Annotated in this window: 99 protein-coding genes, 2 tRNA genes, 1 other RNA gene, 1 pseudogene and 1 riboswitch (2 of these 104 only partly in view); of the genes and pseudogenes, 44 read left to right on the forward strand and 59 right to left on the reverse strand. The window is 72.2% G+C overall.

The features are described 5' to 3' along the window. On the forward strand, window positions 1–153 hold the 3' portion of the coding sequence (locus AB0924_RS06190; RefSeq protein ID WP_358930487.1) for a hypothetical protein. Its footprint begins 150 nt before the window's first position; 153 of the gene's 303 nt are visible here — the last part of the coding sequence; the start codon falls outside the window, past its left edge; the stop codon is at window positions 151–153. Between the two features lie 146 nt (window positions 154–299). Here the strand turns inward: AB0924_RS06190 and AB0924_RS06195 are convergent, their stop codons facing one another. Next, on the reverse strand, window positions 300–1,349 hold the full coding sequence (locus tag AB0924_RS06195; protein ID WP_358930485.1) for a helix-turn-helix domain-containing protein: 1,050 nt from the start codon (window positions 1,347–1,349) through the stop codon (window positions 300–302). A gap of 151 nt (window positions 1,350–1,500) precedes the next feature. Between AB0924_RS06195 and AB0924_RS06200 the strand changes: the two genes are divergently transcribed. Beyond that, window positions 1,501–1,950: a hypothetical protein gene (locus AB0924_RS06200; RefSeq protein ID WP_366910783.1), complete on the forward strand. Its 450-nt coding sequence runs from the start codon at window positions 1,501–1,503 to the stop codon at window positions 1,948–1,950. 58 nt (window positions 1,951–2,008) lie between these two features. Here AB0924_RS06200 and AB0924_RS06205 read toward each other — a convergent pair whose 3' ends face one another. Further along, window positions 2,009–3,343, reverse strand: coding sequence for an SGNH/GDSL hydrolase family protein (locus tag AB0924_RS06205; protein ID WP_366910784.1), 1,335 nt, complete (start codon window positions 3,341–3,343; stop codon window positions 2,009–2,011). 207 nt (window positions 3,344–3,550) lie between these two features. Here AB0924_RS06205 and AB0924_RS06210 point away from each other — a divergent pair, with 207 nt between their 5' ends. From AB0924_RS06210 to rdgB, 3 genes are all read left to right on the forward strand, one after another. Beyond that, window positions 3,551–4,879 (forward strand): DUF445 domain-containing protein, encoded by a 1,329-nt coding sequence (locus tag AB0924_RS06210; protein WP_358930479.1) that lies wholly within the window; start codon window positions 3,551–3,553, stop codon window positions 4,877–4,879. Window positions 4,880–5,009: 130 nt separating this feature from the next. Then, complete coding sequence (locus tag AB0924_RS06215; protein ID WP_358930477.1) at window positions 5,010–6,548, forward strand: MFS transporter; 1,539 nt, start codon at window positions 5,010–5,012, stop codon at window positions 6,546–6,548. A 112-nt stretch (window positions 6,549–6,660) separates the two neighbouring features. Then, complete coding sequence (gene rdgB, locus AB0924_RS06220) at window positions 6,661–7,263, forward strand: RdgB/HAM1 family non-canonical purine NTP pyrophosphatase (RefSeq protein ID WP_358930475.1); 603 nt, start codon at window positions 6,661–6,663, stop codon at window positions 7,261–7,263. A gap of 43 nt (window positions 7,264–7,306) precedes the next feature. Here rdgB and AB0924_RS06225 read toward each other — a convergent pair. The 4 genes and pseudogenes from AB0924_RS06225 to bcp form a co-directional block, all read right to left on the reverse strand. After that, window positions 7,307–7,389, reverse strand: a tRNA-Leu gene (locus AB0924_RS06225). Between the two features lie 13 nt (window positions 7,390–7,402). Beyond that, entirely contained in the window at window positions 7,403–8,059 is a 657-nt protein-coding gene (locus tag AB0924_RS06230; protein ID WP_358930473.1) for an HNH endonuclease, read from the reverse strand. After that, window positions 8,056–8,696 (reverse strand): annotated as a pseudogene (locus AB0924_RS06235) (HNH endonuclease signature motif containing protein). Before AB0924_RS06235 ends, AB0924_RS06230 begins: the two are co-directional and overlap by 4 nt. Window positions 8,697–8,843: 147 nt before the next feature. Continuing rightward, complete coding sequence (gene bcp / locus AB0924_RS06240) at window positions 8,844–9,311, reverse strand: thioredoxin-dependent thiol peroxidase (protein WP_366910785.1); 468 nt, start codon at window positions 9,309–9,311, stop codon at window positions 8,844–8,846. Between the two features lie 92 nt (window positions 9,312–9,403). On the opposite strand from bcp, the gene AB0924_RS06245 reads away from it, so the two are divergent. The 3 genes from AB0924_RS06245 to AB0924_RS06255 all read left to right on the forward strand — a co-directional run bounded on the left by AB0924_RS06245 (window position 9,404) and on the right by AB0924_RS06255 (window position 10,648). Then, window positions 9,404–9,733 (forward strand): DUF3618 domain-containing protein, encoded by a 330-nt coding sequence (locus tag AB0924_RS06245; RefSeq protein ID WP_358930467.1) that lies wholly within the window; start codon window positions 9,404–9,406, stop codon window positions 9,731–9,733. Between the two features lie 113 nt (window positions 9,734–9,846). Continuing rightward, window positions 9,847–10,149: a co-chaperone GroES gene (locus tag AB0924_RS06250; RefSeq protein WP_250400707.1), complete on the forward strand. Its 303-nt coding sequence runs from the start codon at window positions 9,847–9,849 to the stop codon at window positions 10,147–10,149. A gap of 74 nt (window positions 10,150–10,223) precedes the next feature. Next, window positions 10,224–10,294: riboswitch (guanidine-III (ykkC-III) riboswitch) on the forward strand. 33 nt (window positions 10,295–10,327) lie between these two features. Continuing rightward, the gene (locus AB0924_RS06255; RefSeq protein ID WP_358930466.1) at window positions 10,328–10,648 is read left to right on the forward strand and encodes an SMR family transporter; all 321 of its coding nucleotides are present in this window, start codon (window positions 10,328–10,330) and stop codon (window positions 10,646–10,648) included. A 9-nt stretch (window positions 10,649–10,657) separates the two neighbouring features. Here the strand turns inward: AB0924_RS06255 and AB0924_RS06260 are convergent, their stop codons facing one another. Next, entirely contained in the window at window positions 10,658–13,180 is a 2,523-nt protein-coding gene (locus tag AB0924_RS06260; RefSeq protein ID WP_366910837.1) for a transglycosylase domain-containing protein, read from the reverse strand. Between the two features lie 1,806 nt (window positions 13,181–14,986). On the opposite strand from AB0924_RS06260, the gene AB0924_RS06265 reads away from it, so the two are divergent. The 4 genes from AB0924_RS06265 to AB0924_RS06280 are packed head-to-tail and all read left to right on the forward strand — an operon-like array spanning window position 14,987 to window position 18,304. Continuing rightward, the gene (locus tag AB0924_RS06265) at window positions 14,987–15,787 is read left to right on the forward strand and encodes an ABC-2 family transporter protein (RefSeq protein ID WP_366910786.1); all 801 of its coding nucleotides are present in this window, start codon (window positions 14,987–14,989) and stop codon (window positions 15,785–15,787) included. Between the two features lie 49 nt (window positions 15,788–15,836). Next, window positions 15,837–16,604 (forward strand): ABC transporter permease, encoded by a 768-nt coding sequence (locus tag AB0924_RS06270; RefSeq protein WP_358930584.1) that lies wholly within the window; start codon window positions 15,837–15,839, stop codon window positions 16,602–16,604. Continuing rightward, a complete protein-coding gene (locus tag AB0924_RS06275) occupies window positions 16,601–17,569 on the forward strand; it encodes an ATP-binding cassette domain-containing protein (RefSeq protein ID WP_366910787.1) in 969 nt (322 codons plus the stop codon). Before AB0924_RS06270 ends, AB0924_RS06275 begins: the two co-directional genes overlap by 4 nt. Window positions 17,570–17,578: 9 nt before the next feature. Next, window positions 17,579–18,304 carry a DUF1707 domain-containing protein gene (locus tag AB0924_RS06280; RefSeq protein ID WP_366910788.1) on the forward strand — a complete coding sequence of 242 codons (726 nt, stop codon included), beginning with the start codon at window positions 17,579–17,581 and terminating at the stop codon, window positions 18,302–18,304. A gap of 103 nt (window positions 18,305–18,407) precedes the next feature. On the opposite strand, the gene AB0924_RS06285 is transcribed toward AB0924_RS06280, so the two are convergent. The 3 genes from AB0924_RS06285 to AB0924_RS06295 all read right to left on the reverse strand — a co-directional run bounded on the left by AB0924_RS06285 (window position 18,408) and on the right by AB0924_RS06295 (window position 19,982). Further along, window positions 18,408–18,809: a hypothetical protein gene (locus AB0924_RS06285; protein ID WP_358930458.1), complete on the reverse strand. Its 402-nt coding sequence runs from the start codon at window positions 18,807–18,809 to the stop codon at window positions 18,408–18,410. 124 nt (window positions 18,810–18,933) lie between these two features. Next, window positions 18,934–19,671, reverse strand: coding sequence for a ribonuclease PH (gene rph, locus AB0924_RS06290; RefSeq protein WP_358930456.1), 738 nt, complete (start codon window positions 19,669–19,671; stop codon window positions 18,934–18,936). Between the two features lie 77 nt (window positions 19,672–19,748). Next, window positions 19,749–19,982: a glucose PTS transporter subunit EIIB gene (locus AB0924_RS06295; RefSeq protein ID WP_199210715.1), complete on the reverse strand. Its 234-nt coding sequence runs from the start codon at window positions 19,980–19,982 to the stop codon at window positions 19,749–19,751. Window positions 19,983–20,203: 221 nt separating this feature from the next. Between AB0924_RS06295 and AB0924_RS06300 the strand changes: the two genes are divergently transcribed. Both AB0924_RS06300 and AB0924_RS06305 read left to right on the forward strand, forming a co-directional pair. Next, complete coding sequence (locus AB0924_RS06300) at window positions 20,204–21,502, forward strand: PTS transporter subunit EIIC (protein WP_366910789.1); 1,299 nt, start codon at window positions 20,204–20,206, stop codon at window positions 21,500–21,502. Window positions 21,503–21,672: 170 nt separating this feature from the next. Next, complete coding sequence (locus AB0924_RS06305) at window positions 21,673–22,938, forward strand: PTS transporter subunit EIIC (RefSeq protein WP_366910790.1); 1,266 nt, start codon at window positions 21,673–21,675, stop codon at window positions 22,936–22,938. 68 nt (window positions 22,939–23,006) lie between these two features. Here the strand turns inward: AB0924_RS06305 and AB0924_RS06310 are convergent, their stop codons facing one another. After that, window positions 23,007–23,759, reverse strand: coding sequence for an MBL fold metallo-hydrolase (locus AB0924_RS06310; protein WP_366910791.1), 753 nt, complete (start codon window positions 23,757–23,759; stop codon window positions 23,007–23,009). Between the two features lie 239 nt (window positions 23,760–23,998). On the opposite strand from AB0924_RS06310, the gene AB0924_RS06315 reads away from it, so the two are divergent. Then, the gene (locus AB0924_RS06315) at window positions 23,999–24,457 is read left to right on the forward strand and encodes a type II toxin-antitoxin system PemK/MazF family toxin (RefSeq protein ID WP_366910792.1); all 459 of its coding nucleotides are present in this window, start codon (window positions 23,999–24,001) and stop codon (window positions 24,455–24,457) included. A gap of 14 nt (window positions 24,458–24,471) precedes the next feature. Here the strand turns inward: AB0924_RS06315 and AB0924_RS06320 are convergent, their stop codons facing one another. The 8 genes from AB0924_RS06320 to clpS form a co-directional block, all read right to left on the reverse strand. Next, window positions 24,472–24,942 carry a hypothetical protein gene (locus AB0924_RS06320; protein WP_366910793.1) on the reverse strand — a complete coding sequence of 157 codons (471 nt, stop codon included), beginning with the start codon at window positions 24,940–24,942 and terminating at the stop codon, window positions 24,472–24,474. Between the two features lie 115 nt (window positions 24,943–25,057). Then, entirely contained in the window at window positions 25,058–26,008 is a 951-nt protein-coding gene (locus AB0924_RS06325) for a cysteine synthase (RefSeq protein WP_358930443.1), read from the reverse strand. Window positions 26,009–26,014: 6 nt separating this feature from the next. Beyond that, entirely contained in the window at window positions 26,015–26,293 is a 279-nt protein-coding gene (locus tag AB0924_RS06330) for a MoaD/ThiS family protein (RefSeq protein WP_358930441.1), read from the reverse strand. Between the two features lie 118 nt (window positions 26,294–26,411). After that, window positions 26,412–26,507: a putative leader peptide gene (locus AB0924_RS06335; RefSeq protein ID WP_358930439.1), complete on the reverse strand. Its 96-nt coding sequence runs from the start codon at window positions 26,505–26,507 to the stop codon at window positions 26,412–26,414. Window positions 26,508–26,641: 134 nt separating this feature from the next. Further along, window positions 26,642–27,064: a M67 family metallopeptidase gene (locus AB0924_RS06340; protein ID WP_358930437.1), complete on the reverse strand. Its 423-nt coding sequence runs from the start codon at window positions 27,062–27,064 to the stop codon at window positions 26,642–26,644. 145 nt (window positions 27,065–27,209) lie between these two features. Next, window positions 27,210–28,628 carry an amino acid permease gene (locus AB0924_RS06345; protein WP_366910794.1) on the reverse strand — a complete coding sequence of 473 codons (1,419 nt, stop codon included), beginning with the start codon at window positions 28,626–28,628 and terminating at the stop codon, window positions 27,210–27,212. Between the two features lie 341 nt (window positions 28,629–28,969). Further along, window positions 28,970–29,572: a DUF2017 domain-containing protein gene (locus AB0924_RS06350; protein WP_358930432.1), complete on the reverse strand. Its 603-nt coding sequence runs from the start codon at window positions 29,570–29,572 to the stop codon at window positions 28,970–28,972. A gap of 11 nt (window positions 29,573–29,583) precedes the next feature. Further along, window positions 29,584–29,901: an ATP-dependent Clp protease adapter ClpS gene (clpS, locus tag AB0924_RS06355; RefSeq protein ID WP_358930582.1), complete on the reverse strand. Its 318-nt coding sequence runs from the start codon at window positions 29,899–29,901 to the stop codon at window positions 29,584–29,586. Window positions 29,902–29,956: 55 nt separating this feature from the next. On the opposite strand from clpS, the gene AB0924_RS06360 reads away from it, so the two are divergent. Together AB0924_RS06360 and AB0924_RS06365 are read left to right on the forward strand one after the other, a co-directional pair. Continuing rightward, entirely contained in the window at window positions 29,957–31,303 is a 1,347-nt protein-coding gene (locus AB0924_RS06360) for a nicotinate phosphoribosyltransferase (protein ID WP_366910795.1), read from the forward strand. A gap of 104 nt (window positions 31,304–31,407) precedes the next feature. Further along, window positions 31,408–32,001 carry an isochorismatase family protein gene (locus AB0924_RS06365; RefSeq protein WP_366910796.1) on the forward strand — a complete coding sequence of 198 codons (594 nt, stop codon included), beginning with the start codon at window positions 31,408–31,410 and terminating at the stop codon, window positions 31,999–32,001. Window positions 32,002–32,026: 25 nt separating this feature from the next. Here the strand turns inward: AB0924_RS06365 and AB0924_RS06370 are convergent, their stop codons facing one another. Together AB0924_RS06370 and AB0924_RS06375 are read right to left on the reverse strand one after the other, a co-directional pair. Further along, window positions 32,027–32,365 (reverse strand): hypothetical protein, encoded by a 339-nt coding sequence (locus AB0924_RS06370; RefSeq protein WP_358930426.1) that lies wholly within the window; start codon window positions 32,363–32,365, stop codon window positions 32,027–32,029. 121 nt (window positions 32,366–32,486) lie between these two features. Continuing rightward, window positions 32,487–34,838, reverse strand: coding sequence for an immune inhibitor A domain-containing protein (locus AB0924_RS06375; protein WP_358930423.1), 2,352 nt, complete (start codon window positions 34,836–34,838; stop codon window positions 32,487–32,489). A 367-nt stretch (window positions 34,839–35,205) separates the two neighbouring features. Here AB0924_RS06375 and AB0924_RS06380 point away from each other — a divergent pair, with 367 nt between their 5' ends. Beyond that, a complete protein-coding gene (locus AB0924_RS06380; RefSeq protein WP_358930421.1) occupies window positions 35,206–35,442 on the forward strand; it encodes a hypothetical protein in 237 nt (78 codons plus the stop codon). 72 nt (window positions 35,443–35,514) lie between these two features. Here the strand turns inward: AB0924_RS06380 and AB0924_RS06385 are convergent, their stop codons facing one another. After that, the gene (locus tag AB0924_RS06385; protein ID WP_358930419.1) at window positions 35,515–36,294 is read right to left on the reverse strand and encodes an RDD family protein; all 780 of its coding nucleotides are present in this window, start codon (window positions 36,292–36,294) and stop codon (window positions 35,515–35,517) included. A gap of 91 nt (window positions 36,295–36,385) precedes the next feature. Continuing rightward, entirely contained in the window at window positions 36,386–37,969 is a 1,584-nt protein-coding gene (locus AB0924_RS06390) for an RDD family protein (RefSeq protein WP_366910797.1), read from the reverse strand. A 231-nt stretch (window positions 37,970–38,200) separates the two neighbouring features. On the opposite strand from AB0924_RS06390, the gene AB0924_RS06395 reads away from it, so the two are divergent. Further along, on the forward strand, window positions 38,201–38,614 hold the full coding sequence (locus tag AB0924_RS06395; RefSeq protein WP_358930414.1) for an SsgA family sporulation/cell division regulator: 414 nt from the start codon (window positions 38,201–38,203) through the stop codon (window positions 38,612–38,614). A gap of 11 nt (window positions 38,615–38,625) precedes the next feature. Here AB0924_RS06395 and AB0924_RS06400 read toward each other — a convergent pair whose 3' ends face one another. Next, a complete protein-coding gene (locus tag AB0924_RS06400; RefSeq protein ID WP_358930412.1) occupies window positions 38,626–40,032 on the reverse strand; it encodes an FAD-linked oxidase C-terminal domain-containing protein in 1,407 nt (468 codons plus the stop codon). Window positions 40,033–40,125: 93 nt separating this feature from the next. Here AB0924_RS06400 and AB0924_RS06405 point away from each other — a divergent pair, with 93 nt between their 5' ends. Then, a complete protein-coding gene (locus AB0924_RS06405; protein WP_366910798.1) occupies window positions 40,126–41,619 on the forward strand; it encodes a tetratricopeptide repeat protein in 1,494 nt (497 codons plus the stop codon). A gap of 10 nt (window positions 41,620–41,629) precedes the next feature. Here the strand turns inward: AB0924_RS06405 and hppD are convergent, their stop codons facing one another. After that, window positions 41,630–42,775, reverse strand: coding sequence for a 4-hydroxyphenylpyruvate dioxygenase (hppD, locus tag AB0924_RS06410; RefSeq protein WP_358930408.1), 1,146 nt, complete (start codon window positions 42,773–42,775; stop codon window positions 41,630–41,632). A 123-nt stretch (window positions 42,776–42,898) separates the two neighbouring features. Between hppD and AB0924_RS06415 the strand changes: the two genes are divergently transcribed. The 7 genes from AB0924_RS06415 to AB0924_RS06445 all read left to right on the forward strand — a co-directional run bounded on the left by AB0924_RS06415 (window position 42,899) and on the right by AB0924_RS06445 (window position 48,038). Continuing rightward, window positions 42,899–43,369 (forward strand): Lrp/AsnC family transcriptional regulator, encoded by a 471-nt coding sequence (locus tag AB0924_RS06415; protein ID WP_250400689.1) that lies wholly within the window; start codon window positions 42,899–42,901, stop codon window positions 43,367–43,369. A 68-nt stretch (window positions 43,370–43,437) separates the two neighbouring features. After that, window positions 43,438–44,085, forward strand: coding sequence for an ABC transporter permease (locus tag AB0924_RS06420; protein ID WP_358930405.1), 648 nt, complete (start codon window positions 43,438–43,440; stop codon window positions 44,083–44,085). Continuing rightward, entirely contained in the window at window positions 44,078–45,319 is a 1,242-nt protein-coding gene (locus AB0924_RS06425) for a betaine/proline/choline family ABC transporter ATP-binding protein (RefSeq protein WP_358930403.1), read from the forward strand. Before AB0924_RS06420 ends, AB0924_RS06425 begins: the two co-directional genes overlap by 8 nt. Beyond that, window positions 45,316–46,164 carry an ABC transporter permease gene (locus AB0924_RS06430; RefSeq protein WP_366910799.1) on the forward strand — a complete coding sequence of 283 codons (849 nt, stop codon included), beginning with the start codon at window positions 45,316–45,318 and terminating at the stop codon, window positions 46,162–46,164. The genes AB0924_RS06425 and AB0924_RS06430 overlap by 4 nt, the downstream gene beginning before the upstream one ends. Further along, window positions 46,161–47,120, forward strand: coding sequence for a glycine betaine ABC transporter substrate-binding protein (locus tag AB0924_RS06435; RefSeq protein WP_358930398.1), 960 nt, complete (start codon window positions 46,161–46,163; stop codon window positions 47,118–47,120). The genes AB0924_RS06430 and AB0924_RS06435 overlap by 4 nt, the downstream gene beginning before the upstream one ends. Window positions 47,121–47,240: 120 nt before the next feature. Next, window positions 47,241–47,825 (forward strand): winged helix-turn-helix domain-containing protein, encoded by a 585-nt coding sequence (locus AB0924_RS06440; protein ID WP_358930396.1) that lies wholly within the window; start codon window positions 47,241–47,243, stop codon window positions 47,823–47,825. Between the two features lie 30 nt (window positions 47,826–47,855). Further along, on the forward strand, window positions 47,856–48,038 hold the full coding sequence (locus AB0924_RS06445; RefSeq protein WP_358930393.1) for a hypothetical protein: 183 nt from the start codon (window positions 47,856–47,858) through the stop codon (window positions 48,036–48,038). An 11-nt stretch (window positions 48,039–48,049) separates the two neighbouring features. Here AB0924_RS06445 and AB0924_RS06450 read toward each other — a convergent pair whose 3' ends face one another. From AB0924_RS06450 to AB0924_RS06465, 4 genes are all read right to left on the reverse strand, one after another. Next, entirely contained in the window at window positions 48,050–48,841 is a 792-nt protein-coding gene (locus tag AB0924_RS06450) for a S16 family serine protease (RefSeq protein ID WP_358930391.1), read from the reverse strand. Between the two features lie 42 nt (window positions 48,842–48,883). Further along, entirely contained in the window at window positions 48,884–49,525 is a 642-nt protein-coding gene (locus tag AB0924_RS06455; RefSeq protein ID WP_358930389.1) for a helix-turn-helix domain-containing protein, read from the reverse strand. 283 nt (window positions 49,526–49,808) lie between these two features. Beyond that, window positions 49,809–51,599 (reverse strand): DEAD/DEAH box helicase, encoded by a 1,791-nt coding sequence (locus AB0924_RS06460; protein ID WP_358930386.1) that lies wholly within the window; start codon window positions 51,597–51,599, stop codon window positions 49,809–49,811. A 327-nt stretch (window positions 51,600–51,926) separates the two neighbouring features. Beyond that, window positions 51,927–53,369, reverse strand: coding sequence for an MFS transporter (locus AB0924_RS06465; protein ID WP_366910800.1), 1,443 nt, complete (start codon window positions 53,367–53,369; stop codon window positions 51,927–51,929). Between the two features lie 182 nt (window positions 53,370–53,551). Here AB0924_RS06465 and AB0924_RS06470 point away from each other — a divergent pair. Next, a tRNA-Cys gene (locus tag AB0924_RS06470) sits at window positions 53,552–53,626 on the forward strand. Window position 53,627: 1 nt separating this feature from the next. On the opposite strand, the gene AB0924_RS06475 is transcribed toward AB0924_RS06470, so the two are convergent. From AB0924_RS06475 to AB0924_RS06505, 7 genes are all read right to left on the reverse strand, one after another. After that, window positions 53,628–54,788, reverse strand: a complete 1,161-nt coding sequence (locus AB0924_RS06475; RefSeq protein ID WP_366910801.1) for an SUKH-4 family immunity protein — start codon at window positions 54,786–54,788, stop codon at window positions 53,628–53,630. Window positions 54,789–54,981: 193 nt separating this feature from the next. Further along, entirely contained in the window at window positions 54,982–57,294 is a 2,313-nt protein-coding gene (locus tag AB0924_RS06480) for a molybdopterin cofactor-binding domain-containing protein (protein ID WP_366910802.1), read from the reverse strand. Next, the gene (locus tag AB0924_RS06485; protein WP_366910803.1) at window positions 57,291–58,901 is read right to left on the reverse strand and encodes a 2Fe-2S iron-sulfur cluster-binding protein; all 1,611 of its coding nucleotides are present in this window, start codon (window positions 58,899–58,901) and stop codon (window positions 57,291–57,293) included. Before AB0924_RS06485 ends, AB0924_RS06480 begins: the two co-directional genes overlap by 4 nt. Then, complete coding sequence (locus AB0924_RS06490; protein ID WP_358930376.1) at window positions 58,898–59,791, reverse strand: FAD binding domain-containing protein; 894 nt, start codon at window positions 59,789–59,791, stop codon at window positions 58,898–58,900. Before AB0924_RS06490 ends, AB0924_RS06485 begins: the two co-directional genes overlap by 4 nt. A 308-nt stretch (window positions 59,792–60,099) precedes the next feature. Further along, window positions 60,100–61,704, reverse strand: a complete 1,605-nt coding sequence (locus tag AB0924_RS06495; protein ID WP_358930580.1) for a beta-N-acetylhexosaminidase — start codon at window positions 61,702–61,704, stop codon at window positions 60,100–60,102. Window positions 61,705–61,944: 240 nt separating this feature from the next. Further along, window positions 61,945–62,223 carry a DUF3039 domain-containing protein gene (locus tag AB0924_RS06500; protein ID WP_143638399.1) on the reverse strand — a complete coding sequence of 93 codons (279 nt, stop codon included), beginning with the start codon at window positions 62,221–62,223 and terminating at the stop codon, window positions 61,945–61,947. A 29-nt stretch (window positions 62,224–62,252) separates the two neighbouring features. Continuing rightward, a complete protein-coding gene (locus tag AB0924_RS06505) occupies window positions 62,253–62,825 on the reverse strand; it encodes a YqgE/AlgH family protein (protein WP_358930373.1) in 573 nt (190 codons plus the stop codon). 265 nt (window positions 62,826–63,090) lie between these two features. Here AB0924_RS06505 and murA point away from each other — a divergent pair, with 265 nt between their 5' ends. Continuing rightward, on the forward strand, window positions 63,091–64,431 hold the full coding sequence (murA, locus tag AB0924_RS06510) for a UDP-N-acetylglucosamine 1-carboxyvinyltransferase (protein WP_358930371.1): 1,341 nt from the start codon (window positions 63,091–63,093) through the stop codon (window positions 64,429–64,431). Between the two features lie 204 nt (window positions 64,432–64,635). Here murA and AB0924_RS06515 read toward each other — a convergent pair whose 3' ends face one another. From AB0924_RS06515 to AB0924_RS06570, 12 genes are all read right to left on the reverse strand, one after another. Next, entirely contained in the window at window positions 64,636–64,917 is a 282-nt protein-coding gene (locus tag AB0924_RS06515; RefSeq protein WP_067001509.1) for an HU family DNA-binding protein, read from the reverse strand. A 272-nt stretch (window positions 64,918–65,189) separates the two neighbouring features. Further along, complete coding sequence (locus AB0924_RS06520; RefSeq protein ID WP_366910804.1) at window positions 65,190–66,605, reverse strand: NAD-dependent malic enzyme; 1,416 nt, start codon at window positions 66,603–66,605, stop codon at window positions 65,190–65,192. 353 nt (window positions 66,606–66,958) lie between these two features. Then, the gene (locus tag AB0924_RS06525; protein WP_358930365.1) at window positions 66,959–69,286 is read right to left on the reverse strand and encodes a UvrD-helicase domain-containing protein; all 2,328 of its coding nucleotides are present in this window, start codon (window positions 69,284–69,286) and stop codon (window positions 66,959–66,961) included. Window positions 69,287–69,354: 68 nt separating this feature from the next. Beyond that, complete coding sequence (locus tag AB0924_RS06530) at window positions 69,355–70,104, reverse strand: zf-HC2 domain-containing protein (protein WP_358930363.1); 750 nt, start codon at window positions 70,102–70,104, stop codon at window positions 69,355–69,357. Window positions 70,105–70,190: 86 nt separating this feature from the next. Then, entirely contained in the window at window positions 70,191–70,775 is a 585-nt protein-coding gene (locus tag AB0924_RS06535) for a sigma-70 family RNA polymerase sigma factor (RefSeq protein WP_037932079.1), read from the reverse strand. Window positions 70,776–71,054: 279 nt separating this feature from the next. Then, a complete protein-coding gene (locus tag AB0924_RS06540) occupies window positions 71,055–71,648 on the reverse strand; it encodes an ABATE domain-containing protein (RefSeq protein WP_358930360.1) in 594 nt (197 codons plus the stop codon). Window positions 71,649–71,780: 132 nt separating this feature from the next. Next, on the reverse strand, window positions 71,781–72,932 hold the full coding sequence (locus AB0924_RS06545; RefSeq protein WP_366910805.1) for a uroporphyrinogen-III synthase: 1,152 nt from the start codon (window positions 72,930–72,932) through the stop codon (window positions 71,781–71,783). Between the two features lie 85 nt (window positions 72,933–73,017). After that, a complete protein-coding gene (locus AB0924_RS06550) occupies window positions 73,018–74,388 on the reverse strand; it encodes a nitrate/nitrite transporter (RefSeq protein WP_358930355.1) in 1,371 nt (456 codons plus the stop codon). A 172-nt stretch (window positions 74,389–74,560) separates the two neighbouring features. Continuing rightward, window positions 74,561–75,778, reverse strand: a complete 1,218-nt coding sequence (locus AB0924_RS06555) for an acyltransferase (RefSeq protein ID WP_366910806.1) — start codon at window positions 75,776–75,778, stop codon at window positions 74,561–74,563. A gap of 149 nt (window positions 75,779–75,927) precedes the next feature. After that, window positions 75,928–78,105 (reverse strand): glycosyltransferase, encoded by a 2,178-nt coding sequence (locus AB0924_RS06560; RefSeq protein ID WP_366910807.1) that lies wholly within the window; start codon window positions 78,103–78,105, stop codon window positions 75,928–75,930. Between the two features lie 16 nt (window positions 78,106–78,121). Next, window positions 78,122–79,264 (reverse strand): hypothetical protein, encoded by a 1,143-nt coding sequence (locus AB0924_RS06565; RefSeq protein WP_358930349.1) that lies wholly within the window; start codon window positions 79,262–79,264, stop codon window positions 78,122–78,124. A gap of 159 nt (window positions 79,265–79,423) precedes the next feature. Then, window positions 79,424–80,392 carry a LysR family transcriptional regulator gene (locus AB0924_RS06570; RefSeq protein ID WP_358930347.1) on the reverse strand — a complete coding sequence of 323 codons (969 nt, stop codon included), beginning with the start codon at window positions 80,390–80,392 and terminating at the stop codon, window positions 79,424–79,426. Between the two features lie 97 nt (window positions 80,393–80,489). Here AB0924_RS06570 and AB0924_RS06575 point away from each other — a divergent pair, with 97 nt between their 5' ends. The 3 genes from AB0924_RS06575 to AB0924_RS06585 all read left to right on the forward strand — a co-directional run bounded on the left by AB0924_RS06575 (window position 80,490) and on the right by AB0924_RS06585 (window position 82,801). Beyond that, a complete protein-coding gene (locus AB0924_RS06575; RefSeq protein ID WP_366910808.1) occupies window positions 80,490–81,752 on the forward strand; it encodes an MFS transporter in 1,263 nt (420 codons plus the stop codon). Window positions 81,753–81,836: 84 nt separating this feature from the next. Then, the gene (locus tag AB0924_RS06580) at window positions 81,837–82,505 is read left to right on the forward strand and encodes a trimeric intracellular cation channel family protein (protein WP_358930343.1); all 669 of its coding nucleotides are present in this window, start codon (window positions 81,837–81,839) and stop codon (window positions 82,503–82,505) included. Further along, window positions 82,502–82,801, forward strand: a complete 300-nt coding sequence (locus AB0924_RS06585) for a M20/M25/M40 family metallo-hydrolase (protein ID WP_366910809.1) — start codon at window positions 82,502–82,504, stop codon at window positions 82,799–82,801. The genes AB0924_RS06580 and AB0924_RS06585 overlap by 4 nt, the downstream gene beginning before the upstream one ends. Window positions 82,802–82,932: 131 nt before the next feature. On the opposite strand, the gene ssrA is transcribed toward AB0924_RS06585, so the two are convergent. The 5 genes from ssrA to ftsE all read right to left on the reverse strand — a co-directional run bounded on the left by ssrA (window position 82,933) and on the right by ftsE (window position 86,890). After that, window positions 82,933–83,319, reverse strand: a transfer-messenger RNA (tmRNA) gene (ssrA, locus tag AB0924_RS06590). Between the two features lie 136 nt (window positions 83,320–83,455). Next, entirely contained in the window at window positions 83,456–83,935 is a 480-nt protein-coding gene (gene smpB, locus AB0924_RS06595) for an SsrA-binding protein SmpB (RefSeq protein WP_358930339.1), read from the reverse strand. 56 nt (window positions 83,936–83,991) lie between these two features. Next, window positions 83,992–85,170: a S41 family peptidase gene (locus AB0924_RS06600; RefSeq protein ID WP_366910810.1), complete on the reverse strand. Its 1,179-nt coding sequence runs from the start codon at window positions 85,168–85,170 to the stop codon at window positions 83,992–83,994. A gap of 68 nt (window positions 85,171–85,238) precedes the next feature. Next, window positions 85,239–86,156: a permease-like cell division protein FtsX gene (gene ftsX / locus AB0924_RS06605; RefSeq protein ID WP_358930335.1), complete on the reverse strand. Its 918-nt coding sequence runs from the start codon at window positions 86,154–86,156 to the stop codon at window positions 85,239–85,241. Between the two features lie 44 nt (window positions 86,157–86,200). After that, window positions 86,201–86,890 (reverse strand): cell division ATP-binding protein FtsE, encoded by a 690-nt coding sequence (gene ftsE / locus AB0924_RS06610; protein ID WP_020940379.1) that lies wholly within the window; start codon window positions 86,888–86,890, stop codon window positions 86,201–86,203. 231 nt (window positions 86,891–87,121) lie between these two features. Here ftsE and AB0924_RS06615 point away from each other — a divergent pair, with 231 nt between their 5' ends. Further along, complete coding sequence (locus tag AB0924_RS06615; protein WP_199210755.1) at window positions 87,122–87,313, forward strand: hypothetical protein; 192 nt, start codon at window positions 87,122–87,124, stop codon at window positions 87,311–87,313. 94 nt (window positions 87,314–87,407) lie between these two features. Here the strand turns inward: AB0924_RS06615 and AB0924_RS06620 are convergent, their stop codons facing one another. The 4 genes from AB0924_RS06620 to AB0924_RS06635 form a co-directional block, all read right to left on the reverse strand. Next, complete coding sequence (locus AB0924_RS06620) at window positions 87,408–88,223, reverse strand: hypothetical protein (RefSeq protein ID WP_366910811.1); 816 nt, start codon at window positions 88,221–88,223, stop codon at window positions 87,408–87,410. Window positions 88,224–88,513: 290 nt separating this feature from the next. Continuing rightward, a complete protein-coding gene (gene prfB, locus AB0924_RS06625) occupies window positions 88,514–89,620 on the reverse strand; it encodes a peptide chain release factor 2 (RefSeq protein WP_358930329.1) in 1,107 nt (368 codons plus the stop codon). A gap of 177 nt (window positions 89,621–89,797) precedes the next feature. Continuing rightward, a complete protein-coding gene (locus tag AB0924_RS06630; RefSeq protein WP_366910812.1) occupies window positions 89,798–91,024 on the reverse strand; it encodes a serine/threonine-protein kinase in 1,227 nt (408 codons plus the stop codon). A 174-nt stretch (window positions 91,025–91,198) separates the two neighbouring features. Then, on the reverse strand, window positions 91,199–92,884 hold the full coding sequence (locus AB0924_RS06635; RefSeq protein WP_366910813.1) for a serine/threonine-protein kinase: 1,686 nt from the start codon (window positions 92,882–92,884) through the stop codon (window positions 91,199–91,201). Window positions 92,885–93,279: 395 nt separating this feature from the next. On the opposite strand from AB0924_RS06635, the gene AB0924_RS06640 reads away from it, so the two are divergent. From AB0924_RS06640 to AB0924_RS06670, 7 genes are all read left to right on the forward strand, one after another. After that, window positions 93,280–96,909, forward strand: a complete 3,630-nt coding sequence (locus tag AB0924_RS06640; protein ID WP_366910814.1) for an FHA domain-containing protein — start codon at window positions 93,280–93,282, stop codon at window positions 96,907–96,909. 163 nt (window positions 96,910–97,072) lie between these two features. Further along, entirely contained in the window at window positions 97,073–98,452 is a 1,380-nt protein-coding gene (locus AB0924_RS06645) for an ABC transporter substrate-binding protein (RefSeq protein WP_366910815.1), read from the forward strand. A 7-nt stretch (window positions 98,453–98,459) separates the two neighbouring features. Continuing rightward, complete coding sequence (locus AB0924_RS06650) at window positions 98,460–99,803, forward strand: sugar ABC transporter permease (protein ID WP_358930319.1); 1,344 nt, start codon at window positions 98,460–98,462, stop codon at window positions 99,801–99,803. A gap of 91 nt (window positions 99,804–99,894) precedes the next feature. After that, a complete protein-coding gene (locus AB0924_RS06655) occupies window positions 99,895–100,806 on the forward strand; it encodes a carbohydrate ABC transporter permease (protein WP_358930317.1) in 912 nt (303 codons plus the stop codon). Between the two features lie 164 nt (window positions 100,807–100,970). Further along, the gene (locus AB0924_RS06660; protein ID WP_366910816.1) at window positions 100,971–103,226 is read left to right on the forward strand and encodes a bifunctional glycosyltransferase family 2 protein/CDP-glycerol:glycerophosphate glycerophosphotransferase; all 2,256 of its coding nucleotides are present in this window, start codon (window positions 100,971–100,973) and stop codon (window positions 103,224–103,226) included. 141 nt (window positions 103,227–103,367) lie between these two features. Beyond that, entirely contained in the window at window positions 103,368–105,569 is a 2,202-nt protein-coding gene (locus tag AB0924_RS06665) for a CDP-glycerol glycerophosphotransferase family protein (RefSeq protein ID WP_366910817.1), read from the forward strand. A 3-nt stretch (window positions 105,570–105,572) separates the two neighbouring features. Further along, window positions 105,573–107,813 (forward strand): CDP-glycerol glycerophosphotransferase family protein, encoded by a 2,241-nt coding sequence (locus AB0924_RS06670; protein ID WP_358930310.1) that lies wholly within the window; start codon window positions 105,573–105,575, stop codon window positions 107,811–107,813. Window positions 107,814–107,822: 9 nt separating this feature from the next. Here AB0924_RS06670 and AB0924_RS06675 read toward each other — a convergent pair whose 3' ends face one another. Further along, the gene (locus AB0924_RS06675; protein ID WP_358930308.1) at window positions 107,823–108,236 is read right to left on the reverse strand and encodes an organic hydroperoxide resistance protein; all 414 of its coding nucleotides are present in this window, start codon (window positions 108,234–108,236) and stop codon (window positions 107,823–107,825) included. Window positions 108,237–108,361: 125 nt separating this feature from the next. Between AB0924_RS06675 and AB0924_RS06680 the strand changes: the two genes are divergently transcribed. Beyond that, complete coding sequence (locus tag AB0924_RS06680; RefSeq protein WP_366910818.1) at window positions 108,362–108,871, forward strand: MarR family transcriptional regulator; 510 nt, start codon at window positions 108,362–108,364, stop codon at window positions 108,869–108,871. Here the strand turns inward: AB0924_RS06680 and AB0924_RS06685 are convergent. Continuing rightward, on the reverse strand, window positions 108,819–110,417 hold the full coding sequence (locus AB0924_RS06685; protein ID WP_366910819.1) for a glycosyltransferase family 39 protein: 1,599 nt from the start codon (window positions 110,415–110,417) through the stop codon (window positions 108,819–108,821). The two genes, AB0924_RS06680 and AB0924_RS06685, sit on opposite strands and share 53 nt — an antisense overlap. A 91-nt stretch (window positions 110,418–110,508) precedes the next feature. On the opposite strand from AB0924_RS06685, the gene AB0924_RS06690 reads away from it, so the two are divergent. The 3 genes from AB0924_RS06690 to galE form a co-directional block, all read left to right on the forward strand. Continuing rightward, a complete protein-coding gene (locus AB0924_RS06690; protein ID WP_358930301.1) occupies window positions 110,509–111,780 on the forward strand; it encodes a glycosyltransferase family 87 protein in 1,272 nt (423 codons plus the stop codon). A 43-nt stretch (window positions 111,781–111,823) separates the two neighbouring features. Beyond that, entirely contained in the window at window positions 111,824–113,434 is a 1,611-nt protein-coding gene (locus AB0924_RS06695) for a glycosyltransferase family 2 protein (RefSeq protein ID WP_366910820.1), read from the forward strand. A gap of 61 nt (window positions 113,435–113,495) precedes the next feature. Beyond that, window positions 113,496–114,358, forward strand: the 5' portion of a protein-coding gene (gene galE / locus AB0924_RS06700) for a UDP-glucose 4-epimerase GalE (protein ID WP_358930297.1). It continues 118 nt past the right edge of the window; the window shows 863 of its 981 coding nt (coding positions 1–863); the start codon lies at window positions 113,496–113,498; its stop codon lies off the right edge, out of view.

The raw sequence follows: 114,358 nt of genomic DNA on the forward strand, positions 1-114,358 counted from the left end.
GGGAAGGCCGCCGGTGCGCTGACCGCCGGGTACGTCGCCGCGTTCGCCGGATCACATCCGCTGGCCAAGAAGGTCGGCGCGTGGCCGTCCGTCCTCGGCGTCGCGGGCGCCGTCGCCCTGGCCTCCTGGGCGGTCGCCGACCGGCGCGGCTGAGCCGACAGCCGGGACGACGCCGGACCGCCGGCCCCCCGGGCAGCCGGCCCCCCGGGCAGCCGGGCAGCCGGGCAGCCGGGCAGCCGAGCAGGGCAGCCGAGCAGGGCGTTCCGTCCCGGGCCGACCGGAGCAGGTGCCCTGCGGCGTCAACGCGCCCCCACCCGCGCAACCCCCGGCGTCACTCCCGCACCCGGCCCCGACCCCGCCTCCGCCGACTGGAACGACCGCCGGTACGCCTGCGGGCTGGTCCCCACCACCCGGCGGAAGCGTTCCCTGAAGGCCGTCGGGGAGCCGAAACCCGCCTGCACGGCGATCCGCTCCACCGGGTAGGGGGTCGTCTCCAGCAGGTACTGGGCCCGCCGTACCCGCGCCCGGTGCAGCCACTGAAGCGGAGTCGTACCGGTCTGCTCGCGGAAACGGCGGTTGAGGGTGCGGCTGCTCATGCGGGCCCGCGCCGCGATCTCGTCCAGTGCGAGATCGCGGCCGCAGTTGTCCTCCAGCCAGGTCAGCAGCGGCTCCAGGGTCGCGCCGGCCGGTGCCGGGGGCAGGTCGTGCACGATGAACTGGGCCTGCCCGCCCTCCCGCTCCAGCGGCATCACCGACATCCGGGCCGCGTGCGCGGCGACCGCCGAACCGTGGTCCCGGCGGATCATGTGCAGGCACATGTCCAGGGCCGCCGCCGCGCCCGCCGACGTCAGGAACTGGCCGTTGTCGACGTAGAGGACGTTCGGGTCCACGGTGATCCCCGGGTACCGCTCCGCCAGCTCCCGCGCCGCCCGCCAGTGGGTCGTCGCGCGCAGGCCGTCCAGCAGGCCGGTGGCCGCGAGGACGAACGCGCCCACGCAGATCGACGCCACGCGCGTGCCGTTCGCCGCCGCCGCGCGCACCGCCTCCGTGACGCCCGGCGGAAGCGGCAGCGCCGGGTCGGCGACGCCCGGCAGGACGATCGTGTCCGCGTCCGCCAGCGCCTCCAGGCCGTACGGCGCCCGCACCGCGAAGACACCCCCGCCCGCGCTCACCTCCCCCGCGCCCGGCCCCGCCCCCGATCCGGCTGCCGGTCCCGCCCCCGGAGAGCAGACCCGCACCCGGTAGGCGGGGCGGCCATCGGGCAGCCGGGCCCAGCCGAAGGTGTCGATCGGGACGGAGAGGTCGAACGGGATCACCTGGTCCAGCGCCAGGACGGCCACGGTGTGCATGGCGGGAAAGTAGCCGTACGACGGATCGCCGCCAAGTCGTGGAGCCGGAGCCCGCTCCCCTGTACCCGTGGAATGCACGGCGGCGAGAATCCGTCGGACACTGGCAATCCGGCCACTGCTCCCTGATCGGCCGGCCGCCTAGCCTCCTGCCGTGACCAAGTTCCTCCTCGCCGTCCACGTCATCGCCGCGATCGTCGCCATCGGGCCCGTCACCGTCGCCGCGAGCATGTTCCCGCCCGCCGCCCGCCGCGCCCTGACCGCACCGGACGACGACAACCCCGCCGAGACACTGCGGCTGCTGCACCGGATCTGCCGGGTGTACGCCGTCGTCGGCGTCGTCGTCCCGGTCTTCGGGTTCGCCACCGCGAGCGAGATGCACGTGCTCGGCAGCGCCTGGCTGATCGTGTCCATCGTCCTCACGGCGCTGGCCGCCCTCGTGCTGGGCACGCTGGTGCTGCCCGCCCAGACCGCGCTCGTGGAGGGCGCCGGCGGCCGCCGCAACACCGCGCGGCTGGCCATGTACACCGGCCTGTTCAACCTGCTGTGGGCGGCCGTCACGGTGCTGATGATCGTGCGGCCCGGCTCCACGACGGGTGCGTGAGGACGGACCCCACGCGGTCGCCCGCGGCGGGGCCGCACCCCGCCGTCACGGCCTTCCGCTACAGCTCCGCCTGCCCCGCGCCCCTCAGCGCGCCCAGGTCGAAGACGTCACCCATCTTGGCGAAGCCCAGGTCACTCGGGTGCAGATGGTCCCCGGAGTCGTACTCGGGGCGCAGCCGGCGCGCGTCGTACGGGTCCCGCAGAGCCTGGTCGAAGTCGACGACCGAGTCGTAGACCCGGCCGGACCGGATCTCCGCGTTGACCTGCTGACGCACCGCCTCACGGGCCGGCGTCCAGCCGCGGTGGCCGCGGAACGGCATGAGGGTCGCGCCGACCACCTTCAGACCGCGGGCGTGCGCCTGGCGGACCAGGGTGCGCAGACCTTCGGTGATCCTGCCCGGGTCGGCGAGAGCCGGGTTCCGGATGATGTCGTTGATGCCGAGGTCGATGACGACGACCTTCACATTGGTCCGGGACAGCGTGTCCCGCCCGAAGCGGCCGAGACCGCTCTGGTTCTCCGCCGGACGGCCCAGCCCGTCCGCGAGAACCTGGTTGCCGCTGATGCCCTCGTTGACGACGCCGTAGCGCGGCAGGGCGTCACCGCCGGCCACCGCCGTGTGCAGCCGGCCCGCGAGGACATCGGTCCAGCGGCGGTTGGCGCCGACCGTGGACGTTATGCCGTCGGTGATGGAGTCACCGAAGACGACCACCGTGCCCGTCGCCTCGTTGCTCAGCACGTCAAGAGCCGTCAGATACCGCCAGTACGGCGTCTGTTCGGTGTACGCGGCGCCCGTCGCGTCCTCCGTACGGTCGCCCTGGGCGACGTACGACATCTGCTGCGCGTGCGGGTGATAGGTCACCGGGCCCGACGGCGTCGGCGAATACGTGGTGACCAGCACGTCCGAGTCGTGCGGGACGACCACGCGCACGGCGTCGCTGAGCACCTGCCCGCCGGCCGGGACGACCACGCTCGTGGCACCGTTGAACGTCAGCCGGCGCATCGTCTCCGCGTCGGCCACGGCGGTGTCGTGACCCAGCGCCACCGCCAGGGAGGCGTGCGTGATGGTCAGCGGGGACTGTCCGTAGAGGTTGGACAGCGTGATGCGGGCACTCGTCCCCGCGGTGCTCGCGTGCACGACGTTGCGCACCGAACGGCCGGCGAGACCGGTGGTCTCGGTGCCCGGCTCGCCGCCCACGGGCGCAGTGGACCAGGCACCGACCCAGGTGCCGGTCGACGCGGGAGCGACGGAGGAACCATGGCGCGGGCGAGTGCCGGCGAAAGTGCTGCTGGGGGTGCCGTCGTCCGTGGCCACCGTGACGTAGACGGCGGCACACACGGCCACGATCAGCGCGAGCAGCGCGCTGAGTACGGCATAACCATGACGCTTGGTCATGCTTGCGTTGTTCTCCTCGGGAGATGGGAGCCCGAGGCTCCGATCTTGATGAACCCATGATGCGTCATGGGCTCGGGAGACCTGACAGGACCCTGCCCGAAACCCCCTACAGACAGACGCCGGGAACTCCTGTTTCGTTCCGGGAGTCGGTCAGGAAGGGACAATTGTGCGCGGGATCACCGCACAGGCGGAGTACGGGTGGAGCTGATGGAACACACCGAGACACGAACAACGGACCGGACGGCGGCACAGCAGACCACGTCGCACCGCACCATGAACGCCTTCACCCCCGCCGACGAAGAACGGCAGCGGGGCGTACGGCGCATGAAACTCACCGCGACCGGACTACTGCTGTTCGTCGCCCTCGTCTACGTACTCGCCCGGCTCGCCACACACCAGGGCGCGGGCCCCTGGGCCGGCTACGTGGCCGCCGCCGCCGAGGCCGGCATGGTCGGCGCGCTCGCCGACTGGTTCGCCGTCACCGCCCTCTTCCGGCACCCCCTCGGGCTGCCCATCCCCCACACGGCCATCATCCCCACCAAGAAGGACCAGCTCGGCGTCTCCCTCGGCGAGTTCGTCGGCGAGAACTTCCTCTCCCAGGACGTCGTACGGCAGCGACTGCGCGCCGTCGGCATCGGCAGCCGGCTCGGCACCTGGCTCGCCCGACCCGAACACGCCGACCGGGTCACCGCCGAACTCGCCACCGCGCTGCGCGGCGCCCTCACCGTCATGCGCGACCGGGACGTCCAGGCCGTCGTCACCGAGGCCGTCACCCGGCGGGCCGACATCCAGGAGATCGCGCCCGGCCTCGGCAAGATGCTCGAACGGATCGTCGCCGACGGCGGCCACAGACGCGTCGTCGACCTCGTCGTCGCCCGCGCCCACGACTGGCTGGAACTGCACCGCGCCGACGTGATGAGCGCCGTCGAGGGCGGAGCCCCCGGCTGGACCCCACGCTTCGTCGACAAGAAGGTCGGCGACCGCGTCTACAAGGAACTGCTGCGCTTCGTCACCGAGATGCGCGACATGCCCTCCCACCCGGCCCGCGGCGCCCTCGACCGCTTCCTCACCGACTTCGCCTCCGACCTGCAGTCCGACACCGACACCCGCACACGCGTCGAACGGCTCAAGGCCGACATCCTCGGCCGCGGCGAGGTGCAGGACCTCATCGCCTCCGCATGGACCGCCGTACGCTCCATGGTCGTCGCGGCGGCCGGAGACGAGCGCAGCGAACTGCGCATGCGGGTGCGGGCCGCGCTGCTCTCCCTCGGCACCCGGATGGCGAGCGAACCGAAGGTGCAGCAGAAGGTCGACGGCTGGGTCGAGGGCGCGGCCGTGCACGTCGTCACCACCTACCGCAAGGAGATCACCTCCCTGATCACCGACACCGTCGCCGGCTGGGACGCCGAGCACACCACCCGCAAGATCGAGGCCCACATCGGCCGCGACCTGCAGTTCATCCGCATCAACGGCACCGTCGTCGGCTCACTGGCGGGCCTGCTCATCTACGTCGTCACCCGCGCCGTGGGCGCCTGACACCGACCCGCCCCGGGCCTGCTCCCGCCCCTGTCACCGAACCTCTCCCAGGTCCGCCCGGGCCCGCCCCGGGCCTACTCCGGCGCCGCCAGGGCACCCGTACCCCGTCCTTCGGCGTTGAGGGGAGCCCATGAGCACAGCCGCAGAACCGGCACCGCAGAGCGGCCGGACCATCACCACGAACATCCCCGCCCGGCTCGACCGCCTGCCCTGGTCCCGGTGGCACTGGTCGATCGTCATCGGCCTGGGCACCGTATGGATCCTCGACGGCCTCGAAGTCACCGTCGTCGGCAACATCGCCGGCCGCCTGTCCGAACCCGGCAGCGGGCTGAGCATCAGCTCCGGGCAGATCACCGGCATCGCCGCCGCGCTCTACGTCGCCGGCGCCTGCGTCGGCGCCCTGTTCTGGGGCCGGCTCACCGACCGCTTCGGCCGCAAGAACCTCTTCATGATCACCCTCGCGGTGTACCTCGCGGCGACCGCCCTCACCGCGGTCTCCACCGAGGCCTGGTGGTTCTTCCTGTTCCGGTTCCTCACCGGCTTCGGCATCGGCGGCGAATACGCGGCCATCAACAGCGCCATCGACGAACTCATCCCCGCCAACTACCGCGGCCGCGTCGACCTCATCATCAACGGCAGCTTCTGGCTCGGCGCCGTCGGCGGCTCCCTGCTCTCCATCCTCGCCCTCAACACCGACCTGCTCCCGGCCAACGTCGGCTGGCGCCTCACCTTCGCACTCGGCGCCGTCCTCGCCCTGGTCATCCTCCTCGTCCGCCGGCACGTCCCCGAGAGCCCACGGTGGCTGCTCATCCACGGCCGCGACCGGGAGGCGGAGGACATCGTCACCGGCATCGAACGCCAGGTACAGGCGGAGAAGGGCGAACCCCTCACCGAGCCCGAGGGCGAACTCGAGATCCACCAGCGCAAGAGCGTCACCTTCATGGAGATCGCACGCACCGTCTTCGGCCGGTACCGCAAGCGCTCCGTCCTCGGCTTCTCCCTCTTCATCGGCCAGGCGTTCCTCTACAACGCCATCACCTTCGGCTTCGGCGCCATCCTGACCAAGTTCTTCGACGTACCCGCCGACCACACCGGCTACTACTTCGCCGTCATCGCCGTCGGCAACTTCTGCGGCCCGCTGCTGCTCGGCCACCTCTTCGACACCGTCGGCCGCCGCGTGATGATCTCCTCGACGTACCTGCTGTCCGGCCTGCTGCTGTTCGGCACCGCCTGGCTCTTCGACCGCGGCTCCCTCAGCGCCGGCACCCTCACCGCCTGCTGGTGCGCCGTGCTCTTCTTCGCCTCCGCCGGCGCCTCCAGCGCCTACCTGACCGTCTCCGAGATCTTCCCGATGGAGACCCGGGCCATGTCCATCGCCTTCTTCTACGCCCTCGGCACGGCCGCCGGCGGCATCAGCGGCCCGCTGCTCTTCGCCGACCTCACCAACACCGGCAAGGTCGGCGACACCGTCCTGGCCTTCCAGATCGGCGCCGGGCTGATGTGCGCGGCCGGTCTCGTCGCCGCGTTCCTCGCCGTGAACGCCGAACGCCGGTCCCTCGAGGACATCGCCCGCCCGCTGACCGCGGCCGCGAGCAAGGCCAAGGCGGCGACCCGCCCGGCCCGCGGCACCCAGGGCCCCTCGGCCCCTCCGGCGGCCGGCAGGCCCTGACGACCGTCCCCGGCTCCCGCCGGCGACGACCCACGCGGCACGAGGCCCCCGCGGTCCGGCGACCACCCAGCCGGTCCCCGGGGGCTTCGTCCGCCAAGGGATACTGGCCCCCATGACCCGCCTGATCCTCGCCACCCGCAACGCCGGAAAGATCACCGAACTGAGGGCCATCCTCGCCGAAGCAGGCCTCCCCCACGAACTGATCGGCGCCGACGCCTACCCCGACATCCCCGACGTCCGGGAGACCGGCGTCACCTTCGCGGAGAACGCCCTCCTCAAGGCCCACGCCCTGGCCCAGGCCACCGGCCTCCCCGCCGTCGCGGACGACTCCGGCCTCTGTGTCGACGTCCTGAACGGCGCCCCCGGCATCTTCTCCGCCCGCTGGGCGGGCGCCCACGGCGACGACAAGGCCAACCTGGACCTCCTGCTGGCCCAGATCTCCGACATCGCGGAGGAACACCGGGGGGCGCACTTCGCCTGCGCGGCGGCGCTGGCCCTGCCGGACGGCACGGAACGGGTGGTCGAGGGGCAGCTCAGGGGCATCCTGCGGCACAGCCCGGCCGGCACGAACGGCTTCGGCTACGACCCGATCCTCCAGCCGGACGGCGAGAGCCGCACCTGCGCGGAGCTGAGCCCCGACGAGAAGAACGCGATCAGCCACCGGGGCAAGGCGTTCCGGGCGCTGGTGCCGGTGGTGCGGGAGCTGCTGGGCTGAGTGACGCGGGAGGGGCCGTCCGTACGGGCGGCCCCTCCGGGCGTGCGGCCGATGGGAGTCGAACCCACATGGGCAAATGCCCCGAGGCACCTAAAACCTCTGCTTATACCATTCAGCAACGGCCGCGTGCGCGCCCATGTTACCGGGGATGCGTGCGACTTCCGCCTCTGCACCACGTACTGGTGATCGCGTGGCAGTTGGGGCACAGCAACCGCAGGTTCTCGCGCCGGTCGTCGCTCCAATCCCCGTTGACGTGGTCGATCTCCAGCGTCATCGGCCGCCCCAGCCACTCGGGGCCGATCCCGCACTCGGCGCACTCCTCCGGTACGCCCACCTCCTTGAGCGCGCGACGTAGCAGATGAGACCGTGTGCGACGTCGGCCCTCATGCCTGACCAGGACTTCCTGGCAGCGCCTGGCCCTTTCCGGGTGGGTCTTACCGCGCTGGTGCGCCTGCCCCAGGAAGTGGTCGGTGGGAATACCCTCTTCGGCGAGCCACTGACGTAGCCACACCCGCTGAGCACCTGTGTCCGGACGTTCAAGGCGCCGCAGTGTCTCGGCGATGGAGACCGACTCAACGACCGCCACCAGCAGCGCCTCCCGTGCTGGGCGGGCAGTTCTGCCGGACTCGGAGAAGTGCGAGATGTCGATTCCGAAGTGCGCGAACCTCTTTGTGAGGTATCGCCGCAGCCTGTCGTAGGAGCGAGTACCGAAGAAGGCGATGACCTCCTCCAGGCTGGAGCACTGCTCAGCGGCTTCCGCCAACCGCTCGCGCGTGTACCGCGCGCCGCCGCTCATAGGGCTCGGCCCTTACCGCGACCGCGATAGTTGTCCGTCACCGAATGACAGTTAGGGCAGAGGAGCCGGAGGTTGGCGATGCGGTTGTCACGCCAGTTCCCGTCGATGTGATCGACCTCCAGCGGAAGCGGACGCCCTCGCCACACCGGTCCTGTGCCGCACCGGGCGCAACGCTCCGGAATGCCGATGCGCGTCATCGCCCACTTCAGCCGGTCGCTCGGAATGCGCCGGGCTCGGTCGACCGACTGCTCGACGAGCAAGGCGTCCGGGGTTCGGGCGCGCCAGGTCTTCCCCCGCTGCGTTGGCAACCGGAAGTGCGAGGTGTCGATCCCGTACGCCTTGACGCGTCGGCTGATGTGCGTGTGATGGCCGCCCACGACGTCCAGCCCGAGCCGGCGCAGCACCTCGCACATGTTCGTCGAGGCGGCCACCGCCTGTTCCAGGATCTCCCGTGTCCACTTCACTCCCTCCCGCTCGAAGTGCGAGACGTCGACGCCCAGCTTCTTCATGCGTCCGAGTACGTATCGCCGCGTCGAGCTCTGCGGATTCACGCCCAACCGACCAGTGCCTCCGACAACGTCCGCGCCCCTTGAGCAGCCGCCTCCAGCCGCTCCCTGGGGTACGCGCTGGCCCCCATCGAGCCCCCTCCGTTCCGGCTGCGTGTTCGCAGCCCGCACGGAGTAACGAACCGGTCATCGGACAGTCACGCACGATTTCCGAGAACGCGGAACGGCCCGCGCCGGAGACCTCCCGGGCGGGCCGCTGAAGCTGCGGAGGCGGGGTGTCAGATCCCCAGGTCCTTGATGATCTTTGCGACGTGGCCCGTGGCGCGGACGTTGTAGAGGGCGCGGTCGACCTTGCCCTCCTCGTCGACGATGATCGTGGAGCGGATGACGCCCATGTAGGTCTTGCCGTAGTTCTTCTTCTCGCCGTAGGCGCCGTAGGCCTCGGTGGTCTTCTTGTCGGGGTCGGCGAGGAGGGTGATCTTCAGGGACTCCTTCTCGCGGAACTTGGCGAGCTTCTCCGGCTCGTCCGGGGAGATGCCGATGACGTCGTAGCCGGCGTCGGCCAGGAGGGAGAGGTTGTCCGTGAAGTCGCAGGCCTGCTTGGTGCAGCCGGGGGTCAGCGCCGCGGGGTAGAAGTAGACGATGACCTTGCGGCCCTTGCGGTCCGACAGGGACACCTGGTTGCCGTCGGCGTCGGGGAGGGTGAAGGCGGGGGCCACGTCGCCGGTCTGGAGTCGCTCGATCATCGGTCCAGCGTAACGGGGGGCGTTGCGGTGCGGCCTGACTGGGAACTGACAGACTGTCCAGGACAGCATCAGGAGACTTCGGAGGCCGTACGGTGGCGGACACGTCGGACACCAGAACCCCGGCAGAGATCGAGGCGGACATCAGGCGCCGCCGCGAAGTACTGGCCGAGACGCTCGATGAGATCGGGGTGCGGGTGCACCCGAAGACGATCGTCGGGGACGCCAAGGCCAAGGTCGTCGCCAATCTCGATCACACGGTTGGGCGGGCGTATGTCCAGGTCAACCGGGTGGTGAGTGACGTCAGGGCGCAGTTCGTGGATGAGGAGGGCGCGCCGCGCCTGGAGCGGGTGGTGCCGGTGACGCTGGTCGCGGTCGGGCTGGTGGGGCTGCTCGCGCTGAGTGTGCGGCGGCGCGGCCGCTGAGCGGCCGGGGCGACCCGGGCTCGTACGGGCGTGCCGGAGGCAGGTAGGTTCGAAGCGTGAGCGCCAACAGAAACGTGCAGAGCACGCCCCATCACGACAAGCTGCCCATTCGGATGCTGCATGACCGGGTGCTGGTCAGGCAGGAGACGGGTGAGGGTGAGCGGCGGTCGGGCGGCGGCATCCTGATTCCCGCGACGGCGGCGGTCGGGCGTCGGCTGGCCTGGGCCGAGGTGGTCGCGGTGGGTCAGAACGTGCGGACCGTGGAGCCGGGTGACCGGGTTCTGTTCGACCCGGAGGACCGGGCCGAGGTCGAGGTGCGGGGTGTGGCGTACGTGCTGATGCGGGAGCGGGATCTGCATGCGGTGGCCGCGGACCGGTTCGAGGGCGCGGAGGACTCCACGGGCCTGTACCTCTGAGGCAGGGGGTAGCGGGTAGCGCTGGGTTCGGCAACGGCGGAGGGGCCGGTGACTGCGGTCACCGGCCCCTCCGCCGTTGCTTTGCTATGTTCGGAGGAGCCCGACGAGACGCGCCGTACCGGGACGCAGGCAAAGACGACGCACCAGGAATGGGTTCGTCTGCCGGAGGTGTGTCGTCGTGGCGTGGGTTCTGCTGGTTGTCGCCGGTCTGCTCGAGGTGGCCTGGTCGGTGGGGATGAAGTACACCGAGGGGTTCACCCGGCTCGTGCCGAGTGTGTTCACGGGTGCCGGGATCGTGGCCAGCATGGTGCTGCTGTCGTACGCGGCGAAGACGTTGCCGATCGGTACGGCGTACGGGGTGTGGGTGGGGATCGGGGCGGCCGGTGCGGCGGTGCTCGGCATGGTGGTGCTGGGTGAGCCGGTCACCGCCGCCCGTATTTTCTTCGTCTGTCTGCTGCTGGTCGCCGTGGTGGGGCTCAAGGCGACCGGCGGTCACTGACGGGCGGTCCTAGGGTTGGCCTCCGGTGGCACCGGTGTCGGTGCCACCGCCCGTGTCGAGGCCTCCGGTGTTGCCGCCGGGTGTGCCGCCGCCGGTGTCCGTGCCTCCGCCGGTGGTCGGGTCGCCGTTGGTGCCGCCGCCCGTGGTGGTTCCGCCGCCGTCGGTGGTTCCTCCGTCGGTGGTGGTGCCGCCGCTGTCGGTGGTGGTGCCGCCGTCGGTGGTTCCTCCGTCGGTGGTGGGGGTGCTGCCGGTGGTGCCGCCGTCGGTGGTGGGGGTGCTGCCGGTGGTGGTGCCGTCGGTGGGCGTGCCGGTGGTGCCGGCGTCGTCCTGGGAGCCGGTGCTCGGGTCGCCGGAGGGGTCGATGGGGGCCTGGGTCTGGTCGGCGCCCTGCTGGAGCTGGAGGTCGAAGTCGCTGACCGGCTTCCCCTTCAGGGCGTCGCGGGTGTACTGGGCCCAGATGGCGGTGGGCGGGCCGCCGCCGTTCATGCGGGGCTGTCCCAGGGCGTAGTAGAGCGACTTGTGGGCGGCGGTGACGGGGTCCTGGCCCATGACGGAGACCACGGTGGCGAGGTCGGGGGTGTAGCCGGCGAACCAGGCGGCGGTGTCCTCCTCGGCGGTGCCGGTCTTGCCGGCGGCGGGGCGGCCGGCGGCCTGGGCGGCGACTGCGGTGCCGTTGTCGACGACGCTCTGGAGGATCGAGGTGGTCGTGTCGGCGGCCTCGCGGGTGACGGCCCGCCTGGTCTGCCGCTCGGGCAGTTCGATCTGCTGGGTGCCGTCCTTGGTGACCTTCTCGACCATGGTGTACGTGGCGCGCTGGCCGTGGTTGGCGAGCGTGGCGTAGGCCTCCGCCATGTCGAGGACGCTGGCGGTGGCGGTGCCGAGGGCGATGGACGGGTAGGGCTGGAGGTCCTTGGTGTCCTCGGGGATGCCGAGGTCGACGGCGGTCTGCTTGACCTTGGCGGGGCCGACGTCGACGGCCATCTGGGCGTAGACGGCGTTGACGGAGAGGTCGGTGGCCTTGCGGACGGGGATGTCGCCGTAGGACTTCTCGTCCTCGTTGGCGGGGTTGTAGCCGCCGCCGGTCCAGCCCTGTACGGGGCGCCTGCTGGTGCCGTCGTAGATGGTGTTCGGGGTGATGGGGCGGCTGTCCTGGGTGGTGGAGCTGTTCTGGACGGCCGAGGTGAACACGAAGGGCTTGAAGGTGGAGCCGACCTGGAAGTCGCCGCGGGTGGCGCCGTTGGTGTACTGCTTCACGTAGTCGATGCCGCCGTACATGGCGACGATCTTGCCGGTCTTGGGGTCGACGGAGGCGCCGCCGGCGCGGACGTAGTTGTCGGCCTTGCGGTTCTTCTTGTCGAGTTTGGAGATGAGCTGGTCGTCGACGGCCTTGACGAAGGCGTTCTGCCGGTTCTTCTGGATGGTGGTGGTGATGCGGTAGCCGCCGGCCTCGAGCTGGTCGGAGGTGACGATGTCGTTGCTGATCAGGTACTGCCTGACGGCGTCGACGAGGTAGCCGCGCTGGCCGGACAGGCCGTTGGGGAGGGTCTGTTGCCTGGGCGTGGGGAACTTCAGGCCCGCGCGCTCGCTCTTGCCGAGCCAGCCTTCCTTGACCATGCCGTCCAGGACGTAGTTCCAGCGGGCGACGGCGGCGGGCTTGTTCTCGGGGTGTGCGACGACGTCGTATTCGCTGGGGGCGTTGACGAGTGCGGCGAGGTAGGCGGCGCGGGCCGGGTCGAGGTCCTGGGCGTCCTTGCCGTAGTAGGCCTGGGCGGCGGCCTGGATGCCGTAGGCGCTGCGGCCGAAGTAGCTGGTGTTGAGGTAGCCCTCGAGGATGTCGTCCTTGGACTTCTCGCGGTCCAGCTTCATCGAGATGAAGAACTCTTTGGCCTTGCGGGTGACGGTCTGTTCCTGGGCCAGGTAGTAGTTCTTGACGTACTGCTGGGTGATGGTCGAACCGGACTGCTTGCCCTTGCCCAGGGCCGTGTTCCAGCCGGCGCGGAGCATGGCCTTGGGGTCGATGGCGGACTCGGAGTAGAAGTCGCGGTCCTCGGCGGCCAGTACGGCGTGCTGGGCGGCCTTGGAGACCTGGGCGAGGCTGACGTTCTCGCGGTTGACCTTGCTGTCGCGGGTGTCGCGGGCGAGCTGGGAGCCGTCGGCGTAGAGGTAGACGTTGCTCTGCTTGGTCGCGAGGGCGTTGGCGGACGGGATCTGTACGAGCGAGTAGCCGAGGAAGAACAGGCCGATGATCAGCATGACGCCGATCACGAAGGTGCCGAGCAGCATGCGCCAGGTGGGGAGGAGGCGGCGCCATCCGGTTCGCTTGGGCCGCTTGGGCTTCTTGCCCTTGCCGCCTCCGGCTCCGCCGCCGGCCGCGTTGGCGGTGGCGGTGGGTTCGGTGGCGGTGGTGGCCGTGTCTCCGGCCGCCGCAGCCCCGGCCTTGGCCGCGCCGCCGCTGGCCGTCGCGGTCCGGGCGCCCTGGGCGGCGCCACTGCCGGCGGCGGCCTGAGCTGCCGCGGCGGCACTGCCGGCCATGGCTGCCCGGGGGCCCTTCCTGGCGCCGCCGGGCGTGGCGGCCTGGCCGCTCTTCGCGGCGGTGGTGCCGTTGCCCGGGCGGGTCTGCTCGGGTGTGGTGGGGGCCTTGACCTTGCGGAGGACCTGGGTCGTCTCGGGTGCCTGGGCGTCTCCGGGTCCCTGTGGGCCGCCGGACGCCTTCCCGCCGCCGCGCTTACGGGCCGCTTCGGCTCCCTCGGCGGCGGCGGAGGCGCGGGGCGCGTTGACGCGCCCGAGTACCTGGGTGCTCTCGGCCGCGTTGGGCTCTTCGGACTTCTCCGGGCCCTGCGGCTTGGCCGACGTCTGCGGCTGCGCGGCCTGGCCGGGTACCCCGGGGCGCCGGGTGGTGGGCCGCTCGGCCGCCGGGTTCCGGGTGCCGTCGGACTTGGCGGAGTTCTGCGGCTCCCCCGCCTGGCCGGGTACCCCGGGGCGCCGGGGCGGGACGGAACGCTCGGCCGCCTGCTGCTCGGAGCGCCCGGACTCCCCCGGCTCCTGCGACTGCCCGGACTGCTGAGGCACCCCGGGGCGCTGAGACCCCCGGGACTGCCCGGCCCCGGGCTTGCGGGAGCCCTCGCCCTCGCCGGGCGCCTGCGGAGGGACCCCGGGTCGCCGGGTTCCGGCCGACCGGTCGGCCGTCGGCGCGTCGGAGCCCGGAGACTGCGAGGGCGCCTGCGGCGACTGGCCCGGCCGGCCGGGCTTCCCCGGTGCCTGCGGCTTGCCCGACTGCGGCGGCACGCCGGGACGCGCGGACCCGGCGGAACGCTCGGCCGCCTGACCGCCGGAACCCTCGGACCTGCCAGAGCCCTGCGGCTTGCCCGACTGCGGCGGCACGCCGGGACGCGCGGACCCGGCGGAACGCTCGGCCGCCTGACCGCCGGAACCCTCGGACCTGCCGGACCCCTGCGGCTTGCCCGACTGCGGCGGCACGCCGGGACGCGCGGACCCGGCGGAACGCTCGGCCGCCTGACCGCCGGAACCCTCGGTCCTGCCAGAGCCCTGCGGCTGGCCCGACTGCGGCGGCACGCCTGGACGCTGTGGCCCCTCGGCTCCCGGCTTCCGGGGATTCTCGTTCTTGCCGGGCGCCCGCGGAGGCACGCCGGGCCTGCGGGGCTCGGCGCCCTCGGGCTTTCCGGGCTCCCGCGGCTGTCCCGCCTGCTGGGCGGGCAGGCCGCCCTGCGGCTTGCGGGGTGCCCCGGCGCCGGTGCTTCCGTCGTCGGCGCGGGCGGCCCGGCCCATCTGGGCGGCCAGCGCCGCGCGGCGGGCGCGGGCGGCCTGGTCCGCGCCGGCACCCGGCGACGACTGACCGCCGGAGCTGCCGTCGGCCGGCGACGCGGCCTTCTTCTCCTGGCCGTCCCGAGCCGGCCCGGCGGCCGAACCCTCCCGGCCCCGGTTGCGGCCCTGGCCCTGGTTCGAATCCGGCCGGTCCTTGTCGCTGCCCCGGTCCCGGTCGTCACCTTCTTCGGATCGGGTGTCTCCGGTGGCACCGCCGGCGGCCTCACCGGATTGTGCGGGCCCTGCAGCCGGCAGCGGTTGTTCCGGTGCCCCGCCCTTGTTCGGCTGCTGCGGCTGCGGCTCGTCGCTCATGTCGTGCACGGACTCCTGTTTCGCGTCGTACGTTTCCCGTACGCCTCGTACGCCTTCTGCGCCCCCGGTTTGAAGACTCTCGCACCTGGCGATCCGTTCCCGGATTCCGGCACGCTTCCGGGACGAAAATGCGTCGCCGGCCGCCGGGCCTCCGGACTAGGCTCCTGCGCTTCGGTGTCGAGCGGTCCGGGGAGGTTGACTGACGTGGGCGCGGGACGGTTGTACGCCGCCGTCGCGACGGGGGGATTCAGACGGTACGCGACGTATCGGGCGGCCACTGCGGCAGGGGTGTTCACGAACACGGTCTTCGGACTCGTCCTCGTCTACACGTATCTGGCGCTGTGGGACGAGAAGCCGCACCTCGGGGGCTATGACCAGGCGCAGGCCGTCACGTTCGTCTGGCTGGGGCAGGCCCTGTACGCGACGCTGGCGATCCAGGGGGGCGGTTTTGAGGCCGAGTTCATGGAACGCATCCGTACGGGTGAGGTCGCGATCGACCTGTACCGGCCGGTGGACCTCCAAGTGTGGTGGCTGGCGAACGATTTGGGCCGGGCGCTGTTCCAGCTGCTCGGGCGCGGGGTGGTCCCGTTCACGTTCGGGGCGCTGGTCTTCCCGACGGCGCTGCCCGACGCGGTGGGGACGTGGCTGGCTTTCCTGGTCTCCGTGGCGCTCGCGATGATCGTCAGCTTCGGTATCCGCTACCTGGTGGCGCTGACCGGGTTCTGGCTGATGGACGGCACGGGGGCGCTGCAGGCGCTGATGGTCACCGGCATCTTCTGTTCGGGGATGACTCTGCCGCTGAACGCCTTTCCCGGGGCACTCGGCGAGGTCGTGCGGGCGTTGCCGTGGGCGGCGCAGGTCCAGGTGCCGGCGGATGTGCTGATGGGGACGGCCGACCCGTTGCCCTCGTTCCTGTTCCAGGCGGCGTGGGCGGTGGTGCTGCTGGCGGTGGGGCGGCTGGTGCAGACGGCGGCGGCCCGGCGGGTGGTGGTCCAGGGTGGGTGAGTACAGGCCGCTGGCCGAGGGGCTGCGCGCCTACCGGCTGATCGCCGGGATGTGGATCCGCTCCACGCTGGCCTACCGGGCGTCCTTCGTGATGACCGCGTTCGGCGGGCTGGTCGTGACCGGCCTCGACTTCGTGACGATCATGCTGATGTTCTCCCGGGTCGACGTGCTCGGCGGCTACTCGCTGCCCGAGGTCGCGTTTCTGTACGGGCTGTCGGCGACGTCGTTCGGTGTCGCGGACCTGGCGATCGGTTCGGCCGACCGGCTGGGCCGCCGGGTGCGCGACGGCACGCTGGACACCCTGCTGGTGCGGCCCGCGCCGGTGCTGGCGCAGGTCGCCGCCGACCGGTTCGCGCTGCGCCGGGTCGGCCGTATCGCCCAGGGGGTGCTGGTGCTGGGCTACGCGCTCGTCGCGTCGGACATCGCCTGGACGCCGGTGAAGGTGCTGATGGTGCCGGGGATGCTGGTCTGCGGCGGGGTGATCTTCTCCGCGGTGTTCGTGGCGGGGGCGGCCTTCCAGTTCGTGGCGCAGGACGCGTCCGAGGTGCAGGCCGCGTTCACGTACGGCGGGCAGACGCTGTTGCAGTACCCGCCGACGGTGTTCGGCAAGGAGTTGGTGCGGGGGGTGACCTTCATGTTCCCGCTGGCCTTCGTCAACTGGGTGCCGGCCGCCTATGTGCTGGGGCGGCCGTATCCGCTGGGCGGGCTGCCGCAGGGGGCGGCGTTCGCGCCGCCGTTGGTGGCGGTGGCGGCTTGCGCGGCGGCGGGACTGGCGTGGCGGGCGGGCCTTCGGTCGTATCGGAGTACAGGGAGTTGACGGTGGACACGTTCATCGAGGTGGACCGGGTCGAGAAGGTCTTCGAGGTGCGCCGCAAGACCGGGTTCATGAAGCGGGAGCGGCGGCAGGTGCGGGCGGTGGACTCGATCTCGTTCTCCGTGGCGCGCGGCGAGATGGTCGGTTACATCGGCCCGAACGGGGCCGGGAAGTCGACGACGATCAAGATGCTGACCGGGATCCTCATGCCGAGTGGCGGCCGGCTGCGGGTGGCGGGGATCGATCCGTCGCGGGAGCGGACCCGGCTGGCGCACCGGATCGGTGTGGTGTTCGGGCAGCGGACGACGTTGTGGTGGGACCTGCCGCTGATCGACTCCTACCGGCTGGCGCACCGTATGTACCGGATCCCGGACGCCCGTTACCGGGAGAACCTGGACCGCTGTGTCGAACTGCTGGAGCTGGGCGACCTGTTGGACGTGCCGGTGCGGCAGTTGTCGCTGGGGCAGCGGATGCGCGGGGACATCGCGGCGGCCCTGCTGCACGATCCGGAGGTGCTGTACCTGGACGAGCCGACGATCGGTCTGGACGTGGTGTCCAAGGCGAAGGTGCGGGGCTTCCTGAAGGAGCTGAACGCCGGGAGCGGTACGACGGTGCTGCTGACGACGCACGACCTTCAGGACATCGAGCAGTTGTGCTCGCGGGTGATGGTGATCGACCACGGGCGGCTGATGTACGACGGCGCGCTGGCCGGGCTGCACGAGGCCGGGGAGGGGGAGCGGACGCTGGTGGTGGACCTGGAGCGGGAGTTGCCGCCGATCGAGGCGCCGTCGTGCCGGGTGGTGCGGGTGGCGGGGCCGCGGCAGTGGCTGGCGTTCCCGGCCGGGCAGTCGGCGGCGCCGCTGGTGGCGCACATCGCGGCCGGGTATCCGCTGGTGGACCTGTCGGTGCGGGAGCCGGACATCGAGGCGGTCATCGCGAAGATGTACGCGGAGAAGGCGGTCTCGTAGGCTTCTGCCATGACCGACGACGCAAGTCCGGACCTCCGGGCGTCCGACGCCGACCGTGAGCGGGTCGCCGAGGTCCTGCGGGACGCCCTCGCCGAAGGGCGCCTGGACATGGGGGAGTTCGAGGAACGGCTGGAGGCGACGTACAGCGCGCGTACGTACGGTGAGCTGACGCCGATCACCCGTGATCTGCCGGCCGGCGGCGCGGCGGTGCCCGCTCCCGTCTCGTTCTCGAAGGCGCCCGCGGAGCGGGGTGGCTGGGCGGGCCGGATCGTCGGGGGCGAGGGCTCCTCGGCGGGCGGGTTCGCGGTGCTGTCGGGGTTCGAACGCAGGGGCCGCTGGACGGTGCCGAAGCGGTTCAACTGCTTCGCCTTCATGGGCGGTGGTGAGATCGACCTGCGGGAGGCGAACTTCGCGGACCGCGAGGTGGAGATCAACTGCGTGGCCGTCATGGGCGGGGTGCAGGTGATCGTGCCGCCGGGCGTCGAGGTGGTGGTCCGGGGCATCGGCGTGATGGGCGGCTTCGAGCACCCGAGGGACGACGGTCCGCCGGAGCCGGGCGCCCCGCGGGTGGTCATCGGTGGCTTCGCCTTCTGGGGCGGGGTGGGCGTCGAGCGCAAGGTGACCCGGGCCGAGCGGCAGCGGCTGAAGGAGCAGCGCCGGCAGGAGCGGCTGGAGCGCAAGGAGGCGCGGCACGAGTTGCACCGGGCGCGGCGTGCGGACCGGGAGCGGGACTAGGGTCTCCCGTTCGGATCGTGCCGGGCGCGCGGGCCCTGGCGGCCGGGCTCGCGGTGCCCGTCGCCGGGGGTGAGCGCACTCCCCCGGCGTCGGCGGTCCGTGGCTACGAGGTGCAGACCTTGGTCAGTTCGCCCGCGGCGTCCGTGACGGGGCTGACGTCGGGGGTGTGGTCGCCGTTCTTGATGGCGGCACGGACGTTGTCGACGGCTTTGGAGAGGTCGTCGACGGCCTTGTTGACGTCGGCGTCGTCGGTCTTGTCGCCGATCTTGTCGAGGTTCTTCTCGATGGAGTCGAGGGAGGCGTCGGCCTGCGTGGGGTCGTCGCCGGCGTTCTCCACGGCCTGCTGGAGGTCGGTGACGCTGTCGGCGATGGAGTCGGCGGTCTGTACGCAGTCCAGGGCCTTGTTCACGGCGTCGCAGCCGGTGGTGAGGCCGGCGGTGAGCGCGGCGGTCGCTAGGGCGGCGGCGACGGCGGTGAGCCGGCTTCGGCGTCGGCTGGCGGCCATGGTGTTGGTCCCTCCCCTGGTACGGCTGGCCGGGCGCACGGCGGTGGCCGCGCGCCCGTACCCATAGGGACGTCGGCAAGGATGCGGGGGTTGCCCCCGCGTACCGGCTTTTTTGGCGGTCCCTTTACTTTGCGAGGGCGGCCGCCAGGGCCGCCCGCTGGGCCGCCGCGAGTTGGTCGCAGCCGGCCACGGCGAGGTCGAGCAGGGCGTTGAGCTCCTCGCGGGCGAAGGGTTCGGCCTCGGCGGTGCCCTGGACCTCGACGAAGCGGCCGTCGCCGGTGCAGACGACGTTCATGTCGGTCTCGGCGCGCACGTCCTCCTCGTAGCAGAGGTCGAGGAGGGGTACCCCGTCGACGATGCCGACGGAGACGGCGCTGACGGTTCCGGTGAGCGGCTGCCGGCCGGCCTTGATCAGTTTGCGGCCCTGGGCCCAGGCGACGGCGTCGGCCAGGGCGACGTAGGCGCCGGTGATGGCGGCGGTGCGGGTGCCGCCGTCGGCCTGGAGGACGTCGCAGTCGAGGACGATGGTGTTCTCGCCGAGCGCCTTGTAGTCGATGACGGCGCGCAGGGAGCGGCCGATGAGCCGGGAGATCTCGTGGGTGCGGCCGCCGATCCTGCCCTTGACGGACTCGCGGTCGCCGCGGGTGTTGGTGGCGCGGGGCAGCATGGAGTACTCCGCGGTGACCCAGCCCTCGCCGCTGCCCTTGCGCCAGCGCGGGACTCCTTCGGTGACGGAGGCGGTGCAGAAGACCTTGGTGTCGCCGAAGGAGACGAGGACGGAGCCCTCGGCGTGCTTGCTCCAGCCGCGTTCGATGGTGACCGGGCGGAGCTGTTCGGGGGTGCGGCCGTCGATTCGAGACATGCGGACGAGCCTAGCCGTACACGCGGAAGGGGCCCGTCCCGCGTCGGGAAGTGCCCCTTCCAGGTGAACCGGGAGCCTCACATCATGTCTTCGATCTCCGCGGCGATCGGGTCGGCGTCGGTGCCGATGACGACCTGGATGGCGGTGCCCATCTTGACGACGCCGTGGGCGCCGGCGGCCTTCAGGGCGGTGTCGTCGACGAGCGAGGGGTCGGAGACCTCGGTGCGGAGCCGGGTGATGCAGCCCTCGATCTCCTCGATGTTCTCGATGCCGCCGAGGCCGGCGACGATCTTCTCAGCCTTGCTGGCCATGTTGCTTCTCCCTGATCCGAACCGCTTTGTCGCAGTAACCCACAGTTGGCCCATCTTCGCGAGCGGCCGTGCGGTACGTGCCCAATGATGGCGATCACCACAGCGGAACCGTCCGCCGACTGGTCTACACCACCGGGGGGACGGTAGCCAAACCGGCTTGTGCGCCGACGGGTTCGGCCGCCGGGCCGGGTCCGAGGCCGAGGGGTTCAGGGAGGACGCCGATGAGCGCCGACAGCGCCGAGGACGCGGCCGGCCCGGCGCGCGTCCGGCTGCACCGGCTGTACCAGGGCCTGCAGAAGATGGGCCGCAGTCTCCAGCTGCCGATCGCGGTGCTGCCGGCCGCGGGCATCCTGATCGGCCTGGCCCAGCCGGGCGTGGTCGGCGAGGGCGGCCTCGGCTGGACCACGGTCTCCAAGGTGATGCTGGGCGCGGGCGGGGCGCTGCTCGACGGCTCGCTGGGGCTGCCGCTGCTGTTCTGCGTGGGCGTGGCGATCGGCATGGCCAAGAAGGCCGACGGCTCCACGGCGCTCGCGGCGGTGGCCGGCTTCCTCGTCTACTACGGCGTGCTGCACGAGTTCCCGGAGGACTGCCCGGCCGGCTCGAAGGCGGTCGAGCACGTCGGCTGCCAGGTGTCGGACGGGTCGGTGACGGCCTTCACCTTCCAGAACCCTGGCGTCTTCGGCGGCATCGTGATGGGCCTGCTTGCGGCCTTCTTCTGGGCCCGCTTCCACCGCACCCGGCTGGTGGACTGGCTGGGCTTCTTCAACGGGCGCCGGCTGGTGCCGATCATCATGTCGTTCGTCGCCATCCTCTTCGCGGGCCTGTGCCTGTGGGTCTGGCCGCCGGTCGGCAGCGGCCTGGAGAGCTTCGGCCACTGGCTGCGTGACGCGGGGCCGTGGGGCGCGGGGCTGTTCGGCGTCGCCAACCGGGCGCTGCTGGTGATCGGGCTGCACCAGTTCCTGAACGTGCCGCTGTGGTTCCAGTTCGGCAGCTACACCAAGCCGGACGGCACGGTGGTGCACGGCGACATCAACATGTTCCTGTCGGGCGACCCGAACGCGGGGCAGTTCACCTCGGGGTTCTTCCCGATCATGATGTTCGCGCTGCCGGCGGCGGCGCTGGCCATCACGCACTGCGCGCGGCCGGAGCGGCGCAAGGAGGTCGGCGGGCTGATGCTGTCGGTGGCGCTGACGTCGTTCGTGACGGGCATCACCGAGCCGATCGAGTACTCCTTCCTCTTCATCGCGCCGGCGCTGTACGCGGTCCACGCGGTGCTGACGGGGGTCTCGATGGCGGTGACGTGGGCGCTGGGCGTGCACGACGGCTTCGCCTTCTCGGCCGGTTTGATCGACTACGTCATCAACTGGCACCTGGCGACGAAGCCGTGGCTGATCATTCCGATCGGCCTGGTGTTCGCCGCGATCTACTACGTGGTCTTCCGCTTCGCGATCACCAGGTTCGATCTGCGGACGCCGGGGCGGGAGCGGGCGGAGGAGGTGGAGGACGTCACCAAGGCATAGGCGCCTTCGAGGGGCACGGCGAGTAGCGCGGCGGTAACGGGAATCGCGGGTTCCTTACACCGCCTTCATCGTGCTACAACAGGTCTACACCACTGAGTGGTGTAGACCAGAGACGCCGCCGTCCTCCCTCCCCCACGCACGGGCGGCGCCATGCCCACATGGAGGAAGTTGTGACCACGGCCAGCGCCGCTCCCGCGGCCGAGAAGAAGAAGGGCGCCGGCGCGATGGCTGTGCTGCAGCGCATCGGCCGCAGCCTCATGCTGCCGGTGGCGGTCCTGCCGGCCGCCGCCCTCCTGGTGCGCCTCGGCAACACCGACATGCTGGGACGCCCGTCGTTCCCCACGTTCCTGACGAAGATAGCGGGCTTCATGGCCGCCGGCGGGAACGCGATCCTCGACAACATGGCGCTGCTGTTCGCCGTGGGCATCGCCATCGGCTTCGCCAAGAAGTCGGACGGCTCGACCGCGCTCGCGGCGGTCGTCGGCTACCTGGTCTTCAAGAACGTGCTGGGCACGTTCACCGACAAGAACCTGCCGAAGGTGGCGACCGCCGTCGACGGCAAGGTCGTCATGGTGGACGCGCCGGTGGACGCCAAGGTCCTCGGCGGTGTGGTGATGGGCATCGTGGTCGCCCTGATCTACCAGCGCTTCTACCGCACCAAGCTGCCCGACTGGGCGGGCTTCTTCGGCGGCCGGCGCCTGGTCCCGATCCTGTCGGCCTTCGCCGGCCTGATCCTCGGCATCGTGTTCGGCTACATCTGGCCGGTCCTGGGCACGGGTCTGCACAACTTCGGTGAGTGGCTGGTGGGGTCGGGCGCGGTCGGCGCCGGCATCTTCGGTGTGGCCAACCGCGCGCTGATCCCGATCGGCATGCACCACCTGCTCAACTCGTTCCCCTGGTTCCAGGCCGGCGACTACCACGGCAAGAGCGGCGACATCGCCCGCTTCCTGGCCGGCGACCCGGCCGCCGGACAGTTCATGACCGGCTTCTTCCCGATCATGATGTTCGGCCTCCCGGCGGCCTGCCTGGCCATCGTGCACTGCGCCCGTCCGGAGCGCCGCAAGGTCGTCGGCGGCATGATGTTCTCGATCGCGCTGACCTCGTTCGTGACCGGTGTGACCGAGCCGATCGAGTTCACCTTCATGTTCATCGCGCCGGTCCTGTACGCCATCCACGCGGTCCTCACCGGCGTCTCGCTGGCGCTGACCTGGGCGCTGGGCATGAAGGACGGGTTCGGGTTCTCGGCGGGCGTGGTCGACTTCGGCCTGAACCTGGGCATCGCGACCAACCCCTGGGGCCTGGTCCTGGTCGGTCTGTGCTTCGCGGTCGTCTACTACGTGGTCTTCCGCTTCGCGATCATCAAGTTCAACCTGCCGACGCCGGGCCGTGAGTCCGACGAGGAACTGGCGGAGCTGCAGAAGGCGGAGGCCAAGTAGCCTCCCCGGCATGACGAAGGCCCCCGGAGCCGCTCGGCTCCGGGGGCCTCTTCGTGCGTGCCGTGGGGTCAGATCTCGTACGTCGTCCCCGGTGCCGCCAGGTCCACCCGGCCGGTGAAGACCTCGCGGGCGTGGGCCGCGTTGAGCTGGGGATCGGTCCAGGGAGGGATGTGGGTGAGGACCAGGTGGCGGGCGTTCGCGCGGGCCGCCGTCTCGCCGGCCTCACGGCCGTTGAGGTGCAGGTCCGGGATGTCTTCCTTGCCGTACGTGAACGCGGCCTCGCACAGGAACAGGTCCGCGTCCCGGGCCAGCTCGTCCAGCGTCCCGGTGACGCCCGTGTCGCCGGAGTACGTCAGCACCTTCCCGCCGTGCTCGATCCGGATCCCGTACGCCTCCACGGGGTGCCGCACTCGCTCGGTGTGCACGGTGAACGGGCCGATCTCGAACGTCGACGGCTTGACCGTGTGAAAGTCGAAGACCTCGCTCATGGAGGAGGCGGAGGGGGTGTCGGCGTAGGCCGTGGTCAGGCGGTGCTCGGTGCCCTCGGGGCCGTAGACCGGTATCGGGCCGCAGCGGCCGCCGTCGAAGCGGTAGTAGCGAGCGACGAAGTAGGCGCACATGTCGATGCAGTGGTCGACGTGCAGGTGGCTCAGGAAGATCGCGTCGAGGTCGTACAGACCGCAGTGGCGCTGCAGCTCGCCGAGGGCGCCGTTGCCCATGTCGAGGAGCAGCCGGAAGCCGTCGGCCTCGACGAGGTAGCTCGAGCAGGCCGATTCCGCGGATGGGAACGACCCCGAGCAGCCGACGACGGTGAGCTTCATGAAGCAGAAACCTCCGTTGGCAGAAAGGCGGCGGGCGAGGAGCCGGCACAGCGGGCCGGGGCATGGCGAAGGGGGTCGTGCGGTCCGTCGAGCGTAAGGCGCAAAAGCACGGGTCGCTCCTCCACCAGGGGCTGTTGTGGGCGAACTCACCTGTGCTGTCACCGGTTCGGCTGGACTGGGAGCGCGCAAGAACAGAAGAGGGCGCGCAATGCCGGGCGCGCGCCGGTAACGTCGTCCTCATGGACACGTCCTGGTGGCTGGCGCTCGCGGCGGTGGTACTGCTCGCGCTGGTCGCGACGCTCGTGGACGGCTGGGGGCGGGGCCGGCGGCCCGGCGGGCGCAGGCTGCGGCCGCCCGGGCGACCGGGGGTCCGGGACCGGGCCCTGACGCGTCCGCACCCCGGGGACATCTGGTGGGCGAACGTGCCCTACGAGGACCGGGCCGAGTCCAAGGACCGCCCCTGTCTGGTGCTGGCCGTACGCGGCAACCGGGCCACGGTCGCGAAGATCACCAGCAAGTACCACGACGAGCGTGCCGGGGTGATCCCGCTGCCGCCCGGCGCGGTCGGCGACGCGCACGGGCGGCCCAGCTTCCTGCAGACCGACGAGCTGCGGGAGGTGCCGATGGGAGAGTTCCGGCGCCGGGTGGGCGTGGTCGACCCGGTCCTGTGGGACCAGGTGCGGCACCTCGCGGGCTGAGCGGGACGGAACGGCTACTGGCGGACCGTCACCGTGACCGTCCACTCCTGGATGCCCTTGCAGGAGACCTGGCCGGAGGCCGTGGGCTCGGGGCACATGGGCCGGGAGGACGTCAGTTTCGTCGTGCCGGCGGTCTTCGCCCGGTAGGCGGCGCTCGCGTCACCCGGCTGGATGACGAAGCCCGAGTTGATCGCCTCCAGGGCGGGGCCGCTCGCCGAGACCGGCTTCCAGGGACGGTCCTTGGTGCCGTCGAGGGTGAGCCGCAGCTCGCCGCCCTTGGTCAGGCAGAGGGTGTGGCCGTTGTCGGCGGCGGTCAGCTCGGCCTGGGGGACGCACCCGCCGGAGGACGGTGTGCCGCTCGCCGACGGTGACACCTTGCCGCTGCCGCCCCCGGTGTCGTCCCCGCCGTCCCCGCCGCTCTGCGAGCCGCAGCCCGCGAGGAGCAGCGCGGCTGCCGCGAGGGCGAGGGTCGTGGTTCGACGCATGGGGTCCGCCTTTCGTCCGTGGCCGGCCGTCCGGCCGCTGGTACGGATGTGACGTACCACCGGCGCGGACGGATCCCGCATACGGAGGGCGGAATTCCACGCGACGCGGGGAGACCTAGGCCCAGAGCTGGCCGTGCAGGGTCTCGATGGCCTCTTCGGTGGTGGCGGCGGTGTAGACGCCGGTGGAGAGGTACTTCCAGCCGCCGTCGGCCACGACGAAGACGATGTCGGCGCTCTCACCGGCCTTGACGGCCTTCCTGCCGACGCCGATCGCCGCGTGCAGGGCGGCACCGGTGGAGACGCCCGCGAAGATGCCCTCCTGCTGGAGGAGTTCACGGGTACGGGTGACCGCGTCGGCGGAGCCGACGGAGAAGCGGGTGGTGAGCACCGAGGCGTCGTACAGCTCGGGGACGAAGCCCTCGTCGAGGTTGCGCAGGCCGTACACCAGGTCGTCGTAGCGCGGTTCGGCGGCGACGATCTTCACGTCCGGCTTGTGCTCGCGCAGGTAGCGGCCGACGCCCATGAGGGTGCCGGTGGTGCCGAGGCCCGCGACGAAGTGGGTGACGGAGGGCAGGTCGGCGAGGATCTCCGGGCCGGTCGTGGCGTAGTGGGCGCCCGCGTTGTCCGGGTTGCCGTACTGGTAGAGCATCACCCAGTCGGGGTGCTCGGCGGAGATTTCCTTGGCGACGCGCACGGCGGTGTTGGAGCCGCCCGCGGCCGGGGAGGAGATGATCTCGGCGCCCCACATGCCGAGCAGGTCCCGGCGCTCCTGGGAGGTGTTCTCCGGCATCACGCACACCATGCGGTAGCCCTTGAGCTTGGCGGCCATGGCGAGGGAGATGCCGGTGTTGCCGGAGGTGGGCTCGAGGATGGTGCAGCCCGGGGTCAGCCGGCCGTCCTTCTCCGCCTGCTCGATCATGTGCAGGGCCGGGCGGTCCTTGACCGAGCCGGTCGGGTTGCGGTCCTCCAGCTTGGCCCAGACGCGGACGTCGTCGGACGGCGAGAGCCGCGGCAGGCGCACCAGAGGGGTGTTGCCCACCGCGGCCAGCGGGGAGTCGTAGCGCATCGGGGATCAGGCCATCCCGCCGGCGACCGCCGGCAGGATCGTCACGTTGTCGCCGTCGGCCAGCTTCGTGGTGATGCCGTCGAGGAAGCGCACGTCCTCGTCGTTCAGGTAGACGTTCACGAACCGGCGGAGCTGCTCGCCGTCCACGATGCGGGCCTGGATGCCCGGGTGCCGGGACTCGAGGTCGGCGAAGAGCTCGGCGAGGGTGTCCCCGGTGCCCTCCACGGCCTTCTGGCCGTCGGTGTACGTGCGGAGGATGGTCGGGATGCGGACCTCGATGGCCATGGCGTCAGGGCTCCTGTCGGAATGAGTCAGGTCGGTGGGCGCGACAGCGCGGGCGTCTCGTGTACGCGGGGTGGGGCGCCGTCGGCTCACGGCCGAGCGGCGGCAGGGGGGCGTTGCGTCAACAGATGGCGCTGGCCAGCCTGCACAGGTCGACGTGCAGCCGCGCCACGAGCAGCATGCCCGGCGTCTTGTCGCTCACGTCTCCGATAACCATGAGGTCATCGTATCGATTCCCGCCCCCGCACTCGGAGTGTCGTCCCACACTTCGGATGGTCGTCGGCCACTGACTGAGACTTCCGAGATCAGTGGGCCTGCCGGCGCGCCCGTGGGTGCCGGCCGGGCTGCCCGTCAGTACGCCTGCACGACCTTGACCTCCTCCTCCGTGACCTCGCCGTCGAGGATGCGGAAGGAGCGGAACTGGAAGTCGCCGAGGCCGTCGGTGTCGGCGGTGGAGACGAGGACGTAGTGCGCGCCGGGCTCGTTGGCGTAGCCGATGTCGGTGCGGGAGGGGTAGGCCTCGGTCGCGGTGTGGGAGTGGTAGATGATCACCGGCTCCTCGTCGCGGTCGTCCATCTCGCGGTAGAGCTTGAGCAGGTCCTGCGAGTCGAACTCGTAGAAGGTGGGCGAGCGGGCCGCGTTCAGCATCGGGATGAAGCGCTCGGGGCGGCCGGCGCCCACCGGGCCCGCGACGACGCCGCACGCCTCGTCGGGGTGGTCCTCGCGCGCGTGGGCCACGAGCTGGTCGTACAGGGCCTGGGTGATGGTCAGCATGGGGGTCAGGATAAGCAGAGGGGCCGCCCCGTACCGAGGTGTGGTACGGGGCGGCCCACATGCTGGACGCCCTGAGCAGTGGCCGCCGGGACTGCCACGAGTACTCCCGGCGGCCGGACGTCCTGGGGGAAGGTTTCCGCGGCGGTCAGCCGACCTTCTCGAACGCCTGCTCGTCGCGGTCCGCGATCTGCGGGGTGCGGGACTTCATGGCCATCCAGCCGATGCCGAGCGCGACCGCCCAGCCCGCCATCACGTACAGGCAGACGCGCGAGTCGGCGTCGTACGCGATCAGGCCGGTGACGAAGAGCAGGAACGCGATGGCGACGTACGAGCACACCGCGCCGCCCGGCGCCGGGAAGGAGGAGGCCGGCAGCCGGCCCGCGTCCACCGCGCGGCGGTAGAGGACGTGGCTGACCAGGATCATCAGCCAGGTCCAGATTCCGGCCGCGGTGGCGACGGAGGTGACGTAGCCGAAGGCCTTCTCCGGGACGACGTAGTTCAGGACCACGCCGATGCCCATGAACAGCATCGAGACGGTGATGCCGAGCGCGGGGGTCTTGCTGGCCGACAGCTTCGAGAAGGCGCGCGGGGCCTCGCCGTTGTCGGCCAGGGTACGCAGCATGCGGCCGGTGGAGTACATGCCCGAGTTGCAGGAGGACAGGGCCGCGGTGAGCACCACGAAGTTGACGATGCCGGCGCCGGCCGGGATGCCGATGACCGCGAACGCCTTCACGAAGGGACTGACGCCCTCGGCGAACTCGGTCCACTTGACCACGCACAGGATGACCGTGAGGGCACCCACGTAGAACAGGGCGATGCGCCACGGCAGGGTGTTGATCGCCTTCGGGAGGGTCTTCTCCGGGTTCTCGGACTCGCCCGCGGTGACGCCGACCAGCTCGACGGCGAGGTAGGCGAACATCACCCCCTGCAGGGTCATCAGCGAGGAGCCGATGCCCTTCGGGAAGAAGCCGTCGAACTGCCAGAGGTTCGCCACGTGCGCGGTGTCACCGGCGGCGCTGAAGCCGAAGGTGAGCACGCCGAGGCCGATCACGATCATGCCGATCAGGGCGGTGACCTTGACCATGGAGAACCAGAACTCGATCTCGCCGAACAGCTTGACCGAGATCAGGTTGGCCACGAACAGGACCACGAGGAAGACCAGGGCCGTGACCCACTGCGGGACGGCCGGGAACCAGAAGTTGACGTAGATGGCGGCGGCCGTCAGCTCGGCCATGCCGGTGACCACCCACATCAGCCAGTACGTCCAGCCGGTGAAGTAGCCGAAGAACGGGCCCAGGAACTCGCGGGAGTACTCGGCGAAGGAGCCGGAGACGGGACGGTAGAGCAGCAGCTCGCCCAGGGCCCGCATGATGAAGAAGATGATCACGCCGGCGAGGGCGTACATGAGGATGAGGCTGGGACCGGCCTTGGCGATGTTCGCCCCGGCTCCCAGGAACAGACCGACGCCGATGGCACCGCCGATGGCGATCATCTGGACCTGACGGCTGCCGAGCCCGCGCTCGTACCCCTCTTCGGGGGTTTCTGTGACCCTCTCGGAGGCCATGTGTGGTGCGCCTTTCTCCATGCCGACCCAGGCCTTTCGTCGGCCTCGGATCGGGTTTCGATCCCCCCGGATTGATGGAGCTGGGCGGGGCTTCGGGAGCCCGCCCGTGCCTGGCCGGCGGTTGCCGGCTCGGTGGCGCACCCGGCCGGACATGGGTGGTGTCGGCCGGGCGGTCGTGAAGATTTATCACGGCCGCAATATCGAGCACAGGGGGCGGTTGTGACGCACCACACAGGGAGAAGCGGACAAAGAGCGCTCGAATGCGCTAAAACCGGCCGCAGTGGTGACGCGATCGTTATCCGGATTTGAGTGTCCTTTGAGCGAACACGAAATCGGGATGATCAGGGCATCAAGGTCGTCACAAGCGTTTCCTGGAGACCGCCGAGCCACAGATAGGCCATCACCATCGGCTTGCGCGGGTCCTCGTCCGGCAGTCGGTAGAGCAGCTCGGTGTCGTCCTCGTCGGCGATCTCCAGCCGGGCGCCGATCGCCAGCCGGAGGTCGTTGAGGGCGCCGAGCCACCAGCGCGACTCCTCCGGGGACAGCTTGAGGACCGCCCCGCCCGTGTCCGACGCGTTCAGCGCGTCCAGGGTGCGGATCACCGCGAGCGCGTTCTCCCGCTTGCCCGCGCGCAGGTCGTTCTCGGTGTAGCGGCGGAACTCGGCGGAGTGCGCCTGCCGCTCCTGCGCCTCGGCCGGCGAGGCGGGCTCCTGCTCGGGGTCGCTGTAGGCGTCGGGGAAGAGCCTTCTGAGGACCGGGTCGGCGGGCGGCTCGCTCGGTCCGTCGGCGAACAGCTCGGCCAGCGGGTCGGCGGCGTCCTCGGCGGGGCCGGGGCCGATGAGCTCCAGGAGCTGCACGGCCAGCGACCGGATGATGGAGATCTCGACGTCGTCGAGGGCGACGGCCGCGCCGCCACCGGGAATCGGTTCGAAGGTTCCGGGCATGTGGGGGATCGCTACTTCCGGTCCTGCTGGAGGGTGGCCCACAGTCCGTAGCCGTGCATCGCCTGCACGTCGCGCTCCATCTCCTCGCGGGTACCGCTGGAGACGACCGCCCGGCCCTTGTGGTGGACGTCGAGCATGAGCTTGGTGGCCTTGTCCTTCGGGTAGCCGAAGTAGGACTGGAAGACGTAGGTCACATAGCTCATGAGGTTGACCGGGTCGTTGTGCACGATCGTGACCCAGGGGACGTCGGGCTCGGGTACGGCGAAGACCTCCTCCGCCGACTCGGTGCGTTCGATCTCTACGGGCGCGGGTGACGTCACACAGCCCATGCTGCCACGCGCGGCAGTATTCGTCACACTGACGAAATGGGGGTAGCATCCAGTCATGAACACAGCGGACCTTGGACTGCCGGTGGACGTTCCCTCGACGGCGCTCTTCACGGACCAGTACGAGCTGACGATGCTGCAGGCCGCCCTGAAGGCCGGTACGGCCGAGCGGCGCAGCGTCTTCGAGGTCTTCACCCGGCGGCTGCCCGACGGGCGCCGTTACGGCGTGGTGGCGGGCACCGGACGGGTGCTGGACGCGGTCGAGAACTTCCGCTTCGACGAGGGCGTCCTCGCCTTCCTGCGGGAGCGCGCGATCGTCGACGAGGAGACCCTGAAGTGGCTCGCCGGCTACCGCTTCAGCGGTGACGTGTGGGGCTACCCCGAGGGGGAGGTGTACTTCCCGGGCTCGCCCATCCTGCGGGTCGAGGGCTCCTTCGCCGAGTGCGTGCTGCTGGAGACCGTGATCCTGTCCATCCTCAACCACGACTCGGCGATCGCGGCCGCCGCGTCCCGGATGTCCTCCGCCGCGGGCGACCGCCCGCTGATCGAGATGGGCGCCCGCCGCACCCACGAGCTGGCCGCCGTGGCCGCCTCCCGGGCCGCGTACCTCGGCGGCTTCGCGACCACCTCCGACCTCGCGGCCGGCTTCCGGTACGGCATCCCGACCGTCGGCACCTCCGCGCACGCCTTCACCCTGCTGCACGACCGGGAGCGGGACGCCTTCCAGGCCCAGGTGGACTCCCTCGGCCGGGGCACCACGCTCCTGGTGGACACCTACGACGTCGCCGAGGCCGTCCGTACGGCGGTGGAGGTGGCCGGTCCCGAGCTGGGCGCGGTGCGCATCGACTCCGGGGATCTGCTGCTGGTCGCGCACCGGGTGCGGCAGCAGCTCGACGAGCTGGGCGCGACCGGTACGAAGATCGTCGTCACCTCCGACCTGGACGAGTACGCCATCGCCTCGCTCGCGGCGGCGCCCGTGGACGCGTACGGCGTCGGCACCCAGCTGGTGACCGGCTCCGGGCACCCCACCTGCTCGATGGTCTACAAGCTGGTCGCGCGGGCCGAGTCCGCCGACCCGGCGGCGCCGATGGTGCCGGTGGCGAAGAAGTCCAGCAGCGGCAAGATTTCCATCGGCGGACGCAAGTGGGCCGCGCGCCGGCTGGACCGGGACGGCATCGCGGAGGCCGAGGTCGTGGGCACCGGGCCGGTCCCCGACGAGCTGGCCGGACGGCAGCTCCTGGTGCGGCTGGTCGAGGACGGCGAGGTCGTCGCGCGCGAGCCGCTGGACGTGGCCCGCGACCGGCACATCGCGGTGCGCGCCGCGCTGCCGCTGTCCGCGACGCAGCTCTCCCGGGGCGAGCCCGTCCTCCCGACGGAGTACGCGCAGGGTCTCTCGGGTAGCTAAAGCAGGACGCCCCCACCGCTCCCCCCGCCCGTCGCCCACCTCCCGCAGCAACCGCGAAGTCTGCAGGCTCCATCACTCAACCGGACAGTCGAAGGACACCCACCATGCGCCGCGCCTTGATCGTCGTAGACGTGCAGAACGACTTCTGCGAGGGAGGCAGCCTCGCGGTGGCCGGCGGCGCCGACGTGGCCGCCGCCGTCACCGAGCTGATCGGGCAGGCGGGTGGCACCGGGTACCGCCATGTGGTGGCCACCCGCGACCACCACATCGCGCCCGGCGGCCACTTCGCCGACGACCCCGACTTCGTCCACTCCTGGCCCGCGCACTGCGTCGCGGGCACCGAGGGGGTCGGCTTCCACCCGAACTTCGCACCGGCCGTCGCCTCCGGGGCGGTGGACGCGGTATTCGACAAGGGCGCGTACGCGGCGGCCTACAGCGGCTTCGAGGGCGCCGACGAGAACGGCGTCCCGCTGGCCCAGTGGCTGCGCGCCCGGCACATCGACGAGGTGGACGTGGTCGGCATAGCCACCGACCACTGCGTACGGGCCACCGCGCTGGACGCGGTCCGGGAGGGTTTCCGCACGCAGATCCTGCTGGACCTGACCGCGGGCGTCGCCCCGGGGACCACGGAGCGGGCCCTGGAGGAGCTGCGCGGGGCCGGGGTGGAGCTCACCGGCAAGCCGGTGGTCGGCGGCTAGGCGCCCGCCCGCTCGCCCGGGGTGCTCAGCCGCGCTGGGCCACGGCCGGTGCGCGCAGCAGGGCGCGGATGGGGTGCCACAGCTCGGTCACCGTGACACCGTTGTCCGGTGCCGTGCGCCATATCAAGCCGTCGGGGTGGTGCAGCACCGCCGTGATCTCGTCCGGGGTGGGCGGGGCGGCGTTGCCCCGCAGGTAGATCGCGCGCAGGCCCAGGTTGCGGAGCCTGGTCAGGGCTCGTGCGCGGTTCTGGGCGTGCACCAGGACGCGTACCCCGGCGGAGCCGCAGGCCGGGCCGGGTCTGGGCAGGTTGAGTGCCACCACCACGGTGCCGTTCGGCAGTTTGCTGAAGCCTCCTGCGGCCATGTGGTCACATCCCCGTTCCGGTCAGTGTCAATAAGCGAGCCACAGGACGCACCTAAACACGATCGGCGGCGACCCGCCAGGGGGTCACCGCCGATACGCTTTTGACCTGCGGAGATATCCGCTACTTCACCGCCGGGCCGACCTCGAGCTCGACCGTCGAGCCGCCGTGGCCCTGCTTGACGATCTTGATCTTGGTGTTGGTGTCAGTGATCTTGACACCGCCGGTCGGGTTCGACGCGTCGTAGTAGGTGCTGGTGTGGTCGTTGAAGACCGGCACACCCTTCTGCGACTTGATCTTGAGCGCCTTGTCGGCCTTGTGCAGCGTGATGCCGTCCGTGGCGTCCAGACCGAACGTCGAGTCGTAGGCCTGGATCCGGTTGCGCAGCAGCGTGCCGTCGGACCACTTGAGCGCCTTGTAGTGCGCGTCCACGGGCAGGATCAGACCGGTGCCCGGGTGGCCGTTGACGTTGGTGTTGTTGTCCGCCTGGGAGGTGTCCCACTTCCAGATCAGCAGGCCGTTCTGGTACGGGTAGTGCTCCACCCAGTCCGGGCGCGACGAGAAGCCGAAGTTGTACGGGCCGACCTTGAGGGTCTTGTCGTACGACACGTACTGGCGGTTCTCGGCGAGGTAGTACTGCTTGTAGTCCTTGGTGAAGGACGCGCCCACGCGGGAGAAGCCGTTGGCCGTCCAAGCGGCGTCCGCGGACTCGGCGTTGTCGGAGAACACCGGCGTGCCGTCGGCCGTCACCGTGATCTCGTCGGCCGTGAAGCCCTTCAGGGCCACACCACCGTCGGTCTGGTAGCGGAAGCGCAGCTGCACCTTCTGGCCGGCGTAGGCGTCCAGCGAGTACGACAGCTTCTTGTAGCTGTCGACCGTGCCGGTCAGGGCCGGCTTGCCGGAGGCGTCACGCGGGATGGCCTGGCCGTCCACCGTGCCGTCGACGGCGGTCCAGTTGGCACCGTCCGTGGACACCTCGGTGTAGAGGTAGTCGTACTCGGACTCGATGTCGTACCAGCCGTCGAGCGAGAGGGTGGCCGACTTCTTGCCCGTGAGGTCCACGGAGCGGGTCAGCGTGTTCTTGAGGTCGTCGCCGCTGCCGCTCCACCACTGGGTGGCGCCCTCGGCCGGGGTGACGATCTCGGTCTTCACGGCCTTGTTCGGCAGCGAGACGACCAGTGCCTGGCGGTACTTGGTGTTGTACTCGGCGACGCCCAGCTTGTGCCAGGACTTGACGCCCGCCTTGGCGGTGTCGTAGTTCAGCCAGCCGAGCTGCAGCTTGTCCCAGGCGTTCATGTCGCCCGGCATGTCGCCGATGGCTTCCTTGCCGGTGCCCAGCCAGGAGCCGGAGGACATCAGCGTCCAGAAGCCGGTGGAGTTGTCGCCGCCGGCGGTGTCGTACTCGTCCGGCAGACCGAGGTCGTGGCCGTACTCGTGGGCGAAGACACCGAGGCCGCCGTTCTCCGGCTGGATGGTGTAGTCGCCGACCCAGACACCGGTGTCGCCGACCTGCGTGCCGCCGAGCTTGTTGTCGCTGGGGCCGGTGGCGCCGGCGTCGGTGCCGAAGGCGTACCAGCGGTGCGCCCAGATGGCGTCCGTGCCCTGGGCGCCGCCGCCCGCGGACTCGTCCTCACCGGCGTGCACGAGCTGGAAGTGGTCGACGTAGCCGTCGGGCTCGTTGAAGTTGCCGTCGCCGTCGTAGTCGTAGCGGTCCCACTGGTCGTACTTGGCCAGGTCCGCCTTGATGGCGGCGTCGGACTTGCCGGCCTTCTTCTGGTCGGCGACCCAGGCGTTGAGGCCGTCGCGGACGACGTTCCACACGCTGGAGCAGTTGGTCTGGCCGCAGGCGTTGTTGCCGTAACGGGCCTCGTTGTACGGGACCTTGACCCAGTCCGAGACCTCACCGTCGACCGAGTAGCGGCCCGAGGACTGCTTCTCGTAGTACTTCTTCAGCGACTCGGTCTTCGAGCCGGTGCCGAAGTAGAGGTTCTGGAAGTGCTTCTGGTTGTAGTCCTGCTGCCAGGCCGTCGAGTTGTCCTTCTTGCGGTCCGGCTTGGCGATCGTGTTGTGCAGCGGACCGGCGGTGCCCCCGTACTTGGGGTCCGTCTGGTCACCGAACTCCACCAGGATGGTGAAGATCTTGTCGGTCTTCTCCCGACTCAGCTCGACGTACTTGCTGTCGCCCTTCTTGCTCTTGAGCTGGACGACCTTCGAGCCGTTGCGGTCCTTGGCCTTCGCCTTGCCCGCAATGATCTGGTTCAGGGCCTCCTGACGCTGGGCGCGCTGCGTCTTGCTCAGCGGGCCGTCCAGGTCGTGGGCCTTCTGCTTCACCGGGGCCGGGTCGTGCCGGTTCGCGGCTGCCGACGGGGCCTGGGTGCTCGCCTCGGCGACCGCGAAGGTCGCGTAGGTGGCGGAGGCCGTCGCGAGCGCCACACCTATCGCGGCGGCTCTGAACGTCCAGGGTCTGCTGGTCACTTGAGTTCCTCCCCCGCGCCGCGCACACGGACAGGGGGTTCCCAATTCATGGAGAGTTCCGTGCGCGCACGTTCAACGCGTGTATCAAGTGACGTCATTTGACTAGAGGTTTAGAAGAAAAAACAGACCTTGACTTGAGCAGGACAAGTGCACTATGCGGAGACGAGGTCCGCTTTACGAACGCCGGGGTCCCGTCCGACGGGCGCGTGGGACCGTCCGCTTCCCGGACCCCATGACTCCGTGCGCCCCCTGTGCACCGGTACCGTGGGTTAGGTCATGCTTACCGGGCGCGTCGCTCGGGCATGCACCGCGAAGAGAGTCGAACGGCACCCCGAATCCCCCGAGATGTTCCGAGGACACGATTGCCATGCCTCGTCCGACCGCCGCACAGCTCGCCTACGGTTCGTGCACCGTGATCCTGTCGACACTCGCCATGCTGCTGCTGTCGCAGGCGAGTTCGGGCCCCGCGATCACCGTCATCGCCCTGGCCGCGCTCGCCCTGGGGCTGCTCGTCGCGATGACGGTGCCCCTGCCCGGGGCGCACGCCGTCACGACGCCCGCCGAGCCCGCGCGGGAGAGCGAGCGGGTCCCGACCACGCTCTGAACGGCGCACACGTGAGCGGCGGGTCCGTGGCATCCACCGACCCGCCGCAGTCGTACGGCAACCCCGCGCGCCTCAGCGGGTGTCGACCTCCACCGTCTTGGCGGCCTTGTCGTGCAGGCCCTGTTTGTACGGCTTGTCGAAGTAGCTCCACCCGCCGCAGATCACCGTCCAGACGCAGGCGCAGCAGAAGGCGAACGGCAGCCACAGCACCAGGGCGCGGACCAGCGAGGTCCGTGTCGAGGGCGTGGCACCGTCGTTCAGGTTGGCCACCCGCATCTTGAGCCACTTCTTGCCGAGGGTCTGCCCCGACCTGGCGATCAGGATCGTGTCGTAGGCGACGTAGAGGACGGCGGCGACGAAGGACTGCCAGAGGGACCGGCCGACCTCCATCCGGTTCCCGTTCACGTCGTACTGCTGCACCCCGAGGGGCCAGGTGACCAGCCAGACGACGATGCCCACGAGGATCATGTCGATGATGCGGGCGAGGGTGCGCCTGCCGCTGTCCGCGAGCGGGGGCATGCCCGCGAGGGGGTCGGCGGGACCGCCGTACGGGCCGCCGCCGTAGGGACCACCGGCGTCGTAGGGCCCGCCTCCGTAGGGGCCGCCCCCGTACGGGCCGCCGCCACCGGGGGGTTCACCACCGCCGTGGGGGGGCGGCTGCTGGCCGCCGGGCGGCGGGGGCTGCCCGCCCTCGCCGGGGGGCGGCTGTCCGCCGCCGGGCGGCGGGGGCTGCCGGTCGCCGTACGGGCTGTCGTACGGGGAGCCCGCCCCCTGGTCCGACGGGGGCCGCTTCCTGAACGGGTCGTCCTCGGGGGGCTCCGCGCCGGAGCCGGGGGGCGGTTCACTGCTCATGTGCCCGAGTGGACCGCGAACGCACCGGCTCCGCATCCGGCGGGCGGCCGTACGGGCTACGGGGGCCTCGCCCCGTCCGCGTCGTCAGGCGTCAGTCCGCGACGAAGGTGTGGGCCGCCTTGTCGTGCCAGCACTGGCGCCAGGGCCGGTCGAACAGGCACCAGAGCACACCGAGCAGGCCGATGCCGAGCAGGCCGGGAACGCTGTAGACCAGCCAGCGGCGCAGGGCCGCGCCGAACCCCGGCGGCTCGTGCCCCTCGATGTCCCGGACCTCGATCCCGCACAGCTTCTTGCCCAGCGTGCGGCCCCACTTGGCGGTGGGCAGCGCCTCGTACAGCACGCCGAAGACGAGCAGGACGCCGAGGACGATGCCGAGCGCGGTGCCGGTCGTGCCGTCGATCAGCCAGACGGTGACGGTACGGCCGGACAGCCTCGCGGCGTCGATCTTGTCCTGGACGTGGTCGACCGCCTGGGTGCCGAGCGGGACGGCGGCGGCCGCGGTGACGGCGCCGAGGACCAGGTTGTCGATCAGCCGGGCGGCGAACCGCTTGCCGAGGCCGGCCGGGCGGGCCGCCGCCTGCCGGCGGGCCACCGCCTGGAACGGGTCCTCGACCGGCGGCTTCCACGGCGCCACGGGCTGCTCGTCCGCTCCCCCGGCCAGCCGGTGCACCTGCTGCGCCCAGGACGCCTGGCCGCCGCCCGGTCCGGCGGTCAGCGGAGTGCCGGAGCCGCCGGGCTGTCGGGCCGCCGACTGCTGGGGCACGGGCTGCTGGGGCACGGGCTGCTGGGGTGCGGCCTGCTGGGGTGCGGCCGAATGGGGTGCGGCCGAATGGGGTGCGGCCGAATGGGGTGCGGCCGAATGGGGTGCGGCCTGGTGGGGCACGGCGGAGGCCGGGGCCGCCGGGGCCTGGGGCGCCTGCGGGGTCGGTGCGCCCGCCGCCCGCGCGGCGGCCGCCTTCCCGGCGCCGAAGCCGGGGCCCGCGGCCGGGCCCTGCGCACCCGTGCCACCGGACCCGCCGGCGCCTCCCTGCCCCGTCTGCGGCGCCACGGCCGGCCCCTGGGGTCCGAACCCCCCTGAGGCCTGGCCGCCGGAACCCGTGGCGGCCGGGCCGAACCCGGGGGTGACCCCGAGGGCTCCGCCCGCTTCGGGGCCGGAGACCGCAGGCGCGCCGGGCTGCCGGCCCCGGGCCGGGTTCTGCCCCTGCCCCGGAACCTGACGGAACGTCATGGTGCCGGAGTCCTGGACGGCCGCGGGACCCGGGACCGGACGGCGGAAGAGGAAGGTGCCGCTGGGGTCCGGCTCGTCCTCGGCCGGCGGGATCGACGCCGTGCCGTCAGTACGGGCGGCGTGCCCGGCCGGCTGGGACGGGGCGTCCGCCGGGAGCCTCGGATCAGCGCCCCAGGCGGGCCCCTGCCGCTGCTCGGGCCGCTCCGCGGCGGGCCCCGGCTGCGGGTCCTCGTCGAAGAAGTGCGGGCCCGTCTCCTCCACGGCCGGGACCGCCGGGTGGAACCCGGGCGGCGGGTCGAGCGGTTCGCCGTCCCGCGGCGCCGGCCGGCTGGTGCCCGGCACCCAGGAGGCGCCGTTCCAGTACCGGACGTAGCCGGGGATGGACGGGTCCGGGTAGTAGCCCTCTCGGGGCCTGTCGTCACCGGGGGCCGGGGTTGGGGCGCTCATGTCCGTCGTCCCGTATCTGCTCGGGGGTGGTAAGGGGCTCCACATCTATCAGACCGGGGCATGCCGCACCGCCAGTCCCGCCGTACCCACCCCTTTCCGGGCAACGCCGTCCACGGATCCCGCACCCGGCCGGAGAAACTTCCCCGAACCCGCGTAATGGTCGCCCCCCTGCCCCCTCTCCACCGGTGCGGGCCCGTCCGGAGCGGCCCCGGAAGAGAGGAAACACAGCTCATGCAGCAGACCGTGGTGGAACGGGAGCTGGAGATCCAGCTCGTCCTGTCTCCCGAGCGGAGCGTCCCGGTACCGGCCCGGCTGGGTTACCGGTCCGATGACCCCTACGCCGTGCACCTCACCTTCCACACCACCTCCGAGCACCCCGTCGAGTGGACGTTCGCCCGGGAGCTTCTGGTGGAGGGGGTGTTCCGGCCGTGCGGGCACGGGGACGTGCGGGTGTGGCCGACGAAGGCCGAGGGCCGCGGCGTCGTCCTGATCGCGCTGAATTCACCGGACGGCGACGCCCTGCTGGAGCTGCCGGCCACGCCGGTGTCCGCCTGGCTGGAGCGGACGCTGCGGGCGGTGCCGCCGGGTACCGAGGACGGGCGGCTCGGCGTCGACGACGCGATCGACGAGCTGCTCACCCGGTGAGGCCCGGCGGCTCAGAAGAGCTTGCCCGGGTTGAGGATGCCAAGCGGGTCGAAGACCCCCTTCACCGCGCGCTGCATCTCCACGCCGACCGGCCCGATCTCCCGTGCCAGCCACTCCTTCTTGAGCACGCCCACACCGTGCTCGCCGGTGATGGTGCCGCCGAGTTCCAGGCCGAGCGCCATGATCTCGTCGAAGGACTCGCGGGCCCGCCGGGACTCGTCGGCGTCCTGGGCGTCGAAGCAGACGGTGGGGTGGGTGTTGCCGTCGCCGGCGTGCGCGCAGACGCCGATGGTGAGACCGTACTCGGCGGCGATCCGCTCGACGCCCTCGAGCATCTCGCCGAGCCTGGAGCGGGGCACGCACACGTCGTCGATCATCGTCGTGCCCTTGACCGCCTCCAGCGCGGTCAGCGAGAGCCGCCGGGCCTGCAGCAGGAGTTCGGACTCGGCGGCGTCGTCGGCGGGGACCACCTGGGTGGCGCCGGCCGCCTCGCACAGCGCGCCGAGGGCGGCGAGGTCGGCGGCGGGGTCCGGGGTGTCGAAGGCGGCCAGCAGCAGCGCCTCGGTGGTCTCCGGCAGCCCCATGTGGGCGAGGTCGTTGACCGCCTTGACGGTCGTACGGTCCATCAGTTCGAGGAGGGACGGCACATGCCCGCCCTCCATGATCCGGCAGACGGCGTCGCAGGCGGCGGCCGACGAGGCGAACTCGGCGGCCAGCACGAGCTGCTGGGGCGGCTTCGGCTTCAGCGCCAGCACGGCCCGTACGACGATGCCGAGGGATCCCTCGGAGCCGACGAAGAGGCGGGTCAGGTCGTAGCCCGCCACGCCCTTGGCGGTGCGCCGGCCGGTGGACATCAGCCGGCCGTCGGCGAGGACGACGTCGAGGCCGAGCACGTACTCGGCCGTCACCCCGTACTTCACGCAGCACAGGCCGCCGGACGCCGTGCCGATGTTGCCCCCGATGGTGCACGTCTCCCAGCTCGAGGGGTCCGGCGGGTAGTACAGGCCGTACTTGTCCACCTCGCGGGAGAGCGCCGCGTTGACGACGCCCGGTTCCACGACGGCGATCCGGTCGACCGGGCTGACCTCCAGGATGCGGTCCATCCGGGTCAGGGAAAGCACGATGGCGCCGTCGGTGGCGTTGGCGCCGCCGGACAGGCCGGTGCGGGCACCCTGCGGGACGACCGGGACGCGCAGCTCGGACGCGGTCCGCATGACGTGCTGCACCTGTTCGACGGTGCGCGGCAGTACGACCACGGCCGGCGTGCCGGACGGGCAGAAGCTCGCCATGTCGTTGGCGTAGGAGGCCGTGACGTCGGGATCGGTCAGAACGGCTTCGGGCGGCAGGCCGGCCAGGAGCCGATCGGTGAGGTTGCTCGTCACTTCGTCGCGGGGCGCTTCGATACGGCTCACGATCACAGCGTGACACTCGGGGGCCATCGGTGTGAACCCCGTCCGTGCCTTCCTTGGGCCACCCGGATGTGCCCCGCGTACTGGCGCACAGTGAGCGGTATGGAGATCCGACCGTACGGCGGTTCCGGCCCCGGTACGTCCCTGGTGGCCGAGCCGCCCCCGCCGCGCCGCGCCCGGCGTCTGCTGCGGCGCCTGCTGGTCACCGTGCTGGCGGGCTCGGCCGCGGCGGGCGGGGTGCTGATGCTGCTGCCGCCGGAGCCGGCGCACCGCCGGGCGGCACCGCCCGCCGCGGGCCCGCGGGCGCAGTCGCCCGCGCTGACGGCGGCCGCGGTCGCCTCCGGGGTCCCGGCCGCGCTGCCGGACCTGACGGCGCTCATCGGGCAGCAGGAGGGCGCGGTACGGGCCCGGCCCCGGGACGCGCGGGCCTGGGCGGTCCTGGGGGCCGCGTATGTGCAGCGGGGGCGGAACGCCGCCGACGCGGCGGACTTCCCGAAGGCGGAGCGGGCGCTGCGGACCTCGCTGGAGGTGGCCGGCACCGGGCCGGCGGAGCACGCGGCGGCGCTGGGCGGGCTGGCCGCGCTGGCGAACGCGCGGCGGGACTTCCCGGCGGCGAAACGGTACGGCGAGCAGGCGCTCAAGCTGACCCCGAAGCGCTGGTCGGCGTATCCGCCGCTGATCGACGCCTACACCGGGCTCGGCGACTACAAGGCGGCCCGGGGCGCGCTGGACAAGCTGCTGGGGCTGCGGACCGGGGCGGCCGACCGGCCGGCGGTGATGGCGCGGGCCTCGGGCGTCTACCGGGACCGGGGCTGGCGCGAGGACTCCGTGGCCCAGCTCACGGACGCGGCGGCCGCCGCCCGCACCCCCGCCGAGCAGGCCGCGTACCTGACCGGGGTGGGGCAGCTCGCCTGGGAGCGGGGCGACCGGGAGGACGCGCTGCGGCACTTCGAGGCGGCCGTACGGCTGGAGCCCGGCCGGCGGGCGGCGCTGTCCGGGAAGGGCCGGGCGCTGGCCGCGCTGGGCCGCACCGACGAGGCGGTGGCCGCGTACCGGGCGGCCCTGGCCCGGCAGCCGGACGCGCGGGACGCGCTGGAGCTGGGCGAGCTGTACGAGTCGCTGGGCCGGTACGAGGACGCCGAGGGGAGTTACGCCCTGCTGCGCGAGCGGGTCCGGCGGTCGGTGGCGGGCGGGGTCGACGAGGAGCTGCTGATCGGGCAGTTCGAGGCGGACCACGCCGACCCGGAGGACGCGGTGGAGCGGCTGCGGGAGGAGTGGCGGCGCCAGCCCGGGATCGAGGTGGCCGACGCCCTCGGCTGGGCGCTGCACCGGGCCGGCGAGGACACGGAGGCGCTGACCTACGCGTCGGCCGCGACGGACAAGGCGAAGGGCGGCGGCGTGATCAGTGCCCTGTACGCGTACCACCGGGGCATGATCGAACGCGAGCTGGGGAGCGACGGGCCGGCCCGGCGGCACCTCGAGGAGGCGCTGCGGATCAACCCGTACTTCTCGCCGCTCGGGGCCGCGGCGGCGGGAGAGGCCCTGCGGGGGCTCGGGGAGATTCCCGACGAGCCCCCGCCGGACGACATGTCCTGAGGGACACGGCCTACAGGTTGCCCCGCTTCTCCTGCTCGCGCTCGATCGCCTCGAACAGGGCCTTGAAGTTGCCCTTGCCGAAGCCCATCGAGCCGTGCCGCTCGATCAGTTCGAAGAACACGGTCGGCTTGTCCTGGACCGGCTTGGTGAAGATCTGCAGCAGGTAGCCGTCCTCGTCGCGGTCGGCGAGGATCTTCAGCTCGCGCAGGGTGTCGACGGGCACGCGGGTGTCGCCGACCCACTCGCCGAGGGTGTCGTAGTAGGAGTCCGGGGTGTCGAGGAACTGGACGCCGGCCGCGCGCATCGTCCGTACGGTCTGCACGATGTCGTTGGTGTTCAGCGCGATGTGCTGGACGCCGGCGCCGCCGTAGAACTCCAGGTACTCGTCGATCTGGGACTTCTTCTTGGCGATCGCGGGCTCGTTGATCGGGAACTTCACCTTGAGGGTGCCGTCCGCGACGACCTTCGACATCAGCGCGCTGTACTCGGTGGCGATGTCGTCGCCCACGAACTCCTTCATGTTCGTGAAGCCCATGACCTTGTTGTAGAACTCGACCCACTCGTTCATCCGGCCGAGTTCGACGTTGCCGACGCAGTGGTCGACGGCCTGGAAGGTGCGCTGGGCGGGCTGCGCGACGATCGGCTCGGCCGCCACGTAGCCGGGCAGGTACGGGCCGTCGTAGCCGGTGCGCTCGACCAGGGTGTGGCGGGTCTCGCCGTAGGTGGCGATGGCGGCGAGGACGACGGTGCCGTGCTCGTCCTTCACCTCGTACGGCTCGGCGACCGAGCGGGCGCCGTGCTCGACGGCGTAGGCGTGGGCGGCGCGCGCGTCCGGCACCTCGATGGCCAGGTCGACAACGCCGTCGCCGTGCTCGGCCACGTGCTGGGCGATGAAGTGGCCCCAGTCGCTGCTCGGCTTGATCACCGAGGTGAGGACGAACCGTGCCGAGCCGTTCTCCAGCACGTAACTCGCGGTCTCGCGGCTGCCGTTCTCCGGTCCGGAGTAGGCGACCAGCTTCATGCCGAAGGCGCTGGAGTAGTAGTGCGCGGCCTGCTTGGCGTTGCCCACGGCGAAGACGACCGCGTCCATTCCCTTGACCGGGAAGGGGTCGGCCTGCCGTGCGGTGTCGGGAGTGTGGTCTGTGGTCTGCGTCATAGCGGAAGGGTGGACCGGGCCTGCAAGGTGCGCAATAGTTCGCTTAATCACTGGGCAATGTGTTCAGCTCAATGGCCGCGTCGACGGGCTTTCTGTACAGGATGACCATCCCCGGGAGGTGCTGTGGCGATCGATCGCCTGGACGGCCGGATCATCGTGTTGCTGGCGCGGGAACCGCGGATCGGGGTGCTGGAGATGTCCCGGCGGCTCGGGGTCGCCCGGGGGACGGTGCAGGCGCGGCTGGACCGTCTTCAGTCGAATGGAGTCATCCGGGGCTTCGGTCCCCAGGTGGACCCGGCGGCCCTCGGCTACCCGGTCACCGCGTTCGCCACGCTGCAGATCCGGCAGGGTCAAGGGGCCGACGTACGAGCGCACTTGGCGACCGTGCCGGAGGTGCTGGAGCTGCTGACCACCACCGGCAGCGGGGACATGCTGTGCCGGCTCGTGGCCCGGTCCAACGCCGATCTCCAGCGGGTGATCGACCGGGTCGTCGGTTTTGATGGCATCGTCCGGGCCTCCACGGCGATCGTCATGGAGAACCCCGTTCCGCTGCGGATCATCCCGCTGGTGGAGCAGGCCGCCGTCGGCGAGTGAGCCGGGGGCGGGCGAGCGTGTGCGGCTCGGACGACCGCGAAGGGCCCGACGAGCTGGGGTGAGGCCGCGTGAGCTTCTGGGAGTACCTGGGCAGCCGGCACCAGCAACTGCTCGCGGACGCCTACCAGCACGCCAGCGCGGTCTTCCAGTGCATGGTCGTGGCGACCGTCCTGGGTGTGCTGATCGGCGTGGCCACCTATCACTCGGCGTGGGCGGGCAACCTGGCCACCACGACCACCGCTACCTTCCTGACCATCCCCTCGCTCGCGATGATCGGCCTGCTCATCCCGATCGTGGGCCTCGGGGTGGCGCCCACCGTGATCGCGCTGACCCTGTACGGGCTGCTGCCGATCGTGCGGAACTCCATCGTGGGCCTGCGCGGGGTCGACCCGGCGCTGGTGGACGCGGCCCGCGGGATCGGCATGTCGCGGCCGGCGCGGCTGCTGCGGGTCGAGCTGCCGCTGGCCTGGCCGCCCATCCTGACCGGCATCCGGGTCGCCACGCAGATGCTGATGGGCATCGCGGCCATCGCCGCCTACGCCTCCGGCCCCGGCCTGGGCAATGAGATCTTCCGCGGCCTGGCCTCGCTGGGCAGCAAGAACGCCCTGAACCAGGTGCTCGCCGGCACGCTCGGCATCGTCATCCTCGCCCTGCTGTTCGACGCCGCGTACGTGCTGCTCGGCCGGCTGACCATTCCCAGGGGGATCCGTGGCTGAGACGACCTCCTCGCACGGCGCCACGATCGAGCTGGAGAACCTGACCAAGCGCTACCCGGGCAACCCGCAGCCGGCGGTGGACAACGTCAGCATGGAGATCAGGGCCGGCGAGACGGTGATCTTCGTCGGGCCGTCGGGCTGCGGGAAGTCCACGACACTGAAGATGATCAACCGGCTGATCGAGCCGACCGGCGGGCGCATCCGCATCGACGGCGAGGACGTCACCCGCATCGACCCGGTGCGGCTGCGCCGCAAGGTCGGGTACGCCATCCAGTCCTCCGGCCTGTTCCCGCACATGACGGTCGCGCAGAACATCGCCCTGGTGCCGAGGATGGTCGGCTGGCCGAAGGGCCGTGTGCGCGAGCGGGTCGAGGAGATGCTGGACCTCGTCGGGCTCGACCCGGGCGAGTTCCGCGACCGCTATCCGCGCCAGCTCTCCGGCGGCCAGCAGCAGCGCGTCGGCGTGGCCCGGGCCCTGGCCGCCGATCCCCCGGTGCTGCTGATGGACGAGCCGTTCGGCGCGGTCGACCCGATCACCCGCGACCACCTCCAGGACGAGCTGATCCGGCTCCAGCGCGAGCTGCACAAGACGATCGTCTTCGTCACCCACGACTTCGACGAGGCGATCAAGCTGGGCGACCGGATCGCCGTCCTGCGCGAGCACTCGCACATCGCCCAGTTCGACACCCCGGAGGCCATCCTGACCAACCCGGCCGACGACTTCGTCTCCGGTTTCGTCGGCGCGGGCGCGGCCCTGAAGCGGCTCAACCTGACCCGGGTCCGGGACGTGGAGATGCGGGAGTACCCGACGGTGACCGTGGACACCCCGCTCCAGCAGATCTTCGGGTTGCTGCGCGGCGGCGGCACCAACGAGATCCTGCTGCTCGACAAACGCCGCCGCCCCTACAAGTGGCTGCGGCGCGGCGACCTGATGCGGGCCCGCGGCTCGCTGGCCCGCGCGGGCACGCTGGTGCACGACACGGTGACCCGGGACGCGACCCTGCGGGACGCGCTGGAGGCGGTGCTCACGGACAACGCCGGACGGGTGGCCGTGACCGGGCGGCGCGGGGAGTACATCGGCGTCGTGGACATGGAGACGCTGATGAACTCCGTGCACGAACTGCTGGAGGCCGACCGGCTGGAGGCCATGGAGGCGCAGGCCGAACTGGAGGAGGCCCGCAGCCAGCAGACCCATTTCGAGCAGGAGGGGCACGGAGGGGAGACGAAGGCGTGAGCACCGAGCAGCGGCCCGGGGGCGAACGCGAGGTCAAGGGGCTGCCCTTCCGTGACGAGGGCGAGGCGGAGCAGGAGGCCCCGCCGCCCCGGCAGCGCCCGCCCGCGCGCCGGCTGACCTGGCAGCGGCTGACCGTCCTGCCCGCGTTCCTGGTCCTGCTGCTGGTGGTGACCTGGCTGTGGTTCCGGCAGGCGGACCTGGACACGATCTCGCGGAACGCGCTCTCGGGCGGCCAGGTCTCCAAGGCGCTGTGGCAGCACGTGCAGTTGACGGTGATCTCGACGTTCTTCGTGCTGATCATCGCGATCCCGCTGGGCATCCTGCTCACCCGCGGGGCCATGCGGAAGGCGACCCCGCTGGCGATGACCATCGCCAACATGGGCCAGGCGACCCCGGCGATCGGCCTGCTGGCGCTGCTGGTGATCGTGCTGGGGACGGGCACGAGGGCGGCCCTGATCGGCATCGTCGCCTACGCCGTGCTGCCTGTGCTGGCCAACACCATCGCCGGTCTGAAGGCCAACGACCCGACCCTGCTGGAGGCGGCGCGCGGCATCGGCATGTCCCCGCTCGGCGTCCTCACCCGGGTCGAACTGCCCCTCGCCGTCCCGCTGATCCTCGCCGGCATCCGTACGGCGCTGGTCCTCAATGTCGGTACGGCGACCCTGGCGACCTTCGGCGGGGGCGGCGGCCTGGGTGTGCTGATCACCACCGGCATCACCACCCAGCGCATGCCGGTGCTGGTCCTCGGCGCCCTGCTCACCATCGCCCTCGCCCTGCTGGTCGACTGGCTGGCGTCGCTGGCGGAGGTCATGCTCCGGCCGCGCGGTCTCGAGGCGGGAGCATGAGGCGCCGGGTGGCGCCACTGCTGGCCGCGCTGCTCGTCGTACCGTCCGGCTGCGGTCTGACCAGCGGATCCCCGATGGTCGACGACGTCCGGCCCGGTTCCATCGGGGCGGGGGAGCCGCTGAAGGGCGCCCATCTCACCGTGACCTCCAAGGAGTTCACCGAGCAGCTGATCCTCGGCGCGATCATGGGGATCGCCTTCCAGGCCGCCGGCGCGGACGTCCTGGACCGGACCGGCATCCAGGGCTCCATCGGATCGCGGGAGGCGGTCAAGAACGGGGACGCGGACGCGCAGTACGAGTACACGGGCACCGGCTGGATCACCTACCTGGGCAACAGCCGGCCGATCCCCGACCCGCGCAAGCAGTGGGAGGCGGTGCGGGCGGCGGACCTGAAGAACGGGCTGACCTGGCTGGAGCCGTCGAAGCTCGACAACACCTACGCGCTCGCCATGAACCAGGCCAACTTCAAGAAGTACGGCACGCGAACGCTGTCCGAGGTGGCCGCGCTGTCCGAGCGGGACCCGGGGGCCGTCACCCTGTGCGTGGAGAGCGAGTTCGCCAACCGGGCGGACGGGCTGCCCGGCATGGAGAAGGCGTACGGGATGAGCGTGCCCGCGAAGAACGTCACGCAGATGGACACCGGGATCATCTACACCCAGGTGGCGAAGGGGGCGTGCACCTACGGGGAGGTGTTCACCACCGACGGGCGCATCAAGTCGATGAACCTGGTGGTGATGGCGGACGACAAGAAGTTCTTCCCCAACTACAACGCGACGCCGGTGGTCAACAGCCGGGTGCTGGAGAAGTGGCCGGCCATCGCGAAGGTCATCGAACCGGTCAACGCCAGGCTGGACAACTCGGTGGCGCGGACGCTGAACGCCCGGGTCGACGTCGACGGGGAGGATCCGCACCAGGTGGCACTGGACTGGATGAAGGCGGAAGGGTTCGTGAAGTAGGCGTTCTTCCGGCCCGGTCGCCTCGGAGCCCTCGTACAGAGCGGCTCGGAGCCACCGTGCAAAGAAGGCGATGCAAAGAAGGTGTTGCAAAGAGAGCTTTGCATAGCTACCTTTGTACGCATGACGGAGCACGAGGAACGCGCACAACGCCGGCTGGACGCCCGCTCCCTGCGGGGACTGGCGCACCCGCTGCGCATGCAGATGCTGGACACCCTGCGCCAGCGCGGCCCCGCCACCGCTTCCCAACTGGCCGAGAGACTCGGCGAGTCCAGCGGGGCGACCAGCTACCACCTGCGCCAGCTCGCCGCCCACGGCTTCGTCGAGGACGCCCCAGGGCACGGCAAGGGACGGGAGCGCTGGTGGCAGGCGGTGGACCAGGGACTGGTCTTCGACAGCGCCGACTTCGAGGGCGCCGGACCGCAAGTGCGCGGGCTGGCCGAGGCGTACCTGCACGAGACCGCCGGGACCCACGCCCGCGAGCTGTCCACCTGGCTCAGCACCCGGGACCAGTGGTCCGCGGACTGGTCCCAGGGCTCCGACATGAGCGACGCGACGCTACGGCTCACGCCCGGCCTGGCCGCCGAGCTGGTCGAGCGGATGCACGCCCTGATCGGCGAGTACCGGGGCCGGGCGACCGGCACGGACACGCCCGGCTCCGAGCAGGTGCGCATCCACACGCACCTGTTCCCCATCGAATCCGACTGAGACGAACCGAGACGAACCGAGAGGCCCGCCATGCAGCTCACCATCCGGCTCGCCCAGCACCACGCCACCGACCTGCGCGCGACCGCCGCCGCGCACCACCTCGCCGCCGAGGCCAAGCCCCCGGTCGAACTGCGCACCCGCGTCGGCTGGACGCTGGTCGAGCTCGGCCTGCGGCTCGCCGCCGCCCCCAGGCCGGTCCAGGCCGCCTGCTAGATCGCCGAGGTTCAGCAGCTCGGGACCCGGCCCTTGCCCGTCTCCAGGGCCACCAGGGAGTTCACCGCTCCCTGGAGCGTGGTGACCGGGACCAGCCGCAGCCCCTTCGGCAGCTCCGACCTGGCGTCGGAGCACTCGGCCTTGGGCACCAGGAAGACGGTGGCCCCGTCCCGCCGGGCGGCCTGGGTCTTCAGGGCCACCCCGCCCACCGCGCCGACCTTGCCGGCCGCGTCGATCGTGCCCGTACCGGCGATGGTGCGGCCACCCGTGAGGTCACCGCCGCGGCCGTCACCGTCCAGCGTGTCGATGATCCCCAGGGTGAACAGCAGCCCCGCGCTGGGCCCTCCCACGTCGGCGAGCTTCAGCCGGACCTTGACCTTGGCGGGGCTCAGGTCCAGGTACTTCAGGGCCGCCTGGGTCGCCGCGTTCTGGGACTGCCGCATCTGCTTCGCGTTGTACTTCTCGATCTCCTTGACGCTGCTCCCGCTCGGGTAGACCGCGTCCCGGGGCATCACGGCCCGGTCCGTGCGGAACCAGTTGCCGAGCACGTCCGCGAGCGGCACCCGGGTGTCCGGGCCGGTCGCCTCGATGGTCGTCATCCGCAGCTGACCGCTGGTCTCCCGGACCGGCGCGCCCGAGACGGTGATCACCTGGGCGCTCCGGTTCTTGCCGAGCACGTCCGCCGTCATCCCGGGCTGGGCCACCGAGAACGGCAGCGGCGCGAACGCCGCCGTGGCGAGGAGGGCCACGACGGGCAGGGCGCAGACGGCGACGGCCTGGGAACGCGTAAGACGTGAGAGCACCTAATCAATCTACGTGACCCCCCGGTGGCGGCCCACCGCAGCTCAGCGCAGCGCCTCCGCGACCTCCCGGGCCGCGTCCATCACCCGCGGCCCGACCCGCTCCGGCACGGACTCCGCCAGCATCACCACGCCCACACTGCCCTCGACCCCCGTCACTCCGACGAGCGGCGCCGCGGCCCCGCAGGCTCCGGCCTCCAGCTCGCCGTGGGTCAGGGTGTACCCGGGGTCGGCCCGCGGCGACTGCCGGGCGGAGAGGATCGCCCGGCCCGCGGCCCCCCGGTCCAGCGGATGCCGGAAACCGGCCCGGTAGGCCACGTGGTAGTCAGTCCAGGTCGGCTCGACCACCGCGACGGCCAGCGCCTCGGTCCCGTCCACCAGGGTCAGGTGCGCCGTCGCCCCGATGTCCTCGGCGAGCGACCGCAGCGCCGGCAGCGCCGCCTCCCGTACCAGCGGATGCACCTGCCGGCCGAGCCGCAGCACCCCGAGGCCGACCCTGGCACGCCCGCCCAGATCACGCCGTACGAGCGCGTGCTGCTCCAGCGTGGCGAGCAACCGGTACACCACGGTCCGGTTGACGCCCAGTTTGTTGGAAAGCTCGGTGACGGTCAGCCCGTGGTCGGTGTCGGCCAGCAGCTTGAGGACACGCAGTCCCCGGTCGAGCGTCTGGGAGGTCTCCGCGGTCACGACGCCCACTCCTTCGGCGGTGAGGTCGGCGGACCCCGGAGCGACGGATGCGACACCGAGTCCCGACGGCGACGCGCTTCAGAGGCCGCCGATCGGCAGGACGCCCGGCGGCTCCGGGCCATGTCGCTTCACGGCTGCGCTCCGCGGCGGCGCTGCCACGGGGCGTGTGCGTAGCCGGACAGTAGCGAAGCCGGTTCGCTGAGCGGAAGCCTCCGTCCAGAATCCGGTCAGGGCCGGATCCGGACTGCCTGCATTCGTCCCCATACGCGCGTACCCCAGGCTTTTACCGCATGCGCGTCGCCCACTCCTGCACCTTTGCGATCCGCTGGCGCAGCTGCCCCGCCGTCGCCTCCGCGCTGGCCGGTCCCCCGCACACCCGGCGCAGCTCGGTGTGGATGACACCGTGCGGCTTGCCGCTCTGGTGGACGTAGGCGCCGACCAGGGTGTTGAGCCGCTTGCGCAGCTCCATCATCTCCTTGTGGCTGACCACCGGACGGCGCTCCGCGGGCAGTTCCAGCAGGTCGGCCTCGGTGTCCGGCTTCTTGCGGCTGTGCGCGATCTGCCGGGCCTGCCGCTTCTGCAGCAGCATCTGCACCTGGTCGGGCTCGAGGAGGCCCGGGATGCCGAGGTAGTCCTGCTCCTCCTCGCTGCCCGGGTGGGCCTGCATGCCGAACTCGGCGCCGTCGTAGAGGACCCGGTCGAAGACGGCCTCGGACTCCAGCGCCTCGAAGGAGAACTGCTCCTGCTCGCCGGTGTCCTCGTCCTGCTCCTTGTTCGCCTCCTCCATCTCCTTCTCGGATTCGGCGTACGGGTCCTCCTCGCCCTCCTTCTTCGGCTTGTCGAGGGCGTGGTCGCGTTCCTTCTCCATCTCGCTGGCGAAGGTCAGCAGGTCGGGCACGGTCGGCAGGAACACGGACGCGGTCTCGCCGCGCCGCCGGGACCGCACGAAGCGGCCGACGGCCTGTGCGAAGAACAGCGGGGTCGAGATGGTGGTGGCGTAGACGCCGACCGCGAGCCGGGGCACGTCGACGCCCTCGGACACCATGCGCACCGCGACCATCCAGCGGTCGTCGCCGCCGCTGAAGTCGTCGATCCGCTTCGAGGCGCCGGCGTCGTCGGACAGCACGAGGGTCGCCTTCGTTCCGGTGATCTCCCGGATGAGCTTGGCGTAGGCGCGGGCCGAGTCCTGGTCGGAGGCGATGACCAGGGCACCGGCGTCCGGGATGCCCTTCCTGACCTCGGTCAGCCGCTGGTCGGCGGCGCGCAGCACGCTGGGCATCCACTCGCCGCGCGGATCGAGGGCGGTGCGCCAGGCCTGGCTGACCGCGTCCTTGGTCATCGGCTCGCCGAGCCGGGCGGCGATCTCGTCACCGGCCTTGGTGCGCCAGCGCATGTTGCCGCTGTAGGAGAGGAAGATGACGGGCCGCACGACATGGTCGGCGAGGGCGTTGCCGTAGCCGTAGGTGTAGTCGGCGGCGGACCGGCGGATCCCGTCCTGCCCCTCCTCGTACGTGACGAAGGGGATCGGGTTGGTGTCGGACCGGAACGGCGTACCGGTCAGCGCGAGCCGCCTGGTCGCGGGCTCGAAGGCCTCCAGGCAGGCCTCGCCCCAGGACTTGGAGTCACCGGCGTGGTGGATCTCGTCGAGGATCACCAGGGTCTTGCGCTGCTCGACGCGGTTGCGGTGCAGCATCGGGCGGACACCGACGCCCGCGTAGGTGACGGCGACGCCGTCGTAGTCCTTGCCCAGCGGGCCCGCGCTGTACTCCGGGTCGAGCTTGATGCCTATCCGGGCCGCGGCCTCCGCCCACTGCTTCTTCAGATGCTCGGTCGGCGCGACCACGGTCACCTGCTGCACGACGTGGTGGTGCAGCAACCAGGAGGCGAGGGTCAGCGCGAAGGTCGTCTTGCCGGCGCCGGGCGTGGCCACCGCCAGGAAGTCACGCGGCTGCTCCTGGATGTACCTCTCCATCGCCCCCTGCTGCCAGGCACGCAGCTTGCTGGCGGTGCCCCAGGGGGCCCGGCCGGGGAAGGCCGGCGAGAGGTGGTGGGAGTGCGCGGCGGAAGCGGTCATGGGTGCGGGCCCGGAGGGCCCTCCGTTGAGGGTGGCGGCGGGTGACGGGCGGGAGGTAGTCACGGTCTCCGTGGATCAGGGGGTAGGGCGGCTCGGCTACGTATGACAACCGGGCCACCCTACCGGCGCCCCGGCGGCGCCGACGCGCGAACACGGCCGGGCCGCCCTCGGGTGGGACTCACGTCACAGTCGGCGTGCGCAGCCCGGTGACCGAGCTGCGATCTTGCGCACGGCCAGAACGCCCCGACAGGCATCCGGCACGAAGCGCCCGGCCTCGTCGGCGTCGGAGTCCGCGTCCGGCGGATGCCCGTTCACGTCCGGTCGGTGTCATTCGCAGGCCCGGAGCCGTCGCGTCACCCACGCCCCCACCAGCGCCACCGCCGCCATCGGCAGGAAGACGGCGGCGAAGGCGGCGGGGTGGGACCCGCCGGCCGCCGAGGCGGACGTGGCCGCCGCGCTGCCGCCGCCCAGGGCCGCGAAGGCCGCGCCGGTCGCCGAGAGGAGGACGACGTTGGAGAGGGCGTCGGAGATCTGGAGCGCGGCGGAGTTGGCGCCGGCCTGGCTGGGTGCGGAGAGCTGGAGCAGCAGCACGCTGGTGGAGGAGATCACCAGACCCATGCCGAAGCAGCCGAAGCCCCAGGCGACGGCGACGGTCCAGACGGGCACGGAGTGCAGCAGCACGCTCGGCGCGGTGACGATCGCGGCGGCGACCAGCACCATGCCCGCCGTCATCAGCCGCTCCCGGTACGGCTCCACGCGGGGTCGCGACTGCACCCACGAGCCCAGCGCCCAGGTGACCCCGCCGGCCGCCAGCGAGAACCCGGCCAGCGTCGGCGACAGCCCCCGCTGGGTGACCAGCATCAGCGGGACGAAGGACTCGGCGGCGATGAAGGATCCGGCGGAGACACCGCGCAGCAGCACGACGGAGGGCAGGCCGCGAGCGGCGCGGTAGGTGCCGCGCGGAAGCAGCCCGAGGACGGCGGGCACGAGCAGGGCCGCACCGGCGATGCCGGGGGCCAGCGAGAGCCATCGCAGGTCCTGGGCGGCGTACTGCAGGAGTCCCGCGCCGAGGGAGATGGCGAGGGCGAGCCGGATGCGGCGCCGGTCGAAGGAGGCGGCGCCGTCGGTGCCGTCCACGGGGCCCGCCGCCCGGCGCCGTATCTGCGGCAGCGCGAGGGCGAGCGGGAACACGACCAGGGCCGGGATGCCGAGGAAGACCCAGCGCCAGCCGAGGTGCTCGGTCACGGCGCCCGAGGCGAGCGGGCCGACGATGGACGGTACGACCCACCCGGCGGCGAAGGCCGCCATGATCGCGGGCCGCAGCCGCTCGGGGTAGGCGCGCCCGACGACGACGTACAGCGCCACGATGACCAGCCCGCCACCGAGGCCCTGCACGGCCCGCCCCAGGATGAACACCCACATGACCCCGGCGGTCCCGGCGACGACGAGCCCGGCGGCGAAGGCGGCGATCCCCGTGGTCAGCGGGCCGAGTGGCCCGCGCCGGTCGGACCACTGGCCGGCGAACACCATCCCGAACAGGCTGGTCGTGAAGTACCCGGAGAACGCGAACGCGTACAGCGCCAGCCCGTCCAGCTCGCGCGCGGCCACGGGCATCGCGGTCCCGACGGCGGTCGCCTCGAAGGCGATGAGCAGCACGACGGAGACGATCCCGATACTGAGCGCCCGGTGTTCCCGGCTCAGCACACCACCGCCGTCCTTCTCGACGGCATCACTCACCACAACGGTGTCACGCGACTCGAGGGCACTCATGGTCGACAGAGTAAGGTCCACAGCCCCGTTTGACCCCTGTCGGTGGTCCCGCCCGCACTCCGACCTTGGTCGTAGACCCCCGGCCCGCGCTTCATGAACGGCGTATGGCAGTCCCGTTGCGGGGCCGCGGTTTCCCTTGAGCGGGTCGTCGGCCGCGCCCTACGTTCGTCTCAGCACGACACGACCGTGTGCCCGAGTGGTTCAGGGAGTCGCCTGCAAAGCGACTTACGCGGGTTCGATTCCCGCCACGGTCTCCAGCTACAGCACCCCGCCCGCCTCGTCCTGGAACAGCTGTGTCCAGTAGTGCCAGGCGGTGTCCGGCAGGGTGGCCGTGGGGTCGACCGCGGTGAGGGTGTGGATCATGGTCGCGGCCAGGTGGTCGTAGGCCCGCGTGCTCAGCTCGCGCGACAGGTGTTCGTCGATGGTGCGCTCGTGGTGCAGGAGCCAGAGCGTGAAGGCCAGGGTGGAGACGTCGGTGTTCAGGGGGTGGAGCGTCGCCTCGGGTTCGCTGAAGGTGAGCACCGCGCCCGTTCTGCCGTCGACCACCAGGCTGTGGTCCTCGATCAGGTGACCGAGGCGGATCAGGTGGCCGGCGTGGGCGGGGAGGGCGTCCAGGGGGTAGTCGTCGCAGCGCTCGGCGGTGAAGTACTCGGTGAGCGTCGGCAGCGGGACGTCGGTGTCGGCGTGGAAGACGACCGCCTCCTCCGGCAGGCCCGTCTCCCGCAGGAAGCGGCGGGTCGGCTCGTGGGTGAGCGTGGCGGGGAAGTCGACCTCCTCGAACCGGGCCACCCGGCCGTGGCCGAACTCCTGCTCCAGCAGGCGGGCCGGAACGTCCAGGGTGAGGCCGGACGTGGTGCCCGGCCCCGCGACGAGGGCCAGCGGACGGATCAGGGCCGCGGCCTTCCAGTAGGGCGGGACCCGGCCGTCCGTACCCTCCGCGAAGAGGGCGAGCAGGCGGCGCGATGCCTCGGTCACCGTCCGCGGGCCGTACTTGCCGGCCAGGGACGCGAAACGGCCGCGCAGGCCCGCCAGTTCCTCCGTGACCGCGGCGAAGCGCAGCAGGGTGGACAGCGAGGGCGCGAAGGGGCGCGGGTCGGACGGGCCCACGAGGCGGGCCGTCGTCAGCTCGCCGGTGTCGCCGTCGAGCAGGATCGACTCGCGCTCCATGCCGGCCGGGTTCAGCAGTTCGCCGATCACCAGGCGGCCGCGCAGTTCCTCCGCGAGGCGGAAGGGCCCGTCGGTGGCGTCGCCGAGGGTGCGCAGGCCGTGCGCGCGCAGCGGGGAGAAGGTCAGCAGGGCGGTGTCCGCGGGCAGTCCGGGACCCGTGAGCAGTCCGCGGGTCGGCGCGTGGGTGATGTGACGGTCCAGTTCCGCCTCGGTCAGTGTGATCGCCGGGACCCCGGCGTCGGTCGTGCTCATCGCTCCCCCGCGATCGTCCCCGTGCGTGCCTGTGTGCGTGCGTCGTCGTGCGCGGTGCCCGGGCAGGTGCCCCGACTGCTCAGCACACTACGCCGCACCACTGACAACGACCCTCGCCAGGAAGGACGTCAGACGGGCCGGGTCCGTTGCCCGCCCTGCCCGCGCACGGCCGTCGCCGTGCGCGCGGGCATGCTCACTGGGACGTCACCACGGCCGCCTGGGGGCGGATCGGGAGGCGGTTGACCGGGCGGCCCGTCGCCGCGCGGACGGCGGAGGCGATCGCCGCCGGAGACGTCACCACCGGGACCGCGCTGACCGGCTTGGCGCCGAAGGGCGCGACCACGTCCCGTTCCTCGACCAGCTTCACGATCCGGATGTCCGGCGCGTCCAGGGCGGTCGGCAGCGCGTATCCGGTCAGGTCGGGGTGGCGGATCAGGCCGCGCGGGGTGCGCAGGTTCTCGGTGAGGGCGATGCCCACGCCCTGGGTGACGCCCGCCTCGATACGGGCCGCGAGCTGGGCGGGGTTGAGGACCCGGCCGACGTCCTGGGCGACCGCCAGCTCCACCACCCGGACCGAGCCGATCTCGATGTCGACGTCCACCACCGCGCGGATCGCGCAGAAGGCGAGGCCCACGAAGGCGTCGCCCTGGCCGGCGGCGTCCAGCGGCTCGGTGGGGTGCGGACGGCACTGGGCGGTGGCCCACAGCTCCTTGCCGTCCATCGCCTCGGTGACGGTGGTCGACAGCACACCGTCGTAGGAGGTGATCTTGCCGTCCGTGATCTGCAGCAGTTCGGTGGACATGCCGAACTTGTGGGCCAGGGGCTGCAGGAGCTGGGTGCGCACCATCTTCGCCGCCCGCTCCACCGCGCCGCCCGACACCCAGGTGTGGCGACCGCGACAGCCCGGGCCGGCCGGGGGCTGGTCGGTGTCGACGGGTGCCACGTGCACCTCGTCGATACCGAGCGTCTCCTGGACGATCTGCCGGGCGAGGGTGGTGAAGCCCTGGCCCGTCTCCACGGCCCCGCAGAGCACGGTGGCCACGCCGTCGTGCACCTTCACCGTCGCCGTGGAGACCTCGTCGGCGCCCTCGGCGCCGAGCATGTGCACCATGCCCAGGCCGTAGCCCACGCCCCGGCGCACCGCGCCCGGCTCGCCCGCGCCCTCGGGGCCGCCGGGCAGCAGCCACTCCTCCTCGGGGGTGTCCACGGGGAGTTCGGGCAGCGGGAAGTCACGGACCGCCTGGAGGAGTTCGGCCACCGGCGCGGGACAGGTCACGGTCTGGCCGATGGGCAGGACGTCGCCGGTCGCGAGCGCGTTGCGCAGGCGCAGCTCGGCCGGGTCCAGGCCCAGTTTCTTCGCCAGCTTGTCCATCTGCGCCTCGTAGGCGGCGCACACCTGCATCGCGCCCTCGCCGCGCACATGGCCGGAGGGCGGGTTGTTGGTGCGCACGGCCCAGCCCTCGATGAAGGCGTTCGGGACGACGTACGGGCCGCACGCGAAGGACACGGCGGCGGCGAGGGCCTCGGCGGACGTGTCCGCGTAGGCGCCCGCGTCGAGCAGGATCTGCGCCTCGACCTTCACCAGCCTGCCGTCGGCGTCCGCGTGGTGGCGGTAGCGCAGCAGGGTGGGGTGGCGGTGGACGTGGCCGAGGAAGGACTCCTCGCGGGTGGCCGTGAGCTTCACCGGGCAGCCGGTCTTGAGGGCGAGCAGGCCGAGCGGGAGCTGGAAGCCCTGGTCCTCGCGGTCGGCGGTGGCGCCGGGCACCCCGGTGACGACGATCTTCACCCGGTCCGGGGACAGGCCGTAGCAGGCCGCGGCCGTGTCGCGGTCGGTGTGCGGGTCGGTGGAGGCGAGGTACAGCTCCACGCCGCCGTCGGGGCGCGGCACGGCCAGGCCCGCCTCGGCGCCGATGGGAGCCGGGTCCGCGCGTCCGATGCGGTACTGGCCCTCGACGACGATCTCGCCGGCCGCCTCCGGGTCGCCGTGGTGCAGCGGGATGTGCCGGATCAGGTTGCCGTCCGGGTGCAGCGGCTCGGCCTCGAAGGCGTGCTCGGGGTCGGTGACCGGGTCGAGCACCTCGTACTCGACGATGACGGCCGCGGCGGCCATCCGCGCGGTGTCGGGGTGGTCGGCGGCGACGGCGGCGATGGGCTCGCCGTGGTGCCGTACGACGTCGGAGGCGAACACCGGGCGGTCCGGCGTGCCCCGGCCGTGGCGGGGGGTGCCGGGGATGTCCTCGTGGGTGACGACGGCGCGTACGCCGGGCATCTCACGCGCGTGGGTGGTGTCGATGGAGACGATGCGCGCGTGCGCGTGCGGGGAGCGCAGCACGGCGGCCCACAGCAGCCCCTCGGCCCACAGGTCGGCCGCGTAGGGGAAGGTCCCCTCGGTCTTGGCGCGGGCGTCGGCGTGCGGCAGCGAGGCGCCGAGGCCGTGCGGCAGCTGCTCGGGGTCGGCGGCGGGTGCCGCCGCTGTGGCGGTCGCGGTGGCGGCTTCGTTGGTCACGCCTGGCCTCCGTCCTGGCCGTACTGCTGGTCGCGCGGTACCGGGGTTCCGAAGGTGCCGGGGCTGTCGAAGAGCCCCGGTGACTCGAAGGCCGCCGGGTTGACGCCCCCGGCGCCCGGGCCCGCCTGGTGCGGGATGCGCGCCTGGTCGGTGTCCGGCCCCTCGTCGGCGGTGGTGTGCGCCTCGCGCTCGGCGACGACCTCCTTGACGGCGTCCAGGACGCCCCGGTAGCCGGAGCAGCGGCACAGGTTGCCGCACAGGGCCTGGCGGGTCTCCAGTTCGGTCGGCGCGGGGTTGCCCTCGAGGAGGTCGTGCAGGGTCATCGCCATGCCGGGCACGCAGAAGCCGCACTGCACGGCGCCGCACCGGGCGAGCGCCCGCTGCACGTCGGAGGGCCGGCCGTCGGCGGCCAGGCCCTCGACGGTGCGCACCTCGCTCCCGGCCGCGGTGACGGCCGGTACCAGGCAGGAGGCCACCAGGCGGCCGTCGACCTGCACGTTGCAGGCGCCGCACTCGCCCTGCGAGCAGCCGTCCTTGGCCCCGGCGAGGCCGAGCCGTTCACGCAGGACGTACAGCAGGGACTCGCCGACCCAGGCGTCGCCGACAGGCCGGTCGGTGCCGTTGACCCGCAGGACGTAGGAGGCGAGGGGATGGTCGTCGTGGGGCGGGAGGGCGGCGGGGTCGTCCCCGGGCGTGTCGTCCTGGTCCGCGGGCCGGGCCGCCGGGTCCTCGCCGGCCGCCGCGTCCCCGGCCGCCGGTGCCCCGTCCCGCGGCGCGGCCGCGGCGGATCCGGCGCCGGTGTCCTCGGGCGCGCCGGCCGGGTCCGCGGGGGTCGCCCCCGCGGCCGCCTCCGGCGTTTGAAGGGCCTCGCGGGCCGCCCGGTGACCGGCGGGACCGTCGTGCCGTTCCGGGCCGTCGGCGGGGCCCTCAGGGGCCTGCGCGGCCGGGGCCGGGCGGTAGGGCGGCTCGGGGGCGAGCTCCGGTGCCGTGGGCGCTTCCGCGGTGGGGGGCGCGAACTCCGTCGCCGGGGCCGCGTCGTCGGCGCGGGGCGCGGCGTCCGGCTCCGGCTCTCCCCACGGCTGTCCGGCGGTCTCCGTCGCCCAGGGCGCGGGCGCGCCGCCCGGAAGGGTGGCCGGCGGGGTGCCGCCCCACTGCTCGACCAGCGAGGACGTGGTGAACTCGCCCGACTCGTCCGGGAGATCACCGCCGGCTACCGGGATGGACCACTGTCCGGTGACGTCGTGTCCGGGGGCGGGCGGGGCCGCGGGCTCCTCGAACGTCCACTGCTGGGTCGCGGCGGGCTGGTACGTGAACCGGTCGCCCGCGCCCGGCTCCTGGGGCACCGGGTTCGGTTCGGGCCACCGGCCGCCGCCCTCGGGCGCGGGCCAGGCGTCCGCGGGGCCCTCGGGGGGCGCCGCCGTTATCCGCGGCGGGACGTAGCCGTGTCCGGGGGCGGCCAGGGGGCTGTCGCCGGACAGCAGGGCGTCGATGCCGCCCTCGGGCAGCTTGACGAAGGCGGTGGCGCCGTCGTCGTAGTCGCCCTGGGGCAGCGGGTCCCAGCGGCCACCGCCCCGCGGGGTGCCTTCTCCGTGCTGGTCGTCGGTCACGACAGCGCCCTCCCCAGTGCTCGTCGGGCCAGCGCGGCGACGGTGCGCCGCAGGTGCAGTACGGCGGGCGGCAGCGGGACCACGGAGCCGTCCGGCTCCGGGACCGGGTCCGGGATGCAGGCCGCGGCGACGTACTCCCCGAAGGCGTGCAGGGCCTCGGGGACGAGAGCGCGGTCGTTGTCCCAGTCGATGAGCTGGGCGACCCACTGCTCGGCGTCCAGGGGGCGCAGCGGCATCGGCGCTATGGCACCGACGGCACAGCGCACCCCGCGCCGGGCCGGGTCGAGCACCACCGCCACCGAGGCCAGCGCCCGGCCGGGGCCGGTGCGCCCGGTCGCCTTCAGGAAGACCTGCGGGGCGTGCAGCAGCGGCACGCGCACGTAGCCGATGAGTTCGCCGCCGCGCAGCATGTCCACGCCTGCCAGAAGGTGCGAGACCGGAATCTCCCGGCGGGCTCCGTTCCGGCCCGCGATGATCAGCGTCGCCTCGAGGGCGGCCAGCACCGGCAGCGCGTCACCGGTGGGCGCGGCCGAGGCGATGTTGCCGCCCAGGGTGCCCGCGTTGCGGATGTGCGGCGGGCCGGCGGCGCGCGCGGCGGCGGCGAGCGCCGGGATCAGGGCCGCGAAGTCGGGGCGGCCCATGCGCGCGTGCGTGAGGCCCGCGCCGAGCAGCGCGTGGCCGTCCTGGTACTGCCAGCCGCGGATCTCGCTGATCCGTCCGAGGCCCACCAGGGCGGCGGGCCTGAGCTGGCCGGAGTTCACGGCGGCCATGAGGTCGGTGCCGCCCGCCACGGGGACGGCGGCGGGCATGGCGGTGAGGGCCGCCACGGCCTCGTCCAGTGTCGTGGGCAGCGTCACGGCCTGCGCCGCCTGCGGTGCGTGCGTGGTCAAACCGGCTGCCCCTTCCCGCTGCCCCACCTGGTCCCACCTGTGTGGCCGTACGGTACGTGCTCACAGGGCGGACGTGGCAACTCTGGCACATCTTCGCAAGGGCCGGACGCGGGGGTCCGCTAGGAGGCATTCGCCCACCTCATCGGGGACATATTCTGTTTTCGCACGGCATCACCGGTGTGCGCCGATTGCCACTCTTCGGTGACTCCGCCACGTTTTCCGTCATTCGTTCTACGAGCACCCGTTCCACCGGCGGACGGGGCACCGCCGGACGGGCACCGGCGGCGGGGCGCCGGCGCCCGCGTCTCCTAGCGGTTCGGGGGCGCGCCGTCGATCGGGCGACCGAGGACGCCGGGGCGCCGCTGCCAGGGCCGCGGCCCGGTCGGCGGCCGGTAGCCGACGCCGAGGGCGTCAAGTCGCCGGTAATGGGCGGCCATCCGGTGTTCGAAGTCCGCGAAGTTCCGCTCCGCCGGGGCGGGCAGCCGGCTCCAGGCGACCTCCGCGAGGGCGGCGAGCCGGGGAAAGGCCTGGTAGTCGACGCGCGCGGCGTCCTCCATCACCTCGGTCCACACGTTGGCCTGGGTGCCCAGTACGTGCCGGGCCTCCCCGGCGGTGAGTTCGGCCGGTACCGGCTCGAACCGGTAGACGTCCTCCAGGGTGCGCACGAAGCCGATCGGCACGGGTTCGTCGTCCCCGGGCGCCTGCCGGTGGTCCAGGTAGACGTACTGCTCCGGGCACATGACGACGTCGTGGCCCGCCCGCGCGGCGGCGACACCGCCCCCGTAGCCGCGCCAGGACGACACCGCGGCACCCGGCGCGAGCCCGCCCTCCAGGATCTCGTCCCAGCCGATGAGGCGGCGCCCGCGCGCGGTGAGCCAGGTGTCGAAGTGGCCGATGAACCAGGACTGCAACTCGTCCTCGCCGGCGAGCCCGAGGTCCGCGATCCGGCCCTTCGCGGCCGGCGACCGGCGCCACTGGTCCTTACGGCACTCGTCGCCGCCGATGTGCACGAACTCGGAGGGGAACAGTTCCAGCACTTCCTCGAACACCCCCTCGTAGAAACGGAGGGTGGTGTCGGTGGGGGCCAGTACGTTGGCGGAGATTCCCCAGTTGTCCCAGACGGTGAGGGCGGAGGTGTCCACGACATCGGTGTTGCCGAGTTCCGGATACGCGGCGATGGCGGCCTGCGAGTGGCCCGGTACATCGATTTCCGGGACGACGGTGATATGCCGCTCGGCGGCGTAGGCGACGATCTCCCGGATGTCGTCCTGGGTGTAGTGACCCCCGTGCGGCTTCTCCTCCCACAACGGCGAGGCACGGTGGCCGAATTTCGTCCGCGCCCGCCAGGAGCCGATCTCGGTCAGCCTCGGATACCGCCCGATCTCGATCCGCCAGCCCTGGTCGTCCGTCAGATGGAAGTGGAAAACGTTGAGTTTGTGCGCGGCCATCAGATCCAGGTACCGCAACACGCCTTCCTTGGGCATGAAATGCCGGGCGACGTCCAGCATGAGACCGCGCCAGCCGAACCGGGGGGCGTCCTCGACGGTGACCCGAGGCAGTTCCCACACCCGGTCCGGACGCAGCGGCGCACCGCGGAACGCGTCGGGGCCGAGCAGTTGCCGGAAGGTCTGCGCTCCCCAGAAGACGCCGGCGGCGCTGCCGCCCTGGATGCGCGCCGGACGGCCGTCGGTGACGAGGCGGTAGCCCTCGGGGGGCAGGTCCGGCTCGATGCTCAGTACGACGCGGTCGTCCCCGTCGTCCGCCTCCGGAAGCGGCAGGCCGGTCGCCGCGCCGACGGTGGCCCGCAGCCACCGCGCCACACCCTCGGTGCCGGGCCGCGCCTGGAGCCCCGTACCGGCGCCGATGCTCGTGTGCCCGGCGGTGTTCCGCGAACAGCGCGCCGGAGCCGGGATCACATCCACCTTGTCAGTCACATCAGTCCTTGACGAAGGAAAGCGTTCCTACCGGGGAACTGCGCCGCGGCGCGGCGCATTGTTCGCCGTGCGCGACTTCGAGGAGGCTATTGCCGACATGAGCATGCCGACAAGAGGTCTGGACCAGTTAGTGGCCGAAAAACGCAAAGGCCCCCGGGCCCGCGTCCGTGACGCGGCCCCGGGGGCCCGAGGGTCTTCAGGCGGACAACGGGCGGACGTCTACTTGTCGCCGCCCTTGTCGTCGCCACCGCTGCCCATGGACTCGTAGATCTCCTTGCACATGGGACACACGGGGTACTTCTTCGGGTCGCGGCCGGGCACCCACACCTTGCCGCACAGCGCCACGACGGGGGTGCCGTCGAGGGCGCTCGCCATGATCTTGTCCTTCTGGACGTAGTGGGCGAAGCGCTCGTGGTCACCGTCGCCGTGGGACACCTGTGGCGTCGGCTCTACGAGGGTCCCCGTACCAGTCCCGCGCTCGGGCTCGAGAGTGCTCATATCGCCAAGGGTACTGAAGCGCGCGGGCATCAGTTGAGCGACGGGTCGTCGGGATACGTGGCGACCATCGCCAGCTCGTTGCGCTGGCGGCGCAGCACCTCGCGCCAGAGGGTCTCCGGCTCCGGGCAGGACACGTCGCCCGGCTCAGACTCCACGACGTACCAGGCGCCCTCCACCAGCTCGTCCTCGAGCTGGCCGGGGCCCCAGCCGGCGTAACCGGCGAAGATCCGCAGTGAGCCGACGGCCGAGGCGAGCAGCTCCGGCGGGGCCTCCAGGTCGACCAGACCGATCGCGCCGTGCACCCGCCGCCAGCCGAGCGGGGCGCTGTCCCCGTTCGATCCGCCCGGGATGACCGCGACGCCGAGCGCCGAGTCCAGGGAGACCGGACCGCCCTGGAAGACCACTCCGGGCTCACCGGCCAGCTCGGCCCAGCCCTCCAGGATGTCGCCCACGCCCACCGGGGTGGGGCGGTTGAGGACGACACCGAGAGAGCCCTCCTCGTCGTGGTCGAGAAGGAGCACGACCGCACGGTCGAAGTTCGGGTCCGCCAGGGCGGGGGTTGCCACGAGCAGCCGCCCTGTGAGCGAGGACACCTCGGTCATGCCAGACATGATCCCGCATCTTCCCCCGCTGTGGGGAGCCAATCGGGGTGCGCGAGTGAACGCAGCTCAGGGCGCACGGGGGCGCGTCCCGCGCCGGTGACCCCTTGTGCCCGGCGGTGAACGGTTCGTGTTGTGACACAGCTATGACGCGGCTGGGCGGTACTTGGGCTTACAGGACGGGGGTAATAGGCGATTACCCTGTCTCTCCGGCCCCTGCGCAAAGTGATCGGCCGGCCCCTGCCCGACTCATCGGAACGCGAGATTCATGACCGTCAACGACGATGTCCTGCTTGTCCACGGCGGAACCCCGCTGGAGGGCGAGATCCGTGTCCGCGGTGCGAAGAACCTCGTACCGAAGGCCATGGTCGCCGCCCTGCTGGGCAGTGCGCCGAGCCGACTGCGCAACGTTCCGGACATCCGTGACGTGCGTGTCGTGCGCGGTCTGCTGCAGCTGCACGGGGTCACCGTCCGTCCGGGTGAGGAGCCCGGCGAGCTGGTCCTCGACCCGTCGCACGTGGAGAGCGCGAACGTCGCTGACATCGATGCCCACGCGGGTTCCAGCCGTATCCCGATCCTTTTCTGCGGCCCGCTGCTGCACCGTCTGGGGCACGCGTTCATCCCGGGCCTGGGCGGCTGCGACATCGGCGGCCGGCCGATCGACTTCCACTTCGAGGTGCTGCGGCAGTTCGGCGCGACCATCGAGAAGCGGGCCGACGGGCAGTACCTGGAGGCGCCGCAGCGGCTGCGCGGCACGAAGATCCGGCTGCCGTACCCGTCCGTCGGCGCGACCGAGCAGGTGCTGCTGACCGCGGTGCTGGCCGAGGGCGTCACGGAGCTGTCCAACGCGGCCGTCGAGCCGGAGATCGAGGACCTCATCTGCGTGCTGCAGAAGATGGGCGCGATCATCGCGATGGACACCGACCGCACGATCCGCATCACCGGTGTGGACAAGCTCGGCGGCTACACCCACCGCGCCCTGTCGGACCGCCTGGAGGCCGCCTCCTGGGCGTCGGCGGCGCTGGCGACCAACGGCAACATCTACGTCCGCGGCGCCCAGCAGCGCTCGATGATGACGTTCCTGAACACCTACCGGAAGGTGGGCGGTGCCTTCGAGATCGACGACGAGGGCATCCGCTTCTGGCACCCCGGCGGGCAGCTGAAGTCCATCGCGCTGGAGACGGACGTGCACCCGGGCTTCCAGACCGACTGGCAGCAGCCGCTGGTGGTCGCCCTGACCCAGGCGACGGGCCTGTCCATCATCCACGAGACGGTGTACGAATCCCGGCTCGGCTTCACCTCGGCGCTGAACCAGATGGGCGCCCACATCCAGCTCTACCGCGAGTGCCTGGGCGGCTCCGACTGCCGCTTCGGCCAGCGCAACTTCCTGCACTCCGCGGTCGTCTCGGGGCCCACCCGGCTCCAGGGCGCCGACCTGGTCATCCCCGACCTGCGCGGTGGCTTCTCGTACCTCATCGCGGCCCTGGCCGCCGAGGGCACCTCCCGCGTCCACGGCATCGAACTGATCAACCGCGGCTACGAGAACTTCATGGAGAAGCTCGTGGAACTGGGCGCGAAGGTCGAGCTGCCGGGCAAGGCGCTCGGCTAGCCCGAACACGGCGAAAGGGCGGCACCCTCGGGAGGAGGGAGGCCGCCCTTTCGGCGTCTTCGGCTGAGGCGCCCCAAGGGGCGCGGGGCCCGACTGGATCTGCGGCTTCGCCGCGCGGGCGCGACCAGCCGCAGCGAACCCGCGGTCACCCGCGGCGCTGCGTCAGAACGGCGCTCCAGTCACCCGGCGCCCCGAGCGGAGCGCTTACTTGCCCTTGGCCGCTTCCTTGAGCTTCGAGCCCGCGGAGACCTTGACGCTGTAGCCGGCCGGGATGTTGATGGGCTCGCCGGTCTGCGGGTTGCGCGCGGTACGAGCGGCACGGTGGGTGCGCTCGAAGGTCAGGAAGCCGGGGATGGTGACCTTCTCGTCGCCCTTGGAGACGATGTCGCCGACGACCTCGGCGAACGCGGCCAGAACGGCGTCGGCGTCCTTCCGGGTCACCTCGGCGCGGTCGGCCAGCGCGGCCACCAGCTCACTGCGGTTCATGTTGTTACTCCCGTGTTCTTCTTGCCGTTGAGGCGTGAGGTGAGATCGATGCCGATGCGCTCGCGCCCAAAGACGCATCCTGCCCCTACCTGCGGCGGTAATGCCAATCCGGCACCCGTAGGAGTCGTGAGAACACCCTAGGGAGTCACACGAAAAGCGCCTGCTCGGCCGTCACCCTAGAGGGCGCCCGCCGGTGGGGGGTTCCACGACGCGCCGGGACGGGGGCCGCCGTGTCCATCCTCACAGCCCCCGCACCCTGCGCGCTACGGCGCCTACGACTCCGCGCCCACCGCCTTCGCGGCCTCGCGCACCGCGCCCGCCACGGCGCCCGCGACCTTGTCGTTGAAGACGCTCGGGATGATGTAGTTGGGGTTCAGCTCGTCCTCGGTCACCACGTCGGCCAGTGCCTTCGCGGCGGCGAGCATCATCTCGGTGTTGACGGTACGGGACTGCGCGTCCAGCAGGCCGCGGAAGACACCCGGGAAGACCAGGACGTTGTTGATCTGGTTCGGGAAGTCCGAGCGGCCGGTGGCCACGACGGCGGCCGTCTGCCGGGCGATGGCGGGGTCGACCTCGGGGTCGGGGTTCGCGAGCGCGAACACGATGGCACCCTCGGCCATGGCGGCCACGTCGTCGCCGTCGAGGACGTTCGGGGCCGAGACGCCGATGAAGACGTCGGCGCCGCGCACGGCCTCCTTCAGGGTGCCGGTGAGGTTCTCGGGGTTGGTGTTGTCGGCGATCCAGCGCAGCGGGGAGTCGGCCGGGGCGTCCACCAGGTCCTCGCGGTCCGCGTGGACGACACCGCGGATGTCGGCCACCACGGCGTTCCTCACACCGGCGGCGATCAGCAGCTTGAGGATGGCCGTACCGGCGGCGCCGGCCCCGGACATCACGACCCGGATGTTCTCGATCGCCTTCCCGGTGCAGCGCAGCGCGTTGGTCAGGGCGGCGAGGACGACGATGGCGGTGCCGTGCTGGTCGTCGTGGAAGACGGGAATGTCGAGGGCCTCGCGCAGCCGGGCCTCGATCTCGAAGCAGCGGGGGGCGGAGATGTCCTCGAGGTTGATGCCGGCGAAGCCGGGGGCGATCGCCTTGACGATCTCGACGATGGCGTCGGTGTCCTGGGTGTCCAGGCAGAGCGGCCAGGCGTCGATGCCGGCGAAGCGCTTGAAGAGGGCGGCCTTGCCCTCCATGACGGGCAGCGCGGCCTTGGGGCCGATGTTGCCCAGGCCCAGCACGGCGGAACCGTCCGTCACGACCGCAACGGAGTTGCGCTTGATGGTGAGGCGGCGGGCGTCCTCGGGGTTCTCGGCGATGGCCATGCAGACGCGGGCCACGCCGGGCGTGTAGACCATCGAGAGGTCGTCACGGTTGCGGATGGGGTGCTTGGACGCCATCTCGATCTTGCCGCCGAGGTGCATCAGGAACGTACGGTCGGAGACCTTGCCGAGGGTGACCCCCTCGATGCCCCGGAGCTTGCCCACGATCTCGTCGGCGTGGGCGGTGGAGGTGGCCGCGATGGTGACGTCGATACGGAGCTTCTCGTGACCGGACGCGGTGACGTCGAGGCCGGTGACCGAGCCTCCGGAGGACTCCACGGCGTTGGTGAGCTGCGAGACGGCGGTTCCGCTCGCGGGCACCTCCAGCCGGATGGTCATCGAGTAGGAGACGCTGGGCGCCGTTGCCATGGCCGACTTCCTCTGCTTTCACCGTGTCGCGTGTAGTGCCGTCCGATCGTCGCACCTACCCCCGAGTACGTGGTAGTCGCCCCGGATTGCGGACGTTGTGTTCACGACGGCACGCCGTTTCGGAAAACAACTTCCACAATACGAGAGATGATCGGGCAAATAAAGAGGCCCACGTCACATCGGACGTGGGCCTCTCTCACGTTCATGACACCGACCCGCCATGCTCGCCTCGCGGCAAGTGGTCCCTCTGAGGGACGAAGGTTGGGCCCGGGGGCTTGGATCGGGCCGGTGCCACGTCAAGGCTAACAAACGGATGCCGGAGGCCATTCCTGGCGCGGGGACTTCTTCGGAATTCAGTCCCTCAGCAGGTCCGGCACCCCCGCCGGGTCCGGCTCGTCCCGCTCGCCGGAGACCACCGTGAGCTGCTGGGTCGCCCGGGTCAGCGCGACGTACAGCACGCGCAGCCCGGCCGGCGACTCGTCGGCGATCTCCGCCGGTGAGACGACGACCGTGGCGTCGTACTCCAGGCCCTTGGCCTCCAGGCTGCCGAGCGCCACCACCCGGTCGCCGAGCCCGGTCAGCCAGCGGCGGGCCTCCTCGCGCCGGTTCATGGCGACGACCACCCCGACCGTGCCGTCCACCAGGCCGAGCAGCCGTTCGGACTCCGCGCGGACGGTCTTCTCCAGGGAGTCCCGTGCGGGCGTGCCGGATCCGCCGGCCGCCGTCACGAAGCGCGGCTCGACCCCGGTGGACCGTACGGCGGAGGGCGCCTCGGAGCCCGGCATGGCGAGGGCGAGCACCTTGGCGGCCAGCTCGGCGATCTCGGCGGGGTTGCGGTAGTTGACGGTGAGCTGGAAGCGGCGCCGGGGGCGGGTGCCGAGGGCCTCGTCGCGGGCCTCGGCCGCCTCGTCCGGGTCGGACCAGGAGGACTGGGCGGGGTCGCCGACGACCGTCCAGGTGGCGTGCCGGCCGCGGCGGCCGACCATGCGCCACTGCATCGGCGTGAGGTCCTGGGCCTCGTCCACGATGACGTGCGCGTACTCGGTGCGCTCCTGGGCAAGGCGCTCGGCCCGCTCCCGCTGGGTCTCCTCACGCACCGGCATCAGCTCGTCGAGGCCGGTGAGCTGGTCCAGCGGGTCCAGCTCGCGCTTCTTGCGCGGCCGGGCCGGGGCCCCGAGGATCGCCTGGAGCTCGTCCAGCATGGCGGTGTCGTGCACCGAGCAGCCCTCCCGGCGCAGCGAGCGGGCGACCCTGCGGACCTCGCCGGGGTTGAGGATCCGGCGGGCCCAGCGGCCGAGCCGCTTCTCGTCCGCCATGGCGGTGAGGACACCCTTCGGGGTCAGCTCGGGCCACCAGGCGTCGAGGAAGGCGATGAACGGGTCCTCGCCCGCCACGTCCTCGTCGAAGGAGGAGCGCAGCTCGGCGGCCAGCTCCGCGTCGGTGTGCCGGCCGGCCGCGCCGGACTTGGCCCACAGGGCGTCCAGCAGCAGCTTGCGGGCGCGCGGGCGCAGCAGGTTGACGGGAGCGGTGCCGCCGAGGGCGGTACGGCGGATGTGCGCCAGTTCCTCGGCTTCCAGTTCGAGGCGGCGTCCGAAGGCGACGACCCGGAGCCGCTCCGGAGAATCGTTCAGCTCCAGAGCGCCGCGGGCGGCCTTCCGCAGCACCTTCAGCATCCGGTACGAGCCCTTGGCGCGGGCCACGGACGGGGAGTCGTACAGCGTGGCCTCGACACCGTCCACGAGCGAGCCGATGGCGCGGATCGCGACCTGGCCCTCCTCGCCGAGCGAGGGCAGCACGCCCTCGGTGTAGGCCACCAGCAGCGGGGTCGGCGAGACGATCAGGATGCCGCCCGCGTAGCGTCTGCGGTCCTGGTAGAGGAGGTAGGCCGCGCGGTGCAGGGCGACCGCGGTCTTGCCGGTGCCGGGGCCGCCCTCGACGTAGGTGACGGAGGCGGCGGGGGCGCGGATGACCAGGTCCTGCTCGGCCTGGATGGACGAGACGATGTCCCGCATGGTGTGGCTGCGGGCCTGGCCGAGGGCGGCCATCAGGGCGCCGTCGCCGATGACGGGCAGCGCCCGCTCGTCGAGGAACGCCCGCAGTTCGGGGCGCATCAGGTCGTCCTCGACCCCGAGGACCCGGCGGCCCTTGGAGCGGATGACCCGGCGGCGCACGACCCGGCCGGGGTCCCTGGGGGTGGACCGGTAGAAGGGGGCGGCGGCCGGGGCCCGCCAGTCGATGACCAGCGGGGCGTAGTCCGCGTCGAGCACGCCGATCCGCCCGATGTGCAGGGTCTCGGCGATGTCGGCGGTGCTGTCGGGCCGGATGGCGCCCTCGGCTGGTTCGACCGCGGTGTAGGCGCCGTCGGGGCCCTTCTTGCCGTCCTTGCCGGGCAGCAGGTCGATCCGTCCGAAGAGGAAGTCCTCGAACTCGTTGTTGAGCCGGTTGAGGTGGATGCCGGCCCGGAAGACCTGGGCGTCCCGCTCGGCCAGCGCGCCGGGCGTGCCGACCTGGCCGCGCTTGGCGGCGTCGTTCATCAGGAACTCGGCCTCGTGGATCTTCTCCTCGAGCCGCCGGTACACCCGGTCCAGATGTTCCTGCTCGACGCTGATCTCTCGGTCACGCACGGAGTCCTGTGCGTCGTGTACCGAGCCGACCGCGGACTGCTGAACCTGAGCGGCCACCGGGCCCCCTTCTGACGTGCTGGGCAGCCGTCAACCGTACGCGAAGGGGACCCGGCAAAGCTACGTGACTACGCATCCACCTGGACGAGCTTCTTGCCGTCGAAGGTGGTCACCTCGAAGTGGTCGATCTCGTTGGGCTTCAGGGCCGTGCCACCGCCGATGTAGAGCGGCTTGCGGGACTCCGGGGTCTTGGCGTCCGGGATGCCGTAGCCCCACTTGGGGACGGACCAGGAACCCAGGGTCTGGCGGTCACCGTTGTTGCCGACGGCAACCAACGAGCATTTGAGCGGCCCCTTGACGCCCTTGAGCTCGAGGACGGCGGAGGTGCCCCAGTCCTTCTCGCCCATGGCGACGGTCGCGCTGGCGCCCGTCGTGCTGTCGCTTCCGCTGACCTTGTCCGGAAGCTGCTCGAACGTCGTCCGGGCGGTGGCCGCGAGAGGCGTGGCCGTCTGCCCCGAGTCGCCGCCGCCGTTCACCGCCATGACGGCCACCGGGCCGCCGATGATCAGCGCGGCAGCGGCCGCGACCAGGTAGAAGCCCTTGCGCCGCTTCTGCGCACGGCGCTCGGAGACCTCGTCGACCAGCTTCTCCACCAGCCGTGGGCTCGGCCTGGCGGACAGCGACTCGCCGATCGCCGGGGTGCTGCCGGAACCCGGCAGATCCGCCAGCGCGGCCAGCATCGGCTCCATCCCGGCCAATTCGTCCAGTTGCTGGGCGCACCATTCGCAGGTGGCGAGGTGCGCCTCGAAAGCGGTTGCCTCGGCGTCGTCGAGCAGTCCGAGGGCGTAGGCGCCCACGGTCTCGTGCTCACTCGGCACCGAAGATCCCTGACCGGGGCTCATGGGTCCAGAGATACCCGGACCACCCGGGCCGAATCCTTGCATTCCTCCGTAACCACTGCTCATCACGCCGTCACCCCCCGCTCCTCCAGTGCCAGCTTCATCGACCGCAGGGCATAGAACACCCGGGAGCGCACCGTGCCGCTCGGGATGCCCAGCGTCTGGGCCGCCTCATTGACCGTACGTCCCTTGAAGTACGTCTCGACGAGGACCTCCCGGTGCGCCGGGGTCAGGTCGTCGAGCGCGTCCGACAGCGTCATCAGCCACAGCGCCTTGTCGATCTCGTCCTCCGCGGGGATGACCTCCAGCGGCGACGGATCGACCTCCTGCGGCCGGGCCTGCCGGCTGCGGTGGCCGTCGATGACGATGCGGCGCGCGACCGTCACCAGCCAGGGGCGTACCGAACCGGTCGCCCGATTGAGCTGACCGGCGTTCTTCCAGGCACGGATGAGCGTCTCCTGCACGACGTCCTCGGCGCGCTGCCGGTCTCCGGCGACCAGCCTGAGGACGTACGCGAGCAGAGGTCCGGCGTGTTCGCGGTACAGCGCACGCATCAGCTCCTCATCAGGTTCCGAGGGCTGTGAGGACATGCGATGTCGGGCCCTCGATCCACGTTCATTGGCCACGGCCGCATCCTTGCGCACGCCCACCTCCGGTGTCCGGGGGTTCCCCCAGTCGGTCGCTCGCCCACCCGTACGGACAGGGGCGGCCCGCTGTTCAAAAGGAGGTGACAGTTTTCCTGGGAATGACGGCACGAGCAGGACATGCACACACATTCCCCCCGCGCGATGTTTGCATTTCCGACACATCGCCGGTGCGGCCCTCGCTGCCCGTGCGCACGGACCCGCAAACCGGCTGTTGCGGAAATCACTTCGCGCACGGCAGGGGAGTTTCCCGCCGCTTTCCGGCAGAAGGGCCGTACCGGGCGCTCAGGCCCGCGCGAGGGCCGCCCGCCGCCGGTGCCTGGCCACCCGCTCCCGGTTGCCGCAGACCTCGCTGGAACACCAGCGCCGACGGCGTCCCCGGGAGGTGTCCAGGTACACCAGGGGGCAGTTGTCGCCCTCGCACGCGCGGACCGCGGCTCGCGCCACGGGGTCGGTGAGCAGTTCCACGGCGTCCCGCGCGACGAGCGCCAGCAGCGCCGCGCACTCGGGCGCCCGGGCCAGCTCGCGTACCAGGGCGCCGTCCGCGCCGCGCACCGCGCACGGCGCCGGGAGCGCCGCGCGGGCGGCCTCGTTGAGCCGGCCGAGGGCGCCGTCGTACGGCCGCGGGTCTGCCGCGCCGGTGCCGCGCAGCAACTGGCCGACGTCCGAGCGCAGTTCCCGGAACCGCGCCGGCCAGGAGGCGTCGGCGTGCTCCAGCGGGGTGCCGGGCGGCACCAGCCCGGCACCGGCGATCCAGGCCCGCAACGACTCGACCGCGCCCAGTCGTTCGGCCGGATGCGTGGTCGCGAGGAGGTCCAGGCAGATCCGCCCGGCGTCGAACCGCGGCTCGTTCGGGGCCGGGGCCGTACTCAGCGTCATGTGCCTGCCACCGCCTAGGACAGGGGAACCGTTGCGTCGCTCCCCTTCACAGTGCCCGCGCCGCCCGGCGCGCGGAACCCTTCGGACGGTCTTGGCGAAGGCTTGCCCGGCGGATCCGTGCCCGGCCCCGCCTCAGCCGTCCGCGTACTTCGTGTCCGCGGCCGGGTCCAGCGCCAGCCGGTAGCCCCGCTTGACCACCGTCTGGATCAGCTTCGGCGTGCCGAGGGCCGTGCGCAGCCGGGCCATCGCCGTCTCCACCGCGTGCTCGTCGCGCCCCGCGCCCGGCAGCGCCCGCAGCAGTTCGGCGCGGGCCACCACCCAGCCCGGCCGCCGTGCCAGCGCCCGCAGCAGCGACATGCCCGCCGGCGGCACGGGCTTCAGCTCCCCGTCCACCAGCACCGCGTGCCCCCGGATCTCCACCCGGTGCCCGGCGACGGGCAACGCCCGCGCCCGTGCGGGCAGTTCCTGGCAGAGCAGCTGTACGAGCGGCCCGAGCCGGAACCGCTCCGGCTGCACCGTGTCCACGCCCCGCGCCTGCAGCGGCAGCGCGGTCACCGGGCCCACGCAGGCGGGCAGCACGTCGTGGCCGAGCGCGACCAGCACCTCGCCGAGCAGCCCGCGCTTCTCGGCCCGCGACAGCAGGGACGCGGCGGCGGGCGCGCTGGTGAAGGTGAGCGCGTCCACCGCGCGCGCGGCGACGGCGTCCAGCAGCCGGTCGACGGGCCCGATGTCCTCCGGCGGCATCCACCGGTACACCGGCACCGGGACGACCTCCGCTCCCCCGGCCCGCAGCGCCTCCACGAACCCCGGCAGCGGCTCGCCGTGCAGCTGTACGGCGATCCGGCGCCCGTCGACGCCCTCCTCCAGCAGCCGGTCCAGCACCTCGGCCATGGACTCGCTGGACGGCGACCACGACTCGGTCAGCCCCGCGGCCCGCACCGCGCCCTTCACCTTGGGCCCGCGGGCCAGCAGTTCGACGCCCCGCAGGCGCTCCAGCAGCGGCCGGCCGAGCCCCCATCCGTCGGCGGCCTCGATCCAGCCCCGGAAGCCGATCGCGGTGGTGGCCACCACGACGTCCGGCAACTGGGCGATGAGCTCCTTGGTGGAGGTGAGCAGCTCGCCGTCGTCGGCGAGCGGCACGATGCGCAGGGCGGGCGCGTGCAGCACGACGGCACCGCGCCGCTGGAGCAGCGCGCCCAGTTCCTCGGCGCGGCGCGCGGCGGTGACGCCCACGGTGAACCCGGCGAGGGGCCCGGGTTCGGGGTGCTGCTGTTCGTCGTCCATGGCTCTCCTAGCTGGCCCGCATGCCGAACGAGCCTGTCAACGGTGCGTGACAGGCTCGGTTCGGCTCGATGTCCGCGGTGTTACGTCACACCTTGGCGTAGCTGAGCTGCGGCTTCGTCTCGGTGGCGGTGGTCGGTGCGCCCCGGGTGGCCGAACCGCGAAGGTATACGGCCCAGGTCACCGCGAAGCAGGCGCCGTAGAAGACGAGGAAGGCGACGAAGGCGCCGGTGCCGGAGCCGTAGGACAGGAAGGACTGGCGGAAGGCGAGGTTGATGCCGACACCGCCGAGCGCGCCGACGGCCCCGATGAGCCCCATGGAGGCCCCGGACAGCCGCCGTCCGTGGGCGGCCGCCGCCTCGCCCGTGAGCCCCTCGGCGAGGGCCTTGGCCTGGAAGATCCCGGGGATCATCTTGTACGTCGACCCGTTGCCGAGCCCGCTGAGCACGAACAGCACCACGAAGACCGGCACGAACAGCGCCAGCGACTTCGCCATGCTCGCCGCGATCAGCACGGCGGTGGCGGCGGCCATGCCGACGTAGTTCCACAGGGTGATCCGCGCCCCGCCGTACCGGTCGGCGAGCCAGCCCCCGACCGGCCTGATCAGGGAGCCGAGCAGCGGGCCGATGAAGGTGAGGTACGCGGCCTGCAGCGGGGTGCGCCCGAACTGGTTGGTCAGCACCTGCCCGAAGGCGAAGCTGTAGCCGATGAACGAGCCGAAGGTGCCGATGTAGAGGAACGCCATGATCCAGGTGTGGCCGTCCTTCGCCGCGTCCCTCGCGGCGCCGGTGTCGTTCTTCACCGAGGCGAGGTTGTCCATGAACAGCGCGGCGAGGACGGCGGCGAGGACGATCAGCGGGATGTAGATCCCGAGCAGCACCCGCGGCCCGCCGCTCGCCCCGATGATCGCGAGGGCGATGAGCTGGATGACCGGCACGCCGATGTTCCCGCCCCCGGCGTTCAGCCCGAGCGCCCACCCCTTCTTCCGCAGCGGGAAGAAGGCGTTGATGTTGGTCATGGAGGAGGCGAAGTTGCCGCCGCCGATGCCGGCCAGCAGCCCGGTCAGCAGGAAGGTGGAGAAGGAGGTCCCCGGCTCCATCACCGCGAACGCGGCGATGGTCGGGACGAGCAGGAGGCTCGCCGAGATGATCGTCCAGTTCCGCCCGCCGAAGACGGCGACGGCGAACGTGTACGGCACCCGCACGACCGCGCCGACCAGCGTGACCACGGAGGTCAGCAGGAACTTGTCGGCGGGGGTGAGCCCGTACTCGGGCCCCATGAAGAGCACGAGCACGGACCACAGGGTCCAGACCGAGAACCCGATGTGCTCGGACAGCACGGAGAACCACAGGTTCCGCCGGGCGACCTTCTCCCCGGTCGCCCGCCAGAACCCCTCGTCCTCGGGATCCCAGCGCTCGATCCAGCGGCCGCTGCGACGGATTGGGGCCGGACCTGTCATGACGCCTCCACGGTGCTCCGGGACTCGGTGGTTCGCGGTGATGAGTCCCGAAGGTAGGGAGGGCGCGTTTCCTCGCTGTGGCTGTGGGTGACCGGCAGGGAACTTCGCTCTCACCCCGCGGGGAGGCGGGGTGAGAGGTCGCACCGGCCGGCGCCAGGGCCCGGACGGCTGATCAGCCCCGGTGCGCTCCGGCGCGGAGCTGCGGGCGTCCGGGTGCCGAGCCGTCCGGCCACAGGCGCGGTTTGCGCTTGGCGGCGATGTCCTCCACCCAGCCGAACCAGACGATGCAGCTCGCGATGAACATCCAGGTGATCGCGAGGACCGGCCAGGGGCTCTCCAGCAGCCAGGAGAAGTGCAGGTACATCACGTCGAACTGCCAGAGCTGGTCCCACAGGGTGGCGGCGACGAGGATGCAGAGGTTGTGCCAGAGGTAGATCGTCACGGCTCTGGAGTTGAGCAGGGTGATCAGCCGGTCGAAGGGGCGCAGCCAGCGGGGCCATTCCGTCCAGGAAGGGCTCACGTGGAGGAGCAGCAGCACGGTGGCGAAGGACCAGAGGGACTGCGCGAACGGGATGTCGTCCAGGTCGTGCCCCTCCTTGAAGCCGTGCGTCAGGGCGTACCAGAGGCCCAGGACCGCGATGGCCGGGGCCACGGACGGGACGACGTAGCGGGGCATGCGCTTCAGGACGCCTTCCTGGTGCGCCATTCCCAGGATCCAGCAGGCGCCGAAGGTGCTGAAGTCCGTGAGCGCCGAGGGGATGCGCTCACCGGGCAGGTTGAGGTAGCCGAACTCGAAGGCCGCGGAGAGGGCGATCGGCGACAGTACGGTCGCCCAGGGCAGCGCTCTCAGCGCCTTCAGCAGGAACGGGGACAGCAGGACGTACCAGAGGTAGGCGCGGATGTACCAGAGCGGGCCCGCCAGTTCGCTTCCCCAGTCCTCGCCGAGGATGCCGTGGATGCCGCGCAGGCCCTCGGCGTAGGGCGGGTCGCTGACCGGCAGGATCCAGAAGCCGAGGTGCAGCCACCACCAGCCGGGGTGCCCGTCGTCGCCCGGGCTCCAGCCCTGCAGCACCATGCCGGTCACGCCGATGGCACCGAGCAGCCACAGGGGCGGCAGGAGACGGCGCAGGCGGCTTCGGACCACCTGCACCGCCGGGCGCTTGAGCGAGCGGGCCATGAGGTTGCCCGCCAGGGCGAACATCACGCCCATGGACGGGAACACCACGGGCAGCCAGGCCCAGCCCATCAAGTGGTAGAAGACCACCCGGAAGAGCGCGATCGCGCGCAGCAGGTCGAAGTACCGGTCGCGCACCGGGGCGCGCCGCCGCTGCTCGGGCTCGGCGGGCCGGGTCGGCTCGTCCGTGCCGGACGGGAGGGTGGGTACGGTCACGTGCTGGGCTTCCTGGGTCGTCGTCGAGAAGGGTGCCGGCGGGGCGAGCGGAGGGGCCGCGGCCCGGGCGGGCCCCGTGGCGAAGGGCTCGTACGGGGATCCCGGCGGCCGGGCGCCCGGCCGCGGTCCGGGGTCGAAGGGCGTCGTCATCAGGCCGGCCTCCCGTCCATCACCCGCTGGTCGGTGACGGACCCGGTCGGCGGAGCCGACACACCGCCCTTGCGCCGGAGCTTCTGCCAGCGCAGGCGGCCGCCGGTGAGTGCCGTGATCCAGGACTGGAGCAGCACCACGTACATGAGCTGGCGGTACAGGATCTGCTGCAGGGGCAGCGAGATCAGCGGCGTCAGCGGTTCGCGGTCGAGGAAGAAGGCGTACGCCGCGCAGGCCGCCTGGACGGCGAGGACGCCGAACCAGGCCGCGACCGTCTTCTCGGTGGGCCCGAAGACCAGGCCGTAGACGAGGAAGATGTCGATGAGCGGGGCCAGCAGCGGGGCCACGACCATGAACAGGGACACCAGGGGCAGGCCGACCCGGCCGAAGCGTCCGGACGGGCCGCGTTCGACGACGGCACGGCGGTGCTTCCAGATCGCCTGCATGGTCCCGTACGACCATCGGTAGCGCTGGGACCACAGCTGCTGGACGGACTCCGGGGCCTCGGTCCAGGCGCGGGCCTTCTCGGCGTACACGACGCGCCAGCCGTCGCGGTGCATCGCCATGGTGATGTCGGTGTCCTCGGCGAGGGTGTCGTCGCTCATGCCGCCGACCCGTTCCAGGGCCGAGCGGCGGAAGGCTCCGACCGCGCCCGGGATGGTCGGCATGCAGCGCAGGACGTCGTACATGCGGCGGTCGAGGTTGAAGCCCATCACGTACTCGATGTGCTGCCAGGCGCCGATGAGGGTGTCCTTGTTGCCGACCTTGGCGTTGCCGGCGACCGCTCCGACCCGTGGGTCGGCGAAGGGCTGCACCAGCTCGCGCACGGTGGCCGGCTCGAAGACGGTGTCGCCGTCCATCATCACGATCAGGTCGTACCGGGCGTTCGCCATACCGCGGTTGAGAGCGGCGGGCTTGCCCGCGTTGAGCTGGCGGATCACCCGTACGTTGGGCAGTCCCAGCCCTTCGACGATGCGGGCCGTGCCGTCGGTGGAGCCGTCGTCGATGACGAGGACCTCGATGGGGTGCTCGCTGCGCATCAGTGAACGGACGGTGTTCTCGATGCACTTGGCCTCGTTGTAGGCCGGGACCAGCACGGACACGGGTTCCGTGACGGGTCGCGGGCCCCAGCGGAACCCGCGCCGGCGGGTGCGGCGGGCGTGCACGGCGGACAGCAGCAGCATCCCGCCGAAACGGGCGAGGACGAGGGAGCCGATGACCGCGAGCCCCACGACCAGGGCACCGGTGGCCCGCTCCGACGCCTGCACCAGGAATATCCAGGCCTTGCCCTTCCAGAGGTCGAGGCCCGTGACCGGGGTGTCGGCGCTCGGCGCGTCCAGTGCCTCCGTGAGGCTCTGGAACCGGTAGCCCCGTGACTGCAGTTGGGGCAGGAACCGGTCCAGCGCCTGGATCGTCTGGTGCCGCTCGCCGCCGGAGTCGTGCATCAGCACGATGGCGCCCTTGCCGCCCTTGGGCGTCGCCTTGCGGATGATCTCGTCGACCCCGGGCCGGCGCCAGTCCTCGCTGTCGGTGTCGTTGACGACGGTGAGGTAACCCCGGCTGCCGACGTACTCGGTCACCGGCCAGGACTTGTCGTCCATGGCGTCGGCGAACGAGGAGTACGGCGGCCGGAACAGGGAGCTGCGGATGCCGGCCGCTCCGGCCAGCGCGAGCTGGCTCTGGGACAGCTCCCAGTCGATGCGCCGCTCGGAGTGGTACGACAGGTCGGGGTGGTTGAAGGTGTGCAGGCCGACCTCGTGGCCCTCGTCCACCATGCGCTTGACCAGGTCCGGGTAGCGGGAGGCCATGGTGCCGGTGACGAAGAAGACGGCGTGCGCGTGGTGCTTCTGGAGGATGTCGAGGACCTTCGGCGTCCAGGTGGGGTCCGGGCCGTCGTCGAAGGTGAGGACGACGCGGTGGTCCGGCACCCGCAGGCTGCCGGTGCGGCCGCCCCGGGTGTCGATGACCGGACCGCCCTCGCGGACCGCCTCGGGCACCTTGTCGTTGGCCGCCTCGGGCTGGACCCGGAAGTCCGCGAGGATCTCGTTGTGCACGTACCCGCGCAGCATGAGCATCGCGAGCGTGGCGATCAGGACCAGGACGGACAGCAGATAGCGCAGGGGTAGCCATCTGCGCCTGGCGGGCGGGGCGGAGCGGTGACGGGAGTGTGACGGCATGGGGCGGCTTCGCTGATCAGAGGTGCGGACGCGGGGCGGTCGGGTCGAGTGCGCTGTGGGCCTCGGGTCCCGTGCCACCGGCGGGGGAAAGTGAGGGTCCGGGGGAGGCACCGGTGCCCGCGGTGGACGAGTCCGGGGGCGAGCCGGCCGGTGATGCCGGGGAAGTGGACGGGTGCCTGGTGCCGCCGACGACGCCGGCGGACGTGCCGGCCGTCGGCGCCGCGTCGGCGGACGTGCCCGAGGTACCGGGGGCGGAGCTCGACAGCGAGCCGGCGCCCGGCGCGGTGCCGGAGCCCGCCGTCGGGGACGCGACGGGAGAGGCCGCGGGGCCACCGCTCTCCGGCGCCGGATCCGCCGAAACGCTGGGCAGCGGCGGGGAGTCCACCTGGCTGGCGGGCGCGTTCGCGTCCTGGCCGGGCACCGGAACCCACGGCGCGTCCGAGCTGCCCGAGAACAGCGTCGCCACGATGACCACGGCGTACCCGGCGCAGGCCAGGCCGACGATCATGCCGAGGCGGCGGAAGGTACGGCTGCGGCGGCCGGACTCGTCGACGAAGACGGGGCCGTCGGCGGTCTCGCGGCCGGTGCCGTGCGCGGTGCCCGGGGCCGCGGTCAGCCGGCCGTCGCCGAGCTGGACGGCATCCATCTGGACCGTCACCTCGTGCGGGTCGTGCGTGGGGTCGGAGGCGGTGGGCTGGGTGGGAATGGAGGGAAGGGGCTCGCCCCAGGGGTCGCGGAGGGACTCCGCGGTGCCGGGTCCGGTGTGGCCGCCGACCCTCACCCGGCGCAGCACGGTGGTCTGTTCGGGGTCCGGGGCGGGAGTCGCACCGCGGTCCGGGACGCGGCGGAAGTCCGCGGCCGCACGGTCGTTGCGGGCCCGCGGGAGTACGGCCGTCCCGTCGGCCTCGGTCCGGGCGGCTCGACCGCCCCGGAGTATCCCGGTCGCCGGGAAGGCGCCGGCACCGGGGGCGTCACCGGTCTCCGGGAACGCCGTGCCGGCCGGGTGACCGCCATCCGGAAGGCTGGAATCGGCGTGGCCGCCGCCCTGGAGGGCGCCGGTCTCCGGGAACGCCCGGGTGTGACCCGGTACCGGGTGTTGCCAGGGCGCGGATGTGACTTCGGGCCACTCCGGTTGGGCGTCTTCTCGCCACTCTTTCACGTGCGCACATCCCCCCACGGGACAGTTCCGGGTGCGCATCGACACCGAGCACCCGCCGTTCGAACCAGGCCCCCACCCAGCCCGAGCGCCCCCTTTACCACACCGTGCTCGGGCCATGAATGTAGCGCATGCGGAGGTTGCGTGTTCGCCACGTGCCACCTAGTGGGCGCTCATCACATCATCATCCACGGCTGGAATCCATCGGTCAGTGGGCCGCCGGAGCCACCCTTCGGCCCGCGCGATGTCGCTCGCGGCCCTGCGGAGCGCCGTCAGTCCGGGATGGACCAGCCCTTTGCGCCAGACCAGCGAGACGGGTGAGAGCGGAACCGGATCGACGAGCGGCCGCAGCACCGAACGGGGCATGGCCGGAAAGTCCACCACGGCCAGGATCACGTTCCGGGTCTTGGCCATGATGCGTTCGAACTCCTCGTCACCGACCGGTAGCGGAAGGGGTGGAGCAAGTCGGATGCCGCGTCCCTCGAAGAGGTGAAGTGCGAGGTCGGTCCACTCCCGGGTGCGCGGGTTCCCCGCCCCGGCGTACACCGTCTCCCCGGCCAGCGCCGCCAGCGGGACCTCCGGCAGGGCGGCCAGCGGGTGGTCGTCGGGCAGGACGACGGCCATCGGCTCGTAGCGCACCGGCTGCTGTTCGAGCCCCGACCGCAGGGCCGGGTCCAGCCCCGCGAAGCGCCCGAAGGAGACGTCCAGCCGGCCGGCGAGCACCTCGGCCGCCGCCCCCGTCAGACCGCTCTCGTAGCGGGCCATCAGCTCGCAGTCGGGGGCGAGTTCCCGGGCCCGGTGCAGCACCCGGCGGCCGGTGAGCAGACCGGCGGAATTGAGGTCGACCAGCAGCGGCCGGGCCTGGCCGAAGGCGGCGAGCAGGTCGTCCTGGGCGGCCAGCACCCGCCGGGCGTGCGGCAGCAGCCGCTCACCGTCCGCGGTGAGCGTCACCTGACGGGTGGTCCGTACGAACAACTCCGCGCCCAGCTCGCGTTCCAGCCGCCGTACGTCCCGGCTCAGCGCCTGCTGCGCCACGTACAGACGAGCCGCGGCCCGGGTGAAGTGCAGCTCCTCGGCGACGGCGACGAAGGCGCGCAGCAGGCGCGGTTCTATGGCGGCGGGAGCGGGCATGGCGGCGAATCTACAACCCGGATTCACAACGCGGGTGCGTGAGTCGGCACCGAGAAGGTGTTGGACCGGGTGATCCACTCCGGGCGACCGTTGAGTCATGCCGCGACAGACCACCGAAGACAGCCGGATACCGAACGAGCGGTGCGAAGAGCGGGAGACGGGGCAGCTCCGCGGATACCGGGGGCTCTTCTCCCGCCCCGGCACGCTCGCCTTCACCGCGGGCAATCTCGTCGCGCGGCTGCCCATGGGCATGTTCAGCGTGAGCGCGGTCGTGATGATCGCCGGAGCCCGGGGCTCGTACGCCCTCGCCGGCGCCGTCACCGCCGTCGGTCTCGCGGCGACCGGGGTGGCCGGGCCGTGGATCGCGCGGCTCGTCGACCGGCACGGCCAGGCCCGGGTCGCCGTACCGGCCACCCTCGCGGCCGTGCTGGGCAGCCTCGCCCTGCTGCTGTGCGTGCGCTGCGGCGCCCCGGACTGGACCCTGTTCGCCGCCTACGCCGCCACCGCCGCCACCCCCAACATCGGCGGCCTGTCCCGCGCCCGCTGGGCCCACCTGCTGCGCGACGACCCCGCCGCCCTGCACACCGCCAACTCCTTCGAGCAGGCCGCCGACGAGCTGTGCTTCATGCTGGGCCCGGTGCTGGCCGCCTTCCTGACCGGCACGTTCTTCCCGGAGGCGGGCACTCTCGCCGGGGCCGTACTGCTGCTGGCCGGCATGCTGCTGTTCACCGCGCAGCGGGCGACCGAGCCACCGCCACTGGCCCGCTCGAAGGCGCGGTCGCCGCTGCGCAGCCCGGGGATTCCGGCACTCCTGGCCTGCTTCGTGGCGACCGGCGCGGTGTTCGGCTCGATGGAGGTCGTCACGATCGCGTACGCCGACGCCCAGGGGCACCGGGCGGCGGCCGGTCTGGTGCTGGCGTTGCAGGCGGCGGGCTCGTGCGCGGCCGGCCTGCTGTACGGGGCCCTGAAACCGGCCGGCCTCGGCCTCCCCCGCTGCCTGCTCGCGATGGCCGCCCTGATGACCCTGCCCTGGCTGACCGCCGCCGGCACCGGTTCCCTCGTGGCCCTGGCGGGTGCGCTGCTGGTGGCGGGCATGGCTACGGCGCCGACGATGGTGACCGCGATGACCCTGGTGCAGGCCCGCACCCCGGCCGACCGGCTCAACGAGGGCATGAGCCTCGTCGTCACCGGACTGCTCACCGGCATCGCCTGCGGCTCGGCGGCCGGCGGCTGGGCGGCCGAGCACGGCTCACCGGCCACTGGCTTCGCGGTACCGGCGATAGCGGCCGCCGTGGCCCTGGTGATCGGCTCGTCGCGGCTGCGGACGGGGACGGCCGGGCAGGCCGCGGCGGCTCGGTAGGCGGGCGCTCGCCGGGCGGGTGCGCGCTCCGGCTGGTTCGATGGTCGGGGCGACGGTGAGGGTGAGGGAGGGAGGTGCTGATGCGTGGCCGGCTGGTTGTCCCCGGAGAACGTGACCGAGGTGACCCGGGTGCTGGACCTGAGCGGAGTGTTCGCCAACGGGACACTCGGCGGGGTGCTGGCGCGGAGCCGCCGGCTGGACCTCTTCGGCTTCCTGGTCATCGGTATCGTCTCCGGTCTCGGCGGCGGAATCCTCCGCGACACCCTGCTGCAGCACGGGACGCCCGTCGCCCTGACGGACTACACCTATCTCACCGTGGCCACCGCCGGGACCCTGCTGGCCTTCGTCGCCGACCTGAGCCGTCACACCTCCGGCTGGACCTTCAACCTGCTCGACGCGCTGGCGCTCAGCGTCTGGGCGATCGCCGGGGCGCAGAAGACCCTCTCCGTCGGACTCGGCTGGCTGCCCGCCGTGCTGCTGGGCACGATCACGGCGGTCGGCGGCGGGGCCATCCGGGACTTGCTGCTGGCCCGTACCCCCGCCATCTTCGGCGGCACCCCCCTGTACGCGACCGTCGCCGTACTGGTGAGCGGGGTGATGGTCCTCTGCAACCGGCTCGGTGCGCCCACCCTCGGCATCCTGGCCGGGATCCTGGTGGGCGTCTCACTGCGGCAGGCCGCGCTGACCCGGGGCTGGCGGCTGCCGGGCAGCCGTGACTGGCGGCCCAGGGCGGCACGCGGCCGCGGCCCGTGACCCGGACGGGCCAGGGGCCGGGCGACGGACGGACTGCGGGACGGGCGGGGGCACCACCCACCGGAGAACAGGGAGCACCACACAGCCGGGAGGTGCCGGTGGCGCCCGCCTGCGGACATGACATGCACGTCACCTGTCTGCTGGGCGCGGCCCAGCTGCTGGCGTCCGCTCGCGGGGCGTGGCCGGGAACGCTGGTGGCCCTGTTCCAGCCGACCGAGGAGCCCGGTGACGGCGCCGACCGGATGCTCGCCGACGGGCTCACCGATCTTTCGCGGCTCGCCCGGCAGACCGCATGACAAAGGCCCCGCCGCTCGGAGCGACGGGGCCTGTGCCCACATGGGATGAGGGGGTCCGGGGGTCATGCCCCCGGAGATCCCGACGAGACGGACCGAACTCGCGCATGTTGCGAGCACGGTCCACCTCCGTCTCGTGGAGATGGCGGGAATCGAACCCGCGTCCAACGGTGCGGAACCAGGGCTTCTCCGTGTGCAGTTCGCTTCGCTTTTCTCGGCCCCGGCGATCACGCGAACAAGTCGCCGACGGGCTCAGTCACTGTTTGATTTCCCTCTTCACCCCGTGACCGGGATCAAGGTTTAGTCCCCTAGTCGATGCCAGGATCCGGGACGGGAACAAGCCCGGGCTGACACTCCCTTGAGAGCTTCGCTAGCTGCTAATTAGGCAGCGAGGGCGAAGTGGGAGGAATCGCGCTTGGTGTTGGCGATTATTGTTTTCGGCCTGTGGTTTACGAGATCATGGCCGCTTCCTCGACACGCTTCCCCTGCTTCGACATCCGCTGTCGAAACCGATCATCCCCATGTTGATTTTTCAATCCCCTCCGTGGAGGGCCCTCCGGAGAGGGGGCTCGCACCCTCTGTGGGGTGCGCTGCCATCGTACGTGACCAACGCGGTTCGGTGCCAGCCTATTCCCGCCGGTGGCGCCGGTCCGGTGACTAGCCCCGCTGCTTGCGCCGCACGGCCGACATCGCGCGGTCCGCCTCGCGCCGGTCCTGCTTCTCGCGCAGGGTCTGGCGCTTGTCGTACTCCTTCTTGCCCTTCGCCAGCGCGATCTCGACCTTGGCGCGGCCGTCCTTGAAGTACAGGGCGAGGGGCACGATCGTGTGACCCGTCTCCTGGGACTTCGCCTCGAGCTTGTCGATCTCGTCGCGGTGCAGCAGCAGCTTCCGCTTGCGCCGGGCGCTGTGGTTGGTCCAGGTGCCCTGGCTGTACTCGGGCACGTGCACGTTGTGCAGCCACGCTTCGTGACCGTCCAGTTGCACGAAGCCGTCGACCAGCGAGGCCCGCCCCTGGCGCAGCGACTTCACCTCGGTGCCCATGAGCACGAGACCGGCCTCGTACGTGTCGAGGATGAGGTAGTCGTGCCGCGCCTTCTTGTTCTGCGCGATCAGCTTGCGCCCTTTTTCCTTAGCCATAGTGCCGACCATTTTCGCACCATGGAGGGGGTGCGGGGGAAGTGCATTAAAGGGGGCTACGACGGGTCGCCCAGGCCGCCCAGGACCGTCTCGGCCCGCCGCAGCGCCTGCGGCCCCGCGTCCAGGTCGGGGGTGATGCCCCGGCCGTCGACCGCGCGGCCGGACGGGGTGCGGTAGTGGCCCACGGTCAGCTCGGCGACCGAGCCGTCGGGCAGCCCGGTGGGCATCTGGACGGAGCCCTTGCCGAAGGTGCGGGTGCCGATCACGACCGCGCGTCCCCGGTCCTGCAGGGCGCCGGTGAGCATCTCGGCCGCGCTCATCGTGCCGCCGTCGACCAGGGTGACCAGGGGCCGGTCGGTGTCGCCGCCGGTGTCGGCGTGCAGGGCGCGCTGGGCGCCGTCGACGTCGTAGGTGGCGACCAGGCCGCCGTCGAGGAAGGCGGAGGCGGTCTCCACGGACTCGGTGACCAGGCCGCCGGAGTTCCCCCGCAGGTCGAGGACGATGCCGGCGCCGGCCGGGGCGCGGTGCACGGCGGCGCGCACGAAGTCGCCGGAGCCCTTGGTGAAGGCGGCGACCTTGATCACGGTGATCCGGCCGGGCAGCTTGTGGACGGTCACCGGGTCCGTGGACAGCCTGGCCCGGCGCAGGGTCTCGGTCCACGCGCGGGTGCCGCGCCGGAGGCCGAGCGTCACGGTCGTACCGGCGGCCGCGTCCTCGGCGTCGCCGCGGAGTAACGAGACCACGTCGGTGACCGGCCGCCCGGTCACGTCCGTGCCGTCGACGCTGCGCAGCCGGTCGCCCTTGCGGATGCCGGCGCCGGCCGCGGGCGAGCCGGGCCGCACCCGGGTCACCTCGATCCGGCCGTCCGGCTCGGCCCGCGCCCACAGCCCGGTGCCGGTGTACTGGCCGTCCAGGGCCTCCTGGAACTCCTGGTACTCGTCCTCGGAGTAGACGGCTCCCCAGCGGTCCCCGCTGCGGCTGACGGCCCGCTCGGCGGCCTCCATGGGCGACTTGCCGTCGGCCATCGCCTTGGCGGCGGCCCGCCGCACGGCCTCGTGACGGGTGGCCGAAGGCGCCGGCGCCGAGGCGGAGTTGGTGCCGGACCGGGCGCCCTGGCCGGTGTCCGGGAAGGAGCCGGTCGCGGCGCCCGCGACCAGCGCGCAGGCGAAGACCAATGTCAGGGCGGCCCCACGGCCGGTGCGGCGGGGCTGACAGAACGGGTCACGGCCTGACATGGCGGTGAGTCTAGGACAACGGCGAAGGGCCGTACGGACGGACGCCCGTACGGCCCTTTTGGGATGCGTCACACCTTCAGGTACTTGCGCAGCGCGAAGAACGCCGCCAGAGCGGGCATCAGCACACTGGTGGCGAGGATCAGCGGCAGCTTGGTCAACACCGCGTCCCAGCCGACGAAGTTGATCAGCGTGAGCTTGTCGGACAGGGCCATGCCGTGGTCGATCGTGAAGTACCGCCCGACGACCAGGAAGATGCATGCGAGGCCACCGCCGATGAGTCCGGCGACCGCTGCCTCCATGATGAACGGCGCCTGGATGTAGAAGCCCGAGGCGCCGACGAGGCGCATGATCCCGGTCTCACGCCGACGGCTGAACGCGGACACACGCACGGTGTTGACGATCAGCAGCAGCGCGACGAGCAGCATCAGCGCCATCACACCGAGCGCCGCCCGGTTCATCAGGTTCAGCAGCTGGAAGAGGTTGTCCAGGATGCCCTTCTGGTCCTGCACCGACTGCACGCCGTCACGCCCGTTGAACGCGGTCGCGATGACCTGGTACTTCTGCGGGTCCTTGAGCTTGATGCGGTACGACTCCTGCATCTGGTCCGGCGTCAGCGAGCCGGCCAGCGGGGAGTTGCCGAACTGCTCCTTGTAGTGCTTGTACGCCTCGTCCTGCGACTCGTAGGTCACCTTCTCGACGATGGTCATCTTGCCGAGGTCGGTGCGGATCTGCTTCTTCTGGTCCTCGGTGACCGCACCCTTGGCGCAGTTGACGTCCGACTGCGCGTCACTCTTGTTGCACAGGAAGATCGAGACGTTGACCTTGTCGTACCAGTAGCCCTTCATGGTGCTCACCTGGTCGCTCATCAGCAGGGAGCCGCCGAACAGGGCCAGGGACAGGGCGACGGAGACGATGACGGCGAAGGTCATCGTCAGGTTGCGGCGGAGACCGACACCGATCTCCGACAGGACGAACTGGGCGCGCATGGCGTCGGATCAAGCCTTTCCGTGGACGTGACTGGGGCGGCGGGTCAGTGCTGGTAGCCGTAGACGCCGCGGGCCTGGTCGCGGACGAGGCGGCCCTTCTCCAGCTCGATGACGCGCTTGCGCATCTGGTCCACGATGTTCTGGTCGTGCGTCGCCATGATGACGGTCGTGCCCGTCCGGTTGATGCGGTCGAGCAGCTTCATGATGCCGACGGAGGTCTGCGGGTCGAGGTTGCCGGTGGGCTCGTCCGCGATCAGCAGTTTGGGCCGGTTGACGAAGGCCCGCGCGATGGCCACGCGCTGCTGCTCACCACCGGACAGCTCACCCGGCCTCCGGTCCTCCTTGCCGCCGAGCCCGACGAGGTCGAGCACCTGCGGCACGGACTTGCGGATCTCACCGCGCGACTTGCCGATGACCTCCTGCGCGAAGGCCACGTTCTCGGCGACGGTCTTGTTGGGCAGCAGGCGGAAGTCCTGGAACACCGTCCCCAACTGGCGGCGCATCTGCGGCACCTTCCAGTTGGAGAGGCGCGCGAGGTCCTTGCCGAGGACGTGCACCTGGCCGTGGCTGCACCGCTCCTCGCGCAGCACCAGCCGCAGGAAGGTCGACTTGCCGGAGCCGGAGGACCCGACGAGGAAGACGAACTCGCCCTTCTCGACCTCCAGGGAGACATCCCTGAGGGCCGGGCGGGTCTGCTTGGGGTAGACCTTGGAGACGTTGTCGAATCGGATCACGGATGCACCACGGGTCGCCGGGGGTAGATGAGCGTGACCATACGCGAACCGGGAGTGCGAGCGCAGGGCCCGGTCGCGGTTGGTTGCGGCTTGTGTGTTTTTGTACGCACGGGATTCGGGCTTCTTCGAGAGCCCGCGCTCTTTGCGGGGGAACCTGGCACAGTGGAGGGGGAACGTTCTGGTTCCCGTGCGCGTTGTACGGGTGATGGCCGGTGCGAGGAGGGCGAGCGCATGACGTACGACCGGTTGGTGTGCGCGAACTGCGCGTCGCCCGTGAGTGAGGGCCGGTGCCCGGTGTGCCGTGCCAACCGCGAGCGACTGCAGCAGGAGGGCTTCTTCGCGGGGCTGAACCCCATGGCGCTGATCGCGCTGCTCGCGGTGCTGATCGCCGCGGTGGCGCTGCTGGCCCACCAGACCGCGTAGGAAGACCGGACAAGACGGCCGAAGGGCCCGGAGCGAGAAGCTCCGGGCCCTTCGTGTTGCGCGCTGTGTGCGGAACGTCGCCGTGTGGCTACGTTCAGGCGGCGGCGCCGCCCCGGCCGTTCACCAGCCGCGGCAGGAAACGGAAGCCGATGCCGCCGGCGATCATCGTCGCGGCGCCGACCAGCAGGAACGCGGTCTGTCCGGCACCGGTCTCGGCGAGCTGCTTGTCGCCGCCCTGAGCCGTGGTGTCCGAGCCGGTGTCGGTGAGGGCGGAGGAGCCCTCCTCCTGGGAGGCGTTGTCGTTGCCGCCGCCCTGAGGGGTGTCACCGCCGGTGGTGGAGCCGGTGGAGCCGTCGCCGCCGGTGGTGCTGGAGCCGCCACCGTTGCCGTTGCCGCCACCGTTGCCATTGCCACCGGAGTTGCCGTGGCCGCCGCCGTTGCCACCCGAGTTGCCATTGCCACCCGAGTTGCCGTTGCCACCGGTGCTGTCGTCGCCACCGGTCGTGGTCGTACCGCCGTCCGTCGTGGTGCCACCGGTCGTGGTCGTACCACCGTCCGTCGTGGTGCCACCGGTCGTGGTGCCGCCGTCCGACGTGGTGCCACCGATGGTGACAGTGCCACCAATCGTGGTACCACCGTCCGTGGTGCCACCGGAGGTGACGGTGCCACCGTCACCACCTTCGGTCACACCGACATTGGCGCCGCCGTCGGCCGTCCCGCCATCGGCGGTACCCCCGTCGGCCGTGCCACCGTCTGCCTCACCCTCGGTGCTCACACCAAGGGTGATCGGCCCGGCCTGGACTCCGAGGTCCAGGGCCGAGGCGGCACCCGCTGCGGTGAGCGAGGCGCCGGCCGCGATCACGGCGCCGGCGGCTATCCGCGCGACCCGGATCCGCGTCTTCTTCGTCATGTGGTTGCTACCCCCAGTAGCTGTCGTCAATTAGGCGGCGCGTGGGGCTTGCCGTGATCGACGGAGGCAGCCGTGACGAGATCTGCGTCAATTCCCCCGGTTCACATGCGCCCCAGAGATACGCATGCCACGCTTCACCCTTCCGAGTTTTCTGAGCATCGTCAAGGCCGTTGCGGGCGCAATGTCCGACGGAGCGGCGTTTGCCGTGACTTGGAAGCCGTGAGTGTGATGTAAAACCCAGGCAAATGACAACTGCCGCCTCGAGGGCGGCAGTTGTCATGTCGACAAGGTTACTTCTCCTGCTGCTTGCGCCAGCGAATACCGGCCTCCAGGAACCCGTCGATCTCGCCGTTGAACACGGCCTCGGGGTTGCCCACCTCATGCTCGGTGCGCAGGTCCTTGACCATCTGGTAGGGGTGCAGCACGTAGGAACGCATCTGGTTGCCCCAGGAGTTGCCGCCGTCGCCCTTGAGGGCGTCCATCTTGGCCTGCTCCTCCTGGCGGCGCCGCTCCAGCAGCTTGGCCTGGAGGACGTTCATCGCGGTCGCCTTGTTCTGGATCTGCGACCGCTCGTTCTGGCAGGAGACGACGATGCCGGTGGGGATGTGGGTAAGGCGCACCGCGGAGTCGGTGGTGTTCACGCCCTGGCCGCCGGGACCGGACGACCGGTAGACGTCCACTCGCAGCTCGGACTCGTCGATCTCGACGTGGTCGGTCTGCTCGACCACGGGGAGGATCTCCACGCCCGCGAAGGAGGTCTGGCGGCGGCCCTGGTTGTCGTAGGGCGAGATGCGCACCAGGCGGTGGGTGCCCTGCTCGACGGAGAGGGTGCCGTAGGCGTACGGCGCCTGCACGGCGAAGGTGGTGGACTTGATGCCCGCCTCCTCCGCGTACGACGTCTCGTAGACCTCGGTCTTGTAGCCGCGCTGCTCGGCCCAGCGCAGGTACATGCGCTGGAGCTTCTCGGCGAAGTCGGCGGCGTCGACGCCACCGGCCTCGGCGCGGATGTTGACGAGGGCCTCACGGGAGTCGTACTCGCCGCTGAGCAGCGTCCGGACCTCCATCTCGTCCAGCGCCTTGCGGACGGCGGCCAGCTCGGACTCGGCCTCGGCGCGGGTGTCCGGGTCGTCCTCCTCCTCGGCCATCTCGAAGAGGACGGCGAGATCGTCGATCCGGCCGCGCAGCCCTTCCGCCTTCCTGACCTCGGCCTGGAGGTGGGAGAGCTTGCTGGTGATCTTCTGCGCCTCGTCCGGGTCGTCCCACAGGGACGGCGCGGCCGCCTGCTCCTCGAGCACGGCGATGTCTGCCCTCATCCTGTCGAGGTCCAGGACGGCCTCGATCGACTCCATGGTCGAGGAGAGGGACTTCAGCTCTTCGGATACATCGACGACTGCCACGCATCCAGCGTAACGGCTCCGCCGAGCGGCCAGAGCAGGGTGGCTCGGCCGGGCCTGTGGGCGGCCGGTGCCGTCCGCGCCCTGCGGGGTGCCGCGCCCCCGGGCCCCCGCCCCGGCCCTGGCGGCCTCGCCCTCGGGCGCCGGACGGGCCGCCTCACGCGGAGCGGCGCCCGCGGGTCACGGCGTCGACGTGCTGTGGGTGCCGGCCGGGGGCTCGTCGTCGCCCGATGTCGCCGCCCACGCCCCCAGGCCGATGGCCGCGGCCAGGACCACCCCCGCCACGCCCAGCGTGATCCGGCGCCGCCGCATCGCGGCCCGGTGCCGGGCCGAGCCCGGCCGGGGCGCGCCCGCCGCGCGCGGTGCCCGCGCCGTGCCGTGGGCTCCGCCCGCCAGCTCGTCCGGTGCCGGCACCCGCATCGAGGTGTGGGTGTCCCGGTTGGAGTCGGGTCTGGCGCCGGGCACCAGGGACACCGCGCCCCGCCGCCGTACCGGCTCCTCGCCGGCCGGGTCCCGCACCACCTGGTCCTGGGCCTCGTCGGCGGAGTCCGCGTCCGGCTCGTCCACGTCCAGCGGCGGCATGCCGGCCAGCAGGGGCAGCTGCTCCCGCAGCCGTACCGCCAGCTCCGAGGCGCGCAGCCGGGAGGCGGGCGCCTTGGCCAGGCACTGCACGAGCAGCGCCCACAACTCCTCGGGGATGCCGGGCAGCGGTACGACGGTCTCGGTGACGTGCCGGCGCAGCACCGCGCCGGGGTGGCCGCCGCCGAACGGCGTGAAGCCCGCGAGGAGTTCGTAGAGGACCGTGGCCAGCGCGTAGATGTCCACGGCGGCGCGCGGCGGCAGGCCCTCGACGATCTCCGGGGCCAGGTAGTCCGGAGTGCCGATGATCTTCGTGGCGCGGGTCCGCTTCGGGGAGTCGATCAGCTTGGCCACGCCGAAGTCGGTGAGCAGCGCCGGGTGGGACCCGCCGGGGCCGAGCGGGCCCTGCATGTCCAGCAGGATGTTCTCGGGCTTCACGTCCCGGTGGACCACCCCGGCCGCGTGGGCGGCGGCGAGCCCGTCGGCGACGTCGGCGACGATCGCCACGGCCGACTCCGGTGCGAGCCGACGCTCGCGCTCCAGGCGGGTGCGCAGGTCGGTGCCGCGCACCAGGTCCATGACCAGGGCCAGGTCGTTGCCGTCGACCACCAGGTCGCGCACGGACACGATGTGCGGGTGCTCCAGGCCGAGCAGCGCGGTGCGCTCCTGCACGAAGCGCCCGACGAGTTCCTGGTCGGACGCGAGGTCCTCACGCAGCAGCTTGATCGCGACGGGCCCCTCCGGCCCCTCGCCCAGCCACACCGTGCCGGCGCTGCCCCGCCCCAGGATCTGGTTCGCGGTGTACCGGCTGCCGATCTTCCGTGCCAAGACTGCTCCTACCGACGCGTGTTGTCGCCGCTGCGTCATTCCAGGGGACGGCCCCCGGACCCCCAGCCGACAGACCAGGACCCCCGGGCGACAAAACTACGCGTCGAGCGAGCCAACCTTCACCGTCGAGGCGGAAATCACCCGCCGGATGTCGACAAATTCCCAAACTCGCGTTCAGTTGCCGTTGCCGGAGGAACTGTCGAGCTGCTTGATCCAGTCGCTCACCTGACCGGCCCAGTCGCTGAGCTGGGACCAGTAGCCCCGGCCCTGGCCGACCCAGGTGTGCAGCGGGGTCAGCTCCCAGACCAGCCAGCTCGCGACGACCAGGATGACGATCGTGAACAGGCAGCCCTTGAGGCAGCCGAGTCCGGGGATCTTCATCGGGTTGGCGCCGCGCTGCCGCGGCGCCCGGGGCTCGCGCGCGGGACGCTGCGGCTCCGGGGCGGGGGGCGCGTACCGCTGCGGCTGCCGTTGCGGCTGCCGCTGCGGGGCGTACTGCTGGGGCTGCTGGTCCGGGTAGCCGTATCCGGCGTGCGGCTGCTGCCTGCCGCGCGGCTGCGGCTGCTGCGGGCGTCCCTGCTGGGCCTGGCGCTGCTGCTGCGGCCTGGCGACCTGGCGCTGGGGCCGGCGGCGCAGCGGGTCCTCGTCGGGGTCGAGGTACTGGACCTGCGTCTGCTCGTTGCGGTCCCGGGCGGCGCGAAGCTGGTTCTGCCAGGGGTGCGGCTGGTCCGGCTGCTGCCCCTGCGGGCCGGTGTTCGGCAGCACCGCCGTGGGGTCCGCGGCGCCGGTGTTCGGCATTACGGCGGTGGGGTCGGCGGCGCCGGCCGGACCGCCGGTGTGCGGCAGCACGCTGGTCGCGGCGTTGGGGTCGTACGCCCCCTGGGGCGCGTTCGTCGGCAGCACCTGGGTGGGGTCGGCGGCGCCGGGCTCCCCCGGGACGGCGGCCGGGGCCGGGTCGGGGGCGAGCAGGGCCCCCACGCCCTCGGCCGCGGCGATCTGCGCGGCGTTCGCGTGCACGCCGACGCCCTCGGCGACGACCCGCAGCCCGCGCGCGAGGTTCTCGGCGCTGGGCCGCTCGTCGGGGTTCTTGCGCAGGCAGCGCTCTATGACCGTCCACAGCGGGTCCGGGACGGTGGAGGGGCGGCGCGGCTCGGCGCTCAGGTGCTGGTGCAGCACTTCGAGGGCGCTGCCGCCGGAGAACGGCGGACGGCCGGTGACCAGCTCGTACAGCAGGATGCCGGCGCCGTACACGTCGACGGCGGAGGTCTGCGGTCGGCCCTCGGCGGACTCCGGCGCGACGTACGCGGGCGTGCCGACGAACTCGTGGGTGCGGGTCAGGCCCGGGGAGTCGGCGAGGCGGGCGATGCCGAAGTCGGTCAGCATCGGGTGCATCCGGCCCTCGTACTGCTGGAGCAGCACGTTGGCGGGCTTCAGGTCGCGGTGGACGACGCCGTCGGCGTGGCTCGCGGCGAGGGCGTCGGCGATCTGCGCGGTCATCAGCGCGGCGGCGACGGGCGTGAAGGGACCGTTCTCGCGCAGATAGCGGTGCAGGTCGGGGCCGTCGACGAGGTCCATGACGAGGGCCAGGAGATCGCCCTCGACGACCAGGTCGCGGACCCGCACGATGTTCGGGTGGGTGAGCCGGAGCAGGACGGAGCGCTCGCGCAGGAAGCGCATCACGATGTCCGGGTCGCTCGCCAGTTCCTCCTTGAGGACCTTGATCGCGACCGTCTCGCCGGGCTGGCCGGGCACGGCCGCCTCGGCACCCGCCGTCTCGCGCTGGCGGGCACGCCAGACGGTGCCCGTGGCGCCGCGTCCGAGCGGCTCCTCGAGCAGGTACTTGCTGCCGACTGGCCGCACGTCACGCGCTCCCTGCTGCTTGCTTGCCGATTCTGGTGTTCCGACCCACTGTAGTGCCGGTCCACAGGGCACTACGTAAGCGTTCCCGACGATGTTCGCCGGTCCGCCCGGACCTCGCCTGTCGGGGTCGTGGCTCCAGGGGTTTTTGGTTCGAAGGGAAGACGCTCGCCCCGGCCCCCTGGTTGCCAGGTGCCGTACGTGACCGATCTCAACTGATCATCGGCGCACTACTGGTCAGGCACTTTTGGGGGCAGAGCTGACCAATCAAGATCACTTGGCACCGGGTCGTGGGCACGTTGTCAGTGACAGGTGCGAGGATGCGTGCAGTACTGGCCGACGTGCTCGTGCGGGGGGTGGGGTAGTCCGCGCCCGGGCAGAAGGGACCGCTGACGGCGATGCAGATCCGGCTGACCGTCGTAGATCCGCTGGGCCCGTCCCCGCAGCGGGGCCGTGCCGTGAGCCGCGACGTGCTGGTGACGGCGCCCGCGGGCACGGATCTGGCCGCGGTGGCGTCGGGACTGGCCGCGGCGGTCGCCGGGGAGGGCGGCGCGGGCCGGGACACCGGCGGCGGCGCCCCGGTGGTGCTGTACGCGGGCGCGGAGCGGCTGGACGCGCGCCGCCGCGTCCTGGGCGAGCCCCCGCTGGTCGACGGCGCCGTGCTGTCCCTGGGCGCCCCGGCGGCCCCCGAGCCGCATCCCGAACTGGACGACGCCCCGACCCAGTTGCACGTGGTCGCCGGGCCGGACGCGGGCGGGGTCCATCTGCTGCACGGCGGCCGGATCACCGTCGGCCGTTCCGCCGACGCCGACGTGCCGCTGGACGACCCGGACGTCTCCCGTCTGCACTGCGCGGTCACGGTCGGCGCCGACGGCCGGGTCTCGGTCACCGACCTCGGCTCCACGAACGGCACCGCCCTCGACGGCACGCGCGTGGGCGAGCGCCCGGTGCGGTTCCCCGCGGGCGCGCTGCTGCGGATCGGTGAATCCGCCCTGCGGGTTACGCCGTCCGGGGGTCCCGGGGCGCGCACGGCCACGTTGCCGGACGGGGAGGGGTGCCTGCGGGTGCTCCCGGGCGAACCGGAGGGGCACGCGCGCGAGGAGCCGCCGGCCGCCGGGAGCGGCCCGGACCCGGCCGGGCCCACCCGGCACACATACGGCTCGGCGGACCACGGCGCCGGCCACGACGGCGCACACGACCGCGTGGAGCCCCTAGTGGTGCCCGGGCAGGCCGGGGCACCGAGCGCGGAGAGCCTGAGCGCCCCGTCCGGCGCCGGCGGCGCGGGCAGCGGCGACACGCACGCCGGACCGCACGGCGTCGACGCCCACGCCGGTACGGCGTTCCCGGAGGACACCGGCCACGGCACCCGCAAGGGCACCCCGCTGCGGGGTACCGACGTCCCGCCGGGGATGCGGCGGCGCGGCGGACTCGGCGCGTGGGCGCGCCGGCTCACGGGCGGACGCGGGGAGCAGCCGGCCGGCGGGCCCGAGGAGTACGGCACGCTGCCCGGCGGGACGGCCGCCGGGGGCACCGGCGCCGCCCAGCGGCCCGAGACCTGGCCGGACCCGGCCGCGCTGCTGCTGACCGCGCTGGGCCCGGGGCCCCGGCTGTGGGAGCGGGGACCGGGACACCCGGAGGCGCTGACCGTGCGGCTCGGCACGGCCGACCGCGGCGCGCCGGACGGTTCCGGCGTGCTGCCCGCCGTGCCGGTGACCGCCGCGCTGCGCGAGGTGGGCGCGCTGGGCCTGGCGGGGCCGCGCCCCCGGCTGTCCGGCCTGGCCCGCGCGGTGCTGGCCCAGCTCGCCGCGCTGCACTCCCCCGACCTGCTGGAGATCGTGCTGATCAGCGCGGACCGCGCCCGCCCGGTGGCGGAACGCACGGCCGAGTGGTCCTGGCTCGGCTGGCTGCCGCACGTCCGCCCCGGCCACGGCCAGGACTGCCGCCTGCTGCTCGCCCACGACCGCGAGCAGGCGGCGGCCCGTACGGAGGAACTGCTGCGCCGGGTCGACGAGTACGCGGCGACGGGCCGGGGCACGGCCGAGTCGGCCCCGTCCCGGACGGCTCCGGCGGAGCGCGACGGCACCGCACGGACCGCCACCGCCTCCGTACCGGGTCCGCGGCAGCACGGCGCCTACGGAGACCCGGTCCACGACGCCCACCCGGACCCGGCGGCCCACGACACTCACCCGGACCCGGCCTTCCCCGCCGGACCGGCCTCCGCCACGGGCACGGCGTTCGGCACGGCGGCCTCTTTCACCGCGCCGGCGGGCAGTCATGCCGGACCGGGCGCGGCACGCGGCGCCGCCCCGGCCCCGGCGGCCGCTCCCGGTCCCGCGGACGCCCTGACCCGGACGGCCGCGCGCCGCCCCTCATGGGTCAGGGAGGACGCCGTTCCGGCCGGGACCGGCGGCTTCCCGGGGCCGTACACGGTCGTCGTCGTGGACGGGGACCCGGGAGGCGCGGCCCTGCGGGAGTCCCTGGCGCGGCTGGCCGTGGCCGGTCCGCGGGCCGGGATCCACGTGGTGTGCCTCGCCGAGACCGAGCCCGCCTCCCCCGCCTCGCCGGTGACCCGGACCTACGAGGCCGCCTGCGAGGTCACGCCCACCTTCCGGCACTGCGGGGCCGTCGCCCTGCTCGGCGGTGACGTCGCCGGCGCGCTCCATCTGATGCGGGTCGCGCCCACCGGCCCGGTCGGCCCGGGCACCCTCGCCACCGTCGACGCCGTCTCCCCCGCCTGGGCCGAGCGGTTCGCGCGGGCGCTGGCGCCGCTGCGGCCGGACGGCCCGCTCGCCGAGCCGCACGCGCGCGTGGCCGTGCCCCTGCCCGCGTCCGCGCGGCTGCTGGACGAGCTGGGGCTGGCCCGGGCCACCCCCGCCTCGCTGATGGCCCGCTGGGCGGACGCGGCCGACGACACGGCGTCCCCGGCCGGCCGGGCCAGGGCGGTGCTGGGAGCCGGGCCGCACGGACCGCTCACCGTCGACCTGGTCGCCGACGGGCCGCACCTGCTGATCGAGGGGCCGGCGGGCAGCGGCCGCACCGAGCTGCTGCGGACGGTGGCCGCCTCGCTCGCCGCGGCCGAGCGGCCCGACCGGCTGGGCATGGTGCTGATCGACGGCCGGGACGGCGTCGGCACCGGCGCGGGACGCGGCGAAGGACTGCGCGTCTGTACGGACATACCCCATGTGACGACCCACCTCATCGCCAACGACCCCGTGCGCATGCGGGAGTTCGCGCAGTCGCTGACGGCGGAGCTGAAGCGGCGCGCGGAGCTGCTGGGCCTGACCGACTTCGCCCAGTGGCACACCGGGCGCGAGACGCCGGGCCGGATCGTCGCGCAGCGCACCCCGAACGGCCGGACCGCCGCCGGGTCCGGTGCCGGCGCGGCGGACTCGACGGGGGACATAGAGGCGCCGCCCAGTTCCACGCTGCGGCTGCGGCCCGGGGCCGCCGCACGGCAGCGCGCCGAGGCCGCGCCGCCGCTGCCCCGGCTCGTGGTGGTCGTCGACGACCTGGACGCGCTGGTCTCCCCCGCGCTCGGCTCGCCGGGCCGGCCCGCCGCCGGGTCGGTGATGCGGGCGCTGGAGGCCGTGGCCCGGGAGGGCGAGCGGCTCGGGGTGCACCTGGTGGCGACGGCCGGCACGGGCGGCCGTACGGCGGAGACGGAACCGGCCAGGCGGGCCACCCTGCGCATCGCGCTGGACGCGCCGTCCGCCGGGCGCACGGGCGCCGCTGCGGCCGAGCGGGGCGGCGAGCCCGGCGGGGAACCCGCGCCGGGGCGGGGCCGGCTGACGTACCCGGACGGGCGGGCGGTCGGCTTCCAGGGCGGCCGGGTCACCGGCCGTATCCCGCGCACCGCGACCCAGCGGCCCACGGTGGTGCCGCTGGAGTGGCAGCGCATGGGCGATCCGCCGGCCCGCCGCCCGGTGCGGGAGCTGGGCAACGGCCCGACCGACCTGGCCCTGCTGGCCAGCGCGGTGCAGCGGGCGGCCCGCGAGGTCGCCGCGGCGGAGGTGCCCTCGCTGCTCTGACGGCCCGCCCCGGAACGCCACGCATGCCCCGCTGATCACGAGCCGGTCACGATGGACCGCTGGACGGCGCAGGCGCTCTTGCCGCCTCCGTCCGCCCCGGCGTAGACCGGACCGGACGGGACAGAGTTCTGACGTTCAACGGAGAGCGACGAACGGGGAAGTGATGCGCAGCAACAGCGGCACCATCCGGACACACAGGGCCGTCACCACACTCGCCGCACTGCTCGCGGGAGCCCTCGCGCTGACCGCCTGCTCCGGCGGCGACAGCGACAAGAAGGGCGACGGCGGCACGGATGGCGGGGCCACCGGCTCCACCCTCACCCTGCCGAAGCTGAACGGCGCGAAGCTGGAGGTCGCCGCCGTCTGGACCGGCACCGAACAGGCGAACTTCAAGAAGGTCCTCGCGGAGTTCGAGAAGCGCACCGGCGCGAAGGTGACGTTCGTGCCCGCCCAGGACCCGATCATCAACTTCCTGGGCTCCAAGATCGCGGGCGGTCAGCCGCCGGACGTGGCGCTGCTGCCGCAGCCGGGCGCGATCAAGCAGGCCGTGCAGAAAGGCTGGGCGAAGCCGCTCGGCGCGGACGCGCTCAAGGAGCTCCGGAAGAACTACTCGCAGGGCTGGCAGGACATCGGCAAGGTCGACGGCAAGAGTTACGGCGTCTACTACAAGGCCGCCAACAAGTCGCTGATCTGGTACAACGCCAAGGCCTTCGAGAACGCGGGCGCCAAGGAACCCAAGAGCTGGCAGGACCTGCTGACCGCCGCGCAGGCGGTGTACGACTCCGGGGTCACCCCGTTCTCCGTCGGCGGCGCCGACGGATGGACGCTGACGGACTGGTTCGAGAACGTCTATCTGTCCCAGGCCGGCCCGGAGAAGTACGACCAGCTCGCCCAGCACAAGATCAAGTGGACCGATCCCTCGGTGAAGCAGGCGCTCACCACGCTCGCCCAGATCTGGGGCAAGAAGGACTATGTGGCGGGCGGCGCGGACGGCGCGCTGCAGACCGAGTTCCCGGCCTCCGTCACCCAGACCTTCACCGGCGGCGACCAGCCGAAGGCCGCCATGGTCTACGAGGGCGACTTCGCGCAGGTCAACATCGGCGACACCAAGGCGAAGGTGGGCACGGACGCGAAGGTGTTCCCGTTCCCCGCCGTGGGTTCCGACGCGCCGGTGGTCTCCGGCGGTGACGCGGCCGTCGTACTGAAGGACTCCAAGGCCGCCCAGGCGCTGGCCACCTTCCTGGCCTCCCCGGACGCGGCGACCATCCAGGCCAGGCTCGGCGGCTACCTCTCGCCGAACAAGAACGTGGCGGAGTCGGCCTACCCGAACGAGGTGCAGCGCACCATCGCCAAGGCGCTGATCGCCTCCGGCGACGACTTCCGCTTCGACATGTCCGACCAGGCCCCGCAGGCGTTCGGCGGCACCCCCGGCAAGGGCGAGTGGAAGGACCTGCAGGACTTCCTGAAGAACCCGAAGGACGTCGCGGGCACCCAGGCACAGCTCGAGAAGGACGCGGCGGCCGCGTACGGGAACGGGAGCTGATCCGGCCATGGCGTCGGCAGCGGCGGCCGGGGCCTCTCCGGGCCCGGCCGCGCCCAAGAGCCGAAAGAGCGTGACCGGCACCCGCAAGGCCGTGGCAGCCCTGTTCCTGCTGCCCGCCCTGGTGCTGCTCGGCGCGCTCGTGGTCTACCCGATCGGGTACTCGGTCGTCCGCAGCTTCTACAACGCCTCGGGGGACGGCTTCGCCGGCTTCGACAACTACAAGGCGCTGTTCACGGACGACGGCATCCGGACGGCGCTGAAGAACAACATCATCTGGGTGGTGTTCGCGCCCACGGTCTCCACCGCGCTCGGCCTGATCTTCGCGGTGCTGACCGAACGGGTGTCCTGGGGAACGGCGTTCAAGCTGGTCGTCTTCATGCCGATGGCGATCTCGATGCTCGCGGCCGGGATCATCTTCCGGCTGGTGTACGACCAGGACCCGGACAAGGGCGTCGCCAACGCGGTGTGGGTGGGGGTGCACGACACCTTCGCCCAGTCGTCGGCGTTCCCGAAGGCGCACCCGGGCCGTGACTCGCCGCTGAAGGCGGACGCGGGCGGGTTCATCACCTCGGCCCCCGTGCACGCCGGGCAGCCGGTCACGCTCCCGCTCGTCGGGGTGGCCCCGGACCAGATGCCGGACGGCGCGAAGAAGGCCGTGGCCGCCGGGGCCGAGCCCGGGAAGATCACCGGCACCACCTGGCAGGACTTCACGCGCGGCAAGGGCGTCGGGAAGCTGGGCTCGCCCGACCCGTCCGAACTCGGCTACGCCGGGATGCGGATCGAGGCGGTCAAGGACGGCAAGGTGGTGGCCTCCGCCGAGGCCGCCGGCGACGGCACCTTCACGCTGCCCGCGTCGGCCGACGGGGCGCTGCTGCGGCTGCCGGCGAGCAACTTCAAGGAGCCCTACAACGGCGTCGACTGGCTCGGTCCGGCGCTGGTGACCCCGGCCGTCATCGGGTCGTACGTGTGGATGTGGGCGGGCTTCGCGATGGTGCTGATCGCGGCCGGGCTCGCGGGGGTGCCCCGGGAGCTGCTGGAGGCGGCGCGCGTGGACGGGGCCAACGAGTGGCAGGTGTTCCGCAAGGTCACCGTGCCGCTGCTCGCGCCGGTCCTGGCGGTGGTCGTGGTCACACTGATGATCAACGTGCTGAAGGTCTTCGACCTCGTCTACATCATCGCCCCCGGCTCCTCCCAGGACGACGCCAACGTGCTGGCCCTGGAGCTGTACCGCAAGGGCTTCGCGGAGGGCCAGCCGGGCATCGCCAGCGCGATCGCGGTGTTCCTGCTGCTCCTGGTGATCCCGGTGATGCTGTTCAACATTCGTCGGCTTCGGCGGGAGGTGCGGCGATGAAGACGCGTGCGCCCCGGTACGGCCGGGGGTCCGGGGGTCGCCCCCCGGGAGGACGCGGCAACATTCGTCGGCTTCGGTGGGAGGTGCGGGGATGACGGCGACTGCCGGAAGGATCGGGAAGGTGACACCCACCGACACGGCCGTGCGGGCCCGGCAGTCCTGGGCCGCGCGGATGACCGGGCGGCTCAGCGGCGGGCTGGTCCGCTTCTTCCTGCTGCTCGTGGGCCTGTTCTGGCTGGTGCCGACCATCGGCCTGCTCATCTCCTCGCTGCGCGCGCCGGAGGACATGAGCGCGAGCGGCTGGTGGCAGGTGTTCGCCAAGCCGTCCCAGCTGACCTTCGACAGCTACCAGAAGCTGCTGGAGAACGGCGACATCACCAACTCCCTGGTGAACACCGTGCTGATCACGGTCCCGGCGACGATCCTGGTCGTGGTGATCGGCTCGCTCGCGGGCTACGCGTTCGCGTGGATGGAGTTCCCGGGCCGGGACTGGTGGTTCCTCGGCGTGGTCAGCCTGCTGGTGGTGCCGGTGCAGGTGGCGCTGATCCCGATCGCGGAACTGTTCGGCGAGATCGGCCTGTTCGGGACCATCCTCGGGGTGATCCTGTTCCACGTCGGTTTCGGCCTGCCGTTCGCGGTGTTCTTGCTGCGCAACTTCTTCGCGGAGATCCCCCGGGAACTTCTCGAGGCGGCGCGCCTCGACGGCGCCGGTGAACTGCGGCTGTTCACCCGGGTGGTGATGCCGCTCGGCGGGCCCGCCATCGCGAGCCTCGGCATCTTCCAGTTCCTGTGGGTGTGGAACGACATGCTGGTCGCGCTGGTGTTCACCAAGTCCGGCTCGCAGCCGATCACGGTCGCCCTGCAGACGCAGGTACGGCAGTTCGGCAACAACATCGACGTGCTGGCGCCCGGCGCCTTCATCTCGATGGTGATCCCGCTGGCCGTGTTCTTCGCGTTCCAGCGGCAGTTCGTGTCCGGGGTGATGGCGGGCGCGGTCAAGTAGACCCGCGGTGAACGGATTTCGAGGGGCGGGCCGGCCGGGCCCGCCCCTCGGCGTGTAGCCGAGGTGTTCGCGGTGTCCCCCGAACGCCGTACGAACCGTAACCAATTCACTCCATCGGCCGTTCCCGGGCCAGACGCCCGTGCCGACCGACCCATGGATGTCCCGTGCCCAGGTTCACTCTGATTGTCCCCGCGTACCAGGTCCAGGCGTACCTGTCCGAGTGCCTGGACTCGGTGCTCTCCCAGTCGTACCCCGATCTCGAACTGATCGTGGTGGACGACTGCTCCCCGGACGCCTGCGGAGCGATCGCCGACGAGTACGCGGCCCGCGACGCCCGCGTGAAGGTCGTGCACCTCCAGGAGAACCAGGGCCTGGGCCGTGCCCGCAACACGGGCATGGCCCGGGCGACGGGCGACTACCTGCTCTTCCTGGACAGCGACGACACGCTCACCCCGGACGCGTTGCGCGCGATCGCCGACCGGATCAAGGAGACCGACGAGCCGGACCTCCTGGTCTTCGACTACGCGCGCACCTTCTGGAACGGCGAGGCGGTCCGCAACCAGGTGGCCGTGCACCTGACCGAGCGGGGTCCGGCGCCGTTCCGCCTCGAGGACCGCCCGGGGCTGCTGCGGGTGCTGATGGTCGCCTGGAACAAGGCGTACCGGCGGGAGTTCGTCGAGGAGCGGGGCCTCTCGTTCCCGCCCGGCTACTACGAGGACACCCCCTGGACCTTCCCGGCCCTGATGGCGGCGGAGTCGATCGCCACCCTGGACCGGGTGTGCGTGCACTACCGGCAGCGCCGGCAGGGCAACATCCTGGGCACCACCAGCCGCAAGCACTTCGACGTCTTCGAGCAGTACGACCGGGTGTTCGCGTACGTCGAGCGGCATCCCGGACTCGATCGCTGGCGTGCGGAGCTGTTCGGCCGGATGATCGACCACTACGTCACGATCCTCAGCCGCCGGGACCGGCTGCCGCGCGGCAGCCACGCCGAGTTCCTGCGCCGGGCCCGGGACCACTACCGCCGCTACCGCGTCCCCGGCGCCGGGGTGCCGGCCCGCTCCCGGCTGCGGCACACCCTGGTCCGCTTCGGCCTGCACCGCACCTTCCGCGCGCTGCGACTGGCCGCGGCCCTCCGGCGTCGCTCGCTGAAGCACGCGCGGAGGTTCGCCCGCGCCCTCAGGTCCGCGGCCCTTCGACTGCACTACCGGATCCAGCTCCGCCTGCCGCTGCGCGCCGACCGCGCGGTGTTCGCCGCCCAGGAGGGGCCCGGCGGCGGTCCGGGCGCGCTGGAGGAGGCGTTCCGCACGCACGCCCCGCACATCCGCACCGCCTGGATCGCCCGCCCGGAGCACCGGCACGCGGTCCCGCCGGGTCCGCGCCGGCTGCTCCCGGGCACGGCCGCCTGCTGGACGGCGCTGGCCCGCTCCAAGTACCTGGTGCACGACGGCCACTTCGGACCTGGACTGCGCAAGCGCCCGGGTCAGGTCTTCGTCCAGACCGAGCAGGGCACCCCGCTCGGGCACCGGGGCCTGGACCTGCGGGAGCGTCCCGCGGCCGCCCGGGACACCGACTTCGAGGAGCTGCTGCGGGCCGTCGACCAGTGGGACCACGTGCTGTCCGGCAACCGGCACACCACCCTGACCTGGGAACGGGTGTACCCGGGCCGCTACACCACGCTGGAGTACGGCTCGCCGCGCAACGACGTGTTCCAGCGGGCCACCTCGGCGGACGTGGCCCGGCTGCGCGAGTCTCTTGGCGTCCCGGAGGGCGCGGTCGCCGTCCTGTACGCGCCCGCGCACCGCGACCACCGCCGAACCCAGCGCCCGCTGCTCGACCTGGGCCGGATCCAGCGCCGGCTCGGCCCGCGCTTCGTCGTCCTCGACCGCTCCCCCGTCCCGCAGGGCGGCTCCCGCGGTGAGGACGGCCAGATCATCGACGTCTCCGGGCACCCGGACGTGGCGTCCCTCTGCCTGGCCTCGGACGCGCTGCTCACCGACTACTCGTCCCTGATGTTCGACTACGCGTGCCTGGACCGGCCGATCATTGTGCACACCGGGGACTGGGACACCTACGAGGCGACCCGGGGCGTCTACTTCGACCTGCGCGCCTTCCCGCCTGGCGCGGTCGCCGCCGGCGAGGACGAGCTGATCGACGTCTTCGCCACCGGCCGGTGGCGCGACTCCGGCACCGGCCGGCTGCGGGCGGCCTTCCGGGAGCGGTTCTGCCCCTACGACGACGGGCACGCCGCCGAGCGGGTCGTACGGCGGGTCGTGCTGGGTGAGACGGAGGGGCTGCCGGCGTTCGTCCCGCTCGCCGAGCGCGGGCCGGTGCCCTCGGCCGCGGCGGCACTCGCCCGTTACCCGCTCGCCACCGTGCCGCAACCTTCCGGCCCGCACCCCGTCACCGAGAGCCGCTGAACAGCGTTGATCCTTGGGAGTTCCCATGCCCCGCAGTACGACGCGGCCCACTCCGGTCCGGCCGTCCACCTGGCGTCCCGCCGGACGGCCGAGCCGCGTCGGCAGGACAACGCGCGTCGGTAAGACAACGGAAAGAGCAGAATGCCCCGCTTCAGCATCATCGTCCCGTCCCACGGGGTCGCCGGCCGGCTGTCCCAGGCGCTGGACTCGGTCCTCGGCCAGTCCTTCGGCGACCTCGAGCTGATCCCGGTCTGCGACGCACCCGACTCCCCGGCCGCCGCGGTGGCCGCCGCGTACGCCGGGCGGGACTCCCGGGTGACCCCGGTCCACTCGCCGCCGTCCGCCGGCCTGAGCGGGGCGCGCAACGCCGGGATGCGGGCGGCGGGCGGCGCGTACGTGCTGTTCCTCGACGGCGACGACCTGCTGCTGCCGGGTGCACTGGCGGCCCTGGACGCGCGGCTGGCCGAGACCGCGGGCGTCGACGTGCTGTACCCCGAGCACGAGCGGACTCCCTGGTGGGAGGGCGCGCCGGCCAACCCGGCCGCGCCGCTGCTGGCGAAGGCGCCGCAGGGGGCCTTCGCCCCGGACCGGTTCCCGGAGCTGACCGGCGTGCGGCTGCCGGTGTGGGGCACCGCCTACCGCCGGGCCTTCCTCACCGAGCACGGAATCCTCTTCCCCGAGGGCCACTTCACCGACCTGGGCTGGAGCGGGCTGGCCGGCGTCGCCGCCGAGCGGATCACGGTGCTGCGCCGGGCCGTCGTACGCCACCGGTCGCGCCGCCAGGGCAGCCGGCTCAATCTGCCCGGGCCGCACCAGCACACCCTGCTGGACCAGGTGGAACTCGTACTGACCCGGGCTGCCGTGGCGGGGCTGTCCGCCGAACGGGCGCGGGCCCTGTTCGACCAGCTCTTCGCGCATGTGCTGAGGACGGCGTCCCGCCCGGAACGGCTGCCCTCCGGGCACCGCTCGTTCTTCCGCCGGGCCGGGCGGCTCTACCGGACGCACCGGCCGGCCGGCCATCACGCGCCCGCCGGCAGCCTGGGGGTGCAGCACCGGCTGCTGGCGACGGGCGCGTACAGCGCGTTCCGGGCGCTGCGGGGCGCCAACCGGGTGGCGTCGCGGTCCGCCGAGCGGCTGCCGCGCCCGCGCATGCTGCGCACCCGGCTGCGCTACGCCCGTGAGCTGCGCCGGCCCCTGGATCCCCGGCTCGCGGTGTTCTGCGCGTACTGGGGCCGGGGATACACCTGCAACCCGGCGGCGATCCACGCCAAGGCCCGGGAACTCGCCCCGCACATCCGCTCGGTGTTCCTGGTCGAGGCGGACCAGGCCCACGCCGTGCCGGAGGGCGTCGACCACGTGGTGATCGGCTCCCGCCGCTACTGGGAGGTGCTGGCCCGCGCCACGTACCTGGTCAACAACGCCAACTTCGCGGAGGGCGTGGTGAAGCGGCCGGGCAGTGTGCATCTGCAGACCCAGCACGGCACCCCGCTGAAGACGATGGGGGTGGACCAGTCGACTTACCCGGTGGTGGCGGCGCGGTCCGGCAGCTTCACGAAGCTGCTGGGCCGGGTGGACCGCTGGGACTTCAACCTGTCCTCGAACAGCCACTCCACGCAGATGTGGGAGCGTGCCTTCCCCGGCTCGTACGAGCACCTGGAGTACGGCTATCCGCGCAACGACGTCTACTTCACGGCGACCGCCGACGACGTCGCCCGCGTCCGCCGGGAGCTGGGCGTGCCCGAGGGGGCGACGGCCGTGCTGTTCGCGCCGACCCACCGCGACCACCACACCGGGTTCGAACCCGGCCTGGATCTGGAGGCGTTCTGCGAGGCGGCCGGCGAGGATGTCGTCGTGCTGCTGCGCGCCCACTACTTCTACGACCTGGGGCGCCCGGCGGGCTCCGGCCGGGTCATCGACGTGACCGCGCACCGCTCCTCGGAGGACGTGTGCCTGGCGGCGGACGCGCTGGTCACCGACTACTCCTCGATCATGTTCGACTACGCCAACCTGGACCGGCCGATCGTGGTGTACGCCGACGACTGGGAGGTCTACCGGGAGACACGGGGCGTCTACTTCGACCTGCCGGCCGAGCCGCCGGGGCCGGTCGCCCGGACACCCGGCGAGCTGGCCCGGATCTTCCGTGACGGCTCCTGGGCGGGGCCCGGGTCCACGGCGGCGCGGGCCGCGTTCCGGGAGCGGTTCTGCCAGTTCGACGACGGGCGGGCCGCCGAACGCGTCGTACGGCGGGTGCTGCTCGGCGAGCCGCCGGAGGCGGTCCCGCCGGTGATCCCGCTCGCGGAGCGCGTCCCCGCCCCCGCCGCCGCGACCCTCGTGAGGAGCTGACCCGTGCCCCGCTTCAGTCTCATCGTCCCCTGCTTCAAGGTGCAGGGCTTCCTGCGCGAGTGCCTGGACTCGGTGCTGCGGCAGTCCTTCGACGACTTCGAGCTGATCGCCGTGGACGACCGCTCCCCGGACGGCTGCGGCGCGATCCTGGACGAGTACGCGGCCCGTGACACGCGGGTGAAGGTGCTGCACCTGCCGGAGAACGCCGGACTCGGCCGGGCCCGCAACGCCGGGCTGCCGCACGCCACCGGCGACTACCTGTTCTTCCTGGACAGCGACGACACGCTCACCCCGGGCGCGCTGGGCACCATGGCCGACCGGCTGGCGGAGGCCGGCGACCCGGACGTGCTGGTCTTCGACTACGCGCGCACCTACTGGTGGGGCGGCACCCGGCGCAACGCCCTGGCGCACGTGCTCGCCGAGGCCGGCGCGGAGACCTTCACGGCCGTCGGCCGGCCGGAGATCCTGGACCTGCTGATGGTGGTGTGGAACAAGGTCTACCGGCGCGACTTCGTCGAGGAGAACGGCTTCGAGTTCCCGCCCGGGTACTACGAGGACACCCCGTGGACCTTCCCGGTCATGCTCAGCGCCCGGCGGATCGCCGCGCTGGACCGGATCTGCCTGAACTACCGGCAGCGCAGGCAGGGCAACATCCTGTCCACCACCAGCCGCAAGCACTTCGACATCCACGACCAGTACGAGCGGGTCTTCGCCTACGTGGACGGACACCCGGAGCTGGCGGGCTGGCGGCCGTACCTGCACCGCAAGATGGGCGAGCACTGCCTGGACATCCTCGCCAAGCCGGACCGGCTGCCGCCGTCGGACCGGGCCGAGTTCTTCCGGCGCACGGCGGAGATGTTCCGCCGGTACCGGCCCGAGGGCGCCCTCGTGGACGGTGAGGTCGCCGTGCTGGAGGGCGGCTACGCGCGTTATCTGCTGAAGCGGCAGGCGGGCCGGGCCGGGCGCGAGGCCGTGCGGCGGGCGGGGCCGGCCCGGCGGGCCGTCGGCGCCCGGGCCCGGCGCGGCTGGGCCCGGCTGCACGCGCACCGGCCGCTGGACGAGGACCTGGTGGTGTACTCGGCGTCCTCGCACCAGGGTGTGCTGGGCGATCCGGCCGCCGTGTACCGCAAAGCGCTGGAGATCGCCCCGGGGCTGCGCGGGGTGTGGGTGGTGCGTGACGAGGAGGCCGCCGGGCGGCTGCCGGCCGGCGTCGAGCACGTGCTCATGGGCTCACGGCGCTGTCTGGAGATCACCGCCCGGGCCAAGTTCTTCGTCAACGACGTCAACTGGCCCGGCGCGCTGGCCAAGCGGCCCGGCAGCGTGCACATCCACACCCATCAGGGCACCCCGCTGAAGTACATGGGCGCCGACCTGCTGGACAAGCCCGGCGCCCGGCTGGGCTTCGACGTGCCGCAGATGCTGCGCCGGGCCGACCGCTGGGACTACAGCCTGGTCGCCAACCGTCATTCGGAGCTGGTCTGGGAGCGCGCCTACCCCTGCCACTTCACCTCGGTGCGCACCGGCAGCCCGCGCAACGACGTGCTGGTCGGCGCGGCCGACGGGGCGGGCGCCGGCTTCCGCCTGCGGCACGGCATCCCGGCGGACCACACGGTGGTGCTGTACGCGCCGACCCGCCGGGACTACCGGCGCGGCGGGCACGTGGACCGGGTCGACCTGGCGCGGTTCGCGGCCGACCTCGGCGAGGGCAGCACCCTCGTGGTGCGGCTGCACCCGACGCTGGCGGCCGGTCCCGCGCGCGGCATGGGCCTGACGGAGCTGGCCCGGCGCGGCGTGGTGGTCGACGCGACGGACGAGCCGCACGTCGAGGAGGTGATGCTCGCCTCGGACGTCCTGGTCACGGACTACTCGTCCCTGATGTTCGACTACGCCGTCCTGGACCGCCCGATCGTGGTGCACGCCGACGACTGGGCCGCGTTCACCGCGAGCCGGGGCACCTATCTCGACATCACCGCGGAGGCGCCGGGCCATGTGTCCCGCTCCTACCGGGAGCTGGTCCGGCAGTTCACGTCCGGGGCGTGGCGGGACGAGGAGTCGCGGCGGCTGCGGGCGGACTTCCGGGCCCGGTTCTGCGAGTTCGACGACGGGCGGGCCGCCGAGCGGGTCGTACGGACGCTGCTGCTCGGCGAGTCCATGCCGGCCGGGCCGGGGTCCGTGCGGATCCCCGGCCAGGCGGTCGGCGGCGAGTCGCCGGCCCCGAAGGCGAGGCCGGCCGGTCGCCGGTGACGGGTCCGGCTACTCGATGACGAGGTCGACCTCGACGTTGCCGCGGGTGGCGTTGGAGTAGGGGCAGACCTGGTGGGCGGTCTCGACCAGCTTGCGGCCGGTCGCCTCGTCCACGGTCTCGGGCAGCTCCACGCGCAGCGTCACCTTCAGGCCGAAGCCCTCGCCCTGCTTGCCGATGCCGACCTCGGCGGTCACCGCGGCGTTGGTGACGTCGACCTTCGCCTGACGGCCGACGAGGCCGAGGGCGCTGCCGAAGCAGGCGGCGTAACCGGCGGCGAAGAGCTGCTCGGGGTTGGTGCCCTGGCCGTCGCCGCCCAGCTCCACCGGCGGGGCCAGCTTGACGTCGATCTTGCCGTCGGAGGAGACGGCACGACCGTCGCGGCCGTGGGTGGCGGTGGCGACAGCGGTGTAGAGCGCGTCCATGAAGACCATCCCTCTGGAAGTCGGTTGCGTCGCGGCGGCTCCGGTCGGGCCGCCTCACGGCCATAAGTAGAGCACACGATTAAATTGTGTACAACTGAATGGCCTGAAAGAGCTACCCTGGAACCATGAGCGCCTCGCCGACCCCGCCGACCCCGCCGGCCACCGAAACCGTCCCGGACTCCGAGTGGCTGCGGCTGGACCGCCAGATCTGCTTCTCCCTGAACGCGGCGTCCCGCGCCTTCAACGGCGTGTACCGCGTGATCCTCAAGGAGCTCGGGCTCACCTACCCCCAGTACCTGGTGCTGCTGGTGCTGTGGGAGCACGGCGAGCTGCCGGTGAAGAAGCTCGGGGAGCATCTGCGGCTCGACTCCGGGACGCTGTCGCCGCTGGTCAAGCGGCTCGAGGCGGCCGGTCTCGTCATGCGTGAGCGCAGCGCGCACGACGAGCGCTCGGTGCAGGTGCGGCTGACCGGCCAGGGCGCGGCACTGCGCGAGCGGGCCCTGGAGGTGCCGCGCCGCATCGCGGCGGCCACCGGCTTCGAGCTGGCGGAGATCGGCGAGTTGCGCGAGCGCCTGGACCGGCTCACCAGCGCGCTGGACGCGGCGGCGCTGGCGGAGGCTGCGGGGCACCGGTGAGGCCGGGGAGGGCGCGGCGGACGTAGAGCCGCACGGCCACCTCGCCCTGCACGGATTCCTCGGCCGGCGTGAACTCCCGCGCCAGCACGGCTGATTTGGTCCGCTCGACGGGGCTGCCCGGCGTCCACCGCCCGGCCAGCACATCCCGGTCGGCGACCACCCAGACGCGCTCCAGCCGGGCCATCCGGTGGCGCAGAACCAGCGGTCCCGCCTCCCGTCCGTAGAGGGTCCCGGACTCGGCGGCCGACTCCGCCAGCGCCAGGTCCCGGGCGCCGCGGAAGGCCGCCGGGTAGGTGAGGGCGGCGTTCCGCGTCTGCGCCGGCAGGAACAGCACGGGGTCTCCCGGGCGCAGCTTCCGGTCGGCGGCCCGGGCGACGGCGGCGAGGTCGTCGGGTCTGCGCGCCGGGTCACGGTCGGCGCGGAGCAGGGGGAGCTGGTGGGTGAGGGCCAGGAGGACGGCGACGGTTCCGGCCAGGGTGGCGAGCGGGACGCGCGCGCGGAGCGACAGCAGCCGGTCGGCCCCGGCCGCCACCAGCAGCGGCGCCCCCGACAGGGCGTAGAGCACATAGCGGTCGACGTACAGCGGCGACACCTGCGACACCAGCATCAGCGCGAGCGGCGGCACCACGGTCAGCGGCGCGGCGACCCCCGCACACGCCGGCTCGCCCCGCCGCCCGGCCAGACCCAGGAGCCCCACCAGGGCCAGGGCCAGACACAGCCAGAACACCCCGTCCGTCGGCCCGAGGAACGTGCGCAGCAGCCCCCGTGCCGTCGCCCGCGTCGGCGGTCGCAGCCACGCCACCTGCGCCGACTGGGCCCGGGACACGAGCGCCAGCGGCAGCAGCCCGAGCCCCGCCACGGCCGCCGCGCACCCCCAGCCGCGCCATACCCGTGGCCCCACCCGGGTCAGCGCCAGCGACAGCGCGTGGGCGGGCAGCAGCAGCACCGCGAACTCGTGCAGCCAGCAGGTGAGGGCGACGACCGTGCCGTACGCCCACCAGGTACCGCCGCGCAGGGCCCGCACGAGCAGCAGCGTCGCCGCCGTGGCGCCGGCCGCGACCAGCGCGTACGAGCGGCCCTCCTGCGCGTAGTGACCGGCCATCGGTGAGACGGCGTACAGCAGCCCGGCCCACAGCCCGACGCGCGGACGCGCCAGCCGGGCGCCGAGCGCGGCGACCAGACCGGCGGTCACCGCCGCCGCGCACACGGACGGCAGCCTGAGGACGACCTCGCCGGGGTGGACGGCCAGGACGGGGTGCATGAGGAGGTAGTACAGGCCGTGCACCGCGTCCACGTCGTGCAGCAGTCGCCAGATCTGCGGCACCGTGCGGCGGGCCACCTGGAAGGTGACCGCCTCGTCGCGCCACATCCCGCCCCGGTCGAGCCGCCAGCAGCCGAGCGCGAGCATCACCAGCGCGGGCGCGCACACGGCCGCGGCCCGACGAGCGCGGCCCGGCCGGCCCGCCGGGGCGGCGGCCGCCCCGGCGGACACCGCTGCCGCGTCCCCGTACGGCCGCGGCTTCAGAGGAGACCCGAGGTTCACCACAGCCTGATCTTTTGCGATTAGCCAATCTTTGCCGGGGAATGACGGCGTATCAACATGAATAGACCATCCGCCCGGATTAGGCTCCCGCGTGATGAACCGTCTCCGTGTCACCCCCGGCCCGGTCCTCGCACTCACCGCCGTCTGGCTCGTCACCCGCGCCCTGATGTCGTGGCTGCTCACGCACGACAGCTCGCCCCTGCTGGGCGGGGGCGCGGTGCCGCGCGAGGTGTGGCGTCTGTACTTCCACTGGTACGGCGTGCTGTCGCACGGCGCCTTCCCGGCCCACGACAGCACCTGGCAGTACCCGCCGGGCGCGGGCGTGGTGCTGCTGGCGCCGGGTCTGCTGCCGTGGCTGACGTACTTCCAGTCGTTCGTGGCCCTGGCGCTGGCCGCGGACGCGCTGATCGCGGTGGCCCTGGTCCGGGCCGGGACGCGGCCCGGCGGCAGTCTGCTCGGCGCGGGCCTGTGGATCTGCGGTCTGCCGCTGCTGCTGCACATCCCGCTCGCCCGGTACGACGTGCAGGTGACCGCGCTCGCCGTCGCCGCCCTGCTGTCGTCGGGGCGTTCCCCGCGCGCGGGCGGCGTCCTCGGGGCGCTGGGCGCGCTGGTGAAGGTGTGGCCGGCGCTGGTACTGCTGGGCACACCGCGGGGACGGGCGACCCGCGGGGCGTGGGGCTGGGCGACGGCCGGCGGCGGCCTGGGATTCGCCCTTCTCGCCGTCTCGTTCAGCGATCCGCTGGCGTTCCTGCGGGAGCAGGGCGGGCGGGGCGTGCAGATCGAGTCGCTCGGCGGCACCGCGCTCAACCTGGCACGCCATGCCGGCTGGCCCGGCCGGACCCGCTACCAGTACGGCGCGATCGAGCTGGTCGGCCCGTACGTGCACGCCGTGGCCACGTTCTCCCTCGGGCTCACGGCCGCCGCGTTCGGGCTGCTCGTGCTGTGGCGGCTGCGGGCGCGGCACTGGAGCCCGGCCACGCCGTACGACGCCGCGCTCGCCGCGGTACTGCTGTTCACCGTCACCAGCCGGGTCATCAGCCCGCAGTACCTGATCTGGCTGCTGGGTCTGGCCGCCGTGTGCCTGACCTCCCGGCACACCAGCCAGCGCCCGGTGGCGGTGCTGCTCCTCGCGGCGAGCGCGCTCAGTTCGCTGGCCTACCCGATGCTCTACCGCGAGGTGGTGGGCGGCACCTGGACCGGCTGCCTGCTGATGCTGGCCCGTAACGCGCTGCTGGCGGCGGCCGCCGTGCTGTCCTTCGTCCGGCTGTGGCGCTCGGCCCGGCCGCCGGCCGGAGAGCACGCTCCCCCGACACGGCTCCGCCCGGACTCGGACCGCCTCCCGGATCGAGCACTGAGCGGCTTGTAATGGGGTAATACAGACTTTCCTACGTACCCGGCCCGTGGACCCCATGAGTACAGACCCGCGAGACCCGCACCCGGCACCCCAGGTCGGTGTCGTCGTCATCGGCCACAACGACGCCGCCCACGTCACCGACGCCGTACGCTCGGCACTCGCCCAGGGGCCGGCCGTCGGCGAGGTGATCGCCGTGGACGACTGCTCGACGGACGGCAGCGGCGAACTCCTGGACCGCCTGGCCGCCGGGGAGCCCCGGCTGCGGGTGGTGCGCCGGAGCGTGAACAGCGGCGGCTGCGGCAGCCCGCGCAACACCGGGATCGACGCGGTGACCATGCCGTACGTGATGTTCCTCGACAGCGACGACATGCTGCCACCCGGCGCGGCGGAGGCGCTGCTGACGGCCGCAACCCGGGCGCGCGCCGAGGTCGCGGGCGGGCTCTGCGTGCGCCGGGAGCTGCCCTCGGGGCGCGAACAGCCGTGGCAGGCGGCGCTCTACACGGCGCCCGCCGTCCTAGCGCACCCCTCCGAGCGCCCCCGTCTCGTCCACGACACCCTGTGCGTCAACAAGCTGTACCGGACCGGCTTCCTGCGCGAGCACGGCATCCGCTTCCCCGAAGGCCGTTTCCTCTACGAGGACTTCGTCTTCACCGCGCGCGTGCTGGCCGCCGCGCCGCGCGTCGCGCTCGTACCGGACCGCGTGTACGTGTGGCACGTGCGCCGGTCGGCCGAGCGGCTCTCGCTCTCCCTGGACCGCGAGGACATCGGCAACTGGCGGGCGCGCACGGAGGCGTGCGCGCTGGCGTACGACATCCTGCTGAGCGCCGGGCAGAAGGTGCTGGCGCGGGCCGCGCGGGCCAAGTTCCTCGACCACGAGTTGCGCATGTACGTGCGCGAACTCGGCTTGCGCGACGCGCACTACCGGCGCGCCTGGTGGGCGCACACCCGCGCGTACCTCGCGCGCTACGACGCGGCCGACTGGGAGCTGAACCCGGCGGCTCCCGGACGGCTGCTCGGCCGGGTGGTCCTGGAGTCGCCCGAGCCGCACGACCTGCCCCGCCTCAGGGAACTCGCCGCCCGCCCGGCCCGGCTGCTCCCGCCCTACGCCCGCACCGCCGACGGCACGCCCGTCTGGTCCGCCGAGTTGCCCCAGGTCACCCTCGCGCCCCTGCTCGCCCGGTCCACCAGCGTCCTCCCCCTCGCGCTGGACGCCGAGCTGCGCCCGCGCGCGCGGGACACCCGGCTTCGTCTGCGGCTGCACGAACTGTACGGACGGCTGGCCGCGGCCGGGCCGCGGGAGCTGGACGTGGAGTGGCGGTCCCGGCAGGACGGGCGCCCGGCCCAGCGCGTCACGACGGCCCTCGCGCCCGCGGGAGCGGAGAGCTGGACGGCCGAGGTGCCCGTCGACCTGGCCGCGCTCGGGGCGGGCACCTGGGACCTGCGTCTGACCGTGCGGTTCACGGACGGCACGGCTCGCGACCTCACCGCGCACGCCCTCGCGGGCGCCGGGCGGCTGCGCCGGCGCGCCGTCCCGAGCGCCCGGCACGGCGTGCTGCTGGTCCAGCCGTACGCCACCCACTCCGGCACCCTCGCACTGCGCGTGGCGACCGGGGCACACGGAGTCATCACAGTTGCCCGCGACCGGCTGCGCCGCCTGCTTCACTGACAACCACGGGACCAAGAGCCGCCGGCCGCCACCGGCGGCCGCTGACGAGGGGACGGTCGCAATGACCTGGCTGATCACCGGCGGCGCCGGTTACATCGGAGCGCACGTCGTCCGTGCGATGACCGAGGCGGGCGAGCGGACCGTGGTGTACGACGACCTGTCCACCGGTGTGGCCGAGCGCGTACCGGACGAGGTACCCCTGGTGCGGGGCTCGATCCTGGACGCCGGGACCGTGGCGCGTACGCTCGCCGCGCACGAGGTCACCGGCGTCGTCCACCTGGCGGCGAAGAAGCAGGTCGGCGAGTCGGTGGAGCACCCGCTGCGGTACTACCGGGAGAACGTGGAGGGCCTGCGCGTCCTGCTGGAAGCCGCGGTGGCGGCCGACGTCACGTCCTTCGTGTTCTCCTCGTCCGCCGCGGTGTACGGCATGCCGGACGTGGACCTGGTCACGGAGGAGACCCCCTGCCTCCCGCTCTCCCCCTACGGCGAGACCAAGCTCGCCGGCGAGTGGCTGGTCCGGGCGACGGGCCGGGCGACCGGGCTCGCGACCGCGTCCCTGCGCTACTTCAACGTGGCGGGCGCGGCCGCCCCCGCACTGGCCGACGCGAGCGTCTCCAATCTCGTTCCCATGATCTTCGAGAAGCTCACCGAGGGCGTGCCCCCGCGGATCTTCGGCGACGACTACCCGACCCCCGACGGCACCTGCGTCCGCGACTACATCCACGTGGCCGACCTGGCCGAGGCCCATGTGACCGTCGCGCGCGCCCTGCGCTCCGACCCGGGCCGCGACCTGACCCTCAACATCGGCCGCGGGGAGGGCGTGTCGGTCCGCGAGATGATCGACCGCGTCAACGCGGTCACCGGCTACGACCGCCCCCCGGCCGTCACCGCCCGCCGCCCCGGCGACCCGGCCCGCGTGGTGGG

It is taken from the genome of Streptomyces sp. NPDC047869 (assembly GCF_040704065.1).
In the GTDB taxonomy this organism is placed as follows: domain Bacteria; phylum Actinomycetota; class Actinomycetes; order Streptomycetales; family Streptomycetaceae; genus Streptomyces.

Coding starts and splice junctions, on each gene's coding strand:
- AB0924_RS06600 (WP_366910810.1), bottom strand. CDS start 85,170: ATGTCAGGCCGTGACCCGTTCTGTCAGCCCCGCCGCACCGGCCGTGGG.
- AB0924_RS06340 (WP_358930437.1), bottom strand. CDS start 27,064: ATGCTGACCATCACCCAGGCCCTGTACGACCAGCTCGTGGCCCACGCG.
- AB0924_RS06545 (WP_366910805.1), bottom strand. CDS start 72,932: ATGGACGACGAACAGCAGCACCCCGAACCCGGGCCCCTCGCCGGGTTC.
- AB0924_RS06575 (WP_366910808.1), top strand. CDS start 80,490: ATGCCGCGACAGACCACCGAAGACAGCCGGATACCGAACGAGCGGTGC.
- AB0924_RS06640 (WP_366910814.1), top strand. CDS start 93,280: ATGCAGATCCGGCTGACCGTCGTAGATCCGCTGGGCCCGTCCCCGCAG.
- AB0924_RS06365 (WP_366910796.1), top strand. CDS start 31,408: ATGCGCCGCGCCTTGATCGTCGTAGACGTGCAGAACGACTTCTGCGAG.
- AB0924_RS06405 (WP_366910798.1), top strand. CDS start 40,126: ATGGAGATCCGACCGTACGGCGGTTCCGGCCCCGGTACGTCCCTGGTG.
- AB0924_RS06435 (WP_358930398.1), top strand. CDS start 46,161: ATGAGGCGCCGGGTGGCGCCACTGCTGGCCGCGCTGCTCGTCGTACCG.
- hppD (WP_358930408.1), bottom strand. CDS start 42,775: ATGACGCAGACCACAGACCACACTCCCGACACCGCACGGCAGGCCGAC.
- AB0924_RS06300 (WP_366910789.1), top strand. CDS start 20,204: ATGAGCGCCGACAGCGCCGAGGACGCGGCCGGCCCGGCGCGCGTCCGG.
- AB0924_RS06500 (WP_143638399.1), bottom strand. CDS start 62,223: ATGAGCACTCTCGAGCCCGAGCGCGGGACTGGTACGGGGACCCTCGTA.
- AB0924_RS06520 (WP_366910804.1), bottom strand. CDS start 66,605: ATGGCAACGGCGCCCAGCGTCTCCTACTCGATGACCATCCGGCTGGAG.
- AB0924_RS06350 (WP_358930432.1), bottom strand. CDS start 29,572: ATGCCCGGAACCTTCGAACCGATTCCCGGTGGCGGCGCGGCCGTCGCC.
- AB0924_RS06380 (WP_358930421.1), top strand. CDS start 35,206: ATGCCTCGTCCGACCGCCGCACAGCTCGCCTACGGTTCGTGCACCGTG.
- AB0924_RS06320 (WP_366910793.1), bottom strand. CDS start 24,942: ATGCGTCGAACCACGACCCTCGCCCTCGCGGCAGCCGCGCTGCTCCTC.
- AB0924_RS06215 (WP_358930477.1), top strand. CDS start 5,010: ATGAGCACAGCCGCAGAACCGGCACCGCAGAGCGGCCGGACCATCACC.
- AB0924_RS06445 (WP_358930393.1), top strand. CDS start 47,856: ATGCAGCTCACCATCCGGCTCGCCCAGCACCACGCCACCGACCTGCGC.
- AB0924_RS06195 (WP_358930485.1), bottom strand. CDS start 1,349: ATGCACACCGTGGCCGTCCTGGCGCTGGACCAGGTGATCCCGTTCGAC.
- rdgB (WP_358930475.1), top strand. CDS start 6,661: ATGACCCGCCTGATCCTCGCCACCCGCAACGCCGGAAAGATCACCGAA.
- AB0924_RS06680 (WP_366910818.1), top strand. CDS start 108,362: ATGAGCGCCTCGCCGACCCCGCCGACCCCGCCGGCCACCGAAACCGTC.
- AB0924_RS06345 (WP_366910794.1), bottom strand. CDS start 28,628: ATGGCCTCCGAGAGGGTCACAGAAACCCCCGAAGAGGGGTACGAGCGC.
- AB0924_RS06505 (WP_358930373.1), bottom strand. CDS start 62,825: ATGACCGAGGTGTCCTCGCTCACAGGGCGGCTGCTCGTGGCAACCCCC.
- AB0924_RS06285 (WP_358930458.1), bottom strand. CDS start 18,809: ATGGCCGCCAGCCGACGCCGAAGCCGGCTCACCGCCGTCGCCGCCGCC.
- AB0924_RS06675 (WP_358930308.1), bottom strand. CDS start 108,236: ATGGACGCGCTCTACACCGCTGTCGCCACCGCCACCCACGGCCGCGAC.
- AB0924_RS06360 (WP_366910795.1), top strand. CDS start 29,957: ATGAACACAGCGGACCTTGGACTGCCGGTGGACGTTCCCTCGACGGCG.
- AB0924_RS06540 (WP_358930360.1), bottom strand. CDS start 71,648: ATGACGCTGAGTACGGCCCCGGCCCCGAACGAGCCGCGGTTCGACGCC.
- AB0924_RS06385 (WP_358930419.1), bottom strand. CDS start 36,294: ATGAGCAGTGAACCGCCCCCCGGCTCCGGCGCGGAGCCCCCCGAGGAC.
- AB0924_RS06515 (WP_067001509.1), bottom strand. CDS start 64,917: ATGAACCGCAGTGAGCTGGTGGCCGCGCTGGCCGACCGCGCCGAGGTG.
- AB0924_RS06665 (WP_366910817.1), top strand. CDS start 103,368: ATGCCCCGCTTCAGCATCATCGTCCCGTCCCACGGGGTCGCCGGCCGG.
- AB0924_RS06210 (WP_358930479.1), top strand. CDS start 3,551: ATGGAACACACCGAGACACGAACAACGGACCGGACGGCGGCACAGCAG.
- AB0924_RS06475 (WP_366910801.1), bottom strand. CDS start 54,788: ATGAGCACGACCGACGCCGGGGTCCCGGCGATCACACTGACCGAGGCG.
- AB0924_RS06280 (WP_366910788.1), top strand. CDS start 17,579: ATGACCGACGACGCAAGTCCGGACCTCCGGGCGTCCGACGCCGACCGT.
- AB0924_RS06655 (WP_358930317.1), top strand. CDS start 99,895: ATGACGGCGACTGCCGGAAGGATCGGGAAGGTGACACCCACCGACACG.
- AB0924_RS06330 (WP_358930441.1), bottom strand. CDS start 26,293: ATGGCCATCGAGGTCCGCATCCCGACCATCCTCCGCACGTACACCGAC.
- AB0924_RS06390 (WP_366910797.1), bottom strand. CDS start 37,969: ATGAGCGCCCCAACCCCGGCCCCCGGTGACGACAGGCCCCGAGAGGGC.
- AB0924_RS06370 (WP_358930426.1), bottom strand. CDS start 32,365: ATGGCCGCAGGAGGCTTCAGCAAACTGCCGAACGGCACCGTGGTGGTG.
- AB0924_RS06315 (WP_366910792.1), top strand. CDS start 23,999: ATGGACACGTCCTGGTGGCTGGCGCTCGCGGCGGTGGTACTGCTCGCG.
- AB0924_RS06325 (WP_358930443.1), bottom strand. CDS start 26,008: ATGCGCTACGACTCCCCGCTGGCCGCGGTGGGCAACACCCCTCTGGTG.
- AB0924_RS06560 (WP_366910807.1), bottom strand. CDS start 78,105: ATGCCGTCACACTCCCGTCACCGCTCCGCCCCGCCCGCCAGGCGCAGA.
- smpB (WP_358930339.1), bottom strand. CDS start 83,935: ATGGCTAAGGAAAAAGGGCGCAAGCTGATCGCGCAGAACAAGAAGGCG.
- AB0924_RS06695 (WP_366910820.1), top strand. CDS start 111,824: ATGAGTACAGACCCGCGAGACCCGCACCCGGCACCCCAGGTCGGTGTC.
- ftsX (WP_358930335.1), bottom strand. CDS start 86,156: ATGCGCGCCCAGTTCGTCCTGTCGGAGATCGGTGTCGGTCTCCGCCGC.
- AB0924_RS06550 (WP_358930355.1), bottom strand. CDS start 74,388: ATGACAGGTCCGGCCCCAATCCGTCGCAGCGGCCGCTGGATCGAGCGC.
- AB0924_RS06310 (WP_366910791.1), bottom strand. CDS start 23,759: ATGAAGCTCACCGTCGTCGGCTGCTCGGGGTCGTTCCCATCCGCGGAA.
- murA (WP_358930371.1), top strand. CDS start 63,091: ATGACCGTCAACGACGATGTCCTGCTTGTCCACGGCGGAACCCCGCTG.
- AB0924_RS06230 (WP_358930473.1), bottom strand. CDS start 8,059: ATGAGCGGCGGCGCGCGGTACACGCGCGAGCGGTTGGCGGAAGCCGCT.
- AB0924_RS06335 (WP_358930439.1), bottom strand. CDS start 26,507: ATGGTTATCGGAGACGTGAGCGACAAGACGCCGGGCATGCTGCTCGTG.
- AB0924_RS06645 (WP_366910815.1), top strand. CDS start 97,073: ATGCGCAGCAACAGCGGCACCATCCGGACACACAGGGCCGTCACCACA.
- AB0924_RS06205 (WP_366910784.1), bottom strand. CDS start 3,343: ATGACCAAGCGTCATGGTTATGCCGTACTCAGCGCGCTGCTCGCGCTG.
- rph (WP_358930456.1), bottom strand. CDS start 19,671: ATGTCTCGAATCGACGGCCGCACCCCCGAACAGCTCCGCCCGGTCACC.
- AB0924_RS06295 (WP_199210715.1), bottom strand. CDS start 19,982: ATGGCCAGCAAGGCTGAGAAGATCGTCGCCGGCCTCGGCGGCATCGAG.
- AB0924_RS06270 (WP_358930584.1), top strand. CDS start 15,837: ATGTGGATCCGCTCCACGCTGGCCTACCGGGCGTCCTTCGTGATGACC.
- AB0924_RS06440 (WP_358930396.1), top strand. CDS start 47,241: ATGACGGAGCACGAGGAACGCGCACAACGCCGGCTGGACGCCCGCTCC.
- bcp (WP_366910785.1), bottom strand. CDS start 9,311: ATGATCGAGCGACTCCAGACCGGCGACGTGGCCCCCGCCTTCACCCTC.
- AB0924_RS06465 (WP_366910800.1), bottom strand. CDS start 53,369: ATGAGTGCCCTCGAGTCGCGTGACACCGTTGTGGTGAGTGATGCCGTC.
- AB0924_RS06615 (WP_199210755.1), top strand. CDS start 87,122: ATGACGTACGACCGGTTGGTGTGCGCGAACTGCGCGTCGCCCGTGAGT.
- AB0924_RS06690 (WP_358930301.1), top strand. CDS start 110,509: ATGAACCGTCTCCGTGTCACCCCCGGCCCGGTCCTCGCACTCACCGCC.
- AB0924_RS06460 (WP_358930386.1), bottom strand. CDS start 51,599: ATGACCGCTTCCGCCGCGCACTCCCACCACCTCTCGCCGGCCTTCCCC.
- AB0924_RS06650 (WP_358930319.1), top strand. CDS start 98,460: ATGGCGTCGGCAGCGGCGGCCGGGGCCTCTCCGGGCCCGGCCGCGCCC.
- clpS (WP_358930582.1), bottom strand. CDS start 29,901: ATGGGCTGTGTGACGTCACCCGCGCCCGTAGAGATCGAACGCACCGAG.
- AB0924_RS06260 (WP_366910837.1), bottom strand. CDS start 13,180: ATGGCCGGCAGTGCCGCCGCGGCAGCTCAGGCCGCCGCCGGCAGTGGC.
- AB0924_RS06395 (WP_358930414.1), top strand. CDS start 38,201: ATGCAGCAGACCGTGGTGGAACGGGAGCTGGAGATCCAGCTCGTCCTG.
- AB0924_RS06250 (WP_250400707.1), top strand. CDS start 9,847: ATGCTGCATGACCGGGTGCTGGTCAGGCAGGAGACGGGTGAGGGTGAG.
- AB0924_RS06620 (WP_366910811.1), bottom strand. CDS start 88,223: ATGACGAAGAAGACGCGGATCCGGGTCGCGCGGATAGCCGCCGGCGCC.
- AB0924_RS06570 (WP_358930347.1), bottom strand. CDS start 80,392: ATGCCCGCTCCCGCCGCCATAGAACCGCGCCTGCTGCGCGCCTTCGTC.